The following is a 113677-nucleotide window of genomic DNA, read 5'->3' on the forward strand; positions in this document are numbered from 1 at the left end:
GGTCTCGAAGTCGACCTGGGCGCCCTCGACGGCGGCGGCGAGGATGTTGCGCGGGGCCGGGTAGGGGGCGCCGTTCGTCTGCTTGCGCAGGGTGGCGGGGAAGGCGGGCAGGTTGGCGGCGAACTTGGGGTGCGCGGGGGTGCCGCCGGGGATGCGGTAGCCCGGCTTGTCCCAGGGCTGCTGGGATTCGGGGTGGGCGTCGATGAAGGCGCGGGCTTTTTCGAGGAGTTCCTCCTGGGTGGTGGCCACGTCGTCGACGAGGCCGTTCTCCAGGGCGCGGCGCGGGCTGTACTGGGTGCCCTGCAGCAGGACCTTCAGCAGCGCGTCGGCGATGCCCAGCAGGCGGACCGTACGGACGACGCCGCCTCCTCCGGGCAGCAGACCGAGGGTGACCTCGGGGCAGCCGATCTTGGAGCCGGGCGCGTCGAGGGCGACGCGGTGGTGGCAGGCCAGGGCGATCTCGTAACCGCCGCCGAGGGCCGCGCCGTTGAGGGCGGCGACGACGGGCTTGCCGAGGGTCTCGATGCGGCGCAGGTTCCGCTTGATGGCCATGCCGCCGTCGAACAGCTCCTGGGCCGTCTCGGGCGTGACACGGATGAGGTCGCGCAGGTCGCCGCCGGCGAAGAAGGTCTTCTTGGCGGAGGTGATGATGACGCCCCGGACGGTGTCCTTCTTGGCTTCCAGGCGGTCGGTGACGGCGGCGAGGGAGTCGCGGAACGCCTGGTTCATGGTGTTCGCGGACTGGTTCGGGTCGTCGAGGACGAGGGTGACGAGGCCGGTGCGGTCCTGTTCCCAGCGGATGGTGGTGGATTCAGTGCTCATGTGGAGGTGCTCCGTGTGATCCGTCGGGAGGTGGTCAGATGCGCTCGACGATCGTGGCGACGCCCATGCCGCCGCCGACGCACAGCGTGGCGAGGCCGTAGCGCTTGTCCTGGCGCTCGAGTTCGTCGACGAGGGTGCCGAGGATCATGGCGCCGGTGGCGCCGAGGGGATGGCCGAGCGCGATCGCGCCGCCGTTGACGTTGACCTTGTCCAGGGACAGGCCCATGTCCCGTGCGAAGCGCAGCACGACCGCCGCGAATGCCTCGTTGATCTCGACGAGGTCGATGTCGTCGATGGTCAGTCCGGCCTTGGCGAGGGCCTTGCGGGTGGCGGGGGCGGGGCCGGTGAGCATGATGGTGGGTTCGGAGCCGGACACGGCGGCGGAGACGATCCGCGCGCGGGGCGTGAGGCCGTAACGCTCGCCGACCTCCTTCGAGCCGATCGCGACGAGCGAGGCGCCGTCGACGATGCCGGAGGAGTTGCCCGCGTGGTGGACGTGGTCGATCTTCTCCACCCAGTGGTACTGCTGGAGCGCGACCGCGTCGAAGCCGCCGAGTTCGCCGATGTCCGCGAAGGACGGCTTCAGCTTGGCCAGGGAGTCGGCGGTGGTGCCCGGGCGCATGTGCTCGTCGTGGTCGAGGACGACGAGGCCGCCGCGGTCCTTGACCGGCACCACGGACCTGTCGAAGCGGCCTTCCTTCCAGGCGGTGGCCGCCCGCTCCTGGGAGAGCGCCGCGTACTCGTCGACGTCCCGCCGGGAGAAGCCCTCGATGGTGGCGATGAGGTCGGCGCCGATTCCCTGCGGCACGAAGTTGACCTGGAGGTTGGTCATCGGGTCGTTGAACCAGGCGCCGCCGTCGGAGGCCATCGGCACCCGGGACATCGACTCGACACCGCCGGCTAGGACGAGGTCCTCCCAGCCCGAACGGACCTTGGCGGCGGCCAGGTTGACGGCCTCCAGGCCCGAGGCACAGAAGCGGTTCTCCTGCACACCGGCCACCGTGTCGGGCAGGCCGGCCGCGATCGCCGCGATCCGCGCGATGTCGGAGCCCTGGTCGCCGACCGGGCCGACCACGCCCAGCACGATGTCGTCGACGGCGGCCGGGTCGAGGCCCGGGAAGCGGGCGCGGATCTCGTGGATGAGTCCGACGACCAGGTCGATGGGCTTGGTGCCGTGCAGGGCGCCACTGGCCTTGCCGCGTCCCCGCGGGGTGCGGATCGCGTCGTACACGTACGCTTCGGTGCTCACGAGGAGGCCTTTCACTGAGGGTTTCGGGACGCTGGAAGCAGCCCGGGGACGTCCCACTCCCGGGCGACGTCCGCCGTGTCGGCGCCAGGCCGGGCCGGGCCGGTGCGGACGGAGGTCGGGGTCGCGGAGAAGCGGGGGGCCGGGGCGGGCTGGGTGATGCCGCCGTGGTCGGTGAAGGTGCCGCGGGCGGCCAGGTGCGGGTGGTGCGGAGCCTCGCGCAGCGACAGCACGGGCGCCACGCACGCGTCGGTGCCGTGGAAGACGGTCGTCCACTCCTGCCGTGTGCGGGTCCTGAAGCGGGCGGCGACCTGTTCGCGCAGTGCGCCCCACCGGGTGACGTCCTTGCGGGCCGCGACCTGGTCCTCGATGCCGAGAAGGGCGAGGAACTCCTCGTAGAACTGCGGCTCAAGGGCCCCGACGGCCATGTACCGGCCGTCGGCCGTCTCGTACGTGCCGTAGTACGGGCATCCGCCGTCCAGGAGGTTGGCGCCGCGGCGGTCCTGCCAGCCGCCGGCGGCGAGCATGCCGTGGATCATCGTGGCGAGGTGGGCGGTGCCGTCGACGATGGCGGCGTCGACGACCTGCCCGTCGCCGGTCGCACGCGCGTGGTGGAGGGCGGCGAGGACGCCCACGACGAGGTAGAGGGAGCCGCCCGCGTAGTCGCCGAGCAGGTTGGCCGGGACGGCCGGCGGCTCCTCCGGGCGGCCGATCATGCCGAGCGTGCCGGTGGGGGCGATGTAGGCGATGTCGTGCCCGGCGCGCTGCGCGAGCGGGCCGTCCTGGCCCCAACCGGTCATCCGGCCGTAGACCAGGCGCGGGTTGCGGGCGTGGCATGACGCGGGACCGACGCCGAGGCGTTCGGCGACGCCGGGCCGGTAGCCCTCGACCAGGATGTCGGCGCGGGCCGCGAGGTCGAGCACCTGGCCCGGGCCGGCCGGGGACTTCAGGTCGACGACCACGGAGCGCTTGTTGCGGTTGGTGACGTCGTACGCCGCGTCGATCGCGAGGCCGGGGCCGCCGGGGCGCTCCACGCGCACGACGTCGGCGCCGAGGTCGGCCAGGAGCATGGCGGCGAACGGGCCGGGCCCGATGCCGGCCAGCTCGACGACGCGCACGCCGGCGAGCGGGCCGTGTCCTGCCGTCCTTGCCGTGGTCATCCAGCCCCCAGTGCTGTGACACAAGTGATGTAACACCAGTGATGCTAAGAACGCGTTCCACCCGGCACAAGACCCGAACGAGCAAGCGCTCAGCAATCTGCCGGACGAGGTCAGCTCCCGTCCAGCTCCGCTATCAGCCGCTTCGGCGCGATCACCCGGTAGCTCTCCTCCACCCAGTCGCAGAGCAGCTCCGCCGCCGGTGCGTCCCGCTGCTCCAGGGGGATGCTCACCCAGCCGGCCTTGCCCAGGCCGTACCCGGCGGGCTCGGCGCCGGGGCAGGCCAGCGCGTGGGCGTGGGCCGTCTCGTCCATGAGCTTCACCGTCACCCCCAAGGGGTAACCGCCGTCCCCGACACCGAGGAAGACGAACACCTTCTTGTTGACCTTCGCGACGGACTCGCCCCAGGGAAACTCCTCGACGGCGTCCGGCAGCCCCAGCGCGAACGCGCGCACTTCCTCCCGCTTCTTCAGGGCATTCCTGGGCACGGCCATCGCGTTCCTCCGGGCTCGTCGTCGGGCTCCGCACCCCTCACGCTAGCCTCGGCCACCGACAGCGGCACGGGCTGCACGACCGAGGGGTGTCATGAACAGGCAAAACAGGACGGACCGTCCGTACGACATCGTGCTCTTCGGAGCCACCGGTTTCGCCGGGGCACTCACCGCGGAGTACCTGGCCGCCCACGCACCCGAGGGACTGCGCTGGGCGATCGCGGGCCGCAGCGCGCGGAAGCTGGAGCGGCTGCGCGAGAAGCTGCCCGCTGACGCGGAGGTCGGCGTGCTGCGGGCGGACGTCTCCGACCCGGCCTCGCTGCGTGAGCTCGCCGGGCACGCGCGCGTCATGGCCACGACGGTCGGCCCGTACATCACCTACGGCGAGGAACTCGTCGCCGCTTGCGCGGACACCGGGACCGACTACCTGGACCTCTGCGGCGAGCCCGAGTTCGTGGACCTGATGTACGTCCGGCACGACGCACGCGCGCGGGAGACGGGGGCACGGCTGGTGCACGCCGCCGGGTTCGACTCGATCCCGCACGACCTGGGCGTGTACTTCACGGTGCAGCAGCTGCCCGAGGACGTGCCGCTGACCGTGGAGGGCTTCGTGACCGCCGACGCGGCGTTCTCGGGCGGGACGTTCGCCTCCGCCCTCAACCAGTTCGCGCGGCAGCGGGAGATGGCGACGGCCGCGCGGGACCGGCGGCGGCACGAGCCGCGGCTGGTGGGCCGACGGGCGTCCGCGCCGGTCGGAGCGCCGCGGTTCGCCAAGGAGGTCGGTGCGTGGGCGCTGCCGATGCCGACCATCGACCCGCAGATCGTGCGGCGCTCGGCGTCGGCGCTCGACCGGTACGGGCCGGACTTCCGCTACCGGCAGTACGCGGCCGTGCGGCATCTGCCGGTCGCCGTGGGCGGGGTCGCGGCCGTCGGCGCGCTGGTCGCGGCGGCTCAGGTGCCGCCCGCGCGGCGCTGGTTGTCGGACCGGCTGAAGCCGGGGGACGGGCCGAGCCCCGAGAAGCGGGCGCAGAGCTGGTTCTCCGTGCGCTTCGTGGGCGAGGGTGGCGGCCGGCGGGTGTACACGGAGGTCTCGGGCGGGGATCCCGGCTATGGCGAGACGGCGAAGATGCTCGCCGAGTCGGCGCTGTGCCTCGCCCTCGACGACCTGCCGAAGACGGCGGGCCAGGTCACCACGGCGGTGGCGATGGGCGACGCGCTGGTCGCCCGGCTGCGCGCGGCGGGCATCCGCTTCCGCGTCGCTTCGGCCCGCTGAAGGTCCTACAGCGGCCACTCGGCGAGGGTGTAGATCATCCCGCCGATCCAGGCGAGCCCCGCCGGCACGGCGAGGATCAGCCCTGTGGTGACGGCCCGCTCGACGGTCTGGGTCGGGCCGGCGACTGGCTTGGGGGCGCGGTGCGTCGTCATGTGCCCCAGCCTGCCGACGGGGGCGCGGGCGGGCATCCGTACAGGTACTCAGAGCCGGTACTCAGATCCCGTCAGCCCGCCCTGTGCGGGCCCCCCGGTTCGAGACTTTCTGACGACGCGGCGTCGGCGGCGATCTGCGCACTACGCACGGAGGCCCGGCAACGGGTCGGTCATCCACGGCTCGGAGTACCGCGAGGCGAGCCGGCGCCGGCACGGTCAGGCGGAGCAGGTCTCCCGCAGCGTCTTCCGGCACAGCGCGTCCGCCCTGCGCGTGGTCTGCGGGAGGCGGTACTCGGGCGTCAGGGCGAGGGTGTGGGCGCAGGCGTTCGCCAGGGTCACGCGGTGGCCCGCGGAGACGAAGACCGGCTTGACCCCGTCGCGGGTGCGAAGGGCGCGGCCGACCTCCTCGGTGCCGGCGAGCAGCGCGGAGGTGCTGCCGCGGGGGGCGCCGGGGTCGTCGTAGGTGAAGACGAAGGGGTTCTTGGCCACGCCGATCGTGGGCAGGCCGGTCAGGACACCGAGGTGGCTGGCGAGGCCGAAGCGGCGGGGATGGGCGAGGCCGTAGCCGTCGCAGACGACCAGGCCGGGCGGGCACGGCAGGGCGTCGAGCGCGGCGAGCACCGTGGGGATCTCGCGGAAGGCGAGCAGTCCCGGCACGTACGGGAAGGAGACGCGCCCCACCGCCGTGGCCTCGGCGACGACGTCGAGACTCCCGGCGTCCAGGACGACCGCGGCCGCCACGACGACATCCCGCCCGTCGTCGTAGGCGACGTCGACCCCGGTCACCCGGCCCGTTGCGGGCGGCGGTCCGGCTTCGTCCAGGATGACGCGTGCGCGAAGTTCGTCCTGGACGGCGCGGGCCTCTTCCTCGGTGGCGGGCCAGTCCTCGGGGATGGGTACGGTCGTCATGGTGCGCTCGAGCCTACGGGCCGCGCGAAGGCCGGCAGGACCGGGGCGTCCTGCCGGCCTCGAGAGGCATGGGCCTCACTTGCCCAGGGCGCGCTGCAACTGGCTCTTGTTCATGCTGGAACGGCCCTCGACACCGCGGCGCTTGGCCTCCTGGTACAGCTGGTCGTACGTGGGCCCCTGGGAGCCCTGCCCCGACCGCTGACCGCCGCGCCTGCCGGACGACATGTCCTTGGTGGACGTGCGGCTGGCCGTCTTCGACTCGCCGGAGCGGGCGCGTTCCTTGTTCACCGTCCGCGCGGCGATCTCCTTGGCGCGGCCGGTGCTTTCGCCCCGGTCCTGCGCGCTTTCCTTGATGTGCTCGTACTGGCGCTCCCGCTTGGAGCTCGAACCGCGTGGCATCACCGCTCACTTCCTTTCACGATCCGTGAACGAGTACCCACACTGCCAACGATCAGCGCAGACCGCTCCCTCAGTGCTCCAGGCGGGCAACCCGCCCCTTTCTCGCCCGCCGCCCAGCACCCGTGGTCCCGGGTGCAGTCGACGGTGTCGTAGGAGCCGGTGCCGACCGTCCGCCAGGTTCGGCCGGCGTCCGTGGTGAGGTCGGTGCCGGCGGGGCCGACGGCGAGGGCGGCGATGCGGCTGTGCGGGAGCCAGGCGACGCCGGCGGTAGGCGGGCGGGGGTGCGGCGGCCCCCGCCAGGTGCGGCCGCCGTCGGCGGTGCGTGCGGCGGCCCGCGGCGAGGGCTGGTCGGCGTGGAAGTCGCCGCGCGCCTCATGGCGGGCGAAGCCGGCCCACGGCCCGGGCGCCGTCCGGACGGCCTCGCGCCCGACCCGGGTGTCCTGCGGACGCCCCGAGTGCCCTGCGGGGCACACGGGAGAGCCACGTCACTCCAGTGCATGAACGCGGTGACAGAGGTCACTCGCATCGCGTGTGCACGGATTGGCTCATTCCGTCGTCTCTTCCAGTGCCCGGCCTCATACGCCCGGAAGTCCGTCCAGCCGTCGCAAGGGAGCAAGGCGTTGTCCATCGTCATCGAGCAGCCCGTGGAGGCCCGCCTCGTCGCCGCCGCGCCGCGTATGCCGAGCATTCCCGCGACGCTGCACTACGACCGGCGTGACCCGTTCGCCGTCCGCATGACCTTCCCCGCCCCGGCCACGCTGGAGGGCGTCGAGGTCTGCTGGGCCTTCTCCCGCGAGCTGCTCTCCGCCGGCCTGCACGGTTCCGAGGGTCACGGCGACGTGCGGGTGCGGCCGTACGGGTACGACCGCACCGTGCTGGAGTTCCACGCCCCCGAGGGCACCGCCGTGGTGCATGTCCGCTCGAGCGAGATCCGCCGGTTCCTCGAGGCCACGAGCGAGTTGGTGCCCGTCGGTCTGGAGCACCTCCAGCTGGACCTGGACCACGACCTGGCGGAGCTGATGCGGGACGCCTGCTGAGGGCTGCTCCGCCCGCTCCAACAGGGCGTTGACCTGACTCACGGCCTCCCAGGCGTCGGCCAGGACCAGCGGGGTGCCGGGGATGTGCAGGGCGCGGAAGGCCGAGGCTCGGTCGCTCCGGTTCGTCATGCGGGCCACTCAACCAGCCGCGGAAGGGCGGTGTCCGGCAGGAATCCGACATGGCCGTGGTCGGAGCGAGGCGGGTGCACGCACTGCCTCGGACAGGAATCCGAGATCAGCGTGGGTGAGAGCGCGGCAGGCGCCGCACGACGGCACCGGAGAGGAATCCGAGCCCGCCCTGGGTCAGAGCGACGCAGGTGCCCTCACGGCCTCGGACACCGCCGTGCGCACCTCGCGCACGACCCTTCTCAGTTCGAAAGCCGCCGCACCGGCCCGCTCGGTCAGCTCCTCGACGCGCTGCTCAGCGGCGGCACCGTCCTCGCCGAAGAAGCCCGCCGCGGCGGCGAGGGCGGTGACCGCGGCGTCCCGCTCGGAGATCTCGGCGACCGGCAGCGGCCCCCGCAGGACCTGCCCTGCCTCCTCCCGCAGCGCCTCCACGGCGGCGGCGCGCTCCAGTGCGTACTCCACGGACGGGAACACGCCGAGGACCCGTTTCTGCTCCGCCCGCAGGTGCCCCTCGGCCACCAGTTGTTCCCGCACGGCGTCGAGAGTCACCCGCGACCGCAGCCTCACCCACGTCCGCCAGGAGTGCGGGCACGACTCGTGGACGAGTTCCAGCAGCCCGTCGAGGACCGCGTCACCCGCGCTCGCGTCGAGGCCGGCCGGTGTGACGATGCCGTCCTCGTCGGTGAGCAGGCCGCGCTGGGCCAGCTCGACCAGGGCACCGGCCCGCACCAGGTCGGGCAGGCGGGCGGTGCCGCCGACGGGCGGCCGCGCCGCGTCCCAGGCCAGCAGGCAGAGCCGGGCCGGCAGCGAGAGCGGGCCGTTGGGCACAGGGCCTCCTCAGGGAGGGAAGGTCGGGGGATAATTCGTTGACAGGCTCCGCACCCTCTCGTACGGTGCACAGCGGTCCTGTTGCCGTCGATTGGAGAAGGACGTTGCTCGTCTGAGGTCCTGAGACACCGCGTCACACCCGTCAGGTGTGTGCGCTGCGTGCGACCTCGGCGTCCGAGCCGTCCTCCGGTACAGGGCCTTTCCCATGCCCGTTGGAGCCTCCTCCCTGGTCGCAGGTGTCTCGACACGCGTTTGCCCCTGACCGCTTCAAGCAACCGCGAGGCCCCATGTCTGCTTCCGTCACCGTCACGTCCCTCTCATTCACCTGGCCCGACGGCAGCCCCGTCTTCGAGAGCCTGGACGTCGCGTTCGGCCCCGGCCGGACCGGCTTGGTCGGCGTCAACGGGTCTGGGAAATCGACCCTGTTGAAGCTGATCGCCGGTGAGCTCGCACCGGCCGACGGCACCGTCCGTGTCACCGGCGAGGTCGGCTACCTCCCGCAGAACGTCACGCTCGACACCACCCTGCGTGTCGACGAGGCGCTCGGCATCGCCGCGCGGCGTGCCGCGCTGCACGCCATCGAGGCGGGCGACGTGACCGAGGCGCACTTCGAGACCGTCGGCGACGACTGGGACGTCGAGGAGCGCGCCCTCGCCACGCTCGGCGAACTCGGCCTCGGCCACGTCGAGCTGGACCGCACCATCGGCGAGGTGTCGGGCGGCGAGTCCGTCATGCTGCGCCTGGCCGCGCTGCTGCTGCGCCGCCCCGACGTGCTGCTGCTGGACGAGCCGACCAACAACCTCGACCTGTACGCCCGCAGGCGGCTGTACGCCGCCGTCCAGTCCTGGCCGGGCGTCATGGTCGTCGTCAGTCACGACCGGGAACTGCTGGACCTCGTCGACCAGATCGCAGATCTGCGCTCCGGCGAGATCACCTGGTACGGCGGCAACCACTCCGATTACGAGGAGGCCCTGGAGATCGAGCAGGAGGCGGCCGAGCGCATGATGCGCGTCGCCGAGGCCGACTTCCGCAAGCAGAAGCGCGAGCTGGCCGATGCCCAGGTCAAGCTGGCCCGCCGCAAGCGGTACGGGCAGAAGATGTGGGACCAGAAGCGCGAGCCGAAGATCGTCATGGGGGCCCGCAAGCGCGCGGCGCAGGAGTCCGCGGGCAAGCACCGGATCATGCACGAGGAGAAGCTCGCCGAGGCCAGGGAGCGGCTGGACGAGGCGGCGGAGGCCGTGCGGGACGACGACGAGATCCGCGTCGACCTGCATTACACGGCCGTACCGCCGGGACGTACGGTCCTGACCCTGCAGGATCTCGGTCTCCGGTACGGCGGCCGGGTGGCGGGCGGCCTGGACCTGCGCGGTCCCGAGCGCGTGGCGCTGATCGGACGCAACGGCGCGGGCAAGACGACGCTGCTGCGCACGATCACCGGGGAGCTCGCCCCGGAGTCGGGCGAGGTGCGGGCGCACGTCCCGCTGCGGTTCCTGCCGCAGCGGCTCGACGTCCTCGACGGGGAGCTGTCGGTCGCCGAGAACGTGGCCCGGTTCGCGCCGGGCGCCACCAACAACCGCGTCCGGGCGCGGCTGGCCCGCTTCCTGTTCCGGGGCGCCCGGGCCGACCAGAAGGCGGCGACGCTGTCCGGCGGCGAACGCTTCCGGGCCGCGCTGGCCGCGCTGATGCTGGCGGAACCGGCACCGCAGCTGCTCATGCTGGACGAACCGACCAACAACCTCGACATGGCGAGCGTGCGCCAGCTGACCACGGCCCTGGAGTCGTACGAGGGGGCGCTGATCGTGGCCAGCCACGACCTGCCGTTCCTGGAGTCGATCGGCATCACGCGCTGGCTGCTGCTGGAGGAGGGAGAACTTAAGGAAATCACGCCAGAGGATGTCGGGTTTCCCGCCTAGCGTCGGGTGCGTGCCCGAATTCATCACCCTGACCGGAGCTCGTGAGAACAACCTCAAGGACGTCACCCTCCGCATCCCGAAGGGCCGGCTGACCGTGTTCACCGGCGTTTCGGGGTCGGGGAAGTCGTCGGTCGTCTTCGACACGATCGCGGTGGAGTCGCAGCGCCAGCTGAACGAGACGTATCCGTGGTTCGTCCGCAACCGTCTGCCCAAGTTCGAGCGGCCGCACGCGGACGGCCTGGAGGATCTCACCCCCGTAATCGTGGTCGACCAGCGGCCGGTCGGCGGCCACTCCCGGTCGACCGTCGGCACCATGACGGACGTCTACTCGGTGATCCGCGTCCTGTTCTCCCGGCACGGCGCCCCGAGCGCCGGACCGGCGACGGCGTACTCGTTCAACGACCCGTCGGGCATGTGCCCCGAGTGCGACGGCCTCGGCCGTACGGTACGGCCCGACTGGGACCGCATCCTGGACCCCGACCGCTCCCTCGCCGAAGGGGCCGTCCGCTTCCCGCCGTTCGCGGCGGGGACCTGGCAGGGCCAGGCGTACACCAACAGCGCCGACCTCGCCCCGGACAAGCCGGTGGGGCGGTTCACGGCCGCCGAACGGGAGTTCCTGATGCGCGGACGGCCCGGCAGCAAGGTCACCGTCAACGGCAGCGGCGGCACCTGGACCACCGAGTACGAGGGTCTCGCCGACCGTTTCGAACGGCTGTACCTGAAGCGGGACCTGTCGGCGATGAGCCAGAAGACCCGCGATCTGGTCCGGGAGTTCCTGCTGGAGGGCACCTGCCCGCTCTGCCGGGGCGCACGGCTCAACGCGGCGGCGCTCGCGACCCGGATCGACGGCCGGTCTATCGCCGACTGCACCCGTATGCAGGTCACGGATCTGATCACGGTACTGAAGGAGATCGACGACCCGGTGGCGAGTCCGATCGCCTCGGCCGCCGTGGCCGCGCTGGAGCGGATCGAGGCGATCGGGCTCGGCTACCTCAGCCTCGACCGGGAGACGGCCACGCTCAGCGGCGGGGAGGGGCAGCGGCTGAAGACGGTGCGCCACCTCGGCTCCAGCCTGACGGGGATGACGTACATCTTCGACGAGCCCAGCGTCGGTCTGCACCCGCGCGACGTGGGCCGCCTCGGCGGTCTGCTGCTGCGGCTGCGCGACAAGGGCAACACCGTGCTGGTCGTCGAGCACGACCCGGACGTCATCGCGCTCGCCGACCACGTCGTCGACATGGGCCCCGGGGCCGGCGCGGGAGGCGGCACGGTCGTGTTCGAGGGAACGCCGGTCGAGCTGGCCGCGTCCGGCACGCTCACCGGACGCTGCCTGCGCGCCCGTCCGGCGGTCAAGGACGAGGTACGGCGGCCCGAAGGCGAGCTGTGGGTGAAGGGCGCCGGCCGGTACAACCTGCGGGACGTGACCGTGCGGTTCCCGACCGGTGTGCTCACCGCCGTGACCGGAGTCGCAGGTTCCGGAAAGAGCACCCTGGCCGGGGAGTTCACCGCCGTGCACGACGAGGCCGTGGTCGTCGACCAGTCCTCCATCGGGATCTCGGGCCGGTCCACGCCGGCGACCTACCTGGGGATCATGGACACGGTCCGGAAGCTCTTCGCCCGCGAGACGGGAGCCGAGGCGGGCCTGTTCAGCTTCAACTCGAACGGTGCCTGCGGCACCTGCGAGGGCCGGGGCATCATCTACACCGACCTCGCCTTCATGGACCCGGTGACCACGACCTGCCAGGACTGCGAGGGGCGGCGCTTCAAGGAGGAGGTGCTGCGGCTGACCGTGCGGGGCAGGTCCGTCGCCGACGTCCTGGAGATGACCGCCGAGCAGGCCCTCGACTTCTTCGACGACACGGGCGTACGGCGCCGCCTGCGCGCCCTGCAGGACGTCGGGCTGACGTATCTGACGCTCGGCCAGCCCCTGTCCACACTCTCCGGCGGCGAGCGGCAGCGCATCAAACTGGCCACGCGGCTGCACCGGACGGGCGCGGTCTACGTCCTGGACGAGCCGACGACCGGCCTGCACATGGCGGACGTGGAGGGCCTGGTCGCCCTGCTGGAGCGGCTCGTCGACGCCGGCAACACGGTGATCGTCGTCGAACACAACCTGGACGTGATCGCCCGGGCCGACTGGGTGATCGACCTCGGCCCGGACGGCGGTCGGGACGGCGGCGAAGTCGTCTTCGAGGGGACGCCGCAACAGCTCCTCGAGGCGGAGGGGTCGTTCACCGGCGAGCATCTGCGGCGGGCCGTTCGGGCGGACGTCACCGTGCCGGCACGAGTTCCCCGGTGAGCCGTACGCCCGGGTGAGCGCTGTTGCTGACGACGGCGAGGCGGGGGCCCCGCGGGCCGGGGTGCCACTGCCCGCCCACCAGGGGCAGGAGAGCGATGTTGGGTGTCGGCCCCCGGCTCCAGTCGAGGCGGCCGGCGATGGTGTCGAGGCCGGTGCCGGCGAGGGCCGTCGCGACGGACGCCCGGTCGGTGGGGTCGTCCGCGACGCCGAGGACGTGGTGGGCGGTCTCGAGGAGGGCGTGGGCCAGGCCGAGGGGCTGGAGCCAGGGGGCGCCGGTGTCCTGCTCGTAGGCGTCGGCGAGCTCGGCGCACGTGGTGCCGTCGAGGCTGGAGCGGTAGGGGTGGCCGGGGCTCCAGTAGACCAGGGTGGCCACGCGTGCGTGGGCGAGTTCGCCGAGCACGTCGGGGGCCGGCGTGGTGTGGCTGTGCGGGTAGGTCAGCCAGCGCGAGCAGGTGATCAGCCGCGGAAGCGGCCCGGCCTCCCGGACCAGGCGGTGGAAGAGGGCGAGGTCGGTGGCCGTGGCCGCACTGGTGACCACGTCCACGCCGTGCTCCCGCATCCGGCCGACCTGCGCCCGGAAGCCGTCGGCCGGCTCGCGGTAGGCGCCGAGGTCGACCAGTGTGTACCCGCGCGGGGCCGTCACCGGGACGAAGCCGTACCGCTCGTGCCGCAGCAGTCCGCCCTGCAGGTCGTCGTTCCACAGGCATCCGACGGCGCCCCGGCCCTCGACGCGCTCCCACAGATCGGCGAAGACGGCGGCGATGTCGTCCAGCCCCCAGGCGAAGTGGTACGTCCACCGGAAGCCGTGCCCTGGCCCGGCACCGCGCGCGTGGACGTACGCCTGCCAGGGGAACGTGGTCGACACACACGGCACCCGGGCCTCTTCGCAGGCATCGGTCACGGCGGGCAGGACCCGGGTCCCGGCCATCGTGAGCACCAGCTGCGCTCCGTCGGCATCGGCCAGGTCCCGCACGGCCTGCCGGGCCGCGTCCGGATCCGAGCGGCTGTCGCGCACCGCGACCCTCACGTCGTAGCGGCGGCCGCCGTTGCGGATTTGCACGAGCCTGGGTGCGAGCCGACGCAGGACGTAGGACAGCGGTGACCCGAGAGGGGCCAGTCGGCCGGTGAGAGGCGCTACCACGCCCACGCACAAGGAAGTCGACGACATCGTGGCCCCTCTCTGCGGTCTCTTGTCCGCTCAGCGGCCGGAACGGTCCACGGTGACGCAGGTCGTCTTGCTGAACACCGCTACCGTCTCGTTTCCGCAGTTGTTGCTGTGGCCCGAGGCGTTGCGGGAGAAGAGCACGTTGGACAGGACACCGCCGCTCGGGCCCGCCTGGTCCCCGCCGCCCGTGCCGTCGTCCTCGGTCACACAGGTGCGCTCCTTGAACAGCGCCACCTTGCCCGCGCCGCAGAGGTTGGCATGGCCGGAGGAGTTCCTGCCGGAGAGGTTGGACAGCACACCGCCCGCCCCCGCGTCGCCGTCACCGGCATGGGCCGTGGCCATGCCGACGGGAACAGCCATGAGCATCCCCACGATCGAGGCCACTACCGCCATGCGCCGCGTGCAGTACATCTGTGTCGGTTTCCTTCCGCTGGATCGGTTGCCGCCCGTCGCGGCCGGGTTCACCGCGTCTAACGACGCCCTGGAAGATCGACACGGCCTCGGCAAGGTGAATGATCCGCAAGACGGTTGATCAGCTACTCCGATGGGATGCCGGGCGCCCGGCCGTTGACACGTCAAGGTACGGGCCGCACTGTCCACCCGATGGGGTGGTTTGAGCTCCTGCCGGCCGATCATGCGTGCGGGGGTACGCGAACACTGGACGGGGGTGGCGCGGGCCATCGGGGAGGGGAACGGCATGACCGAGGGCACGGTTCTGGTCGCGGTGGCGGAGCATCCGGAGGGCGGCGGCGCCGCCGCCGGGCAACTGGCGCGCCTCGCCGAGGCGATCCGGGGGCGCGGCTTACAGGTGCGGTGGGTGGTGAGCGTCGCCGACGCCGAGGCGGTACTCAGGACGGAGGCCGGACTGGCCGCCGCCGTGGTCGCCTGGGATCTCCCGCCCGGAGCCGAGGGCGAACCGGGCGGTGCGACGGTGCTGCGCCGGATCGGGCGCCGCTTCCAGAACCTGCCGGTGTTCCTGGTCATGGCGGACGAGGGACTGCGTGAACTGCCGCTGTGGGTGTCGCAGTCGGTCGTGGGCTATGTGTGGCCGTTGGAGGACACACCGGCGTTCATCGCGGGCCGGATCACCACCGCCGGGCGCGCCTACCAGGACGCCCTGCTCCCGCCGTTCTTCAAGGCGCTGCGCCGGTTCGACGACGCGCACGAGTACTCCTGGCACACCCCCGCGCACTCCGGCGGTGTCGCCTTCCTCAAGTCGCCCGTGGGCCGGGCGTTCCACGACTACTTCGGAGAACGGCTGCTGCGCAGCGACCTGTCCATCTCCGTGGAGGAACTCGGCTCGCTCTTCGAGCACACCGGGCCGATCGGCGAGGCGGAGCGCAACGCCGCCCGGGTCTTCGGCTCCGAGCACACGTACTTCGTGCTGCACGGCGACTCCACCTGCAACCGGCTGGTCGGGCACTTCAGCGTCACCCGGGACGAGATCGCCCTGGTGGACCGCAACTGCCACAAGTCGGTCCTGCACGGCCTGGTCGTCTCCGGTGCCCGGCCGGTGTACCTCGTCCCCACCCGCAACGGCTACGGCCTCGCGGGGCCGCTGCCGCCGGCCGAGATCGCCGCGGAGTCGGTGGCGGCGCGAATCGCCGCGAGCCCGTTGACGACGGACGCGGTGTCCTCGCGCGCCCAGTACGCGGTGTTCACCAACTCCACGTACGACGGCCTGTGTTATGACGCGGTGGCAGCGGCCCGGGCCTTCTCGGCCGGCACGCCGCGGCTGCACTTCGACGAGGCGTGGTTCGCGTACGCCCGGTTCCACCCGCTCTACGCGGGGCGCTACGGCATGTCGGTCGACGCACAGACCTTCCCCGGCCCCGACCGCCCGACGGTCTTCGCGACGCAGTCCACGCACAAGCTGCTGGCGGCGTTGTCGCAGGGCGCGATGGTGCATGTCAGGCCGGGGCCGCGGGCACCGGTGGAGCACGACCGGTTCAACGAGGCGCTGATGATGCACGGCACGACGTCGCCGCTGTATCCGATGATCGCCTCGCTGGACGTCGCCACGGCGATGATGGACGGGCCGCAGGGGCAGTGGCTGGTCGACGAGGCGGTGACGGAGGCGGTCCGGTTCCGCCAGGAGATGGTGCGGATCGGGCGGCGGATCGAGGCGGCGGGCGACCGGCCGCCGTGGTTCTTCGGGGTGTGGCAGCCGGACGAGGTGACCGACCCGGCGACCGGGGCGCGGCTGCCCTTCGACGAGGCCCCGGCGGACCTATTGCGGACCGAACCGTCCTGCTGGCACCTCGCACCCGGAGCGGACTGGCACGGCTTCCCGGGGCTGACCGACGGCTACTGCATGCTCGACCCGATCAAGGTCACCCTGACCTGCCCGGGGATCAGCGCGACCGGCGACCTGTCCGACCAGGGCATCCCGGCCCGGGTGCTCACCGCGTACCTGACCACGCGCGGCATCGTCGTGGAGAAGACCGACAGCTACACCACGCTGGTGCTGTTCTCCATGGGCATCACCAAGGGCAAGTGGGGCACGCTGCTGGACGCCCTGATGGACTTCAAGGACCTCTACGACGGTGACGCCCCGCTCGACCGTGTGCTGCCCGCGCTGGTCGCCGAGCACCCGCGGCGCTACGCCGGGCGGACCCTGCGGGACCTGTGCCAGGAGATGCACGACCATCTGCGCGAGGCTCGCCTGGTCGAGCTGCTCGACACGGCCTTCCATCAACTCCCGGAGCCGGTGTCCCCACCCCAGCAGTGCTACCAGCGCCTGATCCGCGGCGGCACGGAACGGCTCCGCCTGACGGACGCGCCGGGCCGGGTCGCCGCGGCGATGGTGACCGTCACCCCGCCCGGCATCCCGGTCCTCATGCCGGGCGAGAGCATCGGAGAGGCGGACGGCCCGCTCCTGCGGTACCTGAGCGCCCTGGAGTCCTTCGACCGCCGTTTCCCGGGGTTCGGCAGCGAGACCCACGGTGTGACGCGTGACGCCGACAGCGGGGACTACCTCATCGAGTGCCTGCGCCCGGACGCACCGGCACAGACCAGCGGCGCGGCGACCCCGACCCAACGACGCGACTCGGAGAAGAACGAACCGGTGGGCTGAGCCCCGGGTCCGCCGGGCCCGAGGCGACTGGCCGCCCGGGACGGGCGGCCGGTCGGGTCCGGCCGTGGGCGGTGCGTCCGCCGGGCCCCGGGGTGGGGGCGGCCGGTGAGTTGGGCTGTCGGCGGTGCGTCCGCCGGGCACCGCGCCGCCGAGCGGAATGCCCGCCGCGAGCGTGGCGGAGGTCGGGGAGCCGCCGCGTAGCAGGCCGCCGGGACCGGGCCGAGGGGTGAACGATGGGCCGGGTCCCGGAGAACGGCCGGGGGTGCGCGGTGAGCGGCGCGTGCGGGGTGATCGGCCTGGGCGTGGCTCCCGGGCCGTAACCCACCGGGGGGGCGGACCGAGTCCGCAACCCCGCTCCCCCGGCCCGTCCCCTCCCCCAGTGCTGTCCTCTCCCTTCTTCGCCCTGCATGATGGTCGGCTGGCGCCCGCTGAGTTCCGGTCGATCCCGGGAACTTGGTCGGTGCGGTCCAGACACGTCCCATCCGATACGGAGTCATGCTCGTGCCCAGCAAGAAGGCCCTCGTCCGCCGCCCCAGCCCGCGTCTTGCCGAAGGGCTGGTGACGCACATCGAACGGGAGCGGGTCGACGCCGATCTCGCGGTCGAGCAGTGGGAGGCGTACGTGGACGCCCTGCGCACGCACGGCTGGGAGACCATCGAGGTGGAGCCGGCCGACGACTGCCCGGACTCGGTGTTCGTCGAGGACACGGTCGTGATGTACCGGAACGTGGCGCTGATCACCCGGCCGGGCGCCGCGTCCCGGCGTGCGGAGACCGCCGGGGTCGAGGAGGCCGTGGCCGGTCTGGGCTGCTCGGTGAACTGGATATGGGACCCTGGCACCCTGGAGGGCGGTGACGTACTGAAGATCGGGGACACCGTCTACGTGGGCCGGGGCGGGCGCACCAACGCCGCCGGCGTCCAGCAGCTGCGCGCCGCGTTCGCACCGCTGGGCGCGCGGGTCGTCTCCGTCCCGGTGAGCAAGGTGCTGCACCTGAAGTCCGCGGTCACGGCGCTGCCCGACGGCACGGTCATCGGGCACATCCCGCAGATGGACGCCCCGTCCCTGTTCGCGCGCTTCCTGCCGGTGCCGGAGGAAGCCGGCGCCCACGTCGTCCTGCTCGGCGGCGCCAAACTGCTGATGGCGGCGAGCGCGCCGAAGACCGCGGAGCTGTTCGCGGACCTCGGGTACGAACCGGTCGTCGTGGACATCAGCGAGTTCGAGAAGCTCGAGGGATGTGTGACATGCCTCTCGGTGCGGCTGCGGGAGCTGTACGTCTGACCGTCTGAGCGGGCGGCCCGCCCACCTGCGGGTCGGGAGTGCCTGGCGTGCGGGTGAACGACCCCGCTGATCAGGGTCCTTTACAGCACCCTTAACCTACGGCATCGTAACCTACGGATACGTAGCCTACGATGCCGTAGGTTACCGCTCACTGCTCGTACGTATGTCCCCCTGGAGAGTCCATGACGATCACCACTCCCCACCTCGGCAGCCCCGCCGGCGCCTGGACCGACGCTCAGCTGCTGTACGCACTGGAGGAAGTGGTCGAGAAGGAACTCAACCGGCATCTGCAGGTCGCCAAGGACTGGATGCCGCACGAGTACGTCCCGTGGAGCGACGGGCGCAACTTCCCCGGCCTCTTCGAGGACGGCGAAGCCTGGGAGAAGGAGCAGTCCAAGGTCACCGAGATCGGCCGCATCGCGCTCGTGGTCAACCTCCTGACCGAGGACAACCTGCCCAGCTACCACCACGAGATCGCCTCGCTCTTCGGCCGTGACGGCGCCTGGGGCACCTGGGTGCACCGCTGGACGGCCGAGGAGGGCCGGCACGGCATCGTGATGCGGGACTACCTGCTCACCTCGCGTGCCGTGGACCCGGACAAGCTGGAGCAGTTCCGCATGTCCCACATGAGCGAGGGCTTCGAGTCGGACAACCGCCACTCGATGCTGCACTCGGTCGCCTATGTCGCCTTCCAGGAGCTCGCCACCCGCATCTCGCACCGCAACACCGGCCACCAGTCCGGCGATCCGGTCTGCGACCGCATGCTGTCCCGCATCGCGACCGACGAGAACCTGCACATGGTCTTCTACCGGAACCTGCTCAAGGCGGCCTTCGAGCTCGCCCCCGACCTGACCATGCAGGCCGTGCGGGACGTGGTCGTCAACTTCCGGATGCCCGGCCACGGCATCCCCGGCTTCGAGCGGGCCGCCGCGCAGATGGCGATCGGCGAGGTCTACAACCTGCGCATCCACCACGACGACGTGCTCCAGCCGGTGCTGCGTTTCCTGAGGATCATGGAGATCGACGGTCTGGGCCCCGAAGGCCGCAAGGCACAGGAGGAGCTGGGCCTGTACATGGGCGGCCTCGACTCCGAGGCCACGAAGTTCGACGAGAAGCTGGCCGCCCGCAAGGCACGCATGGCGGCCCGGGCCGGCGCCTGACGGCTGACCCGGCATTACACCCCTGCGGCCCCGATCGCCACGAGCGACCGGGGCCGCCCGCATGAACGACCGGCAACCGAGCGACCGGCAGCGCCGAAGATGCGGATCATGACGCCCGAGACGACGAATGGCCCAGCTACGTGTCCGTCTCGGCCCACGGCGACCACACCACCAAGAAGTTCAACGACGTGGAGCGGGTGGGCAAGCACTTCAAGGTCGTCTACCACAAGGACGGGACACCCCCGGCCGGCGCGTTCGGCACGCACTCGTTCCGCTTCGCGAAGGTGGGCGAGCAGGCCGAAGCCTGGAGCGACGGCGGCTGGGACCGCCCGGCCCTGGTTCCCTACGACACCCTGTGGAGCCGGAACCGCACGGCCTGGAGCGCGCTGGAGGACTCCAGTTGGGGTAGGGCCAACTTCCCGCTCCAGGACAGGAACGACCATTTCCGCGGCACGCTGAACGAGGCCAAGCCGGCCGGCGCCAGCTTCAACGCCTGGAGCTGACGCCCGCAGCCCACGCAGACGCCTCCCGGCGGGAGACCCTCCCCGTTCCTGCCGGGAGGCGCACCGCCCGGGAGGCCGCCCCCGCTCCCCCCGGGAGGCGCGCGGCGTGCGGCTACCGCGACGCCTACCGCGACACACGCCGCAGCGCCAGCCGCTCCTTCTCCGACAGGCCGCCCCAGACGCCGAAGCGCTCATCGTTGCCGATCGCGTACTCGAGGCAATCCGCGCGGATCGGGCACATACCGCAGATCCGCTTCGCCTCCCGCACCGAGCTGCCCGGCTCGGGAAAGAAGAAGTCCGACCCGGTCTGGGCGCACAGCGCCTCCTGCTGCCAGGCGAGTTCGGGCGAGAGCATCGTGTCGATGTGCATGGCCGGAAGCCTCGCGGTGGGCGGAAAACGTTCGCTCAACGCGGGATCAACACCCCGATCACGGGGCTCCGGCCGCCTCGACGGGTCGCCCGCCGGACGAGCCTACGCACGGCGGCGCGCGGAAACATCGAAGTCCTCGGACACCACCGCCCCGGCGGCGCTCCGGCGGCGGGTCCGTGGACACTGCTCGTTTCGGCAACGCGGCGAGGCGCGGTGCCAGGCCGCGCGATCCGGGCGGGCATAGCGCAATCCGGACGACAGGCTAGGCGGACCCGCGCCGCACCAGCGTCGTCGGCAGCACCATGCTCGAGGGCGTACCAGTGACGCCCCCTCGGGGGGCGTCACGGTCGAGGCCGCGCAGGAGCAGGCGCGTCATCAGGCGGCCCATGTCCTCGATGTCCTGGCGGACCGTGGTGAGGGGCGGGTCGGTCTGCTCCGCGATGGGCTGCATGTCGTCGAAGCCGATGACGGCCACGTCGTCGGGGACACGGCGGCCGCTTTCCCGCAGGACGCGCAGCGCGCCGGAGGCCGTGAGGTCGTTGGCGGCGAACACCGCGTCCACGTCCGGGCAGCGGTCGAGGAGTTCGCGCATGGCCCGTTCGCCACCGGCGGGGGTGAAGTCGGCCTCGACGATGAGGCGTGGGTCGCCGTCCACCATGACGTCGCGGTAGCCGTCGAGCCGGTCGACGGCGGACGTCTGGTCGAGGGCGCCGGTGATGTGCGCGATCCGGGTGCGGCCCAGGCCGGCGAGGTGGCGGACGGCGTCGCGGGCACCGCCGCGGTTGTCGCTGTCGACGTAGACCACGTCGCGCCGGTCTCCGCTCCAGCCGGGCCGGCCGCCGAAGACGGTGGGAATGCCGGCCCGCTGGATCAGCTCCGGCAGCCGGTCGTGGAGGTGCAGGGAGAAGACGAGGGCCCCGTCGACGTGTCCGCCGGCGAGGTACCGACCGACCCGGGCGTGGTCCTCGCGGCCCTCCGTGAGCAGCAGCACGAGCTGGTTGTCGTGGGCCGTGAGTTCCTTGCTGATGCCGCGCAGCTGGAGCGCGAAGAACGGGTCGGCGAACACCCGCGTCTCCGGTTCGGCGACGACGACCGCGATCGCGTCGTGCCGTCGGGTCACCAGGGAACGGGCGGCCTGGTTCGGCACGTAGCCGAGTTCGTCCACGGCCTTGCGGACCCGCTCGACGAGGATGTCCCGCACCCCGTCCCCACCGTTGACCACCCGGGACACGGTGGCCCGCGAGACACCGGCCCGGGCGGCCACGGCCTCCAGGGTGGGACGCGGCGCTGTGTCGGTCACTTCGGGGCTCCTCACCTGCGGTTGCGGATCAGGATAGCCCCGGGTGCACCGATGGGTGAGAGCGCTCTCCAGGAGGCCCGGGAAGGCGGCCCGCCTCACGCGCCCGTCACAGGCCCGGGGAGCAGCGGCCTCACACACCGTCCGTGGTCGTGTCCGCCTCCCGGCGCCTGCCCGTGCTCGTGCGGGCCGCCCCCGGGGATCGTGCCGTCCGGATCAAGGAGCGGTAGGCCCCCCGGGCGTCTTCCTGGCCCTGCTCGGCTGTACCCGTCTGGGTTCGCCCGGCATCTTCGGATACTCGGGCGGGTACGGCAGGTCTCCGAGCCCGTGGTCGTGTTCGTCGCGGCGGGCGAGGTCGAGCAGGGCCTCCAGGGAGTAGCGGTGGTCGTCCATGTCCGCGTGCACGTCGCCGAGTTCGGCGAAGCGCGCGGGCATGGTCGCCAGGTCGAAGTCCTGGGGGTGCGCGATGCCGACCTCGTCCCAGCGCAGCGGCGCGGAGACGGGGGCGTGCGGGCGTGGGCGTACGGAGTAGGCGGAGGCGATCGTGCGGTCGCGAGCCGTCTGGTTGTAGTCCAGGAAGATGCGCTCGCCCCGCTCCTCCTTCCACCACTTGATGGTGACCTGCTCCGGCATGCGGCGTTCCATCTCCCTGCCGACGGCGATGGCGGCGCGCCGGACCTGGGTGAAGGACCAGCGCGGTTCGATGGGCACGAAGACGTGCAGACCCCGGCCGCCGGACGTCTTGGGGAAACCGCGCAGGCCGCCGAACTCGTCGAGAACCGCCCGCAGTTCATGGGCGGCGCGGGCGGCGTCGTCGTAGTCGGTGCCGGGCTGGGGGTCGAGGTCGATGCGGAGCTCGTCCGGGCGGTCGACGTCGTCGCGGCGCACCGGCCAGGGGTGGAAGGTGAGCGTGCCGAACTGGGCGGCCCACACCACGGCACCCACCTCGGTGGGGCACATCTCGTCGGCGCTGCGGCCGCTGGGGAAGGTGATGTGCGCGGTCGGGATCCAGTCGGGCATGTTCTTGGGAGCCCGCTTCTGGAAGAAGTTCTCGCCGCTCACGCCCTCGGGGTAGCGCTCCAGGGTGGTGGGCCGGTCGCGCAGGGCACGCAGGATGCCGGGGCCGACGGCCATGTAGTAGCGGGCGAGGTCCAGCTTGGTGAAACCGCGCTCGGGGAAGAAGATCCTGTCCGGGCTGGACAGCCGCACGGTCCGGCCGCCGACCTCCAGTTCCACCGCGTCGCCCATGCGAGCCACGGTAGGCGTAGCCCGCATACCTCGCACATCGGGCGTCCCCCGGTACGAGAGCGCAGAATCGACCCATGGACCTGCCGGTGATGCCCCCTGTCCTGCCGATGCTCGCCAAGTCGGTGGCGGCGATCCCCGCGGGCATGCAGTACGAGGCGAAGTGGGACGGGTTCCGGGCGATCGTGTTCCGGGACGGGGACGAGGTCGAGCTCGGAAGCCGCACCGGCAAGCCTCTGACCAGGTACTTTCCCGAGCTGGTGACGGCCGTGCGGGAGCGGTTGCCCCAGCGGTGCGTGGTGGACGGGGAGATCGTGATCGCGCGGGAGGGGCACCTCGACTTCGACGCGCTGACCGAGCGGATCCACCCGGCGGACTCGCGGGTGCGGACACTGGCGGAGCGGACGCCGGCCTCGCTCGTCGCGTTCGACCTGCTGGCGCTCGGGGACGAGTCGCTGATGGACACCCCGCTGACCGAGCGGCGGGAGCTGCTGACCGGGGAGCTGTCGGGGGTGACGGCGCCGGTGCACCTGGCACCGGCGACCACCGACATCGAGGTGGCGCGGCAGTGGTTCGAGGAGTACGAGGGGGCGGGCCTGGACGGTGTCATCGCCAAGCCGCTGACCGTGCGCTACCGGCCGGACGGGCGCGCCATGTTCAAGATCAAGCACGAGCGGACGGCCGACGTCGTCGTCGCCGGGTACCGCCTGCACAAGAGCGGCCCCGTGGTGGGCTCGCTGCTGCTCGGTCTGTACGACGACGACGGCACGCTCCAGCACGTGGGCGTGTCGGCCGCCTTCACGATGAAGCGGCGCGCCGAGCTGGTGGCGGAGCTGGAGCCGCTGCGCATGGACGACGTGACGGGGCATCCGTGGGCAGCGTGGTCCGAAGAGGCGGCGCACGAGAAGGCGCGGCTGCCCGGGGCGCCGAGCCGCTGGTCGGGCCGCAAGGACCTGTCGTGGGTGCCGCTCAGGCCGGAGCGGGTGGTCGAGGTGGCGTACGACCACATGGAGAACGGGCAGCGTTTCCGGCACACCGCCCGCTTCCGCCGCTGGCGCCCGGACCGGACGCCCGACAGCTGCACATACGCGCAGCTGCAGGAGCCGGTCCGCTACGACCTCGCGGAGATCCTGGGCGCCTGAAGCACACTCAGGGCTGCATCAGGACCTTGACGGCGCCGTCCTGCTTGCGCTGGAACATGTCGTACGCGTGCGGCGCCTCCGACAGCGGCACCCGGTGGGTGGCGAAGTCGTCCACGCCGAGCGGGTCCTCGTCGGTCAGGTAGGGGATGATGTCGTCGGTCCAGCGGCGGACGTTGGCCTGGCCCATCCGCATCTGGATCTGCTTGTCGAACAGGGTGAGCATCGGCATCGGGTCCGCCATACCGCCGTAGACACCGGACAGCGAGATGGTGCCGCCGCGGCGCACCAGCTCGATGGCGGTGTACAACGCGGCGAGCCGGTCGACGCTGAAGCGCTCGGCCATCGGGCCGCTCAGCTTGCGCGGCAGCAGGGCGGAGGTGTTCTGCACGAGGCGGGCCACCGCGCTGCCGTGGGCCTCCGTGCCGACGGCGTCAATGACGGCGTCGGGCCCGCGGCCGTCGGTCTCGTCACGGATCGCGGCGACGAGTTCCTTCTCGTCGTCGAAGGACCTGAGGTCGTACGTCTCCACGCCCCGCGAGCGCGCCCGGCGCAGCCGCTCGGGCACCAGGTCCACGCCGAACACCCTCCCGGCCCCGCGCACCTGGGCGATGCGGCAGGCCATGTCGCCGATCGGTCCGAGGCCGAGCACGGCGATGCTGCCGCCCTGGGGGACCTCGGCGTAGGCGACCGCCTGCCAGGCGGTGGGAAGGACGTCGGAGAGGTAGACGAAACGGTCGTCGGCCGGGCCCTGAGGGACCTTGATCGGACCGTACTGCGCCTGCGGTACGCGCAGGTACTCGGCCTGGGCGCCCGGCACGGCGCCGTACAGGCGCGTGTAGCCGAACAGGGCGGCGCCCATCCCCTCGCCGTGGACCTGGGTGGTCTCGCACTGGGTGGGCAGGCCGGTGAGGCACATCCAGCAATTGCCGCAGGCGATCTGGAACGGCACCACGACCCGGTCCCCGACCTGGAGGTCCGGGACGCCCGCGCCGACCTCCTCGACGACCCCCATGGGCTCATGGCCGAGGATGTCCCCCGGGGCCATGAACGGCGTGAGCACCTCGTACAGGTGCAGATCGGAGCCGCACAGTCCGGTGGAGGTGACGCGGATGATCGCGTCCGTCGGCTCCTGGATCACCGGATCGGGCACGTTCTCCACCCGCACGTCCCGCTTGCCCTGCCAGGTCACTGCCCTCATTCGCCTCGCGCTCCCTCCGTCAGCGTGCGCGTCGGTCGGCCGGCTGGCGGAGACCGGGTACCACGTGCGTCCCGCGCTGAACCTCGCGCCGACCGACGGACGCCGCGGAGTCGGCCACGACACAGTCGACCGACTATGGCCATCGATGTTCAGGTAAGCGCACAATCAAGACAGATCGACGATATGAGGCGCGTGATGGCGACGGTGGTAATGGGACGAGGGTCGCGCGGACGGCGCGCCTCGACGACGGCGGCGCTGCTGGCCGCCGCGCTGACGGCCGCCCTGGCGGGCTGCACGAGCGGGGGCGGCACGGCCGACGACGGACGGGGGTCGTCCCGGGAGTCGGAGCGGGAGGCCTCGGCCACCGCGACCGGCCCATCCGTGCTCGCCGTCAAGATCGACAACGCGAGCTCGGCCCGCCCGCACACCGGCGTCGACGCCGCGGACGTGGTGTACGTGGAGCAGGTCGAGGGCGGGCTGAGCCGGCTGATGACGGTCTACGCGACACAGCTGCCGGAGGCGGTCGGACCGGTGCGCAGCGCACGCGAGTCGGATCTGGAGCTGCTGCGCCAGTTCGACCGCCCCACGCTCGCCTTCTCCGGAGCGCAGAAGAAGCTCCTGCCGCTGATCGACGAGGCGCCGCTGCGGGCACAGACGCCGACGAACGCCGCCGACGCCTACTTCCGGGGCAGCGACAAGCCCGCCCCGTACAACCTCTACCTGCGGCCCGAGCGGCTCGTGCCCGAAGCCCCGGGCCGGGCGGCCCTGACCACCGGCTTCCGCTACGGCTCCGCCCCCGCCGGCGGCACGGCCACGGACTCGCAGACGGTGCGCTACCCGGCGGCCCGTTTCAGCTTCACCTGGTCGGACTCCCGCGACCGCTGGCTGGTCGGCATGGACGGCTCCCCCGCGACGACGGCCGACGGGAAGCGGATGGCGCCCGCGACGGTCGTCGTGCAGTACGTCAAGGTGCGCGAGTCCGCCTTCCGTGACTTCCTCGGCAACAACACGCCGTACACCGAGACGGTCGGCTCGGGGAAGGCGAAGGTGCTGCGCGACGGGCGGGCCTGGGACGTGAACTGGGAGCGCGGGAGCGCCGCCGACGGCACGGCGTTCACCACCGGCGACGGCACACCGGTGCACTTCGCGAAGGGCCAGGTGTGGGTGGTGTACGCCAAGGCGTCCTGACCCGTCCGCGTCTCTCAGCGGGGCACGGCCACGGGCTCCTCGGGGTTGCGCAGCCCCTCGGCCGCGTCCGCCACCCGCCGGATGAGGTCGAAGAACACCGTCCGCTCGTCGGCGGACAGCGGGGCGAGGAACACCTGGTTCATCCGGGCGGTGCGCACGGTCAGCTTGCGATGCGTGCGCACCCCCTCGTCCGTCAGGCGCAGCAGGGAGCGGCGGCCGTCCTGCGGGTCGCGGACCTTGTCGAGCAGCCCGCGCCGGCCGAGCCGGCTGACGACCTCGGCGATGGTGGACCGGTCGAGCCCCACCCGCTCCCCCACCGTGCGCTGATCCAGGCCCGGCTCGGCGACGAGCGTGTTGAGGACCGCGAACTGGGGCGAGGTGATCTCCTCGGAGACCATCGTGTTCCACAGCAGGTAGTGCGCCTGCTGGAGTCGCCGGGCCAGGTGCCCGGGGTGGGTGGTAAGGTCCGCCGCCGCCATGTGCACCCCTCGGTCGCTTTCGTCTGTGTGCTGAACAATAGTCGACCAGTTCGAGGCTGTCTGCCGTCCATGCGAGGAGTTGGAGGCAGGTATGACGAGGTCTTGACGCCCCACCTTCCCGATGGCAGCGTGAGGGACCAGCTCGTGGAAATAGTCAGTGCCCTGATTAATTCGTCGGGTCGCTCGGAAGAGATGGGGCTTCTCGGATGGACAAGGTGGTCGCCACAGCCCTGGAGGCGGTGGCCGACGTGCCGGACGGCGCGTCGCTCGCGGTGGGCGGTTTCGGGCTGAGCGGGGTGCCGAACGTCCTGATCCAGGCGCTCCACGAGCGCGCGGTCACCGGCCTGTCGGTGGTCTCCAACAACTGCGGGGCGATGGAGTCGGGCCTGGCGGTGCTGCTCGCCGCCGGCCGGATCGCCCGGGTGACGGGTTCCTACATCGGCGCCAACAAGGAGTTCGCCCGGCAGTACCTGGCCGGGGAGCTGGAGGTCGAACTGATCCCGCAGGGCACGCTGGCCGAGCGGCTGCGGGCCGGCGGCGCCGGGATCCCCGCCTTCTACACCCCGGCCGGGGTGGGCACCCAGGTCGCCGACGGCGGACTGCCCTGGCGCTACGACGGGCAGGGCGGGGTCGCGCTCGCCTCGCCGCCGAAGGAGGTCCGGGAGTTCGACGGCACCGAGTACGTGCTGGAACACGGCATCCGCACGGATTTCGCGCTGGTCCGGGCCGCGCGGGGCGACCGGCACGGCAACCTGGTCTTCAACAAGTCCTCCCGGAACTTCAACCCGCTGGCCGCGATGGCCGGGCGGGTCACGATCGCCGAGGTGGAGGAACTGGTGGAGCCCGGGGAGATCGACCCGGACGCGGTGCACCTGCCGGGGATCTTCGTGCAGCGGGTGCTCGCGCTCACCCCGGAGCAGGCGGCGGACAAGAGGATCGAGCAGCGGACGGTGAGGTCCTGATGGCCTGGACGCGCGAGGAGATGGCCGCCCGGGCGGCACGGGAGCTGCGGGACGGCCAGTACGTCAATCTCGGCATCGGTCTGCCCACTCTCATCCCGAACCACCTGCCCGAGGGCGTCGAAGTCGTCCTCGAATCCGAGAACGGCATCCTCGGCACCGGCCCCTATCCCACCGAGGACACCGTCGACCCGGACCTGATCAACGCCGGAAAGGAGACGGTGACGGTCCTTCCGGGCGCGTCCTTCTTCGACTCGGCCCTGTCGTTCGCGATGATCCGGGGCGGGCACATCGACGTGGCCGTGCTGGGCGCCATGCAGGTCTCCGAGCGGGGCGACCTGGCCAACTGGGCCGTCCCCGGCAAGCTGGTCACCGGCATCGGCGGGGCGATGGACCTGGTGCACGGCGCCCGCACGGTCGTGGTCGTCATGACGCACACCGCCAAGGACGGCTCCCCGAAGATCCTCACCGAGTGCACCCTGCCGCTGACCGGCAAGGGGTGCGTGAACCGCATCGTCACCGACCTCGGAGTCCTCGACGTCACCGACGAAGGGCTCGTACTGGTCGAAACCGCGCCGGGCGTGAGTGCCGACGAGATCGCGGCCAGGACCGATGCCGAACTGACCGTGCCGGAAGGCCTGAAGTGAAGGGCGTCCACCTCGTCGACGCGGTCCGTACGCCCCTCGGCCACCGCAACGGCTCACTCGCCTCGGTCCGCCCCGACGACCTGGCCGCGCACGCCATCCGTGAACTCCGCGCCCGTACGCCGGAGCTGGCCCCGGCCCGGATCGAGGACGGGTACCTCGGCAACGCCGACGGCGCCGGTGAGGCGAACCGCGACGCCGACCGCATGACCCCCCTGCTCACGGGCCTGCCCACCTCCGTGCCGGGTGTGACCGTCAACCGCCTGTGCCATCCGCCGGGTGCGTCCGGGGCCCGGCTCGCCGGGACGGCCGCCCCTCAGCCGGCCCGGCGGGGCAGCGGTGTCGGTGTCGCCACCCACTGCATCGGGTCGGGCCAAGGTCCCGCCCTCGTCCTCGCACGTTGACGGAACAGGATCACCATGACGCTCACTCAGCACGACATCGATCAGGAGATCGCGACCAGGCACGCCGCGTACGAGAAGCGGCTCGCCGACGGGGAGCCCGTCGAGCACCAGCCGCGGCGGGATTACGCGCCCTACCGCTCCTCGGTGCTCCGCCACCCCAAGCAGCCGCCGGTCACCATCGACGTCAGCAGGGATCCGGAGCTGGTGGAGCTCGCCTCTCCGGCCTTCGGGGAGCGGGACATCACCGAGATCGACAACGACCTCACCCGGCAGCACGCCGGCGAGCCGATCGGCGAGCGCATCACCGTCTCCGGTCGGCTCCTGGATCGCGACGGCCGCCCGGTCCGCGGCCAGCTCGTGGAGATCTGGCAGGCCAACTCGGCCGGCCGCTACACCCACCGGCGCGAGCAGCACGACGCCCCGCTGGACCCGAACTTCACCGGCGTGGGCCGCACCCTCACCGACGCCGAGGGCCGCTACCGCTTCACCACCGTCCAGCCGGGCCCGTACCCGTGGCGCCAGCACGTCAACGCCTGGCGCCCGGCGCACATCCACTTCTCGCTCTTCGGCACGGCGTTCACGCAGCGCCTTGTGACGCAGATGTACTTCCCGAGCGACCCGCTGTTCCCCTACGACCCGATCATCCAGTCGGTGACGGACGACGCGGCCCGGCAGCGACTGGTCGCGACATACGACCACGGCCTGTCGGTGCCGGAGTTCTCGATGGGCTACCACTGGGACATCGTGCTGGACGGCCCGAACGCCACCTGGATCGAAGAAGGACGCTGACCTGCCATGACGAAGATCGACACCAGCAGGCCGGAGAACGTGCTGCCCACCCCCTCGCACACCGTCGGCCCGTTCTACGGCCACGCCCTGCCGTTCCGCGGCGGGGAGGACATCGCGCCCCCGGGGCATCCGGACACGGTCACCGTGCACGGGTACGTCACCGACGGCGAGGGCGATCCGCTGCCCGACGCGCTGCTCGAACTGTGGGGCCCGGACCCCGACGGCAACCTGCCCACCGTCGACGGCTCGATGCGGCGCGACCCTGCCTCGGGCGCCTTCCTCGGGCGCAACGGCGTGGAGTTCACGGGCTGGGGGCGCGTCCAGACCGACGCGAACGGCCACTGGTACGCGCGGACGCTTCGGCCGGGTGCGCGCGGGCGGAACGCCCCGTACCTCAGCGTGTGCGTCTTCGCTCGCGGACTGCTCGTGCACCTGTACACCCGGATCTACCTGCCGGGCGACACGGCCGCGCTCGCCGCCGACCCGCTGCTGTCCCGGCTGGAGGACGGGCGCCGCGACACGCTGATCGCCGTGGAGGAAGCAGGCGGCACGTACCGTTTCGACATCCGCCTTCAGGGCGAAGGCGAGACGGTCTTCCTGGAGTTCCAGTGACATCTCCGCACGGCGACACCGGCCTGCTCGCCCCCGGATGGGCCGGCTCGACGGCCTCCGCGGCGACGGGCGACCGGGCCTATCTGCGGGCCCTGCTCGACGCGGAGGTCGCGCTGACCCGGGCTCAGGCGGCTTCCGGTCTCGCCCCCGCCGAGGCGGCGGCGGCGGTGACGGAAGCGGCCGGCGCCGATGCCTTCGACGTGCGGTCCCTCGCCGAACGCGCCCGCGCGGGCGGCAACCCGGTCATCCCCCTGGTCGCGGACCTGACGAAGGCCGTGGGCGACGAGTACGGCCCGTACGTCCACCGGGGCGCGACCAGCCAGGACATCCTGGACACCGCGACCATGCTGGTCGCCGCGCGCACCCTGGACCTGGTCCTCGCCGATCTCGGGCGCACGGCCGAAGCCCTGCGCCGACTGGCCGCCGAGCACCGCGACACCGTCATGCCGGGCCGGACGCTCACCCAGCACGCCGTGCCGACGACGTTCGGGCTGAAAGCGGCCGGGTGGCGGGCGCTGGTACTGGACGCACGCGACCGGGTGCGGACCGTACGCGCCTCCCTGCCCGTCCAACTGGGCGGCGCGGCCGGGACGCTGGCCGCCTTCGGGGCGTACGGCGCGAGCGATCCGACCGCGCTGCCGGTGGCCTACGCGCGCGAACTCGGCCTCCGGGCACCCGAACTGCCCTGGCACACCCTGCGGACGCCGGTCGCCGATCTCGCCGGGTGCCTCGCCTTCACCGCGGGCGCGCTCGGCAAGCCGGCCGTGGACGTCCTCACCCTGTCGCGCACCGAGATCGCGGAGGTCGTGGAGGGCAGCGGCGGCGGTTCGTCCGCCATGCCGCACAAGTCCAACCCCGTGCGGTCCACCCTCATCGCCGCCGCCGCACGGCGGGCACCGCAGCTCGCGGCCACACTGTACGGGGCGATGGCGGCGGAGGACGACCGGCCGGCCGGGGCCTGGCACGCGGAGTGGGAGCCGCTGCGGGACCTGCTGCGGCTGGCAGGCGGCGCCGCACGGGACGCCGCCGAACTGGCCGAGGGACTGCGGGTGAGAGCCGACACGATGCGCGAACACCTGGATCTCACCGGCGGGTTGATCGTCACCGAGCGGCTGTCCGCCGAGCTGGCCCCGGTGCTGGGCCGCGCCCGCGCCAAGGAACTGCTCACCCGGCTGGCCTCCGCAGGGGGGCCGCTCACCGACGCTCCGGAGCTGGCGGACGCCGACCTCGATCCGACCCACTACACGGGCTCCGCCGGAGCACTCACCGACCGTGCTCTGGAGCGACGTTGACACTCCTGAACCACCGCTCCGAGGGGCCCGGTTCCGCTCCCCCGCTGCTGCTCGGCCCCTCGCTCGGCACGTCGTACGCCCTGTGGGACCGGGTGGCGCCCGAACTGTCGGTCACCCATCGGGTGATCCGCTGGGACCTGCCCGGGCACGGCGGTTCGGCGGCCGGTCTCATCGGGACGGGGGCCACCGTCGGTGACCTCGCCGCTCTGGTGCTCGCGCTCGCCGACTCGCTGGGCATCGAGCGGTTCGCGTACGCGGGGGTGTCGCTGGGCGGGGCCGTGGGGCTGCATCTCGCGGTGCACCGTCCGGAGCGGCTGTCGTCGCTGGCCGTCATCTGCTCGTCGGCCCACTTCAACGGTTCCAAGCCGTGGGAGGAGCGGGCCGCGCTGGTGCGACGGGAGGGGCTGGCCGGGCTGGCGGAGGGGGCGGACGCCCGCTGGTTCACCCCCGGATTCACCGTGCCCCTCCTGGTGCGGGACCACCGGGACGCCGACCCGGGCGCGTACGCCGCCTGCTGCGACGCGCTCGCCGCGTTCGATCTGCGGGACCGTCTGCGCGAGATCACCGTGCCCACGCTGCTGGTCGCCGGGCGGGACGATCCGGCGACGCCGCCCGCGCATCTGCGGGAGATCGCCGACGCGGTGCCGGGCTCGGCGCTCGTCGAGATCCCCGGCGCCTCGCACCTGGCCCCCGCCCAGTGCCCGGAAGCTGTACTGACCGCGCTGCGGGCCCACTTCGGCCAGGGTGCCCCGCGGGGCATGGCCGTACGGCGCGAGGTGCTCGGCGACACGCACGTCGACCGGGCGCAGTCCGGGCAGACGCCCTTCACCGCCCGCTTCCAGGACTTCATCTCGCGCTACGCCTGGGGTGAGATCTGGACCGACCCGACGCTGTCGCGCCGCGAGCGCAGCATGATCACCCTCACCGCGCTGGTCGCCCACGGCCACTACGACGAACTGGCCATGCACGTCCGGGCGGCCCGCCGCAACGGGCTCACTCCTGAGGAGATCGGCGCGGTGCTGCTGCAGACGGCGGTGTACTGCGGAGTGCCGGCGGCGAACTCGGCGTTCGCGACGGCCCAGCGGGTGCTCGCGGAAGAGGACGGCGCGGGAGGGTGACCCTGCCGACCGCAGCTTCGACGACGGCTCGCTCACGCCCGCCCGCGTGCCGACCGGGGGACCATGCCCACGAGGCGGCGTACGGCCCGCAGGTGCGGGGGCGGCTCGCAGCGGTGACCGGCCAGTTGCTCCGCGCCTGAGCTACGCCGGTCCGGCACCGGCCCGGAGCGCGGCCCGTGCCCGTTCCGCCAGACCGTCCGCCCCGCAGGAGACCGCCAGGTCCAGACCCCGGCCGAGTTCGGTCGCGGAGCGGGCGGCGATGCCGTACTCGATGCGGGCCGCCGCGTGCTCGTACTGGCAGGGTGAGGCCTCCAGGTAGGCGACGGCCTGGGCGTGCAGCCGGACCGCGCGCTGGCCGGTCTCCAGGGCGGCGGCGCAGCGCAGGGCCTCCCCTATGGCCGAGTCCGTGCCGAAACGCTCGGCCTGGCGGCGGACGTCGACGGCGAGCCCGGCCGCGCGGGCCGGATCCTCGGTGCTGAGGGCGCGGGCGAGGTCCGTCGCCCAGGGGACGAGCACGGGGTTGTGGTGGCCGCGCGCCGCCGCCGCCTTCTCGGCGGCATCCAGTTCGTTGATGCCGTCCTTGGTGCGACCGACCGCCAGCAGCAGCCTGCCGCGCACCGAGCGCGGGTCCGGCAGGACGATGGTGGACGGGTAGGGCGGAGTGAAGCCGTACCGTTCGGCGACGTCCCAGGCCTGGCCGACATGGCCGCGGGCGAGGAGTGTGTCGACGAGGTTGCAGGTCGCCGACCAGTACAGGGGCAGGCCGCGGCCGACGCGCTCGGCGAGGCGCAGCGACTCGCGCAAGGACGCCTCCGCCTCCCGCAGACGGCCCCGCCTGCGGTGTCCGAGCCCGACGTATGCGTGCGCCAGGGCCAGGTGGCCGCCGCTCCAGCCGGCCGTCTCGTAGGCGCGCAGCGCCTCGTTGTAGAGGGTTTCGGCGCGGTCGAGGCGGTCGGTGAACGCGTACGCGTTGGCCAGCATCAGCAGTAGTTCGATGCCCCACTCGGTGTCGGTCCAGCCGAGCCCGGGGGCCAGGCGGCCGTTGACGAGGGCGCGGTCGCACAGTTCGGCGACCACCTCGGCGTTCTCGCCGTGCATCAGGGCGTCGAAGCCGCGCAGGATGAGCAGGGCGCGTTCGGAGTTGTCCCGGCCGGTGCAGGTGCTCGCGAGGTCGGCGAGCCGCTGGGAGCGGCCGGGTGAGATGGCCTCGCCGGCGTGGAGGCTCTCCCACATGAAGTGCGCGGCGTGGAGCCGCATTCGGGCGGGACCGGGCTGGAGCCGTGCGGCCTCCGCCTCGACTGTGCGGACGGCCTCCTCCAGCTGGTCGTTGTGCAGGAGCGCCTGGGAGAGCCGGAAGACGGCGTCCACCCGCTGGTCGCCGTCGAGGCCGGGCATGCCGAGCGCGGTCCGCAGATGGCTGATGGTGCGGGCGGGCGCGGTGAGGAACGTGGCCTCGGCCAGTTCGTACAGGACATGCGGGTGCGACTCGGGCCGGGGTGGTTCCTCCAGGGCGCGCTCCAGGCAGCGGCGGGCCGCGTCGGGGGCGCCTACGGCGAGGTGTTCGCGGGCGGCCTCGCGCAGCTGCCCGACAAGCTCCTCGTCGTCGTCCGGGTGGACCTCGATGAGATGACGGGCGGCTGCAGCGGCACCGCGCCCCTCGTCGGTGACGATGCGGGCGGCGATGCCGTGCATGGCGGTGCGCAGGGCGTAGGGGATGGAGTTGTAGACGTCGGTGGCGATGAGCGGGTGGACGAACTCCAGGTCGCCGTCGGCGCCGCGGCCGGTGGCGGGGTCGGGTGCGGTGAGGATGCGGGCGGTGCGCAGCAGTTCGGCGCAGCGGCGGGCGTCGTCCGGCTTCAGGGTGGCGAGCTTGGCGACCAGGCCGATGGAGATGCCGGTGCCGAGGATGGCGGCGGCCCAGGCGAACCTGGTGGCGTCGATGCCGAGTTCCTCCAGGCGGGCGACGAGGCCGCCGCCGCGGGCCGAGCGGTTCAGTTCGCGCAGTTCTGCGGCCCGGGCCTCGACCGGTTCGAGTTCGCTGTCCTGGACCTTGGCGAGGAGTTCGACGGTCTCGTAGGGGTTGCCGGCGGTGACGGCCCAGACCTCGCGGCAGAACGCCGCGTCGGCGTGGTTGCCCAGGGTGGCGCGGGTGAGGCCCGCCGTCGCGTCCGGGGTGAGGGCGCTGAGTGTCGTGACGGGGCCGACGGCGGCCGCGGCGACGGTGTCGAGGTGGTGGGCGCTCGGGCCGGGGACGTCGTCCGGGCGGTGGGCGACGACGACCAGGACGGACGACATCTCGTCGAGGCGTTCCGCGAGCCCGGCGAGCCAGTGCAGGGTCTCCTGGTCGGCCCAGTGGGCGTCGTCGATCAGCAGCACCAGCGGCCAGTCCCGGCGGGCGAGCCGGCGCACGGCGGCGACCAGGCCGTCGCACACGCCCTGCGGGTCGGCCTGCCGGCCTCCGGGGTCCGTGATGCCGAGGGCGGGGCCGGCGATGTCGTACCAGTCACCGAGGTACTCGCGGGCCTCCTCCGGCAGCATCGACACCAGCGCCGGTTGCAGTAACTGCCGTACCACGTTGAAGGGGACGGACCTGAGGGTCTCGCCGCCGCGTGCCGACCAGACCGTGCAGCCGCGTGCCTCGGCGATGCGGCGGGTTTCGGCCAGCAGTGCGGTCTTGCCGAGTCCGGCCTCGCCGCGGAAGACCAGCAGCCCGCCGGACGAGGAGCGGTCGGCGCACAGGTTGTCGACCGCCCGTGCGACGGCGGCGACTTCCTCCTCGCGCTCCCACAGGGAAGCCGAGGCGGCGGCCGTGGGCCGTACCTCCGTCATCCCGCTACCTCCCCAAGTCGCCCGAATGACGTACCAGCGTCGAGCGTAGCCGTCCGATTGCCTGAGTGGAGGGCGGTCGGAGCACCTGTTGCCGTGACGGATGACACCGGGTGCGTCCGGACGACGCACCCGGCCCGCCACCAGTCACCTTCGGGTCAACGGCGCGTGAACACAAGGAAGATGACGTCCATTCATCTCGAGCGCAGGCTCACGGCATGGCTGACGGGCGCGGGTCGCGGGGTCGGTGGGCACTGTCATCGAGTGGTACGCGCTCGGCGTCCACGGCTGATCAGCGACGATCACTGCGGCCGGTTCTTCACGCCGGCGGGCGGCAGGGAGGCCGCCGCTCTGGTGAAGACGTACACGTCCTCGGCGCTCACGTTCTGCTTCCGGCCCGCGGGGCGGCGCTTTTCGGCCGCCTGGGCGGGTCGGCTCGGCCCGCGTCCGGTGCCGGTCCTGGTGATCGCGCCGATGGCGGTGGCGACGACGCTGATCGGTGTGGTCGCCGACGTACGCGCGAGCAGGTGCTCCGGCGTTCTGACTGCTCACCTTCCCGCGCGTACGAAGGAGGCGTACGCCTTCGCGGTGCCGGGGTTCCTGACCTTGCACGGCCTGGGTTCCTGACACTGCACGGCCTGGCCGGCACGGAGCCGACGAACACGGGGGCGTGGCGTCACAGCGTGCCGGGCTCTCCGACCCCCGGCCGCCGGGGCGGGCGGCGGCCTCCGCCACCGGCTCCTCGGCGGCCGGCCCGGCTGCTGCTGCTGGAACAATCGGCTCCGGCTCCTCTCATGCCTTCTTCACCGACGCCTCATACGGTGGGGGCATGACGCAGGAGACTCCTCCCGGGTGGTACCCCGACCCCGGACAGACAAGCGACGGGCCCGCCACGGAACGCTGGTGGGACGGCAGGGCCTGGACGGACCGCATCCGCCCGGTCCGACCGGCCACGGCTTGGGGTCCCCCGGCGGCGGCGCCCGCCCCGACGGATCCGGCCCCCGGCGGGGCACCGTCGGGGGACGCCGCGCCATCAGGGGACGCGCCCGCGGGGCAGCCGGGGGCTGCTGGGCAGCCGACCGGCACGGGTCAGCCGGGGGCCGGACGGCCGACCGGCGTCGAGGCACCCGGAGGTGCGACGGATCCGGATGACGGCGGGCTGCCGGCGGGCGGCGGGGAGCCGGGAGCCTTTGGGGCTCCCGGCTCCGCGAGCCGGCCGGCAACCACAGGGGTGTCGGCCGACGCCGGGCAGGTCGCCGGCCCCGAGGAGCCGGGAGCCGGGCAGCCCACCGACGCCGACGGCCCGGAAGCCACCGTGAACCCGGCCGGCCCCGGGCAGCCGGCCGACCCCGGCACCCAGGGAGGCCCCGGGTATCCGGGCAGCCCCGGACAACCGGGAGCCGCGGGCCGGGCCGAAGGTGCCGGTTGTCCGGAAGCCGTCGGCCGTCCCGAAGGCGCTGGGTATCCCGCTGCCTTCGGGCAACCGGTCGGCGCTGCGTATCCGCCCGGCACCGGATACCCGCCCGGCGCCGGGTATCCGGCAGCTCCCGGGTATCCGGCCTGTCCCGCCGCGCCTGTGCCCGGCAGGGGCCGGCGGCTGCGGACAGGCGCGGCCGTCGCCGCGGCCGTCGTCGTGCTCTCCAGCATCGGCGTGGGGGTGTACGCGCTGACCGACCACGGCGGCTCGGGCGGCGGCTCCGCCACCTCGCAGGGGCCGGGCGGCAACCCCGGCGGCCAGGGCGGGCCGTTCGGCGGACCGGGGGGCTCCGGGGGTTCCGGTGGCCCCGGCGGCAACGGCGGCTCCGATGGGCAGAGTCCGCAACCCGAGCAGTCCGAGCCTCCGAAGATCAGGAGCGGGTCCGTGACCGACCCGGTCAGCGGGATCAGTCTGCCGATTCCGAAGGGCTGGTACGGCCAGCAGGGCAGGATCGGGGCGCAGGTGACCTCCGACGACTCCTACAAGTGCCCCGGCGACACGTCCTCGACCTGCACGAAGGGCGGCGCCTACTCCGCCCCGGCCCTGGCCCTCGGCACCGAGGGCGACACCGCCGAGGAGATCGCGAAGGCGGACATCGCGGCGAACGCCGAGGAGTCCTACGGCGGCAAGTCCTACGGCGGGATCACCTCGCACGACGTCCTGGCCTCCAGGGCGGTGACCGTGGCCGGGCAGCAGGGCTACCTGGTCCGTTGGAGGGCCGTCACGAGCAAGGGCGCCGACGGCATCGTCGAGTCGCTCGCGTTCCCCTCCCCCGCGAACGCGAAGCAGATGGTCGTCGTGCGGTTCGGCGTCGACGCCGACCAGAAGGAATCCGTCCTGGACGACATCGCCAAGGGCATCAAGGTGTCGACGGGCGGCGGCAACGGGCAGGACGTCTGACGCGACGGCCGGCGCAGACGCACCGACGGACGACGGCCATCCGGCGGCCGCCGTCCGGCCCCGCGACCCGGGTGGGCCACCGCCGAACCGGTGTGGGTGCCCCGGCCTCACGATCCGGGGCACCCCACCTCCGCTACGCGGTGATGATCGCCGGGTCGCTCACACCCGGCCTGCCGTTCTCGACGTGTCCCGCGAACCGCCGCAGGAACGCCTTGTCACCCTCGGCGGTGACGGTCAGGTCGTACCAGCGGCGGTCGGCGGCGAGTTCGACGGTCCGGCGCACCGTGGCGCCCGGGCGGACGGTGACGGCCGAGGGCCTGCCGCCGTAGCCGCTCGAGAGCTTCAGCCGGGCCGTGCCGGAGCCCTTGTTGGTGAAGGTCAGCTCGATGTCGTCGCCGGTGTGGCGCGCGGTGACCTCGCAGCCGGCCGTCCGGTTCGAGCCCTTGAAGACGCGCACGAAGCCGTTCGGACCGTGCACGGTCAGGTCGTAGGAGCCCGCCGAGTACGCCGAGTTCCAGGTGTCGGAGAGGGTCTTGCCGGCCTCGGTCGTGTACATCCAGGGGCCGTCGGTGCGGTTGCCGGAGGTGACGTGGAAGGCTCCGCCCGCCTTCGGACCGGTGGCGAAGGTGAGGGTGAGCTTCCCGGCGACGGCGTCGACGGCGGCGTCCACGTGCGGGGCGTACTTCAGCGGCCGGGCGCGGCGCAGGCCGCGTTCCTGGCGGGGCATCCGCGGGTCGGCGGGCGGGGCCGGGCGGTAGTCGGGGTGACGGTCGCGGTCCTGCGGCTCGTAGGCGTCGGTGCCGGGCAGCGCGGCCGGGCGCGTGTCCTTGCGGGAGAAGTCGAACGCGGCCGTGAGGTCACCGCAGACGGCCCGGCGCCAGGGCGAGATGTTCGTCTCGCGCACGCCGAAGCGGCGTTCCATGAACCTCAGGATCGAGGTGTGGTCGAGGGTCTCCGAGCAGACGTAGCCGCCCTTGCTCCACGGCGAGACGACCAGCATCGGCACCCGGGGGCCGAGGCCGTAGGGGCCGGCGGTGTTCTTGCCGTCGCCCGGGAAGAGGTCGAGGGAGACGTCGACGGTGGACCGGCCCCGGGAGGCGTCCTCGGGCGGCAGCGGCGGTACGACGTGGTCGAAGAAGCCGTCGTTCTCGTCGTAGGTGATGAACAGGGCGGTCTTCGACCAGACCTCCGGGTTGGAGGTGAGGGCGTCCAGGACCTGGGCGATGTACCAGGCGCCGTAGTTCGACGGCCAGTTGGAGTGCTCGGAGAAGGCCTCGGGGGCGGCGATCCAGGAGATCTGCGGCAGCCTGCCCGCCTTGACGTCGGCCTTCAGCACGTCGAAGTAGCCGTCGCCGGCCTTGGCGTTCGTGCCGGTGCGGGCCTTGTCGTACCAGGGGTCGCCGGGCTTGGCACCCCGGTACTTGTCGAAGTAGAGCAGCGAGTTGTCACCGTAGTTGCCCCGGTAGGCGTCCTGGATCCAGCCCCAGGAGCCCTTGGCGTCGAGGCCGTCGCCGATGTCCTGGTAGATCTTCCAGGAGATGCCGGCCTGCTCCAGGCGCTCCGGGTAGGTCGTCCAGCCGTAACCGAGTTCGTCGTTGCCGAGGACCGGGCCGCCGCCGGTGCCGTCGTTGCCCGTGTACCCGGACCACATGTAGTACCGGTTGGGGTCGGTGGAGCCGATGAACGAGCAGTGGTAGGCGTCGCAGATGGTGAAGGCGTCGGCGAGGGCGTAGTGGAAGGGGATGTCCTCGCGGGTCAGGTACGCCATGGTCGTGGTGCCCTTGGCGGGCACCCACCGGTCGTACTTGCCGCCGTTGTAGGCCTGGTGGCCGTCGGGCCAGGAGTGCGGCAGGCCCTCCAGGAACTGCATGCCGAGGTCGTCGGCGTCCGGGTGGAACGGCAGGATCTCCTTGCCGTCCTTCTCCTGGTGCCAGACCGGTTTGCCGTTGTCGAGGGTGACCGGACGCGGGTCGCCGAAGCCGCGGACGCCTCTCAGGGTGCCGAAGTAGTGGTCGAAGGAACGGTTCTCCTGCATGAGGACGACGATGTGCTCGACGTCCTCGATCGACCCGGTGCGGTGGTTGGCCGGGAGCGCGGCGGCACGCTGGATGCTCGCGGACAGCGCGCTGAAGGCCGTGGTGGCACCCGCGAGTTGGAGAAAGCGGCGCCGGTTTACTTCGGACATGAAGGACAGACCTCTCATCCTGAGGTGCCGGATGGCCGGAACGTGGCGGAATCCGCGGAAGGAGTGTTTCAGGGACACCAAACGACAAGGAAGGGGCCGGTGACGCTCGTGTGAAAGTCGGCGGTACGCCCGGTGTGCCCGGGCGCCGCCGGGGGAGGGTGAGGGGCGTGACAGAGACGCAGACGGCATCCCCGCCGACGAAACGGCCCGTTCGCCAGCTTCTCGCCGCCTCCGTGGGCAACGCGGTGGAGTGGTACGACTGGTACGCCTACACGTTTCTGGCCACCTACATCGCCGCCCAGGTCTTCCCCGAGAGCGCGGACAACTCGCTGGTGCCGCTGCTGTCCACGTTCGCGGTGTTCGCGGTCGGGTTCTTCATGCGGCCGGTCGGCGGGCTGCTGATGGGCGCGGTCGCGGACCGGCACGGGCGGCGGGCCGCGCTGACGGTCACCATCCTGCTGATGGGCGGCAGCAGCCTGCTGGTCGGACTGACCCCGACCTACGCGGCGGCGGGTGTGCTGGCGCCGGTGATCCTCGTCCTCGCCCGGTTGCTCCAAGGTCTGTCCGTGGGCGGCGAGTTCGCGGCCTCGACGACGTTCCTGGTCGAGTCGGCGGGCCCCGGACGGCGCGGGCTGTTCTCCAGCTTCCAGTACGTGTCGACGACCGTGGGGCAGCTCGTCGCCTCCGGCATCGCCACACTGCTCGTGGACACGCTGAGCGACGGGCAGATGAACGGCTGGGGCTGGCGGGTGCCGTTCGCACTCGGGGCCGTGCTGAGCCTGGTCGGGTTCTGGATCCGGCAGGGCGCGCAGGAGACCCGCAGCACCGAACAGCGCAATGCGCCGCGCCCGGGTCTGTTCGAGGCGCTGCGCCGGCACCCGCGCGAGTCGCTCCTCATCGGCGGCATCACCGCGGGCGGCACCATCGCCTACTACACGTGGACGTCGTACCTGCCGACGTACGCCGAACTCAACGCGGGGATCGAGAAGTCGGACGCGCTCCTCGCGGGCACGATCTCGCTGGCCTTCTTCGCCCTGCTGCAACCCCTCGGCGGCCTCCTCTCGGACCGCTTCGGCCGCCGCCCCCTGCTGCTCTTCTTCGGCCTGGGCTTCGCGCTGCTCGCGGTGCCCCTGCTGCACAGCCTGCGCGACTCCTTCGCCGTGCTGCTGCTCGTGCAGTGCGCGGGCATGGTCCTGCTGACCGGTTTCACCTCGATCAGCGCGGCCGTCAACGCGGAGATCTTCCCGCCCCGCGTCCGCGCGGCGGGCATCGGCTTCCCGTACTCCCTGACGGTGGCCCTCTTCGGCGGGACGGCTCCGTACGTGGGCACCCTGTTCAAGGAGCTGGGGCACTCCGGGTGGTTCCCCTGGTATGTCGCGGTGATCTGTCTGGGGTCGTCGGTGGTGTATCTGCGGCTGCCGGAGTCCGCGCACACGGAGCTGCGGCGCTGAGGGGTCCTTGCACGATGAGCGTCCGATCAGGTCGCGTGGACCGGTGCCGTGCATCGCAAGGCGCCGGAGGGCCCTGGCAGCGGAGCTACCTGGGCATTTCGGCACGCGGCGAGGCGCGGTGCCGGTCCACGCGACCCGGGCGGGCACAGTGCAAGGACCCCTGAGACCGATCCGCCCCCACCTCGCCCGTGCACAAGCGGTTCGCTTCGGCTTGCCCTGTTTCTCCCGCACGGGCACACGAGGGTGAACACGTGAAGGTTACGGGATGCCGGAGCCTTCACAGCACGGGACGCGGGCACCTGGCGGGCCCTCCGCCGACCCGGCTCCCTGAGTCGCTTCCGTCAGACGGAAGGCCCCTTGCCGGAGCGTGGCGTGCCTCACGAACCTGAGTCCAACCACGGCACGCGGGGCGAGGGCGCCCCGCTCTCAGGGACGGGAACGCCATGCCTCACATGACCGCCTTCGCCAGGAACCAGTGGTATGTCGCCGCCTACAGCCACGAGGTCGGGCGGGAGTTGCTCGGACGGACGATCCTCGGTGAGACGCTCGTGCTCTACCGGACCGAGGCGGAGGGCACGCCGGTCGTGCTGCACGACCGGTGTGTACACCGGCGTTATCCCCTGTCGGAGGCGCCGACGCGGCTCGACGGGGACCGCATCGTGTGCGGGTACCACGGGTTCACCTACGACCCGACCGGCACGTGCGTGTACGTGCCTGGGCAGAAGCGGGTGCCGCGCACGGCCCGCGTCGCCTCCTACCCGGTCGTCGAGCAGGACTCGCTGATCTGGGTGTGGATCGGCGACCCGGCCCTAGCCGACCCACGGAACATCCCCCGGGCGCGGCACCTGGACTCCCCCGGCTGGGTCACCGTGCGCGGTATGGAGCCCATCGACTGCGACTACGGACTGCTGGTCGACAACCTCCTCGACCTGTCCCACGAGACGTATCTGCACGGCGGCTACATCGGCACCCCCGAGGTCGCCGAGACTCCGATCACGACGGAGGTCGACGAGGGCGCCGGGATCGTGCGGGTGAGCCGGCACATGGACGACGCCGAATGCCCGCCCTTCTACGCCGAGTCCACCGGCATCGAGGGGCGGATCACGCGCTGGCAGGACATCGAGTACCACGCGCCCTGTCTGTATCTGCTGCACAGCCGTATCGCCCCGGTCGGCGTGCTGCCCGAGGCGGACGGCAACGACCCGCACGGCTTCCACACCGAGATCACCTACGCGATCACCCCGTCCGGCGACGGCACGGTGTACGACTTCTGGGCCGTCTCGCGGGACTGGGCGACGGACGACGCCGAGGTCACCGAGTTCCTGCGCGGCAACAACCACACGGTCGTGATGCAGGACGTCACCGCGCTCAACCTGCTGCAGAAGACGCTCGGCACCGAGCGGACCGGCTACCAGGAGCTGAGCATCAACATCGACACCGGTGGCCTGGCCGCCCGGCGGATCCTCGCCCGGCTGGTGGAGCAGGGCGACAAGCCCGTGGAGAAGGTCCGGTGACCGCTCCGACCGGCGAGATCTACCGCATCGACTGGCTGCCCGGCACCGACGTCCTGCACGGCACGTGCCACTGCGGCCGGGAGCACACCGCGCAGGACCCGGTCGAGATGTGGGAGTGGATGCTCGCCCATCCGCAGGGACACGTGACCGGCGACGAGCCGCGAGGGGACAGTTCATGAGCGCGGACGAAACCGAACTCGTCGTCGAACGCCGGGAGTTCGCGGCCGATCAGGTACTCGCCCTGACTCTGCGTCATCCGCTGGGCGAGCCGCTTCCGCCCTGGGAGCCGGGCGCGCACATCGACGTCGTGCTCGGGCCCGGCCTGGAGCGGCAGTACTCGCTGTGCGGCGATACGGCGGACCGGTCGGCCTGGCGGATCGCCGTGCTGCGCGAGCCGGGCGGGCGGGGCGGTTCGGCCCATGTGCACGAGCGGCTGGGCGAAGGCGCCAAGCTCCGGGTGCGCGGGCCCCGCAACAACTTCCGCCTGGAGCCCGCGCCCCGATACCGCTTCGTCGCGGGCGGCATCGGCATCACCCCGGTCCTGCCGATGCTGGCCGCGGCCGAGGCGGCGGGCGCCGAATGGACGCTGCTGTACGGCGGGCGCACCCGCCGGTCCATGGCGTTCGGCGGGGAACTGGCCCGCTACGGGGACAGGGTGACGATCGCGCCCGAGGACGAGGCGGGGCTGCTGAACCTGGCCCCGGTGCTGGACGACGTGCCCCCGGGCACCCTCGTCTACTGCTGCGGCCCCGGGCCGCTGCTGGACGCCGTGGAGGCCCGGTGCCCGTCCGGGATGCTGCGCGTCGAGCGGTTCCGGCCGAAGGAGCAGCGGACGGGTGGTGACACGGCGTTCGAGGTGGAGCTGGCGCGGAGCGGCCGGAAGGTGACCGTCGCGCCGGACGTGTCCGTGCTGGACGCCGTGCGCGCCGCCGGGGTCGAGGTGCTGTACTCCTGCACCGAGGGCACCTGCGGCACATGCGAGACCGACGTCCTGGCGGGCGAGCCGGACCACCGCGACTCGGTCCTGACCGACGACGAACGCGCGGCGGGCGAGACGATGCTCATCTGCGTGTCCCGCTGCCGCGGGGATCGGCTCGTGCTTGACCTGTGAACCTGAGAGGGCGACAACAAGCCTTCACCGTATGTGCATTGACCTTGACTCGGGGCGGGCTCTACGTTCCCGCTGAGCACATCCGCACTGCCTGCGCACAGCCTGTCGGAGCACCTCAGCCGGTCCCACAGGGGGAGCCATGCGTCGTCTGCTCGTCGGCCTCACGGCCTCGTCCCTCCTGGCCGCCGTCACGGCGTGCGGCTCCTCCGGATCCGGTGGACCGGCCGGGGCCGGTGCGTCGGACCGAACCACCACCGTCAAGGTCGGCGTCGTCCCCGTTCTGGACGTCGCCCCCATCTACCTGGGCCGGAAGCAGGGCTTCTACGCCGAGCGCGGCATCGAACTGGAACTGACACCGGCCCAGGGCGGTGCCGCGATCGTGCCCGGAGTCGTGTCCGGCCAGTTCCAGTTCGGCTTCAGCAACACGACCTCGCTGCTGGTCGCCCGGTCGAAGAACGTGCCCGTCAAGGCCGTGGCCAACGGGGTCGCGTCCACGGGCGAGGGCGGTGCCGACTTCGCCGCCGTCACCGTGAAGAAGGGCTCCCCCCTCACGTCCGCCAAGCAACTGGAGGGCAGGAAGACGGCGGTCAACACCCTCAACAACATCTGCGACACCTCGATCAAGGAGTCCGTCCGCAAGGCCGGGGGCGATCCTTCCGAGGTCGACTTCGTCGAGATGCCCTTCGACCAGATGCCGGCGGCGCTCGACAGCGGGCAGGTCGACGCGGCCTGCACCCCGGAGCCCGCCCTCGCCACCGTCAAGGCCGCGGGCGGCAGGGAGATCGCGTCGAACTTCCACGACGTGTCACCGGACCTCACCGTGGCCCTGTACTTCACCTCCCAGCAGTACGCCCGGAAGAACCCCGAGCTGGTGCGGAAGTTCCAGGAGGCGACCGCCGAGTCGCTGGAGTACGCCGACAGCCACCCGGACGAGGTCCGGCGGATCCTCACCACCTACACGAAGATCCCCGGCACCCTGCTGGAGAAGCTGACCCTGCCCCGCTGGCCGGCCGAGCCGGACCGCGCGTCCATCGAGCGGCTGGCCGAACTGGGCGAGCGGGACGGGCTGTTCGAGCGGTCGCCGGACCTGGACGAGCTGCTTCCGTGAGGGGCGCCGACGCGGCACTCGGTGCGGCCGGGCTCACGCTGTTCCTCCTCCTGTGCGAGGCGGTGCCGCGGCTCGGCCTGGTCGACGAGGACTACTTCCCGCCCACCGGCCGGATCGCGGACGCGCTCGGCCGTGAACTCTCCGACGCCGCCTTCTGGTCGGCGCTCGGCGACACCCTCACCGGGTGGGCGCTGGGCCTGGCGATCGCGGTGGGCACCGGTGTCCTCGCCGGCGTGGTGATCTCCGTGGTGCCGTATCTGCGCGAGGCCACGGCCTCGACGATCGAGTTCCTGCGGCCCATCCCGTCGGTCGCGCTGATCCCGCTGGCGGTGCTGCTGTACGGCACGGAACTGCGCTCGGTGCTGCTGCTGGTCGTGTACGCCTCGTTCTGGCAGGTGCTGATCCAGGTCCTCCACGGCGTGCGGGACGTCGACCCGGTCGCCGAGGAGACGGCGCGCTCGTACGGCCTGGGCGCCTGGGCGCGGATCCGGCATGTGCTGTGGCCGACGGCGCTGCCCTACGTCATGACCGGCGTGCGGCTGGCCGCGGCCGTGGCGCTGATCCTCGCCGTCACCGCCGAACTGGTCATCGGCGCCCCGGGGCTGGGCGCCCGGATCGCGGTGGCGCAGAACTCGCAGGCGGTGCCGGAGATGTACGCGCTGATCGTGGTGACGGGAGCGCTCGGGCTGCTGATCAACGTGGGAGCGAGGTCGGTGGAGCGGCGGGCGCTGGCCTGGCACCCGTCGGTGCGTGGGGAGGTGGCGGTGTGATGGGGGTCCCCCCTGGTCGAGCGACGTCGAGAGCTTGGGGGAGGGCCCTGCTGCGACTGGTGCTCGCGGTCGCCCTGCCCGCGCTGCTGATGGCTGTGTGGTGGGTGGCCTCGGCCGGCAGTACGAACGTCTACTGGCCGCCGCTGCGGACGATCCTCGGCACCTTCCCGGACGTCTGGACGGGTGAGCGGCTGCGCTCGGACGTGGGGCCCAGCGTGCTGCGGCTGGCGGCGGGATACACCGCGGCGGGCGTCGCGGGGGTCGTGCTCGGCACGCTCATCGGCGCCTACCGGCGTGTGCGGGCCCTGTGCGAGCCGGTGCTGGAGTTCTTGCGGGCGGTGCCGCCGCCGGTGCTGGTGCCGGTCATCATGCTGTTCGCCGGGATCGGCGACACGATGAAGATCGCGGTGATCGCGAGCGGCTGTGTCTGGCCGGTCCTGCTCAATACGGTCGAGGGCGTCCGAGCGGTCGATCCGGTGCTGTCCGAGACGGCCCGCTGCTATGGCATCACGGGCGCGGCCCGGCTGCGGGACGTGGTGCTGCGCTCGGCGAGCCCGCAGATGTTCGCGGGCCTGCGCCAGGCGCTGTCGATCGGGATCATCCTCATGGTGATCAGCGAGATGTTCGCGGCCGGCAACGGACTCGGCTTCACCATCGTGCAGTTCCAGCGCGGCTTCGCCATCCCCGACATGTGGACCGGGATCCTGCTCCTCGGTCTGCTCGGCTTTCTCCTCTCGGTCCTCTTCCGGCTGCTCGAGCGGCGCGTGCTCGGCTGGTACCACGGCCTGCGCGCGGCCGGCCGGCGGTCCCCGTGAACCTCGCGAAAGGGCGGTCCATGCTCGACGTACGCGGCCTGCGGAAGGTCTACGAGGGTTCCGGGCGGCGGACCGAGGCGGTGCGGGACCTGACCTTCACCGTGGAGGCGGGGGAACTGGTCTGTCTGGTCGGGCCGTCGGGGTGCGGCAAGACGACCTTGCTGAAGTGCGTCGGCGGCCTGCTCGCCCCGACGGCCGGTGAGGTGCGGCTCGCGGGCCGCAGGGTCGACGGACCACCGCCCGGGACGGCGTTCGTCTTCCAGGAGTACGGCCGCAGCCTGTTCCCCTGGATGCGGGTCGGGCAGAACGTCGAACTGCCCCTGAGGCAGAAGAAGCTGGGCAGGGAGCGGCGTCGCGCCCTGGTCGCGGACGCCCTGGAGTCGGTGGGTCTGGCGGAGGTCGCCGGGGCGTATCCGTGGCAGCTGTCGGGTGGGATGCAGCAGCGGGTGGCCATCGCGCGGGCCCTGGCGTACGCGCCCGAGGTGCTGCTGATGGACGAGCCGTTCGCGGCGGTGGACGCCCAGACCCGGGCCGACCTGGAGGACCTCGTACGGCGGCTGTGGCGGGAGCGCGGGAACACGATCCTGTTCGTCACCCATGACATCGACGAGGCCGTGTACCTCGGCGAGCGGGTGATCGTGCTGTCCGCCTCCCCCACCGTCGTACAGGGGCAGCTGAAAGTCGATCTTCCGGCCGAGCGGGACCAGGTGCGCACGCGCGTCGCCCCGCGCTTCACCGAGCTGCGGACCCGGGTGTACGAGCAGATCCAGGCGGCGAAGCGGGGAGCGGTTCAGGCGGACCGGACAGACCCGCCTCCACCTCGCTGAACCGGGTCAGGGAGCTGCCCACAGGCCCCGGACGTGGCCGAGGTGCCGGGTCATCACCGCCCGTACGGCGTCCTCGTCCCGGGCGAGCAGCGCGTCCAGGATCCGCAGGTGCTCCTCGGCGGACTCCTCCAGGCGCCCCTGCTCCACCAGCGCCGTCAGTCCGTAGAGCCGGGAGCGGCGCCTGAGGTCCCGTACGACGTCGACGAGATGGCCGTTGCCGGCGAGGGCCAGCAGGCCGAGGTGGAAGCGCAGGTCGGCCTCGACATAGGCGATGAGGTCACCGCTCGCCGCGGAGGTGACGATCTCCTGGGCGACCGGGCGGAGCGCCTCCAGAGCCACCGCGTCGGCCGTGGCGGCGAGGCCCGCGGTCGTGGGGATCTCGATCAGCGCCCGGATATGGGTGTACTCGTCGAGCTGCTGCTCGGAGACGACGGTGACCCGGAAGCCCTTGTTGGGCACGGTGTCGACCAGCCCCTCCTTGGCGAGGTCGAGCATGGCCTCGCGCACGGGAGTGGCCGAGACGCCGAAGCGGGCGGCGAGGCCGGGAGCCGAATAGACCTCGCCGGGGCGCAGTTCCCCGGCGATCAGAGCGGCCCGCAGCGCGTCCGCCACCCGCTCCCGGTGGCTGGGTTTCCTGCTGCCCAGCACGGGCAGGGCGGGGAGGTGCTGCGGGGCCATGACGGTCGGGGTTCCTCTCTTGTGCACAGCTCGTGTGACGTTGGGGGGCGCTCTACAGGACGAATCCCGCCGGGAACGGGTCGTCGGGGTCGAGCAGGTACTGGGCGGTGCCGGTGATCCACGCGCGTCCGGTGAAGCTGGGCAGTACGGCCGGACGGCCGGCGACCTCGGTCGTGCCGAGCAGTCTGCCGGTGAACCGGGTACCGATGAAGGACTCGTTCACGAACTCGGTGTGCAGCGGGAGTTCGCCGCGGGCGTGCAGTTGTGCCATGCGGGCGCTGGTGCCGGTGCCGCAGGGCGAACGGTCGAACCAGCCGGGGTGGATGGCCATGGCGTGCCGGGAGTGCCGGGCGGTGGATCCGGGTGCGGCCAGGTAGACGTGGTGGAGGCCGTGGATGGAGGGGTCCTCCGGGTGGACGGGCGGGTCCTCGGCGTTGACGGCGGCCATGAGGGACAGGCCGGCGGCGAGGATCTCGTCCTTGCGGGACCGGTCGAAGGGCAGGCCGAACCGCTCCAGCGGCAGGATGGCGTAGAAGTTGCCTCCGAAGGCGAGGTCGTACGTCACCGTCCGTCCGTCGGCGAGGGTGGTCTTGCGGTCCAGGCCGACGGCGAAGGAGGGGACGTTCCGGAGGGTGACCGCCTTGGCGGCGCCGCCCTCGACCGCCACCTCGGCGACGACCGGGCCCGCCGGGGTGTCGAGCCGGATGGTGGTGACCGGCTCGACCACCTCGACCATGCCGGTCTCGACGAGCACGGTCGCCACGCCGACGGTGCCGTGCCCGCACATCGGCAGATAGCCGGAGACCTCGATGTAGACGACGCCCCAGTCGCAGTCGGGCCGGGTCGGCGGCTGGAGGATCGCGCCGCTCATGGCGGAGTGGCCGCGCGGCTCGTTCATCAGCAACTGCTTGATGTCGTCGCGGTGTTCGCGGAACCACAGTCGCCGCTCGTTCATGGTGGCGCCGGGGATGGTGCCGACGCCGCCGGTGATCACGCGGGTCGGCATGCCCTCGGTGTGCGAGTCGACGGCGTGCAGGACGAGTCCGCTGCGCATGGTCACCGGGCCCATCCGGCCGCGACGGCCTTCTCGGTGGCGGCCCGGACGGCCGCCTGCTGCTCGGGCGGCAGCGGCACGCGCGGCGGACGGCAGGGGCCGCCGTGGCGGCCGACCACGTCCATGGACAGCTTGATGGCCTGGACGAACTCCACCCGCGAGTCCCACCGCAGCAGCGGATGCAGCTGCCGGTATAGGGGCAGCGCCGTGTCGAGGTCGCCGCCGACGGCCGCACGGTAGAGCTCGACCGAGGCCCGGGGCAGCGCGTTCGGGTAGCCCGCCACCCAGCCCTTGGCGCCCGCGACGGCCAGCTCCAGCAGGACGTCGTCCGCGCCGATCAGCAGGTCGAGTTCGGGGGCGAGTTCGGCGATCCGGTAGGCCCGGCGGACATCGCCCGAGAACTCCTTCACCCCCTGGATGTACCCCTCGCCGTGCAGCCGGGCGAGCAGTTCCGGTACGAGGTCGACCTTGGTGTCGATCGGGTTGTTGTACGCGACGACCGGCAGGCCCGCCCCCGCCACCTCGGCGTAGTGGGCGAGGACGGAGCGTTCGTCGGCGCGGTAGGCGTTGGGCGGCAGCAGCATCACCGCCCGGCAGCCGGCCTCGCCCGCCTGCTCGGCCCAGCGCCGGCACTCGGCGGAGCCGTAGGCGGCGACGCCGGGCATGACGCGCTCCCCGCCGATCGCGGCGACGGCCGTCTCGACGACCCGGGCTCGCTCCTCGGGGGTGAGCACCTGGTATTCGCCGAGGGAGCCGTTGGGCACGACGCCGTCGCAGCCGTTCCCCACGAGCCAGGCGCAGTGCTCGGCGTACTTGTCGTAGTCGACGGAGAGGTCGTCGCGCAGCGGGAGCGCGGTGGCGACGAGGACGCCGCGCCAGGGGTGGTGGTCGGTCATGACAGTCCCTCCTGGGTGTGTTGCCGTGCGAGGACGCCGAGCGGCACGGGCCGGGCGAACGGCCGTCTGGCAGGGGCGGGTTCACAGCCGGCGAGCCCCGCGACCGCGGCGGCGCACATCCGGCCCTGGCACCAGCCCATCCCGGCCCGGGTGAGCAGCTTCACGGTGCGTTCGTCGCCCGCTCCGAGGTCCAGGGCGTCGCGCACGGCGCCGGCGGTGACCTCCTCGCAGCGGCAGATCACGGTGTCGTCGGTGACCTGCTCGGCCCAGCGCGCGGGCGGCGCGTAGGCGGAGGCGAGGGCGGCTGCGATGCCCTTGAGCCGTCTACGGGCCTTCAGGGCGGCGGGGGCCGGGTCGGGGTCGGCGCCGCGCAGGTGGGCCGCGGCGGAGGAGCCGGCGATGTGCCCCTCGGCGAGGGCGAGGGCCGCGCCGCCGATACCGGTGGCCTCCCCGGCCGCCCAGACACCGGGTACGTCGGTGCGCTGCTCGGCGTCGACGGCCACGGTGAGCCCGTCGAGGCGGCAGCCGAGACCCTCGGCGAGGTCGGTGTGCGGGAGCATGCCGTGGCCGACGGCCAGGGTGTCGCAGAGCAGGTGCCGCCCGGTACCGGGCCGGACGCGGCCGTCGATGCCGAGGGCGGCGACCGTGACGCCGGTCAGCCGGTCGTCGCCGTGGGCGCGGACGACGGTGTGGCGGGCGAGCACGGGAACACGGTGGCGCAGCAGCCGGGCCGCGTATCCGGCGCCCTCCGGGAGCTTGCCGGCCAGGGCCCTGCCGTGGCGGGCCAGACGCCGGGGGGCGGTGGACTCCACCAGCGCGGCGACCTCGACGCCGGCTGCCGCGAGTCCGGTCGCCACGGGCAGCAGCAGTGGCCCGGCCCCGGCCACGACCGCCCGGCGCCCCGGCACCACGAGCCCGCCCTTGAGCATGGCCTGTGCTCCGCCGGCGGTGACGACACCCGGGAGGGTCCAGCCGGGGAAGGGCAGCACCTGCTCGTACCCGCCGGTGGCCAGCAGCACGGCCCGGGCGCGCACCTCGGCCGGCTCCTCCTGCCCGGGCCCGAGCAGCGCGTGCACGGCGAAGCCGTCGGCGGTCCGCTCCGCACACCAGACGTGGTGATCCGTCAGTACGCGCACGGCACTGGCGGCGAGTCCGTCCCTCAGCCGTTCCCAGGTCCGCCACTGGTGGTGCAGCGCCTCGGGTCGCCCGGCCCCGAGGCCGTCGGCGGGCTGCCGGTAGAACTGCCCGCCCGGCTCGTTCGCGGAGTCGACGAGTGCGACGCGTACGCCGCGTGCGGAGGCGGCCAGGGCCGCGGCGAGGCCGGCCGGTCCGGCTCCGATGACGGCGAGTTCAGTCCGCATGACCGGCCCCCTCGCCGTCCGCTCCGCCGCGGGCCGGCTCCTCGTCCTCCGCTTCCCCGTGGACCGGCTCCTCATGGCCCGTCCCCTCCTGCGTGCCGATCGCGTCACCCGGCCGCACCACCACCAGACAGGCCCGCTGGTTGGGCCGCCCGTTGACGGTCACCAGGCAGTCGAAGCAGACGCCGATGCCGCAGAACACCCCGCGCGGACGGCCCTCGCCCCGGGTGGTGCGCCAGGAGGAGAGGCCCGCCGCCCACAACACGGCGGCGACCGTCTGCCCGGGCAGCGCCTCGACCGGGCGCCCGTCGAACGTGACGGTGAAGGCGGGGCCGGGCCTGGCCCCCGCCAGTTCCAGCGGATTCACACGGCCTCCTCGGGAAAGCGGTCGGGCCGGAACGGGCCGAGGTCCAGGTCCGGTTCCCGCCCGGTCAGCGCCTGGGCGATCAGCTGCCCGGTGCCGGTGGCCAGCCCGATGCCCGCGCCCTCGTGCCCGCAGGCGTGGAGGAGCCCGGGCGCGCGGGGGTCGGGTCCGATCGCGGGCAGGTGGTCCGGCAGATACGGCCGGAAGCCGGCGTAGGTCCGCACGGCCCGGACTCCGGCCAGGAACGGGAAGAGCCCGGTCGCGTCCGCCGCCAGCGCCCGGACGGCGGGGAGGGACAACGACCGGTCGAAGCCGACCCGTTCGCGGCTCGCGCCGATGAGGACCGGCCCGGCCGGGGTGCCCTCGACCACCGGGGAGGTCTGCAGGGCCGCCGAGTCGCTCGCGACGTCGGCGACGTAGTCGGCGGCGTACACCTTGTGCCGGATCCGGGGCGGCAGCGGCTCGGTGACCAGTACGAAGCCGCGCCGGGGCAGCACCGGCAGGGACACTCCGGCCCGGGCCGCCACCTCTCCGCCCCAGGTGCCGGCCGCGTTGACGACGGCCGGGGCGTGGAGGTCGCCCCGGTCGGTACGCACGCCGCGCAGCGCACCGTCGGCACCGCGCAGCACCCCGGTCACCTCCCGGCCGGTGAGCAGCCGGGCGCCGGAGGCGCGCAGGAGGTGCGCCGCCGCGAGGGCGGGCATCACCTGGGCGTCCTGCGGGTAGTGCATGCCGCCCGAGAGACCGGGGGCCAGGTAGGGCTCCAGGTCCAAGAGCCGGTCGGGCGGCACCGGGACGGCCTCGACCCCGGCTGCCCGCTGCCCGGCGGCGAGCTTGTCCAGCCCGGCCAGGGCCCTGTCGGTACCGGCGACGACGACACCGCCCTTGGCCTCGTACTCGACGGCCTTGCCCAGCCCTTCCTCGGCCAGTTCGGCCCACAGACGGGCGGACAGCAGGGCCAGGTCGAGTTCGGGTCCGGGTTCCTTGTCGGAGACGAGGAGGTTCCCCTCCCCCGCGCCGGTCGTCCCGCCGGCCACCGGGCCCCGGTCCACCACGACGGTGTCGAGGCCCGCGCGGGCCGCGTACAGGGCACAGGCGGCACCGACCACTCCGGCTCCGACCACCACGACATCGCAGGTCAGCGGCTCGCACACGTCAGTACTATGTCACACACCACACTATCTGGGAATGGGCCCGCCCAGGGCTGCCGAGCGGGCGGGAGGGGTCAGTCGGCCGCCGGGACGACCCTCAGATGGGAGGCGGTGCGGCGGGTCCGGCGGTCGCGGGACGGGGCACGGCGGGTCTCCCGCAGGACGAACGTCAGCCGGGTGCAGCCCAGTTCCTCGAGCGTCCGGGAGGTCTCGGCGACGACCCGGCACTCGGTCGCGCCCCGGCGCGGGTCCGGATGCAGCAGCGGCCGTACGGCACCGTCCTGCTCGACAGCGTCCTCGCCGACCGAGCGGATCCAGTGCGGCAGGCCGTGCCGGTAGGCGGCCTCCATGATCGGGTCCTGGGCGATGTCACGGCGGATGGCCTGCAGTCCGTGGTCGGGCCCGTGGCCCTCCACGGTCCGCGCGAAGTGCGCGAGCATCGGCAGACACCAGCTCGCCTCGTGCTCGCCGAGCACCGTGGGAGCGTCGGGGTGGAAGAGCACGAACCTGAGGAAGTTGTCGCCCGGCATGGCCGTCGGGTGCGGCCCGACGGCGCCGAAAAGCGACCGGAAGGCACTGTTGGTCAGCACCACGTCCCAGCAGTGGTCGACGACGAGCGAGGGGAAGGAGGCGGCCTCCAGGAGCCCGGCGTAGTCCTCCAGGTAGGCCCGGGCCTCGGGAGTCTCGGCGACGGGCCGCGGTGCCGGCCGCTGCCCTCCTGCCTGAAATGCCATCGGGAGGTCACCCCTCTTGCCTCTGCGGCCTTGACGCGGCGCCCCGATCCTGCTGCCCGGAGCTGATGCGTGTCAACTATCGTGGCATTTCGTGCCGGTTGACGGCTGAAATTGGCCACAGTTGTGGCGAGACCTGGATGTGAGTTCGAAGCACCGGCTACGCTCCGGGAAGTTCACGCCGGGATAGGTCACGGCATCCGCTTGTGAGAAGCCTGTGAGAGACGTAGGAGAATCGTCGGTGACGGGTGGCTTCATCGAGGGTCCTGGCGCCACACAGACGGCCGTGCTACCGGCCGTCGTCTCCCGTGTCACCGCGCTCGCCGACCGGCTCGGCGTGCCGCACCCCGAGGTCTTCGACACCGGCCGGCTGTCCGTCGCCTCCGGGGTCCCGGAGCCCGTGGTGAAAGCCCTGCTCAGCGGCCGCCCGGCGGGCGAGCCCGATGTGCAGGCCCGGTTCCTGCAGCGGCTGGACCTGCTGCGCCGGACCCGGCTCAAGCCCAACGGCCGCAGATACACCCAGCAGGAGATCGCCGACGGCGCGGGCATGTCCCGCCAGCAGGCCGGCGCCCTCATCAACGGCGACCGGCGGCCGACCATGGAGCACTGCGACGCCCTCCAGCGGTTCTTCCGGGTGCACGCCGGTTTCCTCACGGCCGAGGACCCCGAGGCGCTCGTGGGCGCCCTCCAGAACATCGAGCAGGAGCTGTTGCAGAAGCTCGCCGACCGCGAACGGGAGGCGGCCGCGGCGGCCGACGACCCGCTGGAGCGGCTGCTGCAGGACCACGGCGTGCGCGGCATCGCCTGGCGGGCCGCGCAGCTGCCCACCGACCAGCACCGCGACAAGGTCGCGGAGTGGCTGGACATGCTCCTGGAGAGCGTCAAGCGGCCCGAGTCGTGACCGTGGGGAGAACTGTGGGCATCGGTAAGGAAATGCGCCGCCTGTGCGGCGAGCTGGTCGCGGAGCTGACCCTCCCCGCACCGGCACGGCCCGACGACCTGTACGCCGCGCTGTGCGACGGGATGAGCAGACGCCGTGGCCGCCCCGTCCGCTTCCGTACGGCCGCCTTCCCGCCCGGGACCGCGAGCGGGCTCTGGCTCGACATGGCCGAGCAGGATCTCGTGGTCATCGAGGAACGCACGGCTCCCGATCACCAGTTGGTGATCCTGGGGCACGAGCTGTGGCACATGAAGGCGGGGCACTGCTCCCACCACGTCGCGGGCGTGGCGGTCGCGGCCCGGATGCTCGAAGAGGGCGCCGATCTGCAGGCGACCGTGCTGAAGGTCGCCGCGCGCACCCGGTTCGACCTCGACGACGAGAAGGAGGCCGAAAGCTTCGGTCTGCTGCTCGCCAGCAAGTGCCGGGCGTGGCTGGCCGGTTCGTCGTCGCGGGGGCCGGTGCAGCGGGACCATCTCGCGGGACGGATCGAGGCGTCGCTGGGGTATCGCGGTCCGCAGGGCTGACGGGCCGCCGGTGACGGGCCACGGTTCCGCCTCCGCCGAGCGGGCGAACCGAGGGGCGGTGGGACCGGATTGTCAGTGGTGGGCGGCAAGCTGGAGGGGCGCCACCGCTGTGCGGGGCGTCCCGCCCTCGCGGGCGCGGGACCGATGACGCCGACACGGGGAGAGCCGACCGATGCCGACCGCCGTACTGACCGACCGTGAACGCACCGCGGTCCAGGCCTACCTGCGCCTGCTGCACACCGTCCGGGCAGCCTTCGACCGGGAGGGCGGCCCGCCCGTCGTCCCGCCCGCGGTCCTCGCCGAGGCGGAACAGGCCCTGGAGCGCGCCGGCCTGACCGGCAACGAGCAGGAGTTCTTCCGCCTGCTGGAGAGCTGGTGCCCGGAGCCGGGGCCCTGAGTGGGGGTCCGAAGCCGGGCTTCGAGCCCGGAGTCCGGAGCCAGGCTGAAGGCCACTGAGGACCGGAGCCGGGGCCGTGCCCTGAATGGGGGTCCGAAGCCAGGCTTCGAGCCCGGAGTCCGGAGCCAGCCTGAAGGTCACTGACGACCGGAGCCGGGGCCGGCCCCGAAGCCGGGGCGGAAGGCGGCAGCAGGGCCGACCACCCGGCCCGGCCTTCAGGCTCGGGCCGCAGCCCTGGGCCGACGCTCCCAGCCGGAGCTTCCGGGCTCGGGAGGGGTGCGCTGAAGTGCGGTGCCGGAAACCCGGGCATGCGAAGGGCGTTCAGGTGTGCGGTACGGCGACCGCCGTCGCGATCAGGCCCCGCCGCGCGGTCCAGCGGCCCTCGAAGTGGTCGAGGCGGCGGCCTCCCACCCGCGGCCCCGGGACGAGGAGTTCGGCGCGGAAGCGGCCGTCCGCAGTGAGCTCGATGTCGGCCTCCACGAAGTCGAGCCATTCGCGGGTGAGGGGAAACCATGCCTTGTAGACGGACTCCTTCGCGCTGAACAGCAGCCGGTCCCAGTGGATGCCGGGCCGTTCGGCGGCGAGCCGCCGCAGCCGGGCCGCCTCGGCCGGCAGGGACACGGACGGCAGGACCCCCTCGGGCAGCGGCCCGTGGCTTTCGACGTCGATACCGAGGGAGGCCAGGTCGCCGGTGCGGACCAGGGCGGCGGCGCAGTAGTCGTCGCAGTGGGTCATGCTGCCGGTCAGCCCGGCCGGCCAGCCCGGGGCGCCGCGCTCCCCCGGCAGGATCGGCTGCGGCGGCACACCGAGCTTCTCCATGGCGCGGCGGGCACAGGAGCGTACGGCGGCGAACTCCCGCCGCCGCTTGGCGACCGCCCGCGCCACGACCGCCGCCTCCTCGGGGTAGAGCGGCGCGTCCGCGTCCTGCTGGCCGTACGCCTCCACCGTGACCACGGCTGGGGGCAGCAGTTCCTCGATCACCGCTCTTCGCCCTCCCTCGGCAGGATGCGCCGCGGCTGCCCCGGCGGCCGGGACCGCTCGCGCCACTCCCGGGGGTAGCCCAGCGACACCTCCTCGAAGCGCACGCCCTCCTGGACGGTGGTGCGGGGGATGTGCAGGTGCCCGTACACCATCGTGTGGACGCGGAACCTGCGGTGCCAGTCGGCCGTCAGGTCCGTGCCGCACCACATGGCGAACTCGGGGTGCCACAGGACGTCCATCGGATGCCGGTGCAGCGGGTAGTGGTTGAGGGCGATCACTGGCAGGTCGCCGGGCAGTCCTGCCAGTCTGCGCTCGGTCTCGGCGACCCGGGCCCGGCACCAGGCCTCGCGGCTCGGGTAGGGGTCGGGGTGCAGCAGGTACTCGTCGGTGCACACGATGCCCGTACCCTGCGCGTACGCCAGCCCCTCCTCCTTGGTCGCGCAGCCGGCCGGCAGGAACGAGTAGTCGTAGAGCAGGAACAGCGGGGCGACGGCCATCGGTCCGCCGGGGCCGTCCCACACGGGGTAGGGGTCCTCGGGTGTCGTGACGCCGAGTTCCCGGCACAGTTCGACCAGGTGCTCGTACCGGGCGGCGCCGCGCAGGGTGACGGCATCTCTCGGATGGCTCCACAGCTCGTGGTTCCCGGGCACCCAGACGACCTTGCTGAAGCGGGCCGTGAGCATCTTGAGGGCCCAGCCGATGTCGGCCACGGTCTCCGCGACGTCACCGGCGACGAGCAGCCAGTCCTCGTCGGTGCCGGGCCGCATCCGTTCCACCAGGGCGCGGTTCTCCGGGTAGCCGATGTGCAGATCGCTGATGGCCAGCAGCTGTCCGGCACCGGCCGTCGACGTCACCCCTCGCCCCCTCCTCGCACGCCCTCCCCCAAGAGATCACATCGGTGCGCCGGGGACAAGGGCGGCCGGCCACGAACGGAGCAATCGTTCACACGGGCGTTGCACGAGAACGCCCGTCGAAGCCGTATGATCTGGCCCAACACCACCGCCGTGAACTTCCCTTCGATCAGGGGCGGTTTGGTGACCCTCCATTCTTCCTGCCCGGGCACGGGCCGCTGAGCCCTGCCCGCGAACCGTGAAAGGCGGCCTGCATGGTCTCTCGCGTACGCGTCTGGCTCAACCGCACGTACGCGGAGAACGTCTTCTTCATGGATCAGCTGCGGAGAAATCCCAGCGACCGGGCGGTCGAGATCCACGCCACGCACGGTGACCCGGATTCCCCGGTGCTGGCCGCCGCCGACACCGCCGAACTCGAACCCGAGAACCTGTCCCCGGCCGGGTACGTCGAATACGCGCTGGACCAGTGCGCGCGGCGCGGCATCGACGTGTTCGTGCCCCGGCTGCACCAGGCGGCGATCGTGGCGCACCGCGCCGAGTTCGAGGCAGCAGACACGGCGGTGCTGGCGCCGCCGCCCGAGGCGGTGGCCGTCTTCCACGACAAGGTGATCGCCTACGAGGCGGTCCAGGCGATCGGCGTGCCGGTGCCGCCGTGGTGGCGGGTCCGGTCGGCCGACGAACTCGTCGCGGCTGTCGAGGAGTTGGAGGACGCCGGGCACAAGGCGTGCTTCAAGCCCGCGTCCGGGGCGGGCGGGGTGGGCTTCCGCGTGATCACGCGCAGTCCCTTCTCGATGACGCATCTGAGCGGGTTCCCCAGCCCGTACGTGCCGCTCGAACTGGCGCTGGAGGCGCTGGGGCAGGCCGAGGAGCCGGTCGACTGGCTGGTGATGCCGCGGCTGGAGCAGCCCGAGGTGTCGGTGGACTGCCTGACCGGTCCGGACAACCGGGTGCGGCTGGCGGTGGGCCGCACCAAGAACGGGCGACGGCGGGGCTTCACGCTGCGCGAGCAGTGGCTGGACCCGGCCCGGCGGATCGCGGAGGGGTTCGGTCTGCACTACCTGTCCAACATCCAGTTCCGGATGTTCGGCGACCGGCCGGTCCTCATGGACGTCAACACCCGCCCGGCCGGCGGCCTGCACCAGCTGTCCCTGTGCGGTGTCAACGCCCCTTGGGCCGCCGTGCAGCTGGCTCTCGGCGAGGACCCGGGTGAGGTGGTTCCGCCGTTCCTGGGCCAGGACTACACGGTGGTGTCGGGACCCCGTCCGCTGCTCCCGGCGTCGCTGCCGCAGCAGCTGCCCGAGGCCGCGGAGCCGCTGCCGGCGGTACCCGCGCCCGCGCCGGCCGAGTCGTTCGACTCCGTCGGGACGGCGGCTCAGGCGGTGCCGCTCCCGGACCTGGCCGCGAGCGCCTCGCGCCACACCGGGCTGTCGACGTAGTGGTTGCCGAAGCGTTCCGAGGAGTCCTCGATCTCCTGCGGGTCGGCCTCGCCGCGCATCACCCGGCCCAGTAGCCGCAGGCAGTCGAAGCGTCCCGCGCCCGGGGTGAAGACGAACAGCACGTCGGCTGTCGCACCGGGGGCGGCGGCGAAAGCGTGCGGGGTGTGCGGCGGCACCAGGAGGAGGGCGGGGGCGCCGATCGCGCCCTCCAGTCGGAGTCCCAGAGTGGAGGCCGACCTTCAGGCCCTGCTCGCGCAGCGCGTCGGCGTACCCGGCGATGAGGTCCCGGCCCACGTCGGGGTCACCGTGGGCAGTGTCCCGGAGGGCGACCCCGTCGTGGTGGCGGCTGGTCAGGACGGCGTACTCGGCGCCGGCCCGGGCGAACAGCCGTGCCCGGGCGCGCGGATCGCAGCGGGACGCGGCGACGCGGTCGAGCTGGGACATGTACCGCTCGTACGGCACGACGTCGTCGTGGAACGACCAGGACTCCTGGACTCCGTCCACCGCGCAGATGCCCCGGCGGACGAAGATCCACGAGTGGCGTCGGTGAGCCACGGCTGGACGGCCACGGGTCAGGCCCTTCGCAGGCGCAGCGTCACAATCTGGAAGGGCCGCAGGGCGACGGCGACACCGCCACCGGTGATCTCCGCGTCCTCCAGCGGGCGCTCCAGCAGGTCGGTGACCTGGGCCCCGGCCAGCGGGAACCCGGTGCGCAGGACGCCGGTGGCACGGCCGCCGCGGGACTCGTAGAGCCGTACGACGACATCGCCGCAGGCGTCGTCGGCGAGCTTGACCGCCTCCACGGTCAGGCCCTCGCCCTCGACGGAGACGACCGGCTCGGGGGCTCCGGCCGCGTCGGCCACCCGGAGCGGGAGGTTGAGGGCGTAGCCCTCGGCGACGGCGTCCTCGATGCGGGCGCCGGGCAGCAGCGCGTAGGTGAAGCGGTGGCGGCCCTGGTCGGCCTCGGGGTCGGGGATGCGCGGGGCGCGGACCAGCGACAGGCGGACGGTGGTCGTGGTGCCGCCGTCCTCGCGGACCGTGCGCGACACGTCGTGGCCGTAGGTCGAGTCGTTGATGACCGCGACGCCGTAGCCGGGTTCGCCGATGTGCACCCAGCGGTGGCCGGAGACCTCGAAGCGGGCCGCCTCCCAGCTGGTGTTGGTGTGGGTGGGGCGCTGGATGTGGCCGAACTGGATCTCGGCCGAGGAGTGCGGGGCGCGGATGTCGACCGGGAAGGCCGCCTTGAGGATCTTCTCGGTCTCGTGCCAGTCGATGTCCGTCTCGATGTCGATCCGGGGACTGCCGGCCCGGACGGTGATGGTCTGGGTGATCTTCGAGCCCTTGCCGAAGTCCCGCTCGACGCGGATGGCGCCGATGAGCGGGTCCTGCTCGACGACCGTGACGGACGAGGCGTCGAGCAGGTCCGTGTAGCGGTTCTGGTAGTGCTTGTCGATGTCCCAGGCGTCCCAGTAGTTGGGCAGGTCGGTGTGCAGGCGCAGCAGGTTGCCCGGCTCGGCCAGGACCTCGCGGCCGGCCCTCAGGTCGCGGACGGACGACAGGGTGCCGTCCTCGGCCACCTCGACACGGACCAGTCCGTTGTCGAGGATCCTGCCGTGCACCGTGACGGGCTGCGGGGGCTCCGTGTCGGTGAGGGGCGCGGAGCCGCTCGCGGGCACCTCCACGTACACGGGTGCGCCGTCGGCGGTGCGGACCACTTCGGCCCGGTCGTAGGGGCCGGCGTTGAAGACACGGGGGCCGCCGGCGCCGAGGGCGGTGAGCGCCTCAGCCGTCAAAGCCTGCAGCTCGCGGGCGACACGGGCGTACTCGGCCTCGGCCTCGCGGTGCACCCAGGCGATGGAGGAGCCGGGCAGGATGTCGTGGAACTGGTGCAGCAGCACCGTCTTCCACAGCCGGTCCAGCTTCTCGTGCGGGTACGCGTAGCCCGGCGCGTGCAGCGCGGCCGTGGTCGCCCACAGCTCCGCCTCGCGCAGGAGGTGCTCGGAGCGGCGGTTGCCCTGCTTGGTGCGGGCCTGGGAGGTGTAGGTGGCGCGGTGCAGCTCCAGGTAGAGCTCGCCGACCCAGACGGGCGCGTCCGGGTACTCCTCGCGGGCCTTGGCGAAGAACTCGTCGGGGTGTTCGACGACGACCTTCGCGGAGCCCTCCAGGTCCGCCAGCCGGCGGGCGCGTTCCATGATCTCGCGGGTGGGGCCGCCACCGCCGTCGCCCCAGCCGAAGGGCGCCAGGGAGCGGGAGGCGCCGCCCTTCTCCGAGTAGTTGCGGACCGCGCGGGACATCTCCTCGCCGCTGAAGCGGGCGTTGTAGGTGTCGACCGGCGGGAAGTGGGTGAAGATCCGGGTGCCGTCGATGCCCTCCCACCAGAAGGTGTGGTGGGGGAATTTGTTGGTCTGGTTCCAGGAGATCTTCTGGGTGAGGAACCACTCGTTGCCCGCGAGCTTGGCGAGCTGCGGGTAGGCCGCGTTGTAGCCGAAGGAGTCCGGCAGCCACACGCCCTTGGTCTCGATGCCGAAGTGGTCGATGAAGAACCGCTTGCCGTGGATGAACTGGCGGGCGACGGCCTCGCCGCCGGGCAGGTTGCCGTCGGCCTCCACCCACATGCCGCCGACCGGCGCCCACTGGCCGTTCTTGACCGACTCCTGGATGCGGGCCCAGACCTTGGGGTAGTTGTCGCGCACCCACTCGTACTGCTGGGCCTGGGAGCAGGCGAAGATGAAGTCGTCGTACTCGTCGGCCAGCGACGTGACGTTGGAGAACGTGCGGGACGTCTTGCGCTTGGTCTCGCGGATCGGCCAGAGCCAGGCGGAGTCGATGTGGGCGTGGCCGACGCCGGAGATCGTGTGCGCGCTGGCGTGCGCGGGCTTGGAAAGCGCCGGCTTCAGCGCCTCGCGCACTGCGGCGGCCGAGCCGGAGACGTCGTCCAGGTCGAGCAGGTCCATCGCCCGGTCGAGGGCGTGCGCGATCTCGTGCCGGCGCGGGTCGTGCTCGCCCAGCTCCAGCATCAGCTCGCGCAGCACCTGCACGTCGAGGTCGAGGTGCCAGACCTCCTCGTCGAGGATGGCGATGTCGGCGCTGCGGAAGGTGTAGAGGGGCTGGTCGCCCGCGGTCAGCTTGTCGCCGAGGGGGGTGGGCCTGGAGAAGTTGTCCGCGAGGATGTCCGGGTTGGAGGCGGCCTCGACCAGGTAGTCGACCGTCTCGCCCCCCTCGGCCGGGTTGGCGATCGCCACGTACTGGTTGAGCGGGTTCACGGCCTTCAGCGGGGTGCCGTCCGTGAGGTGCACGAGGGCCTCGGCCTGGTTGCCGGGCCAGTCACCGACGAAGCCGAGGTCGATGACGGCCTCGACGCGCTTGCCGGCCCACTCGGTGGGGACCCGGCCGCGCATGCGGAACCATGTGGTGCCCCAGGGCGGTCCCCACGGGGTGCCCATCGCGAACGGCTCGTAGGAGGCGCCGGCCGCCTCCTCGAACGGAACCGGCTCCCCCGGGGCCTGCCAGGCCTCCACCTCGAAGGGGACGGTGGCCGAGTAGATCGCGGTCTTGATGCGCTGGTCGTGAAGGCGCTGCACGCGCTCCTCGATCCGGCGGCTTTCGTCGTGCATGAGATGTCTCCAGCGGGAAGAGCGGGGGAAAGCGCTTACCGAACGGCGTTCACCTAAGGTACGCCAGCCCGGGGTGGACCTCGGTGTAGCCCTCGACCAGCCTGCGGGCCACGTTGACCGAGTCGACGAGCGGGTGCAGCGCGAAGGCCTTCACGGCCGTCGTGCGGGAGCCGGAGTCGGCGGCGGCCAGCACCTCGCGTTCGACGGCCTTGACCGCGCAGACCAGACCGGTGGCGTGGCCGGGCAGCGGGTCGACGGTGACGGGGTGGGCGCCGTTGGCGTCGACGAGGCACGGGACCTCGATGACGGCGTCCGTGTCCAGGATCGACAGCGTGCGCTGGTTGCGGACGTTGAGGATCAAGGTCGTGCGCTCGTCGCGGGCGATGGCCCGCATCAGGGCGAGGGCGACCTTCTCGTAGCCGCCGGACAGGTCGTCCTCGTCGCGCTCGCCGGCGCCGGCGGTCTCGCGGTTCTCGGCCATGTAGGTGGCTTCGCGCTCGGCGCGGGTCCGGTCCCAGGTCTTCAGGGCGGGGGCGTCCGGGTTCGCCATCTCGGCGTAGAAGCGGGCCTGCTGGTCGTGCAGGAAGGCCCCGCGGGTCTTCTCGGCCTGCTGGTAGGCGCGGACGGCCTCGCGGTTGAAGTAGTAGTAGTGCAGGTATTCGTTGGGGATCGCACCCAGGGAGCGGAGCCAGTCGACGCCGAAGAGCTTGCCCTCCTCGAACGAGCCGAGCAGGTCGGGGTCGGCGAGCAGTCGCGGGAGTTCGTCCCGGCCGGCGACGCGCAGGCCGCGCACCCAGCCGAGGTGGTTGAGGCCGACGTAGTCGATCCACGCCTCGCCCGGGTTCTTCACGCCGAGCACGCGCGCGATGCGGCGGCCGAGGCCGACCGGGGAGTCGCAGATGCCGATGACGCGGTCGCCGAGGTGGCGGGACATGGCCTCGGTGACCAGGCCGGCCGGGTTGGTGAAGTTGATGACCCAGGCGTCGGGCGCGAGCCGCGCCACCCGCCGGGCGATGTCGACGGCGACCGGGACCGTGCGCAGTCCGTAGGCGATGCCGCCCGCGCCGACCGTCTCCTGGCCGAGCACGCCCTCCGCCAGCGCCACGCGCTCGTCGTTCGCGCGGCCCTCCAGCCCGCCGACACGGATCGCGGAGAAGACGAAGTCGGCGCCGCGCAGGGCCTCGTCCAGGTCGGTGGTGGCGGTCACCTCGGGTGCGTCGGGCACCCCGGCCGCCTGCTCGGCGAGGACCCGCGTCACGGCCGACAGCCGCCGGGCGTCCAGATCGTGCAGGACGACGTGGGTCACCCGGCCCTCGGCGTGGTCCTGGAGGAGCGCCCCGTAGACCAACGGCACGCGGAATCCTCCGCCGCCCAGAATCGTCAGCTTCACCGGGTTCCTCCGATTCGGTCGGCCGCGCGGAGCGCGTTGCGAGAACCAGGCACGCGCCGCCTCCTTGAACTTGGTTCCGGACGCCGGTCTGGTTCCGGCCCGGCCGGCGGTGAGGGTGTACGACCCTGCTGGTAGCTGCACGGCGGGGCGGCCCGGGCCGGGAATCCCCCCGCTTCGGCTGGGGAAGGGGTCACGTCTGCACCTTTCCCGCCACGACGACCTCGACGCCCGCCTCCTGCAGGGAGGCCCGCGTCGCCGTGTCGACCGGCGCGTTCGTCACCACCACGTCCAGGTCCTCGGGACCGCAGACCTTCGCCATCCCGTTCCCGGGGAACTTCGCCGCGTCGGCGAGCAGCACGACCTTCTCGCCGGCCTTGATCATGGCGCGCTTGACCGGCACCTCCACGACCGTGGTGTCCATGACCTGCCCGCCGGGCCGCACCCCGCTGGTGCCGAGGAAGAGCCAGTCGGCGTGCAGCTGGCGCAGGTTGTCCTCGGTGAGGAAGCCGACCAGGGAGCGGTACTCGCGGCGGACCATGCCGCCGAGCAGCACCAGCTCGATGCCCTCGTCGTCGGCGAGTTCCTCGTAGACCACCAGGTTGCTGGTGATCACGGTGAGCCGGCGGCCGTGCAGCTGCCGGGCCAGGCGGTAGGCGGTCGTCCCGATGTCCAGCAGCACCGACTGGCCGTCCTTGATCATGGCCGCCGCGCGTGCGGCTATGGCGTCCTTCTCGGAGACGCGCACCTCGGCGACCTCGGCGAAAGGCTGGTCGCCCTCCTCGACCACGGCTCCGCCGTGGACACGCGTCAGCAGACCGTCCTCCTCGAGTTTCACCAGGTCACGCCTGATGGTGGCCGGGCTCACACCCAGCTGCTCGGAGAGGTCGGTCACAGCCGCGGGGCCGCCGGAGCGCAGGGCCCGCAGGATGAGTCGGTGTCGTCGTTCTGCCAGCACGCCGTGCACATTACTCGTCATCTCCAATCATCGCCATGCTCAGTTCTGCTCGGGTATTGACCAATCTCCTCAGATCGGCGCACGATTCCGCTCACAGAAATGAAGAGTTTTGACGATCTCTGTCGAAGCCCCGAGCGAGAGGACGCATCCGTGGACGACGACCGGCCCGATGTGCTGCTGACCGGGCTGCTCTTCTACGACCTCGTCCTCACGGGGCTCGGCAAGCCGCCGACACCGGGCGAGGAAATCTGGGCGGAGGGCATGGGCTGCGGCCCGGGCGGCATCGCGAACCTCGCGGTGGCCGCTTCGCGCTTCGGCCTCAGGACCTCCCTGGCCACGGTGTTCGGCGACGACTTCTACGGCCGGTACTGCCGGGACGTCCTGTCCGGCCGGGAAGGTGTCGACCTCTCGCTCTCCCGTACCGCGGACGACTGGCCGACCCCGGTCACCGTCTCCGTCGCCTACGGCCACGACCGGGCCCTGCTCACCCACGGCAAGGAGCCGCCGTACTCGCAGGACGCGCTGATGGGCGACCCGCCCGAGGCGCGGACCGCCCTCGTGCACCTCGAGGCGGAGCCCCGCCGGTGGCTCGCCAAGGCCGCCGCCAACGGCACGCTGATCTACGCCGATGTCGGCTGGGATCCCACCCAGGTGTGGTCCACGGCCCTCCTCGACCAGCTCTCCCTGTGCCACGCCTTCCTTCCGAACGAGACCGAGGCGATGGCCTACACCCGCACCGACAGCGCGCTCGCGGCGCTCGGCACGCTCTCCGAACTGGTGCCGGTCGCCGTGGTGACGCGGGGCGGTGACGGGGCCATCGCCGTCGACCAGATCACCGGCGAGTACGCGGAGGTCCCGGCGCTGGACACGGACGTCCTGGACGCGACGGGCGCCGGGGACGTCTTCGGCGCGAGCTTCGTCGCGGCCTCGCTCGACGGCTGGCCCCTGGCGGAACGGCTGCGGTTCGCCGTCCTGGCGGCCGGGCTCTCCGTCGGACACCACGGCGGGGCTTTCGCGGCCCCCGGCTGGTACGGCGTCGACCGCTGGTGGCGCTCCCTGACCGACCCCGGGCTGAAGCAGGCGTACGGCTTCCTCGCGGACCGGCTCCCGGAGTCCCCCGGGCCACCGGTCGCGTACGCCCCCGTGACCCCTCCGGCGCGGCAGCACTGATCCTCACCAACCCCTCAGCACCACGAACGGCAACACAACAGGAGTGACCCGTGGACCTTTCTCGCAGAGGCTTCCTCCAGGCCGCCACGCTCACCGCGGCCGCTTCCGGCCTGACCGTCGCGTGCGGCGGCGGCTCGGGATCGGGCGGCACCAAGAACGGCAAGAGCCTCACCATGTGGTACTGGGGTGGCGCGCTGAGCGACAAGGTGGTCGCGGAGGCCAAGAAGCACTTCGGCAGCCAGGTCGCACTGACCGCCGCCTCCATCGGTGGCGACTTCAAGCAGAAGCTCACCACCACCCTCGCGGCGGGCAGCTCCGTGCCCGACATCACCGGCATCAAGGGCGAGGACATCGCGTCCTTCCTGCCCAACGCCGACCGCTTCCTCGACCTGAACGACCTGGGCTTCAAGAAGATCTCGTCCCAGTACCTGGAGTGGAAGACCAAGCTCGCCCAGACCGAGGACGGCAAGCAGATCGGTTTCCCGATCGACATCGGTCCCACCGCGCTCTTCTACCGCGCGGACCTGTTCCGCGAGGCCGGGCTGCCCACCGACCCGGCCGAGGTCGCCGCCGAGGCCAAGACCTGGGACGACTACTTCGCGCTCGGCTCCGAGCTGAGGAAGGCGCTGCCCGGCAGCTACCTGATCAACAACATCAGCTCGGTGTTCAACATCGCGGTCGGCCAGGGCACCAAGCGGTTCGTCGACCAGAACAACCACTTCATCGGCGATCAGGACCACATCCGCGCCGCGTGGGCCACGGCGGTCCGCCCCTACACGCTCGGCATCGACGCCAAGATCAACGACAACACCTGGAACGCCGCCATCGGCAAGAACCTGACCACCGAGCTCGGCGCGGCCTGGCACGCGCTGGACATCGAGCAGGCCGCCCCGGGCACCAAGGGCAAGTGGCGGGTCTGCGCGACGCCCGGCGGGCCGGCCAACCAGGGCGGCTCCTACCTGGCCCTGCCCAAGCAGTGCCGGAACCCCGAAGAGGCATTCAAGATCATCAGCTGGATCCTCAGCCCGGCCAACAACGCCCGGGGCTTCACCGACGCCGCCATCTTCCCGGCCTCCCCGAAGGCGTACGCCATGCCGGCCATGACGGGCCCCGACGCCTTCTTCGGCGGACAGAAGATCATCGAGGTCTTCGGCCCGGCCGCCGAAGCCATCCCGGTCAGCTACGAGGCACCCGCCGACGCCGCGGTCATGGCTCCCTACTTCACCGAACTGACCAACATCGAGGCCAAGGGAAAGAAGCCCGACGCCGCCTGGAAGGACGCGGTCAGCCAGGCCAAGCAGATCGCCCGGCGGCAGGGGGTGAACTGAGGTGTCGTCACCTCCGGTCACCGGCCCCGCCGCGGTGCACGGGCACCGCGGCGGGCCGGGCCCGGCCCGGTTCCGCCCGCGGCGCACCCCGCCCGCGGGCGCCGCTCGGCCCAGACGTCGCGGGGTGCTGTCGTACTGGCGGCAGTACCTGGCGATCTCGCCGTTCTACCTGATCTTCATCGCCTTCTCCTTCTTCCCCATCTTCTATTCGCTGTATCTGGCCTTCCAGCGCTACGACGGCCTGGGCACCAAGCAGTTCGTGGGCCTGCAGCAGTTCGAGTTCCTCTGGGACGACCCGATCTTCTGGCTGTCGATCCGCAACACCCTGGTGATCTGGGTCCTGTCCACCGTTCCCACGCTCTTCGGCGCCCTGGTCCTGGCGACGCTGCTGCATTCGGTGCGCCGCTTCAAGGGCTTCTACCGCATCGCCCTCTACGTACCGAACGTCACGTCGATCGTCGCCGTGGCGATCTTCTTCGGCGCGGTGTTCAGCAACAACTTCGGCCTGGTCAACGCGATCCTGGGCACGGTGGGCATCTCGCCCGTCCCGTGGCTGAGCAACCCGTGGCTGATCAAAGTGGTCATCGCGCTGCTGATGACCTGGATGTGGACCGGCTACAACATGATCATCTATCTGGCCGGTCTCCAGGCCATCCCGAACTCGGTCTACGAGGCCGCCAGGATGGACGGCGCCGGTCCCGTCCGCACCTTCTTCCAGATCACGATCCCGATCATGCGGCCGATCATCCTGTTCACCGTCATCGTCTCGACCATCAACGGCCTGCAGAGCTTCAGCGAACCCCAGGTCCTCTTCGCCAGCAACGCCGCCAACCAGAATCTCGGCGGCCCGGGCCAGGCCGGCCTGACCACGCTGCTGTACTTCTACCAGTCGGCCTTCCTCAACAACGACTACGGCTACGGCGCGGCCATTGTGTGGGCCTTCTTCGTACTGATCATCGTGCTCGTCGCCGTCAACTGGCGCATCGTGCAACGAGGGAGGAAGTCATGACGGCAGCGGCCACGACGCGGCCGGCCACGGGCGCGAGGCGGCTGCGCCGCCCCAAGGGCCTGGCCGCGCACGTCTTCCTCATCCTGGCCGTCGCGGTCTCGGTCTTCCCGTTCGTGTGGACGATCGTCATGGCGACCAACACCACCCAGGACATCTACAAGAGCCCGCCGAAGCTGACCTTCGGCTCCCACCTGCTGGAGAACGTCCGGCACGTGCTCGACACCATCGACTTCTTCGGGTCGATGCTCAACACGGTCGTCGTCGCGTGCGCCACCACCGTCCTGGTGCTGTTCGTCGACTCGCTGGCGGCCTTCGCCTTCGCCAAGTTCGACTTCCCCGGGCGCAAGGTGCTCTTCGGCACGCTGCTGGTGTTCATGATGCTGCCGCTCCAGCTGGCCGTCCTGCCGCAGTTCATCCTCATGTCGGAGATCGGCTGGGTCGGCATGCTCAAGGCCCTGGTCCCACCCGCCCTCGCCAACGCCTTCGGCATCTTCTGGCTGCGCCAGTACATCGAGAACGGGGTGCCCGACGAACTGCTCGACGCGGCGCGCATCGACGGCGCCGGCTTCTTCCGTCAGTACTGGAACGTCGCGCTGCCGATGATCAGGCCCGCGTTGTCCTTCCTCGCCATCTACGTCTTCGTCGGTGCCTGGAACGACTACGTCTGGCCGCTCATCGTGCTCACCGACCCCGACCACGTCACGCTCCAGGTGGAGCTCGCACAGCTCCACGTCGGCCACACCACCGACTACAGCATGGTCATGGCCGGTGTGCTCATGGCGTCCCTGCCGCTGGTCGTGGTCTTCGCCGTGTTCGCTCGCGGCTTCATCGCGGGCGCCACCGAAGGCGCGGTCCAGGGCAGCTGAACCGCTGCCGGGAGGGAGGGACGCGGTGGTGGATGTCACCGGTGAAGAGGGCCCGGGGCGCGGCAAGGTGCTCGTGGTGGGGATGGACGGGGTGCGCTTCGACCGGCTGCCCCTCCCTCAGCCTCCGGCCGGGGGGACCCCCATCTCGCTTCGCTCGCCGTCCACGGCACCCGTGCTGCACGGCCTGATGGCCGCGGGCGCCCACGGCAGCAGCCTGCTGCCGTACGGCGAGGCGGACGGTCAGGGTGGGAACGGACCGTCGACCAGCATGGCCTACACCGACTCCGGCCCCGGCTGGTCGAGCGTGCTGACCGGGGTGTGGCCCGACCGTCACGGGGTGACCGGCAACGACTTCACCGGCGCCGACTACACCCGTTACCCCGACTTCCTCAGCCGCGCCGTCACCACGCGGCCCGCTCTGCGCACCGCGGCCGCGGTGTCCTGGCCGGAACTGGTCCACCGCGGCACCCTCGGCCCCGCCATCGGCCGGCGTGTGCACTACGACGGCGAGTCCGACGGCTACGAAAACGCGGACCGCCTCGTCGCCCGCACCGCCGCACAGTGGCTCACCGAGGACGACCCGGACGTCGTGTTCGTGTACTTCGGCGCCACCGACGAGGCCGGCCACGCCACGGGCCCCCTCAGCCCCGCCTACGACCAGGCCCTCCTCGCCCAGGACGCCCACCTCGGGCGGCTGCTGGACGCGATCGGCTCCCGGCGCTCGGACCCCGCCCGTGCCGACGAGCAGTGGACCGTGCTGGTCACCACGGACCACGGACATCTCGACACCGGCGGCCACGGCGGCGACACGCGTGCCGAGCGGGAGGTCTTCGTCGTCCTCGCCGGGCCCGGCGTGCCCGGCGGCACCCGGCTGGACACGCCCCGCCTCATCGATGTCGCCCCCACCGTCCTGGACCGTCTCGGCATCCCCGTCGACCCCGCCTGGGGCCTGCGAGGCCGCGTGCTGCTTCGGACCGGCGAACCGAAGGACACCACCGGGGCCCCCTCAGGGCCCGGGCAGTCGAGGCACAGCTCGACGTCACCCACGTCACCACCGGGATGGTCATGACCGACGCTCTCTCCTACCCAGCCGATCCCCTGATCGCCCTGCGCCCCTGGGAGGCTCCCGAGGTGACCTCCTGGGGGCGTCTGCCGATGAACGCCGTCGATCGGCGGGCCGAAGCCCTGTGCTTGGACGGCGACTGGCGCTTCCAGCTGCTGCCCGCGCCCGATGCCCCGGTGGGCGTGGTCTGGTCGTCGGCGTACGTGCCCGGTGTCTGGACCATGCAGGGCACGGACGATCTTCCCCAGTACCTGAACGTCCGCATGCCGTTCGCCGAGTTCCCGCCGGGGGCACCCGCAGCCAACCCGACCGGCGTGTACGAGCGTGCGGTGGACGTGCCGGCCGAGTGGGCCGGGCGGCGGATCGTCCTTCAGGTCGGGGCCGCCGAGAGTGTGCTGCTGGTGCACGTGGACGGGCGGCCCGTCGGGATCTCCAAGGACTCCCACCTGGCCGCCGAGTTCGACCTGAGCACGGTGCTCCGTCCCGGGGAGCGGGCCACCGTACGCCTGACCGTCGTGAAGTGGTCCGACGCGTCGCACATCGAGGATCAGGACCAGTGGTGGCACGGCGGGATCACCCGCTCGGTGCTGCTGTACGCCACCGACCCGCTGTCTCTCGCGGACGTGACCGTGCGGGCCCGGCGGGACGGTGACCTGCGCGTGGACTGCCGGGTGCGGGACGCGGGCGGGGCGCTGCCCGAGGGCTGGTACGTCAGTGGCGAGCTGGACGGGCATCTGCTCACGCAGGACGCCGAGTTCGACCGCGCCAACGCCGAGGACGAGCGCGTCTCCCACTTCCTCGGCGAGGCCCGGTTGCGGGCCACCGTGCCCGAGGTGCGCACCTGGACCGCCGAGACGCCCGAGCTGTACGGCCTGACCGTCCGGCTGCACCGCGCCGACGGCACGGTCGCCGACACCTCCCGCCACCGGATCGGCTTCCGCGATGTCGAGATCAGCGGCCGGGACCTGCTGGTCAACGGCGAGCGCGTGTTCGTCCGGGGCGCCAACCGGCACGACTTCCATCCGCTGACCGGGCGGACCGTCTCGTACGACGACATGCGCGCGGACCTCGTCCTGCTGAAGCGGTTCGGCTTCAACGCGATCCGCACCGCGCACTACCCGAACGACCCGGCCCTGTACGACCTGGCCGACGAGCTCGGCTTCCACGTCGTCGACGAGGCCGACATCGAGTCCCACGACCACGCCCACGAGATCGCCGACGACCCGCGCTATCTGAACGCCTTCGTCGACCGGGTCGCACGCATGGTGCTGCGCGACAAGAACCACCCGTCCGTCATCATCTGGTCGCTGGGCAACGAGTCCGACTACGGCGCGAACCACGACGCGGCCGCGGGGTGGATACGCCGGCACGACCCGACCCGCCCGGTGCAGTACGAGGGCGCGGCCAGGCTCGGCTGGGCCGATCCCGACCTGGCCTCGGACATCGCCTGCCCCATGTACGCGCCGCTGGAGGAGTGCCTCGCGCACGCCATGTCCGGGAGGCAGACCAAGCCGCTCATCCAGTGCGAGTACTCGCACGCCATGGGCAACAGCAACGGCACGCTCGCCGACCATTGGGCCGCCATCGAGGCCACCCCGGGTCTTCAGGGCGGGTTCATCTGGGAGTTCTGGGACCACGGCATCCTCCAGCGTGTGAACGACGGCAGACCGGCCGGGCGCGGGGGTGCCGGGCTCTACGACAACGGTGTCGCCGCGCCCGGGCATCGCTGGGCGTACGGCGGTGACTTCGGGGAGACGCCGCACGACGGTGCCTTCATCGCCGACGGTGTCGTCTTCCCCGACCGCACCCCCAAGCCCGTGATGTACGAACACCGGGAGATCGCCGCGCCGCTGCGGATCGAGTGCTTCCGGCACGAGGGCGTCGTGCTGGGCAACCACCAGCACTTCCGCGACCTGGACTGGCTGTCCGGCGAGTGGGAGCTGTCCCTCGCCGACGGCGGCACCCTGACCGCTCCCGCCGAACTGCCCGATTTGCGGCCGGGCGAGACGGCCGCCGTGCCGCTGCCGTTCGAGCTGCCGGAGGACGGCGGCGAGGCGTGGCTCACGCTGCGGGTCACGACGGCCGGGGACGAGCCGTGGGCGCCACGCGGCACGGTGGTGTGCCTGCCGCAGGTACGGCTGCGGCATGCGCCCCCGGTGCGGCACGCTCCCGTCACGCACCGCCCCGTCGAGGTCGACGAGGACGGTCTGCTGGTCCATCCGCTGCTGACGGCCGGGCCCACGCTGTCGCTGTGGCGGGCGCCCACCGACAATGACGAACTGGGCGGCATGGCGGCCCGCTGGCGGGACTGGGGGCTCGACACGCTCACCCGCGAGGTCGTCGCCGTGCGACGTGACCCGGGACGGGTGGCGGTGGTCGCCGAGCACCTCTGCCCGGGCGGGACCGTCCGGCACGAGCAGGTGTTCACGGCCGTCGAGGGCGGGCTCCTGGTGGAGGAGTGCGCCGAGCTGCCCGAGGCGTTGGACGACGTGGCCCGGGTGGGGTCGGTCTTCGAGACGGTCGCCGGGCTGAACCTGCTGGAGTGGTTCGGGCAGGGCCCCTGGGAGTCGTATCCGGACCGGGGCGCGGGCGCGCCGGTCGGCCACCACTCCCTGCCGGTGGACGAGCTGTTCACGCCGTATCTGCGGCCCCAGGAGAGCGGCGGGCGGCACGGCATGCGGCGGTTCACGCTGTCCGCGCCGGACGCCACCGGGCTGGCGGTGCGGCTGGACCGGCCCCGCCAGGTATCCGTGACCCGCCATCGCGCGGCCGACCTCGCCGCCGCCGCGCACCACGACGAGCTGGTGCCGCGGGCCGGGTGCGTGGTGCACATCGACGCGGCGCACCGCGGGCTGGGCACGGCGTCGTGCGGGCCCGACACCTTCGCCGCCTATCTCGTCGCGGCCGGCGTCCATCGCTGGAGCTGGACGCTGCGCGTTCTCTGACCCTTCCTCCCCGTCACCCTTCATGGAGCACACGTGTGCACTTCGCATGACCACGACCTGGGCGAGGCGCCCCGTGCCGGTGCCGGAAGACGCGGTTTCCTGCGTGCCACCGCGCTGCTCGGTGCGACCGCCGCGGCGGTGGCCGCGCCGCCGGCCGCCACCGCCGCGGCGGCGCCCGCGAGTTGGCGCCCCGACCCGCACGGCCGCCGCTTCACGCTGGCCGTGATGCCGGACACGCAGTACCTCTTCGACGGGCCGAGCATCGACAAGACACCGGTCGAGGCGTCGCTGCGCTACCTGCTGGAGCACGGCGGGGAGGAGAACCTCGTTTTCCTGTCCCACCTCGGGGACCTCACACAGAACGGCGCGCAGGAGGAGTTCGCGGCGATCGGCGAGGCGTTCCGGCTGCTGGACCGGCGAGGTGTCGGCTACAGCGTCCTGGCCGGCAACCACGACGTGAAGTCGTCGACGACCGACCAGCGCGGTGCGACGCCGTACCTGGACGCCTTCGGTCCGCGGAGGTTCGAGGGCAGGCGGACGTTCGGCGGTGCCTCCCCGGACGGCTACAACACCTTCCACCTGTTCACGGCGGGCGGCCGGGAGTGGATGGTGCTCGCGCTGGACTGGCGGCTGTCGCCGCAGGGATACGCGTGGGCGAAGGAGGTCATGGCGCGGCACCCGCAGACGCCCGTGGTCCTCACGACGCACGAACTGGTCGTCGAGGACGACTCCCTGTCGTCGTACGGGCAGCAGCTGTGGGACCGGCTGATCGAGGACCACGACCAGGTCTTCCTCACCCTCAACGGGCACCACTGGCCCGCCGCCCGCGCGACGCGGAGGAACGCGGCCGGGCATGACGTCCATCTGCACCTGACGAACTACCAGAACCGCTACTTCGGCGGCGCGGCGATGATCCGCCTCTACCGCTTCGACCTGGACCGGAACGTCATCGACGTGGAGACGGTCTCCCCGTGGATCCTGGGCCGGGCCGCGAAGGGGCTCAACGAGCTGGAGCGGCAGGAGATGGAGCTGAGCGGCGACGCCGACCGGTTCTCCGTCGAGATCGACTTCCAGGAGCGCTTCTCGGGCTTCGCGCCCGTGCCCGCCCGGCCGGCGCGTACCACCTCGACGATGCTGGTCCCGGGCACGGTGGCGTACTGGCGGTTCGAGGAGCCCGTGGACACAACGGTCCGTGACCTGTCCGGGCGCGGCAACGACCTGTCCCTGGTCACGGTGAGCGGCGGCGCGCTGGGCTGGTCGCCGGACCACCACCCCGACCAGCCGGGCCACGGCAGCCTGGAGTTCCAGGGCTTCAAGTCCCCGCTGAAGGGCGCCTACCTGCGCACCGTCGACGGCGCCCCGCTCAACTCGGCCACCTTCAGGGGCGGTTACACCATCGAGGTGTTCTACCGCCTGCCCGCCGACTGGGACCCCGACCACAACGCCTGGTCGGGACTGGTCGGCCGCACGGGCACCGGCGGCGCCGCGGGCAAGACCGCCGACGACCCGGACGAGCCGCTGGCCACGCTGTCGCTGTCCAACGACCGCGAACCGCAGTGGGCGATGCGCTCGCTGAACCAGCAGGGCATCGCCACCAACTGGGGCCAGGAGACCCCGTTGGAGACCTGGTGGCACCTCGCGGTCGTCAACGACGGCAGGCACACCACGCTGTACGTCGAGGGCTGCCCGGTCCTCCGCAACCCGAAGGCGCCCTCGGTCGGTATCACCTCCGTCGGCCTGCCGTGGCTGCTGGGCGGCTACGAGTACGGCGGCAGGATCGATCAGATCTTCCACGGCCGGCTCGGCGACGTCCGCATCGTCTCCCGGGCGCTGCCCGTCACCTCCTTCATGAATCACTGACCTTCAAGCACCCTTCATGCCCGAGCAGCAACTGCCCGCCCCGGCCGGCCTGTCCGTCTCCCCCGCCGCCCTCGATCCGCAGGGCGGCCGGGCTCCCGCGCCGCGCGGGCCTGTTCGGCGCCGCGTTCGCCCTGGGCCCGGCCGCGACCTGGGCCCTGGCTGCCGGTGACGGCAGACGGATGGGGACGGTGACCCGGGGGCCGGCACGTGGTTCTGCCGGAACCCCGTGTTCGTGGCCGTGGGAGGTCCCTGACCTGGCGTGACGTGTGCGGCGGCGACGGCCCGTCCACGCGTGCAAGCAGGTCGAGAACTGATCGAGCGGAGGTACGGTGGGCCGCGTGACCGGTGAAGAGTCGCTGCGGCCCCAGTCCCTCATGCTGACGTTCCTGGGCGACCAGGTGCTCGGGCGAGACGTGTGCGTGTACTCGGGCAGCGTCATCGACGTGTTCGCCCGCGCCGGGATCGGCGAGCAGGCCACCCGCTCCACGCTGACCCGCATGGTGGGGCGTGACCTGCTGCGCCGGCAGCGCGAGGGCCGCCGCATGTACTTCGGTCTGACCGAGCGCTCGGAGGCGGTGCTGCGCGACGGCGAGAGGCGCATCTGGCAGACCGGTGCCGTCAACCGGCACTGGGACGGCACCTGGACCCTGCTCGGCTTCTCCCTGCCGGAGTCCTGGCAGCGCCAGCGCCACGACCTGCGCTCCCAGCTGACCTGGAGCGGCTTCGGCCCGCTGTTCAACGGCCTGTGGATCGCCCCCGGCGAGGCCGACGTGTCGGCCCTGGTCGCCGAACTGGGCCTGTCCGCCCACGTGAAGATCTTCCGGGCCCACGCGGACGCGGGCATGGACATCGGCCAGATGATCGAGGAGACCTGGGAGCTGTCCGACCTGGCCGGGCGCTACGCGTCCTTCGTGCGGAGATGGCAGTCCTGGGAGGACGGCCTCCCGGAGGCCGACGAGGCGCTCGTGCTGCGGCTGCGGCTCCAGACGGAGTGGCTGCGCATCGTCCGGCGGGACCCACGCCTGCCCGTCACGCACCTGCCGGAGGACTGGCCGGCGGAACAGGCCGAGCAGACGTTCCGGACCGTGCACGAGAGACTCTCACCCCTCGCCCGTGCCGCTTCGGAGCGCATTCTCGACCTGGTGCCCGCGCGGCCTCAGGCGTAGAACCGCGACAGGCTCCGCAGCACCGCGGCGGGCTTGGCGGCGCCCTCGATCTCGATGGCGCCCTCGACGGTGATCTGCACGCCGCCCGGCACGTCCTCGACCTCGGCCAGCTTCGCCGTGAGCCGTATGCGGGAGCCGGCCTTCACGGGGGAAGGGAAACGCACCTTGTCGAGGCCGTAGTTGACCTTCGTCGTCACGCCCTGGACGTCCAGCAGTTCGGTGAACAGGGGGATGAAGAGGGACAGCGTGAGGTAGCCGTGCGCGATGGGGGCTCCGAACGGTCCTCCCTTGGCACGCTCGGGGTCCACGTGGATCCACTGGTGGTCGCCCGTGGCGTCGGCGAAGGTGTTGATCCGCTCCTGCGTGACCTCGATCCACTCGCTGGTGCCGAGGTCGCCGCCGGCGAGCTTCCTGAGCTCGCCGAGGCCGTTGACGGTGATGGTCATGCGTTTCCTTACTGGTCGCCGTAACGGGTACGGACACGGGACTTGAGGAGTTTTCCGGAGGCGGTGCGCGGGAGTTCGTCCGCGACGACGACCGACTTCGGGATCTTGTACTTGGCGAGGCGTCCCGCGAGCGACGCGAGCACCTCGTCCGGGTCGAGGGCGGCGCCCTCGCGGGGCACGACCACCGCGTGCGGCACCTCGCCCCACTTGTCGTCAGGCACCCCGATCACCGCGCACTCGACGATGTCGGGGTGGGCGAGGAGCCGGTCCTCGATCTCGGCGGGGTAGATGTTCTCGCCACCGGAGATGATCATGTCCTTGATGCGGTCGACGATGTGGACGTACCCGTCCTCGTCGACCCGGGCGGCGTCGCCGCTGCGGAACCAGCCGTCCGCGAAGGACACGGCCGTCTCCTCGGGCAGCCCCCAGTAGCCGGGCATGACGTGCGGGCCGCGCACCATGACCTCGCCCACCTCGCCGACGTCGACCGGCGACAGGTCCGGGCGGACCACACGCACGTCGCTGAAGAAGTGCGGCACACCCGCCGAACCCGCCTTGCTGACGGCGTGCTCGGCGTCCAGGAACAGCGTGCCGGGAGCGGCCTCGGTCATGCCGTAGCCCTGGAGGAAGGTCAGGCCGCGCTCCTGGTACGCGGCGATCAGGGAGGTGGGGACCGGGGAGCCGCCGCACGTCAGGATGCGGAGCGACGACAGGTCGGCTTCGGCCCAGCGCGGATGCCGGGCCACCTGGTCGAACATCGTCGGCACACCGAACATGAAGGTGATCCGGTGCTGTTCGATCAGGTCGAAGGTGGCGTCCGGGTCGAAGGCGTCGACCAGGACGCAGGTGCCGCCCTTCAGCAGGACCGGGAGCGTGAGCATGTTCAGGCCGGCGGTGTGGAACAGCGGGGCGGAGACCAGGGCGCGCTCGTCGGCCAGCAGATCGAGGTCGATCAGGACGTTGATCGCGTTCCAGGTGAGGTTGCCGTGGGTGAGCATGGCGCCCTTGGGACGGCCGGTCGTGCCCGAGGTGTACATGATGATGCAGGTGTCGTCGGCGCCGACCGGTTCGTCGATCGGCTCCCCGGGCGCCTCGGCGATCGTCGCCTCGTATTCGGCTCCGGCCTCGATGTAGGTGCGTACGTCCGTGCTGCCGGGCAGGCCCGCGACCAGGCCGGCGTGGGACGGGCCGAAGACGAGGGCCTTCGCGCCGGAGTCGGAGAGCTGGTAGGCGATCTCGGGCCCGGCGAGGCGGATGTTGAGCGGGACGAAGACCGCGCCGAGGAGGCCGGCCGCGAACAGGGTCTCCAGGTAGGAGGGGTGGTTCGGGCCGAGGTAGGCGATCCGGTCACCGCGGCGCACGCCCCGGGCGCGCAGGGCGTGGGCGAGGCGGGTGACGCGCGCGTACAACTCCGCATAGCCGAGTGTCGTGCCGCCGTGGATCAGGGCGGTGCGGTGCGGGGTCTTGCGTGCCCGGCGTGCGGGCCACGATCCCAGTCCCTCGTTGCGCATGTCACGCCCCTTACGGTCGCGTCAGCCCGAGCAGGCGGGCGGCGTTCTCCTTGAGGATCTTCGGCCGGACCTCTTCCTTGATCGTCAGCTTGTCGAAGTCGGCGAGCCAGCGGTCGGGGGTGAGGACGGGGAAGTCGGAGCCGAAGAGCACCTTGTCCTTCAGCAGTGTGTTCGCGTACTGCACGAGCTGCGGCGGGAAGTACTTCGGCGACCAGCCGGACAGGTCGATGTGCACGCCCGGTTTGTGGGTGGCGACGGCCAGGGCCTCGTCCTGCCAGGGGAAGGACGGGTGCGCCAAGATGATCTTCAGATGCGGGAAGTCGGCGGCGACGTCGTCGATGTGCAGCGGGTTCGAGTACTTGAGCCTGATCCCGCCCCCGCCGGGGACGCCCGCGCCGATGCCCGTCTGACCGGTGTGGAAGAGGGCGATGGTGCCCGTCTCCTCGATCACCTCGTACAGGTCGTACGCCACCGACCGGTCGTCGGGGAAGAAGCCCTGGATGCTGGGGTGGAACTTGAAGCCCTTCACCCCGTACTCCTCGACCAGGCGCCGGGCCTGCTTCACCCCCGCCTTCCCGCGGAAGGGGTCGATGGAGGCGAAGGGGATGAGGACGTCGGCGTTGACGGCGGCGGCCTCGGCGACCTCCTCGTTCGGGACGGGTGGGGTGCCGGTGGCGGACTCGGCGTCCACCGTGAAGATCACGGCGGCCATGTTCCGCTCCCGGTAGTAGGCCGCCGTCTCCTCCAGTGTCGGCTTCCGCTTGCCCTCGACCTTGAAGTAGGCCGAGGAGGCGTCGTGCAGGTCGTCGTCGAGCGAGGAATGGCCCTTGGAGGAGACCTCCGCGTGGGTGTGGACGTCGATCGCGACCAGTGACTCCAGGTCCATCACGCCTCCGGGAGCTTCGGCGCCGGGATGCCGACCGACTGGAGCTCGGCACCGACCGAGGTGGGCCAGGCGTCCGCCAGGGCATCGGGGGTCCAGCCGCCGTCGGCGTAGGCCGCCCTGATCTCCTGCGGATGCGACCAGAGTGCCACCTTGTCGCCGCCGATGCCGATGCACTGGCCCGTCACGCCCCGGGCCGCCTCGGAGGCCAGGAAGGGGACCAGGGCCGCGCAGTCCTCGGGGGTGCCGAAGCCCTCGCCCTTGCGCAGGAAGCCGGGCAGCGGCTCGCCGTTCCGCATCGCCTCGATGTACGGGGCGAAGGCCGGGATCGTCTCGGTCATGGCGGTCGCGGCGACCGGCACGATCGCGTTGACGGTGATGCCCGCGCGGCCCAGCTCCATCGACCAGGTGCGGGCCATGGCCGCGATACCGGCCTTGGCGGCGGCGTAGTTCGTCTGGCCGAAGTTGCCGCGCTGGCCGGCCGGGGAGCCGACCAGGATCAGCGAGCCGCCCTCGCCCTGCTCGCGCATCCGGACGGCGGCGGCCCGGGCGCAGGTGAAGGTGCCCTTGAGGTGGGTGGTGAGCACCGCGTCGAAGTCCTCGTCGGTCATCTTCCACAGCACCTTGTCGCGCAGGATGCCGGCGTTGGTGACCAGGACGTCGAGCCGGCCGAACTCCTCGACCGCGCGGGCGACCAGCCGGTCCGCCGCCTCGGCCGTACCGACCGGGACCACCTCCGCCACGGCCGTGCCGCCCGCCTCGGTGAGGGACTTCACGGCCGCCTCGGCCACGGCCTCGTCGACGTCGTTGACGACCACGGACGCGCCGTGGGCGGCCAGGGCGTGGGCATAGGCGAGGCCGAGGCCGCGGCCGCTTCCGGTGACGACGGCGGCCTTGCCGGAGAGATCGATGCTGGGCACGAGCGGGTCCCTTCGCATGGGGTGCGGCGGTGAGCCGCTTGCGACGCGGCTCCGAGATCGAAGCTAAGAGCAATAATTGTTGTCGTCAATAGTTGTTGGCATCCGCCGGGTGCGGGACACTGGGGCCGGACCAGCACGCGCCGCACGACCAGGGAGCCCGCCATCAGCCGCCAGCACGCCACGAACCAGGCCCCCATCGACGCCCACGAGCCGTGGATGCGCGGCCTGCACGCCGACACGGGCTACCTGCTCTACCGCCTGGGCCTGCGCTCGGGACAGCTGTTCAACGCCTGCCTCCAGGAGTCGGGCCTGCGCCTGCGCCACTACGCGGTGCTGCGCTTCCTCGCCACCACCGAGGGCGCCCTCCAACGCGAGCTGAGCGCCCGGCTCGGCTACGACCCGAGCGCGATCGTGGGCTTGGTCGACGACCTGGAGGAGTTGGGCTTCGCCGAGCGCCGCCCCTCCCCCGACGACCGCCGCAGCCGGATCGTCGTCCTGACCGGGAGCGGCCGCGGGTTCCTGCGCGACACGGACGAGGCAGGTCTGCGGGTGACCGGCGAACTGCTGGGCCCGCTGGACCCGGCCGAGCGGGAGACCCTGCACGCGCTGCTGCTGCGGATCGCGGAGGACGGCCTGAACTGATGTTGTGCAAATGATTGACGGCTGCACGGTGGATGCATAGCTTCACGGATCAACCGCGCCCCGTCCCCAGGGAGCCCACCGTGCAGCCATCCCCGTCAGCCGCCCAACCCTCCCCTGATTCCCGTCAGTTGCGCCGCGTCGCCGTCTCCGGTCTGCTCGGCACGACCGTCGAGTTCTACGACTTCCTCGTTTACGGCACCGTCGCCGCGCTCGTTTTCGGCGAACTGTTCTTCCCGCAGGCCGACCCGGCGGTCGGCACCATCGCGGCGTTCGGCACCTTCGCCGCGGGCTATCTGGCCCGCCCGTTGGGCGGCATCGTCTTCGGGCACTTCGGCGACCGGATCGGGCGCAAGTCGATGATGCTGCTGACCATGGTCCTGATGGGGACCGGCAGCTTCCTCATCGGCCTGCTGCCGACGTACGACGCGATCGGCGTCTGGGCGCCGGTGCTGCTGGTCGCCCTGCGCGTGGTGCAGGGCATCGCGATCGGCGGCGAGTGGGGCGGCGCGATGCTGATGGTCGTCGAGCACGCCGAGCACGCGCGGGGTTCCCGGCGCGGCCTGTGGTCCAGCTTCACCCAGCTCGGCGCCCCGCTCGGTTCCGTACTGTCGGCCGGTGTGGTCACGCTCGTCGCCGCCCTGCCGGACGAGGAGTTCCGCTCCTGGGGCTGGCGGGTGCCGTTCCTGCTGAGCATCGTGCTGCTGGCCGTGGGACTGTTCGTGCGGCTGAAGGTCGCCGAGAGCCCGCTCTTCGCCCAGGTCAAGCGCGAGCCCGTGGACAAGCCGCCGATCCTCGAGGTGCTGCGCCGCCCCAAGCCCGTGCTGCTGGCCGCCTGCGTCGGCATCGGCGCGTTCACCGCACAGTCGCTGCTGACCAGCTTCATGATCTCCTACGCGGTCGACCAGGGGTACACCCGGCCGCAGGTGCTGACCGCGGTGACCATCGCCTCCTGCGTGGCCCTCGCCGTGCTGCCCGCGGCGTCCGCGCTCTCGGACCGGGTCGGCCGCAGGCCGGTCGTGCTGGCCGGCGCGGTCGCCTCGGCCGCGCTCGCCTTCCCGGTGCTGGCGCTGGTCGACTCCGGCTCGCCCGGCCTGCTGATCCTCGCTCTCGCCCTCGGTCACGGCGTGGCCCAGTCCACGATGTACGGGCCGCTCGGTGCCCTGCTCACCGAGATGTTCGGCACCCGCGTCCGCTACACCGGCGCCTCCCTCGGCTACCAGGGGGCGACCCTGATCGGCGCCGGGTTCTCCCCGCTGATCGCGGGCAGCCTCCTGGCCTCCTCCGGCGGCGGCAGCACCCCGGTGTCGCTGCTGCTGTGCGCGGGCGCGGCGATCACCGCGGTCACCGTGTGGCGGCTGCGCGAGACCCACACGGACGCCCTCGACACCCCCGCCACCGCCCCCGCCCTGGAAGGAACCCCGCGTTGAGGATCCGCCTCGCCTTACTGACCGCCTGCCTGTCCCTGGCGGCCACCGCGCTGCCCGCGCGGGCCGCCCCCGACGACACCCACCTGGAGGGCCGGCTCCCCTCCGGTGCCGCGTACGTGATGGACGTACCGGCCACCTGGAACGGCACGGTGCTGCTCTACAGCCACGGCTACACCCCGGCCGGAGCCCCCAACCCGGCACAGAACACGCCCGGTCCGGCCGCCCGGGACAAGCTGCTGGCCGAGGGCTACGCCCTGATCGGCTCCTCGTACGCGACGAACGGCTGGGCGATGACCGAGGCGGTGCCCGACCAGCTGGCCACGCTGGACCTGTTCACCGAGAGGTTCGGCACGGCCCGCCGAACGCTCGCCTGGGGCACCTCGTACGGCGGTTTCGTCACCAGCATGCTCGCCGAGCGGCACGCCGACCGGTTCGACGGGTCGCTGTCGATGTGCGGGCTGGTGCAGGGCGGTGTCGCCAACTGGAACAGCACGCTGGACCCCGTGTTCGCGCTGCGCACGCTCCTCGCTCCGGGCACCGGCCTGCGGCTCACGGGGTTCGCGGGCCGGGCGGAGGCGTCCGCCGCCGCGCAGACGCTCACCTCGAAGGTCGACGCCGCCCAGCAGACCCCCGAGGGCCGGGCCCGGATCGCCCTCGCCGCCGCCCTGCACGACATCCCCGGTCACAACGACCCCGCGCAGACCCGGCCCGGGCCCACCGACTGGAAAGCCCGGCAGGCCAACCAGTACGCCGCCGTCCGGGGCCTCCTCCGGCTGCCCGCCTTCGACTGGCGGCAGGAGGCCGAGAGCCGGGCCGGCGGCAACCCGTCCTGGAACACCGGCGTCGACTACACCGCCCTGCTCGCCCGCTCCCCGCTGTACAAAGGAGTGACGGAGCTCTACAGGGAGGCGGGACTGTCCTTGCGCACCGACCTCTCGGCCCTCGGCCGGGCGCCCCGGATCTCCGCCGATCCGCCGGCCGTGCGGTGGATGCGGAAGACCAGCGTGCTGTCCGGCCGGCTCAGCGACCCGCAGCTGAACATCCACACGACCGGCGACGCGCTGATCCCGGTGCAGTCCGAGAGCGCCTACCGGCGGGCCGCTGCGGCGGCGGGCTCCACGGGGCTCCTGCGCCAGGCGTACGTCGATGGCCCCGGCCACTGCACCTTCACCACGGGCGAGACTCTGGCCGCCCTGGACACCCTGGAGCACCGCCTGGACACCGGCCGCTGGGACGCCTCCCCCGGCGCCCTCAACGCGCGCGCCCGCGCCGAGGAACCGGCCGCCGAGCCCCGCTACGTCCCCTACCGCCCGGCCGCCTACCCCCGCCCCTACGACCTCGCCCACCCGGCCGACACCCGGCCATGACTCCTCGCTCCGCTCCCGACCGGCTGCTGTCCGTGCTCGCGGCCTTCGACCACGGGCATCCGGCGCTGTCCCTGACGGACATCAGCCGGCGGGCCGGGCTGAGCCTGACCACCGCGCACCGGCTGGTGGGCGCGCTCACCGAGTGGGGGGCGCTGGAGCGGGACGACTCCGGCGTCTACCACGTCGGGCTCCGGCTGTGGGAGCTCGCCGCGCTGGCCCCGCGCGGCCTCGCCCTGCGGCAGATCGCGCTGCCGTACCTGGAGGACCTGTACGAGGCGACGCACGAGAACGTGCAACTGGCCGTGCGGGACGGCCGGGACGTCGTCTACATCGAGTGGCTGTCCGGGCGGTCGGCGGTCGGCGTGCACATCCGCGTCGGCGCCCGGTGGCCGCTGCACGCCACCGGGGTCGGACTCGCCCTGCTGGCGCACGGCGCCCCGGAGTCGCAGCAGGAGTACTGCGCGGGCGCACTCGCCTCGTTCACTCCGTACACGATCACCGACCCGGTGCGGCTGCGGCGGGTGCTGGCCGAGGTGCGGCGGTCGGGGGTCGCGGTGAGCGACCGCCAGGTGACGGAGGACGCCGTGTCGGTGGCCGCTCCGGTACGCGGCGCGGACGGCACGGTGACCGCGGCCGTGTCCGTCGTGGTGCCCCACGCGGACGCCCAGGTGCCGGTCCTGGTCCCGGCGGTGCGGGTGGCGGCGCGCGGGATATCGCGAGCGCTCGGGTGGCAGCCCTGAACGGTGGCACTCCGGGATGAGGCACGGCGTCGCGTGCGCGCAGCGGCCCGTCCGGTGCCCGAGCACCAGCTGGTCGACGGGAACCGGCCGCTGCGCCGCGGGCTCCGGGGCTCACGCCTCGCGGGGCGGGGTCATGGCCCAGCGGATGGTCCGGGTCAGGGCGTGACCGGTGGGGCGTACGGCGAGGTCCTCGACGACCGGCACCCGGGGCAGCCCGAGCATGCCGCGCGCCCAGGTCGGGAGCAGCGTGACGGCGTTGGCGGCCAGCCCGCCGTAGAAGGGCCGTACGGCGAGAGGCAGGGGAGGGCGGAACAGCAGGAAGCGGGCGGCCGCCCGGGCCTCGGGCGTGGCCCGCAGTTCGGGCCGGTAGGCGGCCAGGCACTCGGACAGCTCGCGGCGGTTCCTCGGCGGGTCATCGGCCCCCAGGGCCTCGGCGACGCGCGCGGTGTCGGCGACGTAGGCGTCATAGCCGGCCCCGTCCAGCGGTCGGACCCCGTAGCGTGCGTGGGCGCGCAGGAAGCTGTCCGCCTCGGCGGCGTGCACCCAGCCGATCAGGTGCGGATCTGCCGCGTGGTACGGCACGCCCTCGGCCGTCGTCCCGCGGATCCGTTCGTGGATGCCGCGGACGTGGTCGACCGCCCGCTGGGCGTCCTCGGCGGTGCCGTACGTCGTCACGGCCAGGAAGGTGCTGGTGCGCTGCAGCCGGCCCCACGGGTCGCCGCGGTAGCCGGAGTGGTCGGCGACCGCCGCCATCGCGAGCGGGTGCAGGGACTGCAGCAGCAGTGCGGTCAGGCCGCCGATGAACATCGAGGCGTCGCCGTGGACCGTGCGGATCGGCCGGTCCGGGCCGAACCAGCGCGGGCCGGGCGTGTGATGGATGCGGGCGCGCGTCTCCGGTCCGCTCGGGCCGGCGACACGGCGGAACAGGGCCTGGCCCAGCTGTTCACGGACTCCGGTCAGCACGTCGGCCTCCCTTCCCCTGCTGCCAGTGTCCGCCATAGCGTCATGTGTGCGGGCACGGCGGACTGCCCGAGTCAGGGACGCTGCCCGGCCTGCGCTCGGTCGGCCGCGCCGCCGGCGCCGAGCGGCCCGGTGTACCGGACCGGGTCCGTGGCCTCCAGGCGGGGCAGTTCGCGGCGCGCCACGCGCATCACGACGGGCGGCAGGGCCGGGCGCACCGGCTGGGCCAGCCGCAGCCACACCGGCGCGTAGACGGCCGTACGGCGGCGCTCCATGCCCCGCGCCATGCGGGCGGCCACCACGTCCACCGGGTACACCCGCCGGACCGGCGGGGGCATGTGGGCGCGCAGTTCCCGCAGGACGGCGTACCGGTCGGCGTCGCGGATCATGTCGGTGTCGGTCCAGTTGAGGTAAGCGATGCCCACGGCGACACCCCGGTGCGCCACCTCCGCGCGCAGGGCGTGCGCGAAGGCCTCGACCCCCGCCTTGGAGGCGCAGTAGGCGCTCATCAGCGGGGCGGCCCCGATCGATGCCAGGGAGGCGACCTGGAGGAAGTAACCCGCGGTGTCGAGCAGGTCCGGCAGGAACACGCGGGCCGTGTGGGCGCTGCCGGTGAGGTTGACGTCGATCACCCGGCGCCAGGCGGCCGGGTCGGAGTCGAGGAACGCGCCGCCCTCGGCGATGGCGGCGTTCGCCACCACGGCCGAGGGGCGGCCGAGGCCGGCCCGGACGGTGTCCTCGGCGGCGTCCAGCGCGGTGAGGTCGGTGATGTCGACCTCCACGGCGAGGGCCGGGCCCGGCAGGGAGGCGGCGACCGCCTCCAGTGAGGCCTTCTCGTGGCCGAGGAGGGCCACCCGGGCGCCACGCCGGGCGACCGCGTGGGCCAGTGCGGCGCCCACGCCCCGGGCGGCTCCGGTGATGACGACCGTTCGCTCGGCGAGCGGGCTGCTGCGCATGGGACGCCTTCCTTTCCCCTCACGCCCTCCGACCGGATCAGCGCCTGGTTCCGGTGCGGTCGCGGTGCGCGAGGAGCCGCTGGGCGCCGGCCAGGCCGGGGGGCCGGTGACGGCGCAGCGCGGCCCGGGCGGCGTTGGACCCGGGCGCTCCGTGCACCCCGCCACCCGGGTGGGCCCCGGAGGAGGCGAGGAACAGGCCGGGCACGGGGGTCTCCGCGCGGCCGGTGCCGGGCAGGGGGCGGAAGACGAGCTGCTGGTGCAGCGCGGTCGTGCCGCCGTTGATGGCGCCGCCGACCAGGTTGCCGTCGAGCGCCTCGAGGGCCGGGGGTGCCAGGATGCGGCGGCCGCGGATCAGGGAGCGGAAGCCGGGCGCGAAGCGTTCCACCTGGCGTTCGACGCGGTCGGCCATGAGTTCCTGGTCCTTGGTGTGCCAGCCGCCGGTGATGCCCTCGTCGGCGGCGTCGGCGCGGATCTCGTGGGGGATGTGGGTGTAGGCCCAGGCCGATTCGGTGCCCTGCGGGGAGCGGGAGGCGTCGGAGGTGGTCATCTGGCCGAAGATCAGGAACGGGCGGTCCGGGACCTGCCGCATGGCGATCTGCGCGGCGAAACGGGTGAGTTCGTCCACGCCGTCGGCGAGGTGCACGGTGCCGGCCCGGGAGGCCTGCTCGGCCTGCCAGGGCACCGGGCCGTCGAGCGCCCAGTCGACCTTGAAGGTGGCGAAGTCCCATTGGAAGCGCCGCAGGTCTTCGAGGAGCTGCGCCGGCAGGTGCTCGGGTTCGACGAGTTGCCCGTAGAGGACGGGCACCGACACGTCCGCCAGCACCGCCCGGCGGGCCGGCACCGCGTCACCGGTCGCCGTCCGCACGCCGACGGCCCGCCCGCCGCGTACGACGATCCGCTCGACGCGCTGCCCGCACCGCACCCGCCCGCCCCGGCTCTCCAGGCGGCGCACCAGGGCGGAGGTCAACGCGCCGGAGCCGCCGGCCGGTACCGGGAAGCCGTACGTCTGCCCCAGCATGGCCATCAGCCAGCCGAAGCCGCCGCTGCCCGCCGACTCGGGGGCGAGGTCGGCGTGCAGGGCGTTGCCGGCCAGCAGCAGCCGGCCGCCCTCGCCGCGGAACTCCTCCTCGCCCAGCCGGCGCACCGGCAGCACCAGGGAGCGCGCCATGCGCAGTCCGCCCGCCGCCCGCAGCCGCAGCGCCAGCCGTGCCGTGGCCCGGACCGGCGGGAACGGGGTGAACAGGGCGTCCAGGAGGTCGGGGCGCAGGCGCTGCCACACGTCGTGCAGTTGTCGCCAGGCGGCTCCGTCGCCCGGCTCGAAGGTGTCGAGGGACGCGGCGGTGGTGTCGAGGTTCCGGTCCAGGACGGCGCAGCTGCCGTCGGGGAGGGGGTGCGCCAGCACGCTGGGCGCGTGGCTCCACCGCAGTCCGTGCTCCTCCGGGTGCAGCGCGGCCAGGACGGGCGAGGCGGCGGCGAGGGGGTAGAAGGAGCTGAACACGTCGCTGACGTAGTCGGCGTCGACGCCCCGGTCGTGGCGCACCGCGCCCCCCGGCTCGGGCTGTTCCTCCAGCACCTCGACGCTCCACCCGGCGTCCGCCAGGACGTTGGCCGCCACCAAGCCGTTGGGCCCCGCGCCGATCACCACGGCGTCAGGCACGGTCGGCTCCGTCCGCCTCGGACCCCACCGTCACCTGGCCCAGGGCGCGGCGGGCACCCCCGGTGTCCCCTGCCTCGCCCTCGCACAGCCTGGCAAGCCGGGCCAGCATGGCGCGGTGGCGCAGCTGGATCAGCGCCTCGAAGCCGACGTTGTGCAACCGGCCGCCCGCGCCGCGCAGAGGGTGTTCGTCCACGATGACCAGGCAGTTCCCGCCCCACGGCCGCAGCTCGATCGCGATCCGTGCCGTGCCCAGCGCGCCGGCCTTGGCCTCCAGTTCCAGTCGGCTGCCCTCCTCGCAGGAGCGGACCACCGTCTCGTTGTCCAGATGCACCGGCCCGAGCCGGACCTGGTAGTGGATCGCCGCGTCCGTGTGCGGCCACTGTCCGCGCACCGGGCGGGACTCGGAGGTCCCCACCACCCACTCCGCGTAGCGGTTGCCGCGGCGAGGACGTCCCACACGGCGCTCGGCGGGACTCGGATCAGGTGATGGCGAACAGCCATGGAGACCTCCTGCTGCCTCGACCGGTTCCTGCGTCGTGCACCACGGGTTCCCCGGCACCGCTTGTTCAACAGCGCGACGCATCGGCTCGCCTCGACCCGGCCGTGCGGACCGGTCGGACCGTGCGCACGCTCGGTGCCCACGGCGCCGAGCGACCGCGCCCGGCGCAGCCTTGCACTCGCCGGACCGAACAGGCGTACGAGATTCGACGAGAACCCGGGTGCGCGCCCTGCTCGCGCGAGCACCGGGCGGCCAGGAGACGCGGACGCGGCTGCACCGACGGACGGCCGGGGACGCGGACGCGGCTGCACCGAGGCCGGAGGGTGGGACGCGCGTCCTGCCCCCGGCGCGTGGGCTCACGCGGCCGTGTCGTCGCCGCGTGCGGCAGGACTGCCACCGGGGACGGCCCGCGGAGACTCCCGCCCCGGCCCGCTGGAAGTCGAACCGTCATCCCCGTCCGACACCGCAGCGGGGTGGCGACAGCCCGCCGAGCCGGCGCGGGTGCGCCGCCCTCACGGGCCCGGTCTCGGAGCTCGGGCACAAGCGCGGTGCGATCGGACGGACGGCGCGGACGGTGCGGAAGGCGTTGGATTCGACCTCCGCCGCAGGTCCTCATCCTCAGCGAGGTGATGGGCGCGGCTTCCCCCCGACGCGTTCGGCGGCGGCTCGGAGGCCGGCACCCGGCCGGGCCGGCCCGATGGTCGTCGACCACGTCTGGTGTTCTCCGGCCAGCGGGCCGGCACCCGCCTCACCCGCGGGGCGGGCCTCCCCCACGGCCCGCCCCTCCATCAGCCCAACTCCCGAGCGGCCATTTCCCGTTCAGGCTCTGCATCCGGCAACCGCCCCCGCACTTTTCCCGGCTTCACCTCTTGACGACCCGCCTGCGGTGGAGCACATTGACGGCACTTTGAGAGCGCTCTCATCTCCTCCCCGCTCGCGCTCTCGACCTCACCCGCACCTCGTCCCCGTACCGAGAGGCCCCACATGAGCGAAACCTCCCGCATTGTCCACAGACGGCGCCCGCTGCGGCGGGCATTGGTCGCCGTCGTCAGCACGCTCGGCCTCGCCGCTGCGGCCGCGACCGCCGCCCCGTCCGCGTCCGCCTCCGCGCCGCCGCCCCCGTCGGGCTGGAACCAGGTCTTCGTCGACGACTTCAACGGCCCCGCGGGCAGCGGCGTCGACACCTCCAACTGGCGGTACGCCACCGGCAAGGGCTACCCGGGCGGCCCCGCCAACTGGGGCACCGGCGAGATCGAGACGATGACCAGCAGCACGGACAACGTCTCCCTCGACGGCAACGGCAACCTCCGCATCACGCCCCGCCGGGACGCCGCCGGTAACTGGACCTCCGGCCGCATCGAGACCAACCGCACCGATTTCCAGCCCCCGGCCGGCGGCAAACTCCGCGTCGAGTCGCGCATCCAGGTGCCGAACGTCACCGGCGCCGCCGCCAAGGGCTACTGGCCGGCGTTCTGGATGCTGGGCGCGCCCTACCGGGGCAACTACTGGAACTGGCCGACCGTCGGCGAGCTGGACATCATGGAGAACACCCAGGGCCAGAACACGGTGTTCGCGACGATGCACTGCGGCACCACCCCGGGCGGCCCCTGCAACGAGACCAGCGGGATCGGCGGTTCGACCACCTGCCAGGGCACCACCTGCCAGGCCGGGTTCCACACCTACCGGATGGAGTGGGACCGCTCGACCGGCGTCGAGGAGATCCGTTTCTACCTCGACGGCGTCAACTTCCACACGGTGCGCGCCAACCAGGTCGACGCGGCGACCTGGCGGAACGCCACGGACCACGGCTACTTCCTCATCCTCAACGTGGCGATGGGCGGCGGCTTCCCGGACGCGTTCGGCGGCGGCCCGGACGGCGGCACCCAGCCCGGTCACGCGATGGTCGTCGACTACGTCCAGGTGCTGTCGTCGTCGGGTGGCGGCACCACACCTCCGCCGACCGGCGACCGCGACGCCTACGGCACCCTCCAGGCCGAGTCCTACGACGGCCAGTCCGGCGTGAGCACCGAGACGACGTCCGACTCCGGCGGCGGCCAGAACGTCGGCTCGCTGGCCAACGGGGACTGGCTGCAGTTCAAGGGCGTCGACTTCGGCTCCACGGCGGCCCGGCAGTTCAGCGCCCGGGTGGCGAGCGGCGCGGCGAACGGCGTCAGCGGGCTGGTAGAGGTGCGGCTGGACAGCCGGAGCAACGCGCCCGTCGGGAGTTTCTCGGTGGGCAGCACCGGGGGCTGGCAGTCGTGGCGCACCGTCCCCGCGAACATCAGCCCGGTGACGGGCACGCACGACGTCTACCTGACCTTCACCAGCGGTCAGCCGGCGGACTTCGTCAACGTCAACTGGTTCACTTTCGGGCACTGAGGATTCCCGGAAAGGGGCTCTGCGCACGCGTGGAGCCCCTTTCCGCTGCCCTCAGCGCAACTCCGCGCGGAACGCCGCCGGGGTCTGGTCCGTGTGCTGGTGGAAGAACCTGGAGAAGTTCGCGGCGTCGGGGAACCCGACCGCCACGCCGACCCGGCCGATGGGCAGGTCGGTGTGGGCGAGGAGGCGTTTGGCCTCCAGGACCACGCGCTTGTCGATGAAGGACTTGGGGGTCTCGCCGGTGGCGGCCCGGACCGCGCGGACCAGGGTGCGGCGGGAGTAGCCGAGCGCGTCGGCGTAGGCGCTGACGCTGTGGTTGGTGGCGAAGTCCCTCTCCACGGCGTCCCGGAAGAGGGTGAACGTGGAGTCGGACTGCTGCCGCGGCGCCTCGGCCGAACTGGCCGCGAGGTGGGCGAGCCGCAGCAGGAACGCCGTCAGCGTGTGGCGCAGGACGGCGGTGTGCAGGCTCAGCGGCAGCGTGGCCGTGTCCTCGTACTCGCGCCGGAGCTGGCCGAGCACGGCCTGCAGACCGGCGAGTTGGGCCGCGTCGGGGCGCAACAGCGGCGGCAGGTCGTAGCGGTACAGGCCGGTCGCCTCCACCGTGGCGCGCGGCAGGAATCCGGGCTGCATGATCAGCACCGTTCCGCGGTACTCGCTGGTGTGCGAGAAGCGGTGGACCTGCCCCGGGCGGATCCACAGCAGGTCCCCGGCGGCGGCCTCGTACTCGGTGAAGTCGACCATGTGCCGAACCGGGCCCTCGCCGAACAGCAGGACGATGTGGAAGTCGATGCGGTGCACGCGCTCCAGGGGCACGTCGGAGGGCCAGCTCTCCCCCATGGGGGCGACCTGCATGCCGACGCCGCCGACGCTCAGTTCGACCGGGAAGGGGAACGTTCTGATCCCGTCGTCGCCCTGGATGCCTCTGTCTGCCATATCCGCCATGTCCGCCTCGTACCGCCCTGTTCGCGCGCCGCGCTGCCGCCCGGTGTCCCACTTTCACCACAGGCTGGCACACGGTGACCTTCCCTCGAAAAAGTCAGACTTTTAATTTTGAACACGTCAGACCAGCCACTTCGCGCCTATCGAGGACTTCTTGAAGATGAGCACGCAGACAGCGGACCGCTTCGAATGGACCGAACTCGACCGGCGTGCCGTCGACACCGCCCGCCTTCTGGCAGCGGATGCCGTCCAGCGCGTCGGCAACGGCCATCCCGGCACCGCGATGAGCCTGGCGCCGGCCGCCTACACCATCTTTCAGAAGGTGATGCGGCACGACCCGGCCGATCCCGAGTGGGCCGGCCGTGACCGTTTCGTCCTGTCCCCCGGCCACACCTCGCTGACGCTCTACACCCAGCTGTACCTGGCGGGCTACGAGCTGGAGCTGGACGACCTGAAGGCGTTCCGCACGCACGGCTCCAAGACGCCCGGCCACCCCGAGTACGGGCACACCGCGGGTGTGGAGACCACCACCGGCCCGCTCGGCCAGGGTGTCGCGAACGCCGTCGGCATGGCGATGGCGGCCCGCTACGAGCGGGGCCTGTTCGACCCGGACGCGCCCGAGGGCGAGTCGCCCTTCGACCACACGATCTGGGCGATCGTCTCCGACGGCGACCTCCAGGAGGGTGTCTCCGCCGAGGCCTCCTCGCTCGCCGGCCACCAGAAGCTCGGCAACCTGGTCTTCCTCTACGACGACAACCACATCTCCATCGAGGGCGACACCGCGACCGCGTTCTCCGAGGACGTGCTGAAGCGGTACGAGGCCTACGGCTGGCACGTACAGCGGATCGCGCCGCGGGAGGACGGCGACGTCGACGTGCACGAGCTGTACGCGGCACTGCGGGCGGCCCGCGCCGAGACCGGGCGGCCCTCGATCATCGCGATGCGCACGATCATCGCCTGGCCCGCCCCGAACGCGCGGGACACCGAGGCCTCCCACGGTTCGGCGCTCGGCGAGGACGAGGTCGCCGCCACCAAGCGCCTCCTCGGCTTCGACCCCGAGAAGACCTTCGAGGTCGCGGACGAGGTGCTGGCCCACACCCGCAGGGCCCTGGACCGGGGCGCCGAGGCGCACGCCGCCTGGGACAAGCGGATCGCTGCCTGGCGCGGCGACAACCCGGAGCGCGCCGCCACGTACGACCGCGTCAGCAAGGGCGATCTGCCCGAGGGCTGGGAGGACGCCCTGCCGGTGTTCGAGCCGGGCCAGGCGGTCGCCACGCGTGCCGCGTCCGGCAAGGTGCTGCAGGCGCTCGGCCCGGTCCTGCCCGAGCTGTGGGGCGGCTCGGCCGACCTGGCCGGCTCGAACAACACCACGATCGACAAGGCATCGTCCTTCCTGCCGCGGGGCAACCCGCTGCCGGAGGCCGACCCCTACGGCCGAACCGTCCACTTCGGCATCCGCGAGTTCTCGATGGCCGCGGAGATGAACGGCATCGCGCTGCACGGCGACACGCGCGTCTACGGCGGCACCTTCCTGGTGTTCTCCGACTACATGCGCAACGCGGTGCGGATGTCGGCCCTGATGCAGCTGCCGGTGACGTACGTGTGGACGCACGACTCCATCGGCCTGGGCGAGGACGGCCCGACCCACCAGCCGGTGGAGCACCTGGCCGCGCTGCGGGCGATCCCGGGTCTGAACGTGGTCCGGCCGGCCGACGCCAACGAGACCGCGACCGTATGGGCCGAGATCCTGCGGCGGCACACCACCGCCCCGGCCCCGCACGGCCTGGCGCTCACCCGCCAGGGCGTGCCGACGTACGAGCCGAACCCGGACGCGGCACGCGGCGGTTACGTGATGGCCGAGGCGGAAGGCGGCGAGCCGCAGGTGATCCTGATCGCCACCGGCTCCGAGGTGCACGTCGCCGTCGAGGCTCGTGAGCACCTCCAGGCGGCGGGCGTGCCCACGCGGGTCGTGTCCATGCCGTCCGTGGAGTGGTTCGAGGAGCAGCCCCGCGCGTACCGCGACAGCGTGCTTGCGCCTTCGGTGAAGGCCCGTGTCGCGGTGGAGGCCGGGATCGGCCTGACCTGGTACCGGTTCGTGGGGGACGCGGGACGCATCGTCTCCCTGGAGCACTTCGGCGCCTCCGCCGACGCCAAGACCCTGTTCGCCGAGTACGGCTTCACCCCCGAGAACGTCGTCGCGGCGGCCCGGGAGTCCCTCGCCGCCGCCCGCGGTTGATCCGACCGCCCGAAGGAAGATGATCACTGTGACCGAAGCGACCGCGAGCGCGGGAGCACTCGAGCGCCTGTCCGACGAGGGCGTGTCGATCTGGCTGGACGACCTGTCTCGTCGGCGGATCGAGTCCGGCGGCCTGGCCGGACTAGTGTCGACGAGGAACGTCGTCGGCGTCACCACCAACCCGTCCATCTTCCAGGCCGCCATCGGCTCCGGCGAAGGCTACGCGGAGCAGCTCGCCGACCTGGCGGTGCGGGGTGTGACCGTCGACGAGGCCGTCCGGATGATGACGACCACCGATGTCCGGGCCGCCGCCGATGTCCTGCGGCCGGTGTACGAGGCCAGTGGCGGCCGGGACGGCCGGGTCTCCATCGAGGTCGACCCGCGGCTTGCCCACAACACGGCGGCGACCGTCGCCGAGGCCCGGCAGCTGGCCTGGCTGGTGGACCGTCCCAACGTGATGATCAAGATCCCGGCGACGAAGGCCGGTCTGCCGGCGATCACCGATGTCATCGGAGCGGGTATCAGTGTCAATGTGACGCTGATCTTCTCCCTGGAGCGCTACCGCGAGGTGATGGACGCCTACCTCGCCGGCCTGGAGCGGGCGCGGGCGGCCGGTGTCGACCTGTCGGCGATTCACTCGGTCGCGTCCTTCTTCGTCTCCCGCGTCGACAGCGAGATCGACAAGCGGCTGACGCTGCTGGGCACGGACGAGGCGCTCGCCCTGAAGGGCCGGGCCGCCGTGGCCAACGCGCGGCTCGCCTACGAGGCGTACGAAGAGGTCTTCGGCGGGGAGCGCTGGCAGCCACTGGAACGCGCCGGCGCGAACCGGCAGCGCCCCCTTTGGGCCTCCACCGGTGTGAAGGACCCCGCTTACAAGGACACCCTGTACGTGGAAGAGCTGGTCGCCCCCGGCACGGTCAACACCATGCCGGAGGCCACGCTGAACGCCGTCGCCGAGCACGGCGACATCCGGGGCGACACGGTCACCGGCGGTTACGACCGGGCCCGCGCGGACCTGGCGGCCGTCGAACGGCTCGGCATCGCATACGACGAGGTGGTGCGGCAACTGGAACTCGAGGGAGTGGCCAAGTTCGAGGTGGCCTGGCAGGGCCTGCTGAACGCGGTCACCAAGTCCTTGAACAGCGAGGGAGTTGACGCGGAATGAGCGAGGGCATCCCCCAGACGGCCGAGCAGGAGACCAAGGGGACCAAGGAGGACAAGGAGGCCCGGGCGGCCCAGGAGGCTGCCGGGGTCGAGCAGACCGGGGTGAGCGGCACGCACGAGGCCGCCCCGCGCACGGACCACGCCGACACCGACGTCGCCAACCCGCTGCGCGACGCGCGTGACCGCCGCCTGCCCAGGATCGCCGGCCCCTCCGGGCTCGTCATCTTCGGCGTCACCGGTGACCTGTCCCGCAAGAAGCTGATGCCGGCCGTGTACGACCTGGCCAACCGCGGCCTGCTGCCGCCGGGCTTCTCCCTGGTGGGCTTCGCCCGCCGGGACTGGGAGGACCAGGACTTCGCGCAGGTGGTGCACGACGCGGTCCGCGAGCACGCGCGGACCCCGTTCCGCGAGGAGGTATGGCAGCAGCTCGCAGAGGGCATGCGGTTCATCCCGGGCGACTTCGACGACGACACGGCGTTCAAGCAGCTGCGCTCCGCCGTCGAGGAGCTGGACGCCTCCCGGGGCACCAGCGGCAACTACGCCTTCTACCTCTCGGTGCCGCCGAAGTTCTTCCCGAAGGTCGTCCAGCAGCTGAAGAAGCACAAGCTGGCCGACGCTCCCGAGGGTTCCTGGCGCCGCGCGGTCATCGAGAAGCCGTTCGGGCACGACCTCGACAGCGCCTGCGAGCTGAACGCGATCGTGCACGACGTGTTCGACCCGGAGCAGGTCTTCCGTATCGACCACTATCTCGGCAAGGAGACCGTCCAGAACATCCTGGCGCTGCGCTTCGCCAACCAGATGTTCGAGCCGATCTGGAACCGGTCGTACGTCGACCATGTGCAGATCACCATGGCCGAGGACATCGGCATCGGCGGCCGGGCCGGCTACTACGACGGCATCGGCGCCGCCCGGGACGTCATCCAGAACCACCTGCTCCAGCTGATGGCGCTCACCGCGATGGAGGAACCGGCCGCCTTCGACGCGGCCTCGCTGCTCACCGAGAAGCTGAAGGTCCTCAAGGCCGTACGGCTGCCGCAGGACCTGGGGCAGGGCACCGTGCGCGGGCAGTACGCGGCGGCCTGGCAGGGCGGCAGCAAGGTGCGCGGCTACCTGGAGGAGGACGGCATCGACCCGGCCTCCACGACCGACACCTACGCCGCGATCCGGCTCCAGGTGGACAACCGCCGCTGGGCCGGCGTCCCGTTCTACCTGCGCACCGGCAAGCGGCTCGGCCGCCGGGTGACGGAGATCGCGGTCGTCTTCCAGCGGGCACCGCACTCCCCCTTCGACTCCACCGCGACCGAGGAGCTGGGCTCCAACGCCATCGTCATCCGCGTCCAGCCGGACGAGGGCATGACGGTCCGCTTCGGCTCCAAGGTGCCGGGCACGTCGATGGAGATCCGGGACGTGACGATGGACTTCGCCTACGGCGAGTCGTTCACCGAATCGAGCCCCGAGGCGTACGAACGGCTGATCCTGGACGTCCTCCTGGGCGACGCCAACCTGTTCCCCCGTCACCAGGAAGTGGAAGAGTCCTGGAAGATCCTCGACCCGATCGAGCAGTACTGGGCCACGCACGGCCGGCCCGCGCAGTACGCCTCGGGCAGCTGGGGACCCGAGGAAGCCGACGAGATGCTCGCACGAGACGGACGGAGCTGGCGCAGGCCATGAAGATCGACCTGACCGACACCACGGCAAGCAAGATCAACAAGGCGCTGGTGCAGGGTCGCCGCGCCATCGGCACGCCGGCCGTGGGCATGGTCCTGACGATGGTGATCGTCACGGACGAGGAGAACGCCTACGACGCGATCAAGGCGGCCGAGGAGGCCTCGCACGAGCACCCCTCGCGCACCCTGGTCGTCATCAAGCGCCACGCCCGTACCCCGCGCGACCGCCAGTCCTCCCGGCTGGACGCCGAGGTCCGGGTGGGCGCCGACGCGGGCACCGGCGAAACGGTGATCCTGCGGACCTACGGCGAGGTGTCCGAACACGCCGACTCGGTCGTCCTGCCGCTGCTGCTGCCGGACGCGCCGGTGGTGGTGTGGTGGCCGATGGACGCCCCGGAGGTGCCCTCGAAGGACCCGCTCGGCGCTCTTGCGCAGCGGCGGATCACCGACCTGTACGCCGTCGCGAACCCCCTGGAGGCGCTGGAGAGCAGGGTCCGCTCCTACGCTCCCGGAGACACCGACCTCGCCTGGACCCGGCTGACGCCCTGGCGTTCGATGCTGGCCGCGGCGCTGGACCAGGCCCGGGCGAAGGTGAACTCGGCGGCCGTGGAGGCCGAGGCCGAGAACCCGGCCGCCGAGCTGCTGGCCCGCTGGCTGGAGGCCCGGCTGCACGTGCGGGTCGACCGCGTGGTCACCGCCGGGCCGGTCGTCACCGCCGTACGCCTGGGCACGGAGAACGGCGAGATCGTCATCGACCGCCCCGAAGGCCCCCTGGCCACGCTGACCCTGCCCGGCCAGCCCTCCCGGACCCTCGCGCTGAAGGTCCGTGCCACCTCCGAACTCATCGCCGAGGAGCTGCGGCGCCTCGACGCGGACGAGATGTACGCCATCGCCCTGAACGGCGAGGCAACCGAGGAGACCCCTGCCCATGTCTGACTCCCTCTCCGGTACCCCCCGGCTCACCCGGCGGCCCGAGTGGACCGCCCTGGCGGACCACCGCGCGGACGCCCTGCCGCAGCCGAACCTGCGCGAGTTGTTCGCGGCGGACCCGGGGCGTGCCGAACGCTACGTCGTGCACGTCGGCGACCTGCGCATCGACTACTCCAAGCACCTGGTCACCGACGAGACGCTGGCCCTGCTCCAGGAGCTGGCCGCCGCCACCGACGTGTTCGGGCTGCGGGACGCCATGTTCCGCGGCGAGAAGATCAACGTCACCGAGGACCGGGCCGTGCTGCACACCGCGCTGCGCGCCCCCCGGGACGCGGTGATCGAGGTCGACGGCGAGAACGTCGTCCCCGGCGTGCACGCCGTGCTCGACAAGATGGCCGGCTTCGCCGACCGGGTGCGGTCGGGCGAGTGGACCGGCCACACGGGTAAGCGGATCCGGAACGTCGTCAACATCGGCATCGGCGGCTCCGACCTCGGCCCGGCGATGGCCTACGAGGCGCTGCGGCCCTTCACCGACCGGGAGCTGACGTTCCGCTTCGTGTCGAACGTGGACGGCTCCGACCTGCACGAGGCCACCCGCGACCTGGACCCGGCGGAGACGCTGTTCATCGTCGCGTCCAAGACCTTCACCACGATCGAGACCATCACCAACGCGACCTCGGCGCGCTCCTGGCTGCTGAACGGCCTGGGGGGCGACGACAAGGCGGTGGCCAAGCACTTCGTCGCCCTGTCGACGAACGCCGAGAAGGTGGCGGACTTCGGCATCGACGTCGACAACATGTTCGAGTTCTGGGACTGGGTCGGCGGCCGCTACTCCTACGACTCCGCGATCGGCCTGTCCCTGATGATCGCGATCGGGCCGGACCGCTTCCGGGAGATGCTCGACGGCTTCCGCATCGTCGACGAGCACTTCCGCAACGCCCCCGCCGAGGCCAACGCCCCCCTGATCATGGGCCTGCTCGGCATCTGGTACGGCAACTTCCACGACGCCCAGTCACACGCCGTCCTGCCCTACAGCCACTATCTGTCGAAGTTCACCGCCTACCTCCAGCAGCTCGACATGGAGTCCAACGGCAAGTCGGTGGACCGTGACGGGAACCCCGTGCAGTGGCAGACCGGGCCGGTGGTGTGGGGCACGCCGGGCACCAACGGGCAGCACGCCTACTACCAGTTGATCCACCAGGGCACCAAGCTCATCCCGGCCGACCTGATCGGCTTCGCCCGGCCCGTCGCCGAACTGAGCGACGCGCTCAAGGCGCAGCACGACCTGCTGATGGCCAACCTGTTCGCGCAGGGGCAGGCGCTCGCCTTCGGCAAGACCGCCGAGGAGGTGCGCGCGGAGGGCGTGCCCGAGGAGCAGGTGCCGCACCGCACGTTCCAGGGCAACCACCCGACCACGACGATCCTGGCCACCGAACTGACCCCGTCGGTCCTCGGCCAACTGGTCGCCCTCTACGAGCACAAGGTGTTCGTGCAGGGCGCGGTGTGGAACATCGACTCCTTCGACCAGTGGGGCGTCGAACTCGGCAAGGTACTCGCCAAGCGCGTCGAGCCCGCCCTGACCGAGACGTTTTCATCAGCCGCTGAGGCGGCGGGGTCCGTCCCCGGTCTCGACTCGTCCACGGCCGCCCTGGTGGCCGCCTACCGCAATCTTCGGGAAGTGAACTGACATGCAGATCGGTCTTGTGGGTCTCGGCAAAATGGGCGGCAACATGCGCGAGCGCCTGCGCAACGCCGGCCACACCGTCGTCGGCTACGACACCGACCCGGAAAAGTCGGACGTGGCGAGCCTCGCCGACCTCGTCAACCAGCTGGAGGCGCCGCGCACGGTCTGGGTCATGGTCCCGGCCGGCGACCCCACCCAGCACGTCATCGACCGTCTGGCAGACCTCCTCAAGCCGTACGACACGGTGGTCGACGGCGGCAACTCCCGCTGGACGGACGACGAGAAGCACGCCGAGGAGCTGAGCAAGCGCGGCATCGGCTTCGTCGACGCGGGCGTCTCGGGCGGCGTGTGGGGCCTGAAGAACGGCTACGCCCTGATGGTCGGCGGCGAGAAGGAGTACGTCGACCGGCTCCGGCCGATCTTCGAGGCGCTCAAGCCGGAGGGCCCGTACGGCTTCGTCCACGCGGGCCGGGTGGGCGCCGGGCACTTCGCCAAGATGGTCCACAACGGCATCGAGTACGCCATGATGCAGGCCTACGCCGAGGGCTGGGAGCTGCTGGAAGCCGTGGACTCGGTGGACAACGTCCGCGAGGTGTTCCGCTCCTGGCAGGACGGCACCGTCATCCGCTCCTGGCTGCTGGACCTCGCGGTCAACGCGCTCGACGAGGACGAGCACCTGGAGACGCTCCGGGGCTACGCCCAGGACTCCGGCGAGGGACGCTGGACCGTGGAGGCCGCGATCGACAACTCCGTGCCGCTGCCCGCGATCACCGCCTCCCTGTACTCCCGGTTCGCCTCCCGTCAGGACGACTCGCCGCAGATGAAGATGATCGCGGCGCTGCGCAACCAGTTCGGCGGGCACGCCGTCGAGTCCGCGAAGAAGGCGTAGGGCGTGGGCGATCTGCTGCTGGTCCGGCACGGCGAGACGGAGTGGAGCCGGAGCGGACAGCACACCAGCTTCACCGACCTGCCCCTCACCCGGCACGGTGAGGAACAGGCCAAGTCGCTGGCCCCGCTCCTGGCGGGCCGCACCTTCGCCCTTGTCCTCACCAGCCCGCTCGGCCGCGCGGTGCGCACCGCCGAACTCGCGGGACTGACGGGGGCCGTGCGGGACGCGGACCTGCACGAGTGGTACTACGGCACCTACGAGGGCGTCACCACCGAGGAGATACACCGCACCCGTCCCGACTGGGACCTGTGGACCGACGGGGGCCCGCCCGGCCCCGACGGCAAGCCGGGCGAGTCCCCCGAAGAAGTCGGCGAGCGCGCCGACCGGGTGCTGTCCCGGGTGGCGAAAGCGCTGCCCGAGGGGGATGTGATGCTGGTGGCGCACGGCCACTTCCTCCGCGTCCTGACGGCCCGCCGGCTCGGTCTGTCCCCGGCTGAGGGGCGGCTGTTCCGCCTGGAGACGGGCACGGTCTGCCGGCTGTCCACCGAGCACGGCCGGCCCGTCATCGCGGAGTGGAACACCAGGGCGTGACCCGCCCCGGCCGCAGGCGAGCCCACCGCCTGCGGCCGGGGCGTCGCAGTCCCCGTGGACGCTCATCGGGCCGGCACCTCGCCGCAGCGGCCGTCACCGGCGTCACTCGGACCGCAGCCGCCGGTGAGCGCGCTGACGGGGAGGGCGGTCCGGACGCCGCCGTCCGGCGTGTACGCCCCAGTAGGTCAGCTGCATCGCCGAGCGTGGAGCTCGGGAAGAACCCCGGGCGGAGGGGCTCCTGCTCTTAGAATCACCGGCATCAGCCCCTCCGCCCGAAGGAACCTGATGACCAGCGTCGAACCGGCACGTCCCGGCGGCCGCGTCCGGGACGCCGCCCGCACCCGGGCCGAGATCCTCGACGTCGCCACGCGGGAGTTCGCCCGGGCCGGCTACGACGGGGCACGGGTGGACGAGATCGCCGCCCGCACCCGCACCACGAAGCGGATGATCTACTACTACTTCGGCGGCAAGGAGCGGTTGTTCACCGCCGTGCTGGAGCGGGCGTACGGCGTGATCCGGGAGGCCGAGCAGCAGCTCGACGTCGAGCACCTCGACCCGGTGGCGGCCATCCGGCGCCTGGCCGAGGTGACCTTCGACCACCACGAGCAGCACCCGGACTTCATCCGCCTGGTCAGCATCGAGAACATCCACGAGGCGCAGCACATCGCCGCCTCCGACAAGCTCGGGAGGATCGGCTCACCCGCCCTGGAGGTGATCCGCCGGATCCTGGCGTCGGGCCGAGAGTCGGGCCTGTTCACGGCCGACGTCGACGCCGTCGACCTGCACGCCATGATCTCGTCCTTCTGCTTCTTCCGGGTCTCCAACCGGCACACGTTCAACGCGCTGTTCGGCCGCGACCTGCTCGACCGGGCGCAGCGCGCGCACTACCGCACCCTGCTGGGCGACATGGTGATCGCGTACCTGACGGCGGAGCGCACGGCGGACTGAAGCCCGCGGCGAGGCCCGGAGAAGGTGACGGCCCGGAAGGGCACGACCTGGAAGGAGGGTTGGCCGGCCGTCACGCCGTGGCCTCGGCACTCGCCCGCCTCCGTCGCGTACGGGGTTTTCCGCGTGCGGATCCGAAGAGCCCTCGATCGCATCCGGTGTCACCATTCGTCTCCGGGCCACAGGCCCACCTCGGTCGGTACGCCGTCCACCTCGGCCGTCGGGGCCCGGTGGGGAAAGCCCCGGAGGGCGACGCGCAGCCGCGGGCGGCCGGGGCCCTCCGTGCGGAGGGTCAGGCGGTCGTCGCCGGACAGGCGGGCGGTGATGACGGTCCGGTGGCCGTCCTCGTCGCGCAGGACAGCCCGGGCCGTACGGGAGGGCTCGGCCTGGGGGCGGACCCAGACGGCGGTCACCTCCGGGAACGGGGCGCTGCCCGCGCGGTCGGCCGGAGCGGTGGTCAGCAACAGGCTTCCGGCCCGTAGCCAGAGCGGGGCGGTCGCGAGCGGGAGCGCCACCCGATGCCAGGCGGGACCGGTGAACGATTCGCCGGCCGGTGCGTTGCCCGGCTCGCCGCCCTTTCTCCCGCCCGGTTCGCCTCCCCGCCCCGCGTGCCGCTCTCCGGTCGGCTTTCCGGGCTGTTCGCCACCCGCGTACGGCAGCCACTCACCGGGCGGGAACCACACCTGCCGTCGTCCGCCCGGCGCGTACAGCGGGGCGACCAGCAGGTCGGGGCCCAGCAGGTACTGGAGGTCGGCGGCATGGGCGTCGGGGCGGTCCGGATGGTCCAGGGCCATGGGGCGGGCCAGCGGCTCGCCGGTGCGTACGGACTCCACCGCGGCCGCGTGGAGGTGGGGCAGCAGACTCATCCGCAGGCGGGCCGCGTGCAGCACTGCCGCGTACGCCTCCTCGCCGAAGTCCCAGGGCAGTCGGGAGGTCATGCCGTGGAAGCGGCTGAGCGGTGACAGCAGACCGAACTGGGCCCAGCGCACGAAGAGTTCGGCGTCCGGTGTGCCGTGGAAGCCGCCGATGTCGTGGCTCCAGAAGGGGTGGCCGGAGAGGGAGAGGGAGAGGCCGGCACGGAGGGTGGCGGCGAGGTCCGGCCAGTCGGCGTTGGGGTCGCCGGTCCACTTGGCGCCGTGGCGCTGGCCGCCGGTCCAGGTGGAGCGGCCCCAGGTCAGGCCGTGGCCCGCGGTGGCCTCTCGGGTGACCTCGGCGACCAGGTCGTTGTAGAGGAGCGGGTAGAGGTTGTGCAGGCGGTCGCCGGTCATGCCGTTGTGGGCGACGGCGTCGGCAGGGACCGCCTCGCCGAAGTCGGTCTTGAGGACGCACGCCCCGCCGGCCATGGCCTGGCGGATGCGGTCCCGGAACCAGGCGACCGCACCGGGATGGGTGAGGTCCAGCAGGGCCGTGTCCGGATGCGCCCCGCCCCAGACCTGCCCGACCCATGTTGAGCCGGAGGCGGTGCGCAGGAACCAGCCGTTGCGGTTCGCCTCCGCGTAGTGGGCACTGTCCACGCCGATGTGCGGGTTCATCCAGAGTGAGACGTGGAAGCCCTCCCCGGCCAGCGCCTCCACCAGCCCCCGGGGGTCGGGGAACGCCCCGGTGTCCCAGCTCATGTCGGACCAGGAGCCGTGCGGCTGCCAGTACGTGTCGATGTGCAGGACGTCGCAGGGGAAGCGGAGTTCGCGGATGCGGCGGGCGCGGGCGCGGACGTCGGCCGCGCTGTCCTGGCGGAAGCCGCCGGAGATCCAGGGTCCGAAGGCCCATCTGGGGGGCAGCAGGGCGGGGGCGGTCAGGTCGCGGTAGGCGGCCAGGCATTCGGCGGGGGTGCCGCTGATCAGGCAGTAGTCGAGCACCTCGTCGGGGACGGTCATGGACCAGGCGCCGGTGTTGCTGTGCGCGAGGTCGAAGGTCGCCGCGGTCGTGGTGTCGACCAGGACGGCATAGCCCCGGCTGGAGAGCAGGAACGGGACCGCTTTGTAGGAGCGGGTGCCGGTGGAGCCGAGGGCGTCCTGGACCCAGCAGTCGACCCGCTGGCCGCGCAGGTCCGGGCCGGTGAAGCGTTCACCGAGGCCGTAGAAGTGCTCGTCGGGTTCGGCGGTCCAGCTGTCGTGGTGGGCGAGGCCGCCGCCCGTGAGTTCGGTGACACCGAGCGGAAGCACGGTCAGGCGGCCGTTGGGGTCCCGTACGTCGGTGACCTGGCGCAGCGACCGGCCGTGGCGGTCGGTCAGTTCCATCGCGAACGGGGACAGGCGCACCGCCACGCTCAGGACGTCGAGCTGCAGGGTCACCGCGTTCGAGGACTGTTCGATAGTGCAGCGGCCGTCGTGCGGTGCGCTGAGGAGGGATGCCCGCGGCGCGGTCGGTACGTCGTCCATGCGCAGGGTGACGCGTACGGCCGTGCCCGTCGCGGGCCGCAGCCGGAGCGTGCCGGTGCGTCCGGCGGCGGTGCGTACGTCCAGGGTCGCGCCGTCGGCGCCCGCGCGGGCGACGGCGGCGCTGACGACCGGGTCGAGCGCGCCCGGCCCGGCGGGGGCCAGGGGCGGCGGCGGGGAGACGTACGCCGTGTGGTCACGGGGATGCAGTGAGGACATGGCTTTCCCGGTCGTGAGGTCGAGTGGGCGGGCGCATCGTCAGCCCCTGACGCTGCCGACGGCGAGGCCGCCGACGATGAAGCGCTGGAAGAGCGCGAAGACGCAGACCACCGGAATGCTGATGAGGGTGGCGGTCGCCATCAGGGCTCCCCACGCCGTGCCGTGCCGGCCCACGAAGGCGTTGAGCAGGACGGTGACGGGCTGGACGCCGGGCTCCTCGGCGAGCGTGAGCCCGAAGAGGAACTCGCCCCAGCCGAGGAGGAAGGCCAGCCCGGCCGCGGCGACCAGTCCCGGCACGGTGAGCGGCAGGACGACGCGCAGCAGTACGCCGGGCAGGCCGCAGCCGTCGACGAGTGCGGCCTCCTCCAGTTCGGCGGAGACTCCGCGCAGCACCGGGCGCAGCACGATCACGGTGAAGGGGAGGGTGAGCGTGGTGTCGGCGGCGATCAGGCCCACGTACGTGTCGTCGAGACCGGCCCGGCGTTCGAGGATGAACAACGGCGCGGCCAGCACGATCGCGGGCGGCAGCTGGGCGACGAGCAGGGCGAGCACCATGCTGCCCGAGCCCCGCATCCGTACCCGGGCGAGGGCGTAGGCGAGCGGGACGCCCAGGAGCATGGTCAGCGCCACCACGCCGGTGGAGATCACCAGGCTGTTGAACAGGGCCCGGGTCAGGCCCTCGTAGCCCAGTGCCGTCGAGTAGTTCTCGCCGGTGACCGGGGAGGGGAACCACTGCGGGGTCGGTGCCAGGATCCGGTCCGGCGGCGTGAGGCTGGTCTTGGCCATCCAGTACACCGGCAGCAGGAAGGCCGCGGTGATCACGACGGCGGTCGCGGTGAGCAACCAGGGGTGGCGGGGCGGTTTCACGCGGCACCCCCTGTCGTTTCCTCGCGCCGCAGCCGTCGTACGTAGAAGGCGCCCGCGAGCAGTGGCACGACGAGCAGCAGCAGGCCGGCGGCTGCCCCCTGCCCGAACCGGAAGAACCTGAAGAAGACCTCGTAGACGTAGAGGGAGAGCACGCGGGTGGAGTCGACAGGGCCGCCGCCCGTCATCACGAAGACGGTGTCGAAGACCTTGAAGGTGTAGATGAGGCCGAGCAGCAGCACGGTGACGGAGACCGGCCGCATCAGCGGGAGGGTGATCCGGTGAAAGCGCTGCCAGGGGCCCGCGCCGTCGATGGCCGCGGCCTCGTACAGCTGGGGGTCGATGGTGTGCAGGCCCACCAGGAGAAGCAGCATGTTGAAGGGCACGCCGACCCAGATGTTGGCGAAGACGACTCCGGCGAGTGAGGTGGACGGGTCGGTGAGCCAGTCGTGGGAGAGGACGCCCAGGCCCACCGCCTCCAGCAGGGCGTTGTAGGCGCCGGACTCCGCGTCGAGGAGCCAGCGGAAGAGGGTGCCGCTGACCACCGGGGGGAGCAGCCAGGCCACGAGGAGGAGGGAGCGCAGGAGGCCGCCCAGCGGGAACGGTCGGGCGAAGAGCAGGGCCAGGGCGAAGCCGATGGTGAACTGGAACACCAGCGATCCCAGGGTGAAGACCACCGAGAGACGTACGGAGTGCCAGAAGGCCGGATCGTCGAGCACGGCCCGGTAGTTGTCGATGCCGTTGAACTGCCAGCTCCCGCCGAGCAGTTCCCTCAACCGCACGTCGTGGACGGACGTCCGGACGTTGTAGAACAGCGGGTAGGCCAGGAAGAGGGCGAGGAAGGCCATCCCCGGAAGGCAGAACAGGTAGCCCGCGCGTCGGCGGCGGGAGGACGGCGGCCTGCTCCGGTGTGGCCTCACCGGCCGGACAGTGCTTTGTCGATCTTGGCGGCCGCGGTCCTCGCCGCCGCGGACGGGGACGCGGAACCGGTCAGCACGGCCTGCTCGGCCTCCGCGATGGCCTGTGAGGCATCGGCGTAGCCACGTCCGTACTGCCGTGGGCGGGCGAGGGGGAGCTGGCTGAGGAAGAGCCGCAGCGCCGGGTCGGACGCCCAGGCGCCCCGGTCGGCGAGGTCCTCGCGCGCGGGCAGGTTGCCGAACGACACCAGGTACGGCACCAGCACCGACGGGCGCTGGGTGTACTCCAGGACCTCCCACGCCTTGTCCAGGTTCTCGCCCTGCGCCATCAGGACCCAGTTCTCCCCACCCAGGCAGGTGGCGGCTTCCCGGTCGCGGGGCAGGGCGACGACGCCCCAGTCGAAGTCCGCCTGCTTCAGGGTGGGGATCTGCCAGGGCCCGTTGATCTGCAGGGCGGCGCGCTGGTTCATGAACCGTGTGTTGACGTCCTGCTGGGTCCAGCCCACGCAACTCTCCGACAGCGAACCCTTGGCGACCATGTCGTCGAGGAAGGACAGCGCCGTCGCGCCGTCGGTGGCGAAGGTGTCCAGGTCGCCGCCCGCCTGCCACAGGAACGGCAGGAACTGGAAGACGCCCTCCTCGGACTTGATCGCGCTCAGAGCCAGGCCGAACCGGTCCCCACTGGTCAGCCGCTCGGCCGCGGAGGCCAGTTCGTCCCAGGTGGTGGGGGGTTCCACTCCGGCGGTCTCGAGCATCCGGGTGTTGTAGTAGAGGGCGAGGCAGTTGCTGTTGTTGGGGATCCCCAGGACCTTCCCGCCGATCCGGCAACTGCCCCAGGGACCTTTGTAGTACTGGTCGGCCTGGCCCCACGCCTCGACCCTGCCGGTGAGGTCGGCCAGCAGATCGCTGCCCCCCAGGGTGTTCATGGCGACGTTGTCCACGATGGCGATGTCGGGCCCCTCGCCCGAGATCGCGCCCAGGGTGATCTGCCGGTCGAGCTCCGCGAACGGGAAGGTCCGCCGCTGGATCCGGACGTTCGGGACGCCGGCCTCGACATCCCTGATGAGACGGTTCATCCCGGGCTGGAAGTTGTCCAGGGTGAAGTAGTCCCACCAGGTGAGGGTGACCGTTTCCGACTCATCGGAGCCGCAGGAGGCCAGCGCCCCGCCAAGGCCGAGGGCGGCCGCTCCCGCGCCCGCGGCGCGCATGAGGCCGCGGCGGTCGACCGTGTAGGACATGGGCTGCTCCCAGAGGATCGTGATCAGGGGTCCAAGAAGGGACGTATCAGAAATCCTGGTAAAAATCCGGAAACTCCGGCTCGGGTTCCGAGCCGGGCACCGGTCGGCAGCGGCCTGTGCTGGCGCGCAGGGTGATCAGGGGTTTCATCAGGACGTGCCGGGGATTCGCGCCGGGTGAGCGCAGCCGCTCCACCATCAGGTCGACGGCCACCCGGCTCATTTCCTTGGCGGGTATGTCGGCGGCGGTCAGCGGCGGGCTCACCTGCTCGGCCCAGGGGCTGGCCGCCACACCGACGACCGAGAAGTCGCGCGGCACGCTGCGGCCGTGCCGGGTCAGCCCTCGGTAGAGGCCTTCCAGGGCCGCCTCGTTCTGGGTGACCAGGGAGGTGGTCGCCGGATCGTCCCGCAGGATCCGCTCCACGACCTCCTGCCCCGAGACGATGTCGTCGTCGCAGAGATACGCACGGGGGGTGAGCCCCAGTTTCGTCATCGCCTCGGTGTAGCCCTCGTCGCCGAGCCGCGCGAACCCGTAGCCGCTGGCGAAGAGCCGCTCCGACCGGTTGACGAAGGCGATCCTTCGGTGGCCCAGGTCGGCGAGGTGCTGGACGCAGGCACTCGCCAGGCCCGCGAAGTCCAGATCCACCCAGCCGGCCACGTCAGCCCGGGGGTTGCGGCCGATGGCGACGAACGGGAAGCCGGCCTCGGCGAGACGGCCGACCCGGTCGTCGTCCCGGCGGACCTCCATGACGATCGCGCCGTCGACGCGTGGCACGCCCGCACACGGCCGCTCCCCTTCTTCCCGCCCCCCGCCGCCCGTCCGCCGCCCCTCACCCACCATCCGCCGGAAAGAAGGGTCGTCGTCCGTGTCCGCCGGGGAGAGCAACAGGTCGTAGCCGTAGCCGGCGGCGGCCTCGGCCACCCCGCCGATGAAGGCGAGTTGCATCGTCGTGTAGACGCGATTCCGGTCAGCCGGCGGGTAGAGCAGCCCCAGCGTGTGGGTCCGGCCACCGGTGTCCGCGGGCCTCTGCGGCGTCGGAACGCCCGGGTGTTCTGCCATGGTCAGCTGGCCGGGAGGGGTTGTTCGGCCCAGATGGTCTTGCCCATGGTGGTCTGGCGGGTGCCCCAGCCCTGGGTGAGCTGGGCGACCATGTGCAGCCCCCGCCCGCCCTCGTCGTAGGTGCGGGCACGGCGCAGGTGCGGGGCGGTGCTGCTGCCGTCGGACACCTCGCAGATCAGGGTCCGGTCCCGGATCAGCCGCAGTCCGATCGGTACGTCCCCGTAGCGGATGGCGTTGGTGACGAGCTCGCTCACCACCAGCTCGGTGACGAACGCCGCGTCCTCCAGCCCCCAGGCCGCGAGCTGACGGCTGGTCTGGGCTCGGGCGTCGGCCACGATCGCCGGATCGGCGGGCAGGGCCCAGGCGGCGACCTGGTCGGCGTGCAGGGCTCGGGTGCGCGCCAGGAGGAGGGCCACGTCGTCGGGCGGGCTGTCGGGCAACAGGGCCTTGAGGATGGCGTCGCAGGTGACCTCCAGCGAGGGAACGGGGTGGGCCAGGGCGTCGCACAGCCGGTCGAGGCCGAGGCTGACGTCTCGATCGCGTGCCTCGATCAGGCCGTCCGTGTAGAAGGCCAGCAGACTGCCCTCGGGCAGTTCCAGCTCGGTGGACTCGAAGGGCAGACCGCCGACTCCCAGCAGCGGACCGGGGGTCAGCTGGACCACGCTGACCGTGCCGTCGGGGAGCAGGACGGCGGGCGGCAGGTGGCCGGCACTGGCGAGGGTCCAGACGCGGGAGACCGGGTCGTAGACGGCGTAGAGGCAGGTCGCCCCGATCTCGCCCGTGGTGTCCCGCAGGCCCGTCTCGGCCCCGGCGTCGTCCGACGTGAGGTGGATGACCAGGTCGTCGAGGTGGGTGAGGAGCTCGTCGGGCGGCAGATCCACGTCGGCGAGGGTGCGCACCGCGGTGCGCAGCTGCCCCATGGTGGCGGAGGCGTGGATGCCGTGCCCGACCACGTCGCCGACGACCAGGGCCACCCGGGTGCCCGACAGGGGGATGACGTCGAACCAGTCGCCGCCCACCCCCACGCCGGTACCGGCCGGCAGGTATCGGTACGCCACCTCGACGGCCGCCTGCCTGGGGAGAGCACGGGGCAGCAGACTGCGCTGGAGGGTGAGCGCGTTGGTGCGCTCGCGGGTGTAACGGCGCGCGTTGTCCACACCCACGGCCGCCCGGCCGGCGAGTTCCTCCGCGAGCAGCAGATCGTCCTGCTCGAAGGGCTCGGAACCCTCTCCGCGCACGAAGACCGCCACCCCGAGGGTGATGCCCCTGGCCCGCAGCGGGGTGGCCATGAGCGAGTGGAGCCCGAACTCCCGGACCCGGGTGCTCCTCATCCGGTGCTCGGTGACCCACCGGACGAAGTCGGGGTCGCCGATGCCGCTGAGTACGGATTGCCCGCTGCTCAGGGAACGGGCAGGGGGTGAGTACGGGGGGTAGGTGTCGACCTCTCCGAGGTCGACCGCGGCTTCGGGTGTGTCGCCGCCGACGGTGACGGACTGGTGCGCGACCCGGCGGAGCACCACGGCCGCGTCGACGGGTCCGGGGACCGGTTCCTCGCCGAGCAGCACGGAGTCCAGCAGGTCGACGCTGACGAAGTCGGCGAGCCGCGGAACGACCAGATCGGCGAGCTCCTCGGCGGTCCGCGTCACGTTCAGGGTCGTACCGATCCGGGTGCCGGCCTCCTTCAGCAGGGCCAGCCGCTGGCGGGCGGAGCGCTGCTCACTGCTGTCGAACGTCGCGGTGCCGACGCCGACCACCTCACCGGTGGCGGGATCGCGGACCGGCCACAGCTCGATGATCCAGGCCCGCTGGCGAGCCGAGGGCTGAACCCGGCCGAAGCGCTCGTAGCGCATCGGCCGGGCCTCCTCGGCGACCAGGCGGACACACTCCAGGAAGCCCTTGTCGGCGCGGGCGTCGGCCGGGGGAGCGGAATCCGGCGGCGGATCGCCCTCGGCCACCTGCCCGCCACCGGTCGCCCCCGTCTCCTCGCCCGCGGCCGTCGGGACCTCCCGCTCACCGCCTTCCGCGGCCACGTTCAGCCGCCATGAGCCCGAGGCGGTGGCATACGTGGACAGCGGGATCGACGACTGGGCGAACGCCCACTCCACGATCCTCAGATCGTGCTCCGACTCGCGACCCGTGGTGGCGGTCACGACGAAACCCTGGGGGGTGCCGTCGCCGCCCAGCGACGGATGGGCGTGCAGGGTCAGCTCGACGAGGTGGCCGTCCCGGTGCCGCAGTGCCGCGGTGCCGCTCCATTCCTGGGAGCCCGCCAGGGACAGCCCGGCCGCGTCGAGGGGCTCCGGACCGGCGAGGAGTCCGGCCGCCGCGCGTCCGATGACCTCCCCGGCACGGTGGCCCAGCAGCCGCCGAGCCCCCTCGCTCCACCCCGTGACCATGCCCTCCATACTGATGGTGGCTGTCGCAGCACCCGGTGACCACCCGTAGTGACCCTGAGACTGATCATAAGTGGCCATTCCAGCTCAATTCGTACCGGCGGTGTCACTCACAGTCCAGCGTGCGCGCCACGGGAGAATCGGACAAGTCGGATGGACCGAGGTGGCGGAACCCCGGGAACACCCCGGGTGCGTCGCCCGTCGTGAGACCAGCGCCCCTCCACCTCAGATGCCGAACGGCAGGAAGCGTTTCCCGACTGGCTGGACCAGTACAACCACCACCGACCCCGCACCGGCGTCAGCGGCCGCCGCCCAGCCGGCCGTGTCACGACCTCTCCGAACAGCACACCTGGTCTCAGGACTTGGTGTGCACGATCTGGATGAGGTTGCCGCAGGTGTCGTCCAGCACCGCGGCGGTGACCGGGCCCAGCTCCAGCGGCTCCTGGGTGAACCGCACCGCCAGGCCGCGCAGCCGTTCGAACTCCGCCTGCACGTCGTCCACCGCGAAGGACGCGGCCGGGATGCCGTCCTCGACCAGCGCCGTCTTGTACGGCTGCACCGCGGGATGTCCGGAGGGCTCGAGCAGCAGTTCCGTCCCGTCGGGGTCCTCCGGTGAGACCACGGTCAGCCACCGGTCCGCACCCATCGGGACGTCGTGCTTCGTCACGAAGCCCAGGACATCGGTGTAGAAGCGCAGGGCCCTGTCCTGGTCGTCGACGAAGACGCCGGTGATGTGGATCCTCATGGGGCGTTCTCCGGTTCCTCGGGCCTGAGCCATCGGGTCATGATGCGCTCAAGGGGTTCGGCGTTCAGGTCGTGGAACTTGTAGCGGCCCTCGCGGCGCGTGACGACGAGGCCCGCCGCTTCCAGTACGGCCAGGTGCTGACTGATCGCCTGGCGGGACAACCCCAGACCATGCTTGGTCACCAGCCGTGTGCAGATCTCGAACAGGCTCTGCCCGTCCCGCTCCACCAGCTCGTCCAGGATGCGCCGGCGGGTGGGGTCGGCCAGCGCCTTGAAGACATCCTCCGCCATGACCCCCACCATAGGCAAGTATCGACTTGCCTATCAAGGCCGGAACGATCGCTCACGCGTTCCCACGCGAAGGGTTCCCGGACAACGATGGGTGGGAGGCGGTCCGGTCGGGGTATGCCGGATCTCACCTCGACGAGCGCGACGGAGGAAGCCATGGCACAGCTGCGAGAAGAGGTCGAACCGGGTGAGGCCGGGCTGGATCCGCGGGCGCTGGACCGGCTGGACCGGCACTTCGCCCGCTTCGTCGACGCGGGGCGTCTGCCCGGCTTCCTCGTGTCCGTCGCCCGCGGCGGACGCGTCGCCCACCTCGCCACGCACGGCCTGCGCGACATCGCGGCCGGGCTCCCCGTCGAGCCGGACACGCTGTGGCGGGTCTACTCCATGACCAAGCCGGTCACCGCGGTCGCCGCGCTGCTGCTGGTGGAGGAGGGCCGGCTGTCGCTGGACGACCCGGTGGCCGATCATCTGCCGGCCTTCGCCGAGCCCCGGGTGTACACCGGCGGCTCCGGCGCCGACGTCCGGACCCGCCCGGCCGCCGGCCCGATACTCGTCCGGCACCTCATGACCCACACATCGGGACTGACCTTCGGCTTCTATCACACCCACCCCGTCGACGCCCTGTACCGCGAAGCCGGCCTGGAGTCGTCCGTGCCGCCGGGCGCGGACCTCGCGGAGACCATCGAGGTGTACGCGAGCCTGCCGCTGCAGTTCGAACCGGGCACCGAGTGGAACTACTCGGTGGCCAGCAACGTCCTGGGCCGGGTCATCGAGGTCGTGTCCGGTCAGCCGCTCGACGTGTTCTGCGCCGAGCGGATCTTCGGCCCTCTCGGCATGACCGACGCGGGTTTCCACGTCACGGACGAGCAGGCGCCCCGGCTGTCCGAGATGTACGGGGAGAAGGAGGGCGGTGGCATCGAGCCGATCCCCGGGCTGCCGCTGCGGGGCCGGCCTCGGTTCCTGTCGGGAAGCGGCGGCATGGTGTGCTCGGCCCACGACTACCACCGCTTCATGGAGCTGCTGCGCCGTAGGGGCGAACTCGACGGTGTCCGGCTCCTCGCCCCGGAGACGGTGGACCTGATGACCCGCAACCACCTGCCCGGCGGGGCGGATCTGCGTGCCTTCGGCAGCCGCCCCGCCCACGACGAACCCGGCAACGAGGGGATCGGCTTCGGCCTCGGTTGCTCGGTGGTGATCGACCCGTCCCGCACACAGGTGCCGTCCGGGCTCGGCGCCTTCGGCTGGAGCGGGGTGGCCACGACGACGTTCTGGGTGGACCCGGGCCGCGACCTGACGGTGCAGTTCATGACGCAGGTGCGGCCCAGGACCTCACACACGGTCTTCAAGGACCTGAAGAGGCTGGTCCACGAGGCCCTCTCGGGCTGAGCCCCCCGGGCCCGGTCGAGCAGGGCCCTCGGCTCCGTCGGGGGCGAGGCCGCGGCTCCGTCGGGTCCGAGGCCGCGGCTCCGTCGGGTCCGAGGCCGCGGCTCCGTCGGGCCGAGCCCCTCGCATGTCACTCCCGCTGGTCGAGGCCGTGTTCACGGCAGGCCTGGCGGAACCGGTCCAGGCAGCGCCCCCAGGGCCCGCTGACTCCGAAGGCGAGCAGGTGGGGCAGCAGAGCGGCCGAGAAGTCGGCGCTGGACTCCAGCGGCAGCAGGGAGGGCAGGTTGTCGATGGCGATCAGGTCGAGCGGGGGTTCGTCGCGCAGCCGTCGTGCGGGCTCGTCCCAGTCGGTGGTGTCGTCGTAGACCGGAAGGACGTTGAGCGGGGAGCCGACGTCGCAGGTCACGTCGCACAGGGTGCGCAGGCGGCGGTCCGGGGTGTCGAGGTCCCGCTCGCGGAGGAAGGGCGGGACGGGACTGGTGGCG

The 113677-nt window shown here is 72.2% G+C and carries 98 protein-coding genes and 8 pseudogenes (2 of these 106 only partly in view); 56 read left to right on the top strand and 50 right to left on the bottom strand.

Annotation, left to right across the window (positions count from 1 at the left end; genetic code table 11):
- From ACWD1U_RS10320 to ACWD1U_RS10335, 4 genes are all read right to left on the bottom strand, one after another.
- Positions 1–822, bottom strand: the 5' portion of a protein-coding gene (locus ACWD1U_RS10320) for a 3-hydroxyacyl-CoA dehydrogenase NAD-binding domain-containing protein (RefSeq protein WP_451106186.1). The gene continues 1365 nt to the left of window position 1, outside the view; only the first 822 of its 2187 coding nucleotides appear in the window; its start codon is at positions 820–822; its stop codon lies off the left edge, out of view.
- A 34-nt stretch (positions 823–856) separates the two neighbouring features.
- Positions 857–2071, bottom strand: coding sequence for an acetyl-CoA C-acetyltransferase (locus ACWD1U_RS10325; RefSeq protein ID WP_451106188.1), 1215 nt, complete (start codon positions 2069–2071; stop codon positions 857–859).
- Positions 2072–2082: 11 nt separating this feature from the next.
- Positions 2083–3228 (bottom strand): CaiB/BaiF CoA transferase family protein, encoded by a 1146-nt coding sequence (locus ACWD1U_RS10330; protein ID WP_451106190.1) that lies wholly within the window; start codon positions 3226–3228, stop codon positions 2083–2085.
- Positions 3229–3338: 110 nt separating this feature from the next.
- Positions 3339–3719, bottom strand: a complete 381-nt coding sequence (locus ACWD1U_RS10335) for an MmcQ/YjbR family DNA-binding protein (protein ID WP_451106192.1) — start codon at positions 3717–3719, stop codon at positions 3339–3341.
- Between the two features lie 91 nt (positions 3720–3810).
- On the opposite strand from ACWD1U_RS10335, the gene ACWD1U_RS10340 reads away from it, so the two are divergent.
- Entirely contained in the window at positions 3811–4989 is a 1179-nt protein-coding gene (locus ACWD1U_RS10340) for a saccharopine dehydrogenase family protein (RefSeq protein ID WP_451106193.1), read from the top strand.
- Between the two features lie 5 nt (positions 4990–4994).
- Here ACWD1U_RS10340 and mmpA read toward each other — a convergent pair whose 3' ends face one another.
- From mmpA to ACWD1U_RS10360, 4 genes and pseudogenes are all read right to left on the bottom strand, one after another.
- Positions 4995–5141 carry a morphogenic membrane protein MmpA gene (mmpA, locus tag ACWD1U_RS10345; protein WP_451106195.1) on the bottom strand — a complete coding sequence of 49 codons (147 nt, stop codon included), beginning with the start codon at positions 5139–5141 and terminating at the stop codon, positions 4995–4997.
- A gap of 216 nt (positions 5142–5357) precedes the next feature.
- Positions 5358–6050: an endonuclease V gene (locus tag ACWD1U_RS10350; protein WP_451106196.1), complete on the bottom strand. Its 693-nt coding sequence runs from the start codon at positions 6048–6050 to the stop codon at positions 5358–5360.
- A 75-nt stretch (positions 6051–6125) separates the two neighbouring features.
- On the bottom strand, positions 6126–6449 hold the full coding sequence (locus ACWD1U_RS10355; protein ID WP_451106198.1) for a plasmid stabilization protein: 324 nt from the start codon (positions 6447–6449) through the stop codon (positions 6126–6128).
- Positions 6450–6519: 70 nt separating this feature from the next.
- Positions 6520–6814 (bottom strand): annotated as a pseudogene (locus ACWD1U_RS10360) (oxidoreductase); the annotation flags it as partial.
- A gap of 255 nt (positions 6815–7069) precedes the next feature.
- Here ACWD1U_RS10360 and ACWD1U_RS10365 point away from each other — a divergent pair.
- Positions 7070–7486 carry an SsgA family sporulation/cell division regulator gene (locus ACWD1U_RS10365; protein WP_451106200.1) on the top strand — a complete coding sequence of 139 codons (417 nt, stop codon included), beginning with the start codon at positions 7070–7072 and terminating at the stop codon, positions 7484–7486.
- Positions 7487–7789: 303 nt separating this feature from the next.
- Here ACWD1U_RS10365 and ACWD1U_RS10370 read toward each other — a convergent pair whose 3' ends face one another.
- Positions 7790–8440 carry a GOLPH3/VPS74 family protein gene (locus ACWD1U_RS10370; protein WP_451106202.1) on the bottom strand — a complete coding sequence of 217 codons (651 nt, stop codon included), beginning with the start codon at positions 8438–8440 and terminating at the stop codon, positions 7790–7792.
- A 287-nt stretch (positions 8441–8727) separates the two neighbouring features.
- Here ACWD1U_RS10370 and ACWD1U_RS10375 point away from each other — a divergent pair, with 287 nt between their 5' ends.
- Entirely contained in the window at positions 8728–10353 is a 1626-nt protein-coding gene (locus ACWD1U_RS10375; RefSeq protein ID WP_451106204.1) for an ABC-F family ATP-binding cassette domain-containing protein, read from the top strand.
- A complete protein-coding gene (locus ACWD1U_RS10380) occupies positions 10334–12652 on the top strand; it encodes an ATP-binding cassette domain-containing protein (RefSeq protein WP_451106206.1) in 2319 nt (772 codons plus the stop codon). The genes ACWD1U_RS10375 and ACWD1U_RS10380 overlap by 20 nt, the downstream gene beginning before the upstream one ends.
- Here ACWD1U_RS10380 and ACWD1U_RS10385 read toward each other — a convergent pair.
- Both ACWD1U_RS10385 and ACWD1U_RS10390 read right to left on the bottom strand, forming a co-directional pair.
- Entirely contained in the window at positions 12624–13820 is a 1197-nt protein-coding gene (locus ACWD1U_RS10385) for an ABC transporter substrate-binding protein (RefSeq protein WP_451106207.1), read from the bottom strand. The genes ACWD1U_RS10380 and ACWD1U_RS10385 overlap by 29 nt on opposite strands.
- A 30-nt stretch (positions 13821–13850) precedes the next feature.
- Complete coding sequence (locus ACWD1U_RS10390; RefSeq protein ID WP_451106209.1) at positions 13851–14177, bottom strand: hypothetical protein; 327 nt, start codon at positions 14175–14177, stop codon at positions 13851–13853.
- On the opposite strand from ACWD1U_RS10390, the gene ACWD1U_RS10395 reads away from it, so the two are divergent.
- From ACWD1U_RS10395 to ACWD1U_RS10415, 5 genes and pseudogenes are all read left to right on the top strand, one after another.
- Complete coding sequence (locus ACWD1U_RS10395; RefSeq protein ID WP_451106211.1) at positions 14176–14349, top strand: hypothetical protein; 174 nt, start codon at positions 14176–14178, stop codon at positions 14347–14349. The genes ACWD1U_RS10390 and ACWD1U_RS10395 overlap by 2 nt on opposite strands.
- Before the next feature lie 165 nt (positions 14350–14514).
- Complete coding sequence (locus ACWD1U_RS10400) at positions 14515–16893, top strand: Orn/Lys/Arg family decarboxylase (RefSeq protein ID WP_451106213.1); 2379 nt, start codon at positions 14515–14517, stop codon at positions 16891–16893.
- 501 nt (positions 16894–17394) lie between these two features.
- Complete coding sequence (gene ddaH / locus ACWD1U_RS10405) at positions 17395–18171, top strand: dimethylargininase (RefSeq protein ID WP_451106215.1); 777 nt, start codon at positions 17395–17397, stop codon at positions 18169–18171.
- Positions 18172–18353: 182 nt separating this feature from the next.
- Positions 18354–19331 carry an acyl-ACP desaturase gene (locus ACWD1U_RS10410; RefSeq protein ID WP_451106216.1) on the top strand — a complete coding sequence of 326 codons (978 nt, stop codon included), beginning with the start codon at positions 18354–18356 and terminating at the stop codon, positions 19329–19331.
- 122 nt (positions 19332–19453) lie between these two features.
- Positions 19454–19834, top strand: a pseudogene (locus ACWD1U_RS10415) (NPP1 family protein); the annotation flags it as partial.
- Between the two features lie 124 nt (positions 19835–19958).
- Here the strand turns inward: ACWD1U_RS10415 and ACWD1U_RS10420 are convergent.
- From ACWD1U_RS10420 to ligD, 3 genes are all read right to left on the bottom strand, one after another.
- Positions 19959–20204 carry a WhiB family transcriptional regulator gene (locus ACWD1U_RS10420; RefSeq protein ID WP_451106218.1) on the bottom strand — a complete coding sequence of 82 codons (246 nt, stop codon included), beginning with the start codon at positions 20202–20204 and terminating at the stop codon, positions 19959–19961.
- A gap of 262 nt (positions 20205–20466) precedes the next feature.
- Positions 20467–21504 carry a LacI family DNA-binding transcriptional regulator gene (locus ACWD1U_RS10425; protein WP_451106220.1) on the bottom strand — a complete coding sequence of 346 codons (1038 nt, stop codon included), beginning with the start codon at positions 21502–21504 and terminating at the stop codon, positions 20467–20469.
- A 213-nt stretch (positions 21505–21717) separates the two neighbouring features.
- A complete protein-coding gene (gene ligD, locus ACWD1U_RS10430) occupies positions 21718–22749 on the bottom strand; it encodes a non-homologous end-joining DNA ligase (RefSeq protein WP_451106221.1) in 1032 nt (343 codons plus the stop codon).
- Positions 22750–22823: 74 nt separating this feature from the next.
- Between ligD and ACWD1U_RS10435 the strand changes: the two genes are divergently transcribed.
- Positions 22824–23888, top strand: coding sequence for an ATP-dependent DNA ligase (locus tag ACWD1U_RS10435; RefSeq protein ID WP_451106222.1), 1065 nt, complete (start codon positions 22824–22826; stop codon positions 23886–23888).
- 7 nt (positions 23889–23895) lie between these two features.
- Here ACWD1U_RS10435 and ACWD1U_RS10440 read toward each other — a convergent pair whose 3' ends face one another.
- Positions 23896–25086, bottom strand: coding sequence for a zinc-dependent alcohol dehydrogenase (locus tag ACWD1U_RS10440; RefSeq protein WP_451106224.1), 1191 nt, complete (start codon positions 25084–25086; stop codon positions 23896–23898).
- A gap of 195 nt (positions 25087–25281) precedes the next feature.
- Here ACWD1U_RS10440 and ACWD1U_RS10445 point away from each other — a divergent pair, with 195 nt between their 5' ends.
- The gene (locus tag ACWD1U_RS10445; protein WP_451106226.1) at positions 25282–26274 is read left to right on the top strand and encodes a DUF3048 domain-containing protein; all 993 of its coding nucleotides are present in this window, start codon (positions 25282–25284) and stop codon (positions 26272–26274) included.
- 14 nt (positions 26275–26288) lie between these two features.
- On the opposite strand, the gene ACWD1U_RS10450 is transcribed toward ACWD1U_RS10445, so the two are convergent.
- On the bottom strand, positions 26289–26753 hold the full coding sequence (locus ACWD1U_RS10450; RefSeq protein ID WP_451106228.1) for a MarR family winged helix-turn-helix transcriptional regulator: 465 nt from the start codon (positions 26751–26753) through the stop codon (positions 26289–26291).
- Positions 26754–26959: 206 nt separating this feature from the next.
- On the opposite strand from ACWD1U_RS10450, the gene ACWD1U_RS10455 reads away from it, so the two are divergent.
- From ACWD1U_RS10455 to pcaDC, 7 genes are read left to right on the top strand one after another with little or no spacing between them, the layout of a single operon-like run.
- Entirely contained in the window at positions 26960–27715 is a 756-nt protein-coding gene (locus ACWD1U_RS10455) for a CoA transferase subunit A (RefSeq protein WP_451106230.1), read from the top strand.
- Positions 27715–28359 (top strand): CoA transferase subunit B, encoded by a 645-nt coding sequence (locus ACWD1U_RS10460; protein WP_451106232.1) that lies wholly within the window; start codon positions 27715–27717, stop codon positions 28357–28359. The genes ACWD1U_RS10455 and ACWD1U_RS10460 overlap by 1 nt, the downstream gene beginning before the upstream one ends.
- Positions 28356–28760: a thiolase family protein gene (locus ACWD1U_RS10465; protein ID WP_451106234.1), complete on the top strand. Its 405-nt coding sequence runs from the start codon at positions 28356–28358 to the stop codon at positions 28758–28760. Before ACWD1U_RS10460 ends, ACWD1U_RS10465 begins: the two co-directional genes overlap by 4 nt.
- A gap of 15 nt (positions 28761–28775) precedes the next feature.
- On the top strand, positions 28776–29549 hold the full coding sequence (gene pcaH, locus ACWD1U_RS10470) for a protocatechuate 3,4-dioxygenase subunit beta (protein WP_451106236.1): 774 nt from the start codon (positions 28776–28778) through the stop codon (positions 29547–29549).
- A 6-nt stretch (positions 29550–29555) separates the two neighbouring features.
- Entirely contained in the window at positions 29556–30161 is a 606-nt protein-coding gene (gene pcaG / locus ACWD1U_RS10475) for a protocatechuate 3,4-dioxygenase subunit alpha (RefSeq protein WP_451106237.1), read from the top strand.
- On the top strand, positions 30158–31453 hold the full coding sequence (gene pcaB, locus ACWD1U_RS10480; RefSeq protein ID WP_451106239.1) for a 3-carboxy-cis,cis-muconate cycloisomerase: 1296 nt from the start codon (positions 30158–30160) through the stop codon (positions 31451–31453). Before pcaG ends, pcaB begins: the two co-directional genes overlap by 4 nt.
- A complete protein-coding gene (gene pcaDC / locus ACWD1U_RS10485) occupies positions 31450–32571 on the top strand; it encodes a bifunctional 3-oxoadipate enol-lactonase/4-carboxymuconolactone decarboxylase PcaDC (RefSeq protein ID WP_451106241.1) in 1122 nt (373 codons plus the stop codon). The genes pcaB and pcaDC overlap by 4 nt, the downstream gene beginning before the upstream one ends.
- A gap of 141 nt (positions 32572–32712) precedes the next feature.
- Here the strand turns inward: pcaDC and ACWD1U_RS10490 are convergent, their stop codons facing one another.
- Positions 32713–35400, bottom strand: coding sequence for an ATP-binding protein (locus ACWD1U_RS10490; protein ID WP_451106243.1), 2688 nt, complete (start codon positions 35398–35400; stop codon positions 32713–32715).
- Between the two features lie 180 nt (positions 35401–35580).
- Between ACWD1U_RS10490 and ACWD1U_RS10495 the strand changes: the two genes are divergently transcribed.
- From ACWD1U_RS10495 to ACWD1U_RS10505, 3 genes and pseudogenes are all read left to right on the top strand, one after another.
- On the top strand, positions 35581–36024 hold the full coding sequence (locus ACWD1U_RS10495; protein ID WP_451106245.1) for a hypothetical protein: 444 nt from the start codon (positions 35581–35583) through the stop codon (positions 36022–36024).
- A 202-nt stretch (positions 36025–36226) separates the two neighbouring features.
- Positions 36227–36310 (top strand): annotated as a pseudogene (locus tag ACWD1U_RS10500) (DUF2510 domain-containing protein); the annotation flags it as partial.
- 402 nt (positions 36311–36712) lie between these two features.
- Complete coding sequence (locus ACWD1U_RS10505) at positions 36713–37774, top strand: hypothetical protein (RefSeq protein ID WP_451106427.1); 1062 nt, start codon at positions 36713–36715, stop codon at positions 37772–37774.
- A 133-nt stretch (positions 37775–37907) separates the two neighbouring features.
- On the opposite strand, the gene ACWD1U_RS10510 is transcribed toward ACWD1U_RS10505, so the two are convergent.
- A complete protein-coding gene (locus ACWD1U_RS10510; RefSeq protein WP_451106247.1) occupies positions 37908–39959 on the bottom strand; it encodes a phosphocholine-specific phospholipase C in 2052 nt (683 codons plus the stop codon).
- A 167-nt stretch (positions 39960–40126) separates the two neighbouring features.
- Between ACWD1U_RS10510 and ACWD1U_RS10515 the strand changes: the two genes are divergently transcribed.
- The 8 genes from ACWD1U_RS10515 to ACWD1U_RS10550 all read left to right on the top strand — a co-directional run bounded on the left by ACWD1U_RS10515 (position 40127) and on the right by ACWD1U_RS10550 (position 47555).
- Positions 40127–41410, top strand: coding sequence for an MFS transporter (locus tag ACWD1U_RS10515; RefSeq protein WP_451106248.1), 1284 nt, complete (start codon positions 40127–40129; stop codon positions 41408–41410).
- Positions 41411–41853: 443 nt separating this feature from the next.
- Positions 41854–42924 (top strand): Rieske 2Fe-2S domain-containing protein, encoded by a 1071-nt coding sequence (locus tag ACWD1U_RS10520; protein ID WP_451106250.1) that lies wholly within the window; start codon positions 41854–41856, stop codon positions 42922–42924.
- Positions 42921–43103 carry a hypothetical protein gene (locus ACWD1U_RS10525; RefSeq protein ID WP_451106252.1) on the top strand — a complete coding sequence of 61 codons (183 nt, stop codon included), beginning with the start codon at positions 42921–42923 and terminating at the stop codon, positions 43101–43103. The genes ACWD1U_RS10520 and ACWD1U_RS10525 overlap by 4 nt, the downstream gene beginning before the upstream one ends.
- Positions 43100–44035, top strand: a complete 936-nt coding sequence (locus ACWD1U_RS10530) for a PDR/VanB family oxidoreductase (RefSeq protein WP_451106254.1) — start codon at positions 43100–43102, stop codon at positions 44033–44035. Before ACWD1U_RS10525 ends, ACWD1U_RS10530 begins: the two co-directional genes overlap by 4 nt.
- Before the next feature lie 139 nt (positions 44036–44174).
- Entirely contained in the window at positions 44175–45143 is a 969-nt protein-coding gene (locus ACWD1U_RS10535) for an ABC transporter substrate-binding protein (protein WP_451106256.1), read from the top strand.
- Entirely contained in the window at positions 45140–45913 is a 774-nt protein-coding gene (locus ACWD1U_RS10540; protein WP_451106257.1) for an ABC transporter permease, read from the top strand. Before ACWD1U_RS10535 ends, ACWD1U_RS10540 begins: the two co-directional genes overlap by 4 nt.
- Positions 45913–46728, top strand: a complete 816-nt coding sequence (locus tag ACWD1U_RS10545) for an ABC transporter permease (RefSeq protein ID WP_451106259.1) — start codon at positions 45913–45915, stop codon at positions 46726–46728. Before ACWD1U_RS10540 ends, ACWD1U_RS10545 begins: the two co-directional genes overlap by 1 nt.
- A gap of 20 nt (positions 46729–46748) precedes the next feature.
- On the top strand, positions 46749–47555 hold the full coding sequence (locus tag ACWD1U_RS10550) for an ABC transporter ATP-binding protein (protein ID WP_451106261.1): 807 nt from the start codon (positions 46749–46751) through the stop codon (positions 47553–47555).
- A gap of 6 nt (positions 47556–47561) precedes the next feature.
- On the opposite strand, the gene ACWD1U_RS10555 is transcribed toward ACWD1U_RS10550, so the two are convergent.
- The 7 genes and pseudogenes from ACWD1U_RS10555 to ACWD1U_RS10585 form a co-directional block, all read right to left on the bottom strand.
- A complete protein-coding gene (locus ACWD1U_RS10555; protein WP_451106263.1) occupies positions 47562–48233 on the bottom strand; it encodes a GntR family transcriptional regulator in 672 nt (223 codons plus the stop codon).
- A 52-nt stretch (positions 48234–48285) separates the two neighbouring features.
- Complete coding sequence (locus ACWD1U_RS10560) at positions 48286–49287, bottom strand: proline racemase family protein (protein WP_451106429.1); 1002 nt, start codon at positions 49285–49287, stop codon at positions 48286–48288.
- Positions 49288–49289: 2 nt separating this feature from the next.
- On the bottom strand, positions 49290–50183 hold the full coding sequence (locus tag ACWD1U_RS10565) for a dihydrodipicolinate synthase family protein (protein WP_451106265.1): 894 nt from the start codon (positions 50181–50183) through the stop codon (positions 49290–49292).
- The gene (locus ACWD1U_RS10570; protein WP_451106267.1) at positions 50180–51544 is read right to left on the bottom strand and encodes an FAD-dependent oxidoreductase; all 1365 of its coding nucleotides are present in this window, start codon (positions 51542–51544) and stop codon (positions 50180–50182) included. Before ACWD1U_RS10570 ends, ACWD1U_RS10565 begins: the two co-directional genes overlap by 4 nt.
- Before the next feature lie 70 nt (positions 51545–51614).
- A pseudogene (locus ACWD1U_RS10575) lies at positions 51615–51908 on the bottom strand ((2Fe-2S)-binding protein); the annotation flags it as partial.
- Complete coding sequence (locus ACWD1U_RS10580; protein ID WP_451106269.1) at positions 51905–53059, bottom strand: NAD(P)/FAD-dependent oxidoreductase; 1155 nt, start codon at positions 53057–53059, stop codon at positions 51905–51907. The pseudogene ACWD1U_RS10575 and the gene ACWD1U_RS10580, both read right to left, overlap by 4 nt.
- Positions 53060–53130: 71 nt before the next feature.
- Entirely contained in the window at positions 53131–53790 is a 660-nt protein-coding gene (locus ACWD1U_RS10585; RefSeq protein WP_451106271.1) for an MmyB family transcriptional regulator, read from the bottom strand.
- A gap of 238 nt (positions 53791–54028) precedes the next feature.
- Between ACWD1U_RS10585 and ACWD1U_RS10590 the strand changes: the two genes are divergently transcribed.
- The 3 genes from ACWD1U_RS10590 to ACWD1U_RS10600 all read left to right on the top strand — a co-directional run bounded on the left by ACWD1U_RS10590 (position 54029) and on the right by ACWD1U_RS10600 (position 55648).
- The gene (locus tag ACWD1U_RS10590; protein ID WP_451106272.1) at positions 54029–54688 is read left to right on the top strand and encodes a helix-turn-helix domain-containing protein; all 660 of its coding nucleotides are present in this window, start codon (positions 54029–54031) and stop codon (positions 54686–54688) included.
- A 32-nt stretch (positions 54689–54720) separates the two neighbouring features.
- The gene (locus ACWD1U_RS10595) at positions 54721–55251 is read left to right on the top strand and encodes a toxin-antitoxin system, toxin component (protein WP_451106431.1); all 531 of its coding nucleotides are present in this window, start codon (positions 54721–54723) and stop codon (positions 55249–55251) included.
- 172 nt (positions 55252–55423) lie between these two features.
- The gene (locus tag ACWD1U_RS10600; RefSeq protein WP_451106274.1) at positions 55424–55648 is read left to right on the top strand and encodes a hypothetical protein; all 225 of its coding nucleotides are present in this window, start codon (positions 55424–55426) and stop codon (positions 55646–55648) included.
- Positions 55649–55969: 321 nt separating this feature from the next.
- On the opposite strand, the gene ACWD1U_RS10605 is transcribed toward ACWD1U_RS10600, so the two are convergent.
- The gene (locus ACWD1U_RS10605; protein WP_451106275.1) at positions 55970–56629 is read right to left on the bottom strand and encodes a 4'-phosphopantetheinyl transferase family protein; all 660 of its coding nucleotides are present in this window, start codon (positions 56627–56629) and stop codon (positions 55970–55972) included.
- Positions 56626–57483, bottom strand: a complete 858-nt coding sequence (locus ACWD1U_RS10610; RefSeq protein ID WP_451106276.1) for a metallophosphoesterase family protein — start codon at positions 57481–57483, stop codon at positions 56626–56628. Before ACWD1U_RS10610 ends, ACWD1U_RS10605 begins: the two co-directional genes overlap by 4 nt.
- Before the next feature lie 251 nt (positions 57484–57734).
- Between ACWD1U_RS10610 and ACWD1U_RS10615 the strand changes: the two genes are divergently transcribed.
- A complete protein-coding gene (locus ACWD1U_RS10615) occupies positions 57735–58916 on the top strand; it encodes an ATP-grasp domain-containing protein (protein WP_451106278.1) in 1182 nt (393 codons plus the stop codon).
- Here ACWD1U_RS10615 and ACWD1U_RS10620 read toward each other — a convergent pair.
- The 5 genes and pseudogenes from ACWD1U_RS10620 to ACWD1U_RS10640 form a co-directional block, all read right to left on the bottom strand.
- Positions 58853–59098 (bottom strand): annotated as a pseudogene (locus ACWD1U_RS10620) (cupin domain-containing protein); the annotation flags it as partial. The gene ACWD1U_RS10615 and the pseudogene ACWD1U_RS10620 sit on opposite strands and share 64 nt — an antisense overlap.
- Positions 59094–59485: pseudogene (locus ACWD1U_RS10625) on the bottom strand (alpha-L-fucosidase); the annotation flags it as partial. The pseudogenes ACWD1U_RS10620 and ACWD1U_RS10625, both read right to left, overlap by 5 nt.
- A 3-nt stretch (positions 59486–59488) precedes the next feature.
- Positions 59489–62530, bottom strand: coding sequence for an alpha-mannosidase (locus ACWD1U_RS10630; protein WP_451106280.1), 3042 nt, complete (start codon positions 62528–62530; stop codon positions 59489–59491).
- Between the two features lie 49 nt (positions 62531–62579).
- Complete coding sequence (locus tag ACWD1U_RS10635; protein WP_451106281.1) at positions 62580–63920, bottom strand: 6-phospho-beta-glucosidase; 1341 nt, start codon at positions 63918–63920, stop codon at positions 62580–62582.
- A 190-nt stretch (positions 63921–64110) separates the two neighbouring features.
- Positions 64111–64875, bottom strand: coding sequence for a DeoR/GlpR family DNA-binding transcription regulator (locus tag ACWD1U_RS10640; protein ID WP_451106283.1), 765 nt, complete (start codon positions 64873–64875; stop codon positions 64111–64113).
- A gap of 150 nt (positions 64876–65025) precedes the next feature.
- Here ACWD1U_RS10640 and ACWD1U_RS10645 point away from each other — a divergent pair, with 150 nt between their 5' ends.
- The 9 genes and pseudogenes from ACWD1U_RS10645 (at position 65026) to ACWD1U_RS10685 (ending at position 76282) form a co-directional block, all read left to right on the top strand.
- On the top strand, positions 65026–66045 hold the full coding sequence (locus ACWD1U_RS10645) for a carbohydrate kinase family protein (protein ID WP_451106285.1): 1020 nt from the start codon (positions 65026–65028) through the stop codon (positions 66043–66045).
- Between the two features lie 50 nt (positions 66046–66095).
- A complete protein-coding gene (locus tag ACWD1U_RS10650; protein ID WP_451106287.1) occupies positions 66096–67373 on the top strand; it encodes an extracellular solute-binding protein in 1278 nt (425 codons plus the stop codon).
- A gap of 124 nt (positions 67374–67497) precedes the next feature.
- Positions 67498–68382 (top strand): carbohydrate ABC transporter permease, encoded by an 885-nt coding sequence (locus ACWD1U_RS10655; RefSeq protein WP_451106432.1) that lies wholly within the window; start codon positions 67498–67500, stop codon positions 68380–68382.
- Positions 68379–69248, top strand: coding sequence for a carbohydrate ABC transporter permease (locus ACWD1U_RS10660; protein ID WP_451106289.1), 870 nt, complete (start codon positions 68379–68381; stop codon positions 69246–69248). Before ACWD1U_RS10655 ends, ACWD1U_RS10660 begins: the two co-directional genes overlap by 4 nt.
- Before the next feature lie 82 nt (positions 69249–69330).
- A complete protein-coding gene (locus ACWD1U_RS10665; RefSeq protein ID WP_451106433.1) occupies positions 69331–70317 on the top strand; it encodes an alkaline phosphatase family protein in 987 nt (328 codons plus the stop codon).
- The gene (locus ACWD1U_RS10670; protein WP_451106291.1) at positions 70314–73256 is read left to right on the top strand and encodes a glycoside hydrolase family 2 TIM barrel-domain containing protein; all 2943 of its coding nucleotides are present in this window, start codon (positions 70314–70316) and stop codon (positions 73254–73256) included. The genes ACWD1U_RS10665 and ACWD1U_RS10670 overlap by 4 nt, the downstream gene beginning before the upstream one ends.
- A 33-nt stretch (positions 73257–73289) precedes the next feature.
- On the top strand, positions 73290–75116 hold the full coding sequence (locus ACWD1U_RS10675; protein ID WP_451106293.1) for a LamG-like jellyroll fold domain-containing protein: 1827 nt from the start codon (positions 73290–73292) through the stop codon (positions 75114–75116).
- A gap of 16 nt (positions 75117–75132) precedes the next feature.
- Positions 75133–75301 (top strand): annotated as a pseudogene (locus ACWD1U_RS10680) (histidinol-phosphatase); the annotation flags it as partial.
- 153 nt (positions 75302–75454) lie between these two features.
- Positions 75455–76282 carry a PaaX family transcriptional regulator gene (locus ACWD1U_RS10685; protein WP_451106295.1) on the top strand — a complete coding sequence of 276 codons (828 nt, stop codon included), beginning with the start codon at positions 75455–75457 and terminating at the stop codon, positions 76280–76282.
- Here ACWD1U_RS10685 and ACWD1U_RS10690 read toward each other — a convergent pair.
- The 4 genes from ACWD1U_RS10690 to ACWD1U_RS10705 are packed head-to-tail and all read right to left on the bottom strand — an operon-like array spanning position 76273 to position 80042.
- Positions 76273–76728, bottom strand: a complete 456-nt coding sequence (locus ACWD1U_RS10690) for a MaoC family dehydratase (RefSeq protein ID WP_451106296.1) — start codon at positions 76726–76728, stop codon at positions 76273–76275. The two genes, ACWD1U_RS10685 and ACWD1U_RS10690, sit on opposite strands and share 10 nt — an antisense overlap.
- Before the next feature lie 8 nt (positions 76729–76736).
- Complete coding sequence (gene menE, locus ACWD1U_RS10695; protein ID WP_451106298.1) at positions 76737–78239, bottom strand: o-succinylbenzoate--CoA ligase; 1503 nt, start codon at positions 78237–78239, stop codon at positions 76737–76739.
- Between the two features lie 10 nt (positions 78240–78249).
- Entirely contained in the window at positions 78250–79125 is an 876-nt protein-coding gene (locus tag ACWD1U_RS10700; protein ID WP_451106300.1) for an amidohydrolase family protein, read from the bottom strand.
- On the bottom strand, positions 79125–80042 hold the full coding sequence (locus tag ACWD1U_RS10705) for an SDR family NAD(P)-dependent oxidoreductase (RefSeq protein ID WP_451106302.1): 918 nt from the start codon (positions 80040–80042) through the stop codon (positions 79125–79127). The genes ACWD1U_RS10700 and ACWD1U_RS10705 overlap by 1 nt, the downstream gene beginning before the upstream one ends.
- A 216-nt stretch (positions 80043–80258) precedes the next feature.
- On the opposite strand from ACWD1U_RS10705, the gene ACWD1U_RS10710 reads away from it, so the two are divergent.
- The 4 genes from ACWD1U_RS10710 to ACWD1U_RS10725 all read left to right on the top strand — a co-directional run bounded on the left by ACWD1U_RS10710 (position 80259) and on the right by ACWD1U_RS10725 (position 84218).
- Positions 80259–80684: a MarR family winged helix-turn-helix transcriptional regulator gene (locus ACWD1U_RS10710; protein WP_451106304.1), complete on the top strand. Its 426-nt coding sequence runs from the start codon at positions 80259–80261 to the stop codon at positions 80682–80684.
- A gap of 80 nt (positions 80685–80764) precedes the next feature.
- Positions 80765–82111, top strand: a complete 1347-nt coding sequence (locus tag ACWD1U_RS10715; RefSeq protein WP_451106306.1) for an MFS transporter — start codon at positions 80765–80767, stop codon at positions 82109–82111.
- A complete protein-coding gene (locus ACWD1U_RS10720; RefSeq protein WP_451106307.1) occupies positions 82108–83478 on the top strand; it encodes an alpha/beta hydrolase family protein in 1371 nt (456 codons plus the stop codon). The genes ACWD1U_RS10715 and ACWD1U_RS10720 overlap by 4 nt, the downstream gene beginning before the upstream one ends.
- Positions 83475–84218: an IclR family transcriptional regulator gene (locus ACWD1U_RS10725; protein ID WP_451106309.1), complete on the top strand. Its 744-nt coding sequence runs from the start codon at positions 83475–83477 to the stop codon at positions 84216–84218. Before ACWD1U_RS10720 ends, ACWD1U_RS10725 begins: the two co-directional genes overlap by 4 nt.
- A gap of 111 nt (positions 84219–84329) precedes the next feature.
- On the opposite strand, the gene ACWD1U_RS10730 is transcribed toward ACWD1U_RS10725, so the two are convergent.
- The 4 genes and pseudogenes from ACWD1U_RS10730 to ACWD1U_RS10745 all read right to left on the bottom strand — a co-directional run bounded on the left by ACWD1U_RS10730 (position 84330) and on the right by ACWD1U_RS10745 (position 88292).
- Entirely contained in the window at positions 84330–85181 is an 852-nt protein-coding gene (locus ACWD1U_RS10730; RefSeq protein WP_451106310.1) for an oxygenase MpaB family protein, read from the bottom strand.
- A gap of 71 nt (positions 85182–85252) precedes the next feature.
- A complete protein-coding gene (locus ACWD1U_RS10735; protein WP_451106312.1) occupies positions 85253–86134 on the bottom strand; it encodes an SDR family oxidoreductase in 882 nt (293 codons plus the stop codon).
- 37 nt (positions 86135–86171) lie between these two features.
- Positions 86172–87791: a phytoene desaturase family protein gene (locus ACWD1U_RS10740; RefSeq protein ID WP_451106314.1), complete on the bottom strand. Its 1620-nt coding sequence runs from the start codon at positions 87789–87791 to the stop codon at positions 86172–86174.
- Positions 87784–88292, bottom strand: a pseudogene (locus ACWD1U_RS10745) (SRPBCC family protein). Before ACWD1U_RS10745 ends, ACWD1U_RS10740 begins: the two are co-directional and overlap by 8 nt.
- A gap of 982 nt (positions 88293–89274) precedes the next feature.
- Here ACWD1U_RS10745 and ACWD1U_RS10750 point away from each other — a divergent pair.
- Positions 89275–90669, top strand: a complete 1395-nt coding sequence (locus ACWD1U_RS10750; protein WP_451106316.1) for a glycoside hydrolase family 16 protein — start codon at positions 89275–89277, stop codon at positions 90667–90669.
- A 51-nt stretch (positions 90670–90720) separates the two neighbouring features.
- Here the strand turns inward: ACWD1U_RS10750 and ACWD1U_RS10755 are convergent, their stop codons facing one another.
- A complete protein-coding gene (locus ACWD1U_RS10755) occupies positions 90721–91602 on the bottom strand; it encodes a helix-turn-helix domain-containing protein (RefSeq protein ID WP_451106434.1) in 882 nt (293 codons plus the stop codon).
- Positions 91603–91768: 166 nt separating this feature from the next.
- Between ACWD1U_RS10755 and tkt the strand changes: the two genes are divergently transcribed.
- The 8 genes from tkt to ACWD1U_RS10795 all read left to right on the top strand — a co-directional run bounded on the left by tkt (position 91769) and on the right by ACWD1U_RS10795 (position 101717).
- Positions 91769–93844 carry a transketolase gene (gene tkt, locus ACWD1U_RS10760; protein ID WP_451106318.1) on the top strand — a complete coding sequence of 692 codons (2076 nt, stop codon included), beginning with the start codon at positions 91769–91771 and terminating at the stop codon, positions 93842–93844.
- Positions 93845–93863: 19 nt separating this feature from the next.
- A complete protein-coding gene (gene tal / locus ACWD1U_RS10765; RefSeq protein ID WP_451106319.1) occupies positions 93864–95009 on the top strand; it encodes a transaldolase in 1146 nt (381 codons plus the stop codon).
- Positions 95006–96679, top strand: coding sequence for a glucose-6-phosphate dehydrogenase (gene zwf / locus ACWD1U_RS10770; protein WP_451106321.1), 1674 nt, complete (start codon positions 95006–95008; stop codon positions 96677–96679). Before tal ends, zwf begins: the two co-directional genes overlap by 4 nt.
- Positions 96676–97611, top strand: coding sequence for a glucose-6-phosphate dehydrogenase assembly protein OpcA (opcA, locus tag ACWD1U_RS10775; protein ID WP_451106323.1), 936 nt, complete (start codon positions 96676–96678; stop codon positions 97609–97611). Before zwf ends, opcA begins: the two co-directional genes overlap by 4 nt.
- A complete protein-coding gene (gene pgi / locus ACWD1U_RS10780) occupies positions 97604–99292 on the top strand; it encodes a glucose-6-phosphate isomerase (protein ID WP_451106325.1) in 1689 nt (562 codons plus the stop codon). Before opcA ends, pgi begins: the two co-directional genes overlap by 8 nt.
- Before the next feature lies 1 nt (position 99293).
- A complete protein-coding gene (gene gnd / locus ACWD1U_RS10785; RefSeq protein WP_451106327.1) occupies positions 99294–100178 on the top strand; it encodes a phosphogluconate dehydrogenase (NAD(+)-dependent, decarboxylating) in 885 nt (294 codons plus the stop codon).
- Positions 100179–100181: 3 nt separating this feature from the next.
- The gene (locus ACWD1U_RS10790; protein ID WP_451106329.1) at positions 100182–100769 is read left to right on the top strand and encodes a histidine phosphatase family protein; all 588 of its coding nucleotides are present in this window, start codon (positions 100182–100184) and stop codon (positions 100767–100769) included.
- Between the two features lie 285 nt (positions 100770–101054).
- The gene (locus tag ACWD1U_RS10795) at positions 101055–101717 is read left to right on the top strand and encodes a TetR family transcriptional regulator (protein ID WP_451106330.1); all 663 of its coding nucleotides are present in this window, start codon (positions 101055–101057) and stop codon (positions 101715–101717) included.
- Positions 101718–101875: 158 nt separating this feature from the next.
- On the opposite strand, the gene ACWD1U_RS10800 is transcribed toward ACWD1U_RS10795, so the two are convergent.
- The 8 genes from ACWD1U_RS10800 to ACWD1U_RS10835 all read right to left on the bottom strand — a co-directional run bounded on the left by ACWD1U_RS10800 (position 101876) and on the right by ACWD1U_RS10835 (position 111812).
- On the bottom strand, positions 101876–104308 hold the full coding sequence (locus ACWD1U_RS10800; RefSeq protein WP_451106332.1) for a TIM-barrel domain-containing protein: 2433 nt from the start codon (positions 104306–104308) through the stop codon (positions 101876–101878).
- A 39-nt stretch (positions 104309–104347) separates the two neighbouring features.
- Complete coding sequence (locus ACWD1U_RS10805; protein WP_451106334.1) at positions 104348–105175, bottom strand: carbohydrate ABC transporter permease; 828 nt, start codon at positions 105173–105175, stop codon at positions 104348–104350.
- The gene (locus tag ACWD1U_RS10810; RefSeq protein WP_451106336.1) at positions 105172–106092 is read right to left on the bottom strand and encodes a carbohydrate ABC transporter permease; all 921 of its coding nucleotides are present in this window, start codon (positions 106090–106092) and stop codon (positions 105172–105174) included. Before ACWD1U_RS10810 ends, ACWD1U_RS10805 begins: the two co-directional genes overlap by 4 nt.
- On the bottom strand, positions 106089–107327 hold the full coding sequence (locus ACWD1U_RS10815; RefSeq protein WP_451106338.1) for an ABC transporter substrate-binding protein: 1239 nt from the start codon (positions 107325–107327) through the stop codon (positions 106089–106091). The genes ACWD1U_RS10810 and ACWD1U_RS10815 overlap by 4 nt, the downstream gene beginning before the upstream one ends.
- Positions 107328–107373: 46 nt before the next feature.
- Positions 107374–108384 (bottom strand): LacI family DNA-binding transcriptional regulator, encoded by a 1011-nt coding sequence (locus ACWD1U_RS10820; protein WP_451106340.1) that lies wholly within the window; start codon positions 108382–108384, stop codon positions 107374–107376.
- 2 nt (positions 108385–108386) lie between these two features.
- The gene (locus ACWD1U_RS10825; RefSeq protein ID WP_451106341.1) at positions 108387–110789 is read right to left on the bottom strand and encodes a SpoIIE family protein phosphatase; all 2403 of its coding nucleotides are present in this window, start codon (positions 110787–110789) and stop codon (positions 108387–108389) included.
- Between the two features lie 343 nt (positions 110790–111132).
- Entirely contained in the window at positions 111133–111522 is a 390-nt protein-coding gene (locus ACWD1U_RS10830; protein ID WP_451106343.1) for a VOC family protein, read from the bottom strand.
- Positions 111519–111812 (bottom strand): ArsR/SmtB family transcription factor, encoded by a 294-nt coding sequence (locus ACWD1U_RS10835; RefSeq protein WP_451106345.1) that lies wholly within the window; start codon positions 111810–111812, stop codon positions 111519–111521. Before ACWD1U_RS10835 ends, ACWD1U_RS10830 begins: the two co-directional genes overlap by 4 nt.
- A gap of 153 nt (positions 111813–111965) precedes the next feature.
- Between ACWD1U_RS10835 and ACWD1U_RS10840 the strand changes: the two genes are divergently transcribed.
- Positions 111966–113195 carry a serine hydrolase domain-containing protein gene (locus ACWD1U_RS10840; protein WP_451106347.1) on the top strand — a complete coding sequence of 410 codons (1230 nt, stop codon included), beginning with the start codon at positions 111966–111968 and terminating at the stop codon, positions 113193–113195.
- Positions 113196–113322: 127 nt separating this feature from the next.
- Here the strand turns inward: ACWD1U_RS10840 and ACWD1U_RS10845 are convergent, their stop codons facing one another.
- A protein-coding gene (locus ACWD1U_RS10845; RefSeq protein WP_451106348.1) for a saccharopine dehydrogenase crosses the window boundary here: on the bottom strand, positions 113323–113677 show its final stretch. It continues 695 nt past the right edge of the window; only the last 355 of its 1050 coding nucleotides appear in the window; its start codon lies off the right edge, out of view; the stop codon is at positions 113323–113325.

The organism is Streptomyces sp. NPDC002788 (assembly GCF_053592115.1).

Coding starts and splice junctions, on each gene's coding strand:
- ACWD1U_RS10830 (WP_451106343.1), bottom strand. CDS start 111,522: ATGAGGATCCACATCACCGGCGTCTTCGTCGACGACCAGGACAGGGCC.
- ACWD1U_RS10565 (WP_451106265.1), bottom strand. CDS start 50,183: ATGACCGACCACCACCCCTGGCGCGGCGTCCTCGTCGCCACCGCGCTC.
- ACWD1U_RS10820 (WP_451106340.1), bottom strand. CDS start 108,384: ATGGCAGAACACCCGGGCGTTCCGACGCCGCAGAGGCCCGCGGACACC.
- ACWD1U_RS10400 (WP_451106213.1), top strand. CDS start 14,515: ATGACCGAGGGCACGGTTCTGGTCGCGGTGGCGGAGCATCCGGAGGGC.
- ACWD1U_RS10390 (WP_451106209.1), bottom strand. CDS start 14,177: ATGGCTGTTCCCGTCGGCATGGCCACGGCCCATGCCGGTGACGGCGAC.
- ACWD1U_RS10660 (WP_451106289.1), top strand. CDS start 68,379: ATGACGGCAGCGGCCACGACGCGGCCGGCCACGGGCGCGAGGCGGCTG.
- mmpA (WP_451106195.1), bottom strand. CDS start 5,141: ATGACGACGCACCGCGCCCCCAAGCCAGTCGCCGGCCCGACCCAGACC.
- ACWD1U_RS10550 (WP_451106261.1), top strand. CDS start 46,749: ATGCTCGACGTACGCGGCCTGCGGAAGGTCTACGAGGGTTCCGGGCGG.
- ACWD1U_RS10825 (WP_451106341.1), bottom strand. CDS start 110,789: ATGGAGGGCATGGTCACGGGGTGGAGCGAGGGGGCTCGGCGGCTGCTG.
- ACWD1U_RS10595 (WP_451106431.1), top strand. CDS start 54,721: ATGCGCCGCCTGTGCGGCGAGCTGGTCGCGGAGCTGACCCTCCCCGCA.
- opcA (WP_451106323.1), top strand. CDS start 96,676: ATGAAGATCGACCTGACCGACACCACGGCAAGCAAGATCAACAAGGCG.
- ACWD1U_RS10800 (WP_451106332.1), bottom strand. CDS start 104,308: ATGTCCTCACTGCATCCCCGTGACCACACGGCGTACGTCTCCCCGCCG.
- ACWD1U_RS10840 (WP_451106347.1), top strand. CDS start 111,966: ATGGCACAGCTGCGAGAAGAGGTCGAACCGGGTGAGGCCGGGCTGGAT.
- ACWD1U_RS10710 (WP_451106304.1), top strand. CDS start 80,259: ATGCGCGGCCTGCACGCCGACACGGGCTACCTGCTCTACCGCCTGGGC.
- pgi (WP_451106325.1), top strand. CDS start 97,604: ATGTCTGACTCCCTCTCCGGTACCCCCCGGCTCACCCGGCGGCCCGAG.
- ACWD1U_RS10700 (WP_451106300.1), bottom strand. CDS start 79,125: ATGGACCTGGAGTCACTGGTCGCGATCGACGTCCACACCCACGCGGAG.
- ACWD1U_RS10440 (WP_451106224.1), bottom strand. CDS start 25,086: ATGAGGGCAGTGACCTGGCAGGGCAAGCGGGACGTGCGGGTGGAGAAC.
- ACWD1U_RS10450 (WP_451106228.1), bottom strand. CDS start 26,753: ATGGCGGCGGCGGACCTTACCACCCACCCCGGGCACCTGGCCCGGCGA.
- ACWD1U_RS10510 (WP_451106247.1), bottom strand. CDS start 39,959: ATGTCCGAAGTAAACCGGCGCCGCTTTCTCCAACTCGCGGGTGCCACC.
- ACWD1U_RS10690 (WP_451106296.1), bottom strand. CDS start 76,728: ATGACCATCACCGTCAACGGCCTCGGCGAGCTCAGGAAGCTCGCCGGC.
- ACWD1U_RS10755 (WP_451106434.1), bottom strand. CDS start 91,602: ATGGCAGACAGAGGCATCCAGGGCGACGACGGGATCAGAACGTTCCCC.
- ACWD1U_RS10750 (WP_451106316.1), top strand. CDS start 89,275: ATGAGCGAAACCTCCCGCATTGTCCACAGACGGCGCCCGCTGCGGCGG.
- ACWD1U_RS10410 (WP_451106216.1), top strand. CDS start 18,354: ATGACGATCACCACTCCCCACCTCGGCAGCCCCGCCGGCGCCTGGACC.
- ACWD1U_RS10350 (WP_451106196.1), bottom strand. CDS start 6,050: ATGACGACCGTACCCATCCCCGAGGACTGGCCCGCCACCGAGGAAGAG.
- ACWD1U_RS10535 (WP_451106256.1), top strand. CDS start 44,175: ATGCGTCGTCTGCTCGTCGGCCTCACGGCCTCGTCCCTCCTGGCCGCC.
- ACWD1U_RS10335 (WP_451106192.1), bottom strand. CDS start 3,719: ATGGCCGTGCCCAGGAATGCCCTGAAGAAGCGGGAGGAAGTGCGCGCG.
- ACWD1U_RS10435 (WP_451106222.1), top strand. CDS start 22,824: ATGGACCTGCCGGTGATGCCCCCTGTCCTGCCGATGCTCGCCAAGTCG.
- ACWD1U_RS10375 (WP_451106204.1), top strand. CDS start 8,728: ATGTCTGCTTCCGTCACCGTCACGTCCCTCTCATTCACCTGGCCCGAC.
- ACWD1U_RS10530 (WP_451106254.1), top strand. CDS start 43,100: ATGAGCGCGGACGAAACCGAACTCGTCGTCGAACGCCGGGAGTTCGCG.
- ACWD1U_RS10520 (WP_451106250.1), top strand. CDS start 41,854: ATGCCTCACATGACCGCCTTCGCCAGGAACCAGTGGTATGTCGCCGCC.
- ACWD1U_RS10555 (WP_451106263.1), bottom strand. CDS start 48,233: ATGGCCCCGCAGCACCTCCCCGCCCTGCCCGTGCTGGGCAGCAGGAAA.
- tal (WP_451106319.1), top strand. CDS start 93,864: ATGATCACTGTGACCGAAGCGACCGCGAGCGCGGGAGCACTCGAGCGC.
- ACWD1U_RS10670 (WP_451106291.1), top strand. CDS start 70,314: ATGACCGACGCTCTCTCCTACCCAGCCGATCCCCTGATCGCCCTGCGC.
- ACWD1U_RS10600 (WP_451106274.1), top strand. CDS start 55,424: ATGCCGACCGCCGTACTGACCGACCGTGAACGCACCGCGGTCCAGGCC.
- ACWD1U_RS10630 (WP_451106280.1), bottom strand. CDS start 62,530: ATGCACGACGAAAGCCGCCGGATCGAGGAGCGCGTGCAGCGCCTTCAC.
- ACWD1U_RS10385 (WP_451106207.1), bottom strand. CDS start 13,820: ATGTCGTCGACTTCCTTGTGCGTGGGCGTGGTAGCGCCTCTCACCGGC.
- ACWD1U_RS10455 (WP_451106230.1), top strand. CDS start 26,960: ATGGACAAGGTGGTCGCCACAGCCCTGGAGGCGGTGGCCGACGTGCCG.
- ACWD1U_RS10585 (WP_451106271.1), bottom strand. CDS start 53,790: ATGGCATTTCAGGCAGGAGGGCAGCGGCCGGCACCGCGGCCCGTCGCC.
- ACWD1U_RS10420 (WP_451106218.1), bottom strand. CDS start 20,204: ATGCACATCGACACGATGCTCTCGCCCGAACTCGCCTGGCAGCAGGAG.
- ACWD1U_RS10355 (WP_451106198.1), bottom strand. CDS start 6,449: ATGCCACGCGGTTCGAGCTCCAAGCGGGAGCGCCAGTACGAGCACATC.
- ACWD1U_RS10725 (WP_451106309.1), top strand. CDS start 83,475: ATGACTCCTCGCTCCGCTCCCGACCGGCTGCTGTCCGTGCTCGCGGCC.
- ACWD1U_RS10460 (WP_451106232.1), top strand. CDS start 27,715: ATGGCCTGGACGCGCGAGGAGATGGCCGCCCGGGCGGCACGGGAGCTG.
- ACWD1U_RS10340 (WP_451106193.1), top strand. CDS start 3,811: ATGAACAGGCAAAACAGGACGGACCGTCCGTACGACATCGTGCTCTTC.
- ACWD1U_RS10835 (WP_451106345.1), bottom strand. CDS start 111,812: ATGGCGGAGGATGTCTTCAAGGCGCTGGCCGACCCCACCCGCCGGCGC.
- pcaG (WP_451106237.1), top strand. CDS start 29,556: ATGACGAAGATCGACACCAGCAGGCCGGAGAACGTGCTGCCCACCCCC.
- gnd (WP_451106327.1), top strand. CDS start 99,294: ATGCAGATCGGTCTTGTGGGTCTCGGCAAAATGGGCGGCAACATGCGC.
- ACWD1U_RS10495 (WP_451106245.1), top strand. CDS start 35,581: ATGACGTCCATTCATCTCGAGCGCAGGCTCACGGCATGGCTGACGGGC.
- ACWD1U_RS10665 (WP_451106433.1), top strand. CDS start 69,331: ATGGACGGGGTGCGCTTCGACCGGCTGCCCCTCCCTCAGCCTCCGGCC.
- ACWD1U_RS10545 (WP_451106259.1), top strand. CDS start 45,913: ATGGGGGTCCCCCCTGGTCGAGCGACGTCGAGAGCTTGGGGGAGGGCC.
- ACWD1U_RS10615 (WP_451106278.1), top strand. CDS start 57,735: ATGGTCTCTCGCGTACGCGTCTGGCTCAACCGCACGTACGCGGAGAAC.
- zwf (WP_451106321.1), top strand. CDS start 95,006: ATGAGCGAGGGCATCCCCCAGACGGCCGAGCAGGAGACCAAGGGGACC.
- ACWD1U_RS10395 (WP_451106211.1), top strand. CDS start 14,176: ATGAGCATCCCCACGATCGAGGCCACTACCGCCATGCGCCGCGTGCAG.
- pcaH (WP_451106236.1), top strand. CDS start 28,776: ATGACGCTCACTCAGCACGACATCGATCAGGAGATCGCGACCAGGCAC.
- ACWD1U_RS10815 (WP_451106338.1), bottom strand. CDS start 107,327: ATGTCCTACACGGTCGACCGCCGCGGCCTCATGCGCGCCGCGGGCGCG.
- menE (WP_451106298.1), bottom strand. CDS start 78,239: ATGCGCAACGAGGGACTGGGATCGTGGCCCGCACGCCGGGCACGCAAG.
- ACWD1U_RS10795 (WP_451106330.1), top strand. CDS start 101,055: ATGACCAGCGTCGAACCGGCACGTCCCGGCGGCCGCGTCCGGGACGCC.
- ACWD1U_RS10445 (WP_451106226.1), top strand. CDS start 25,282: ATGGCGACGGTGGTAATGGGACGAGGGTCGCGCGGACGGCGCGCCTCG.
- ACWD1U_RS10380 (WP_451106206.1), top strand. CDS start 10,334: ATGTCGGGTTTCCCGCCTAGCGTCGGGTGCGTGCCCGAATTCATCACC.
- ACWD1U_RS10330 (WP_451106190.1), bottom strand. CDS start 3,228: ATGACCACGGCAAGGACGGCAGGACACGGCCCGCTCGCCGGCGTGCGC.
- ACWD1U_RS10560 (WP_451106429.1), bottom strand. CDS start 49,287: ATGCGCAGCGGACTCGTCCTGCACGCCGTCGACTCGCACACCGAGGGC.
- ligD (WP_451106221.1), bottom strand. CDS start 22,749: ATGGGCGACGCGGTGGAACTGGAGGTCGGCGGCCGGACCGTGCGGCTG.
- ACWD1U_RS10570 (WP_451106267.1), bottom strand. CDS start 51,544: ATGCGGACTGAACTCGCCGTCATCGGAGCCGGACCGGCCGGCCTCGCC.
- tkt (WP_451106318.1), top strand. CDS start 91,769: ATGAGCACGCAGACAGCGGACCGCTTCGAATGGACCGAACTCGACCGG.
- ACWD1U_RS10735 (WP_451106312.1), bottom strand. CDS start 86,134: ATGCGCAGCAGCCCGCTCGCCGAGCGAACGGTCGTCATCACCGGAGCC.
- ACWD1U_RS10490 (WP_451106243.1), bottom strand. CDS start 35,400: ATGACGGAGGTACGGCCCACGGCCGCCGCCTCGGCTTCCCTGTGGGAG.